The following is a 114,304-nucleotide window of genomic DNA, read 5'->3' on the forward strand; positions in this document are numbered from 1 at the left end:
GTAACGACTTCCCCGCTGTCTCCAACATAGACTCAGTGAAATTGAATTCCCCGTGAAGATGCGGGGTTCCTGCGGTCAGACGGAAAGACCCCGTGCACCTTTACTATAGCTTTACACTGGCATTCGTGTCGGCATGTGTAGGATAGGTGGTAGGCTTTGAAGCGGGGACGCCAGTTTCCGTGGAGCCATCCTTGAAATACCACCCTTATCGTCATGGATGTCTAACCGCGGCCCGTCATCCGGGTCCGGGACAGTGTATGGTGGGTAGTTTGACTGGGGCGGTCGCCTCCGAAAGAGTAACGGAGGCGCGCGATGGTGGGCTCAGACCGGTCGGAAATCGGTCGTCGAGTGCAATGGCATAAGCCCGCCTGACTGCGAGACTGACAAGTCGAGCAGAGACGAAAGTCGGTCATAGTGATCCGGTGGTCCCGCGTGGAAGGGCCATCGCTCAACGGATAAAAGGTACGCCGGGGATAACAGGCTGATGACCCCCAAGAGTCCATATCGACGGGGTTGTTTGGCACCTCGATGTCGGCTCATCGCATCCTGGGGCTGGAGCAGGTCCCAAGGGTTTGGCTGTTCGCCAATTAAAGCGGTACGTGAGCTGGGTTCAGAACGTCGTGAGACAGTTCGGTCCCTATCTGCCGTGGGTGTAGGAATATTGACAGGATCTGTCCCTAGTACGAGAGGACCGGGATGGACATATCTCTGGTGGACCTGTTGTCCTGCCAAGGGCATAGCAGGGTAGCTATATATGGACGGGATAACCGCTGAAGGCATCTAAGCGGGAAACCCACCTGAAAACGAGTATTCCCTATCAGAGCCGTGGAAGACGACCACGTTGATAGGCCGGGTGTGGAAGTGCGGCAACGCATGAAGCTTACCGGTACTAATAGCTCGATCGGCTTGATCGTTCTCATTGACTATGCTCATCAGCCAGAGGCTGATGATGCTTGACCTTCTGTCCTCACGCGCTGAAAGCGCTGCGGACGGCGCGCCAAACGATTGGCGACGCGCTTTGCGCTTGCGGCCTCTGGCCGACGGTGCCTTGCGAAAGGTAAGACGTGTTCAAAAAAAACAGGCTAACGCCTGCCAGCTTCTCAAAACAAAAGTTGCGCTTTGCCGACCTGGTGGTTATGGCGGGGTGGCTGCACCCGTTCCCTTTCCGAACACGGCCGTGAAACGCCCCTGCGCCCATGGTACTTCGTCTTAAGACGCGGGAGAGTAGGTCGCTGCCAGGTCTGCAAAACGCAACTTAAATCTTCTCTGATCAAACTAACGGCCCATCGCCGTCACAAAAGGGTCGCTCAAGCGGCCCTTTCTGCTGTAAAATAATACCGCGGGGTGGAGCAGCCCGGTAGCTCGTCAGGCTCATAACCTGAAGGCCGCAGGTTCAAATCCTGCCCCCGCAACCAAACTTCCTCAATATCAAATACACAAAAGCCCGCCTCGTGCGGGCTTTTTGCGTTTCCTGATGGAATTAAGCCAAGGCTTCAGCGCGCAGATCCTTCAGCCCAATCCGTTCCGGGCAAGGAAGTCTGCCGCCTGCATTGTGTCCAAGGCGCCGGCCGTCTCCCTGAAGTAAGGCAGGCCTTCCCAGAGGTTGCGATCGCCGACGATATAGAATCGCCGCTTGGCGCGAGTGAGGGCGACGTTCAGGAGGTTTGGCTTCGAGGCGGCCCAGCTCGCCGCGCCGCGATGGTCGGCATCAGCACCGAGCACCATGAAAACGATGTCTTCCTCCTTGCCCTGGAAGGTATGCACCGTACCGATCCGTTCCTGCAGCCATTTCGACAGTTTCGGCGGAGCCGAGCGCGTATTTCCGTTCCAATCGCCCCACGCTGCATTGGCCAGAGCCTGCTTCAAACTATTCTTGATCTCCTTGAACGGCGAAATGATATAGAGATCCGGCAATCCGCCGTCCCGCCGATAAGTGGCGGTGAGGAGATCGACGATGAAGCCCGTCTGTTCTGGAACGGCCTGTTTGCCTGACACTCTTCCTCCGATGTCGACCCAGGTGCTGTTGCCATAAAACGGCGGAGCGTCACCGGCCGGCCGGCGCTCTTCCAGCCCGAAGACCATTTTGTTCTGATAGGCGATCTGATTGGCGAGGCTGAACATCGGGTCGATGCAGCGACGATGCACCCTGAGAGGGCTGCCGATCCAGAGCCCATCAGCCTCCTCGCCCTGAACGGTTGTTCCATAGCGGTTGGCGGCATCGGCGAGCATCTGCACCGACACTCTGTTCGGGGAATATAGTCCTGCCGCCGTGTGGGGCGAGAGCGCCGAGGTGGCCGCAATCAAGGCGACCGGTTCGATCTGTTGGGGATCGCCGATCACCATGACGCGGCGCGCCCGCAGCAGGGCGCCGACGGCCGCTTGCGGCACCGCCTGACCGGCTTCATCGATGAAGACCCAGCCGATCGAGCCGGCTTCGAGACCACGGAACTGTCGGGCAAAGGAGGCAAACGTCGTCGACACGATCGGAACGATCATGAAAAGGCTCTGCCAGATCAAGGCAATGTGCTGGCCGTCGGCGGGACCGTTGTTGGAAAGCAGTTTGTTGATAGCGACGATGTTTCCGCCAAAACCTCCGCCTTTCTTGCCGACATCCGCCAGCCACGCTTCATGCAGCGTCAACGCCGCTTCCAGCAAAGCCGAACGCAGACCCGCCAGTTCGTCCTGATGCCACAGGCCGTCAATCTGGAACTGATCGGTCTCGAGATCGCCGAGACGCCCGGGCAGGGTGGGATGATCGAGAATCGTCCCAAGACGATCGAATTCTTCTCGCTTGCGGGACCAGATTTCTCGTTGCGATCTGAGCGCCCGTTCGGCCCGCTGATGTCCGCGCAACGCCCGTTTCAGTGCAGGTCCATGAGCCTTTGCAAGATGGCGCTCGCATTCCGCCAGTGCCTTGCGCAGTTCCAACTGCCCGCGTGCATTGGCGCCGACATCTTGCCGATGCTGCCGGACAGGAGTGGTCGGCAACACTCTCTCCCACCACGCAGGAGCGCTGCGGTCGAGCAACTGTTCCTCCTCCTTCAGATGCGACAAACCTTCCCTGATACGAAGTATTTCGGCCTGGACCATGTTGCATCTGTCCTGCGCTTGCCGAAATTCGCTTTCGGCTGCCCTGACCCCTTCAAGGGCCTCGCGGCAGAATGCATCCTGCGACACCAGGGCGATTTCGTCATGGAGATCGGCATAGCGTGCACATTGGCCGATCTTGTCGCGAACCGCGTCGTCGGCGGTATGAAAAGCCGCCGACGCTTCGGCAAAGGTCGGTCCGTCATAGCTTTTCAGCCATTCCCAAATGGTCTGCGGCTTATCGGTGCCGGACCAGCCGGGCTTCGGCCTGTCGGTGATTTCCATGAAGGCGAAACGTTCCTTGAAAGCTCGACGGTTCCGGGAGTTGCCGAGCGCACAGGCGATCAGCCCCCAGGGGCGGTCGCCGTCGGAGAGCTTGATGGTGGCACCATTGTCCTTCTGGCAAGCGATCTTGTGCGCGACCGTTTGCAGATATTGGAATGAAGACGTGTTCGCGATCGCGCTCCGCTTGGGAAGGTCGCGCGAGATATTCTCCACGGCGGCATTGTTGGAGGAGGCCACGACCATTTCGAAACCGGCAAGGGCCGGGATCAGCGCCGATATGGAGCTCGTGCTCCGGTCCCCGAAAGTGACGCGGCACGCCGAACCGCCAAAGGCATCGCGCGCCGTCTTCAAGGAGGAGAGCACCCGGGCGCGCCGAACGATATTATCCGCGAACATGTCGCGAAGCAGGGTCGTCTTTCCCGTCCCCGGCGGGCCGTTGACCGAGGACAATCCTGCTTGCGAAAGGTCGCCAATCGCCGAATTGATCGCAAACTGCTGCATGAGGCTCATCGCGTGGTGACGGTCGCTCAGCCAACGTCCGCGGTTGAGATTGCCTGGATGTAGGGCCCGAACGATCGCCCGGCGTCCATCCTCGGTGTAGAGGTCGATCCGCTTCTCCTGCGCGAGCGGCGTGAGATATTGCCTGAGCGGCTTGGGGATATCGCCGTGTTTGACCCCCATCATCGCCTGCTCGATATCCTCGATGAAGAAGCTGTTCAGGATCCCGATCTCTTCTTCGATGTTTGCACTCTCGTCCTCCGCGTCGTCGGCATCGGGCGCGTTGCTCTCCTGCGGTGGCGGCAGGGAGAGGAGTTCGGGCTTTTCCGCCCTGTCTCGGTAGCGTATTTCGACGGCGGCGATGGGCTTTTCCTGGCGTGAGGCAAAGCCGGCCCAATTGCAGAGCAATTCATGCAGCGTCAGGATTTCGCCGGCGTCGATCGGCTGATCGTCCGTGTCCTCGGAGGATGGCGATCTCAGCTGTCGCTGTGCCCGAAAGTTTTGGAGCAGTTCCGAGAGCTGCCGTTTGCTGTCGGCAAATGCCTCGTGGCTGAGCGAGGAGAGGCCGGATTTTCGCACCCGTCCCAGAGCCCATGGCAGCGTGGAAACCGAAAACGTTTCGAACATCGGCTGTCCCAAGGGGGAGAGCTGCAGGCTGGCAAAGCAGGTGTCGCCGTCGAGGTCGCCGCGTTCGGCATCCTCATATTCTGATAAATCGGCCGCAACGCTGTCGAAATGCCGGCGGACGTCGGCAATTTCCGATTTGCTGAAAACGCCGAGGAACAGGGTAAAGCCAGTGATCTGCTTCTCCTCGGGGATCGCTGGGCGGCTGAACGCGGCGCCGTCATCCTCGAGTGTCTCCGCATGCAGCCAGAAAACAGTTCGGCCTGCAGCTGCGACAACACGGCTGGAGAGATCGTAAGGAATGAAGAACTCGATTTTGTGCCAGAAATCGAGAATGGCGAGAAGCCGTTCCCTTTCGGCGCCATCTGCATTGGTCTGCATGAGTTCTCACTGAGGAGTTGCAAAAATAGGCTCGCGCTTGTTTTAACAACGATCTCAGCTCAAAATCAAAGACCATGGCGACTGCGCGTCCTGGAACCGCCGCACCGCATTTCCGCACCAGGGCAAAACCGCGTCAATGCAGACGCGGCCGGCGTCGTTCGCTGCGGCTCCAGCGGGCGATACTCTCCGCCACGACGTCCACCTTATGAGGAGCAGGCGCCGCACGCATGCGGATTCGTTCGAGCGCTGCACTCGCCTTGGCGGCATAGTCGAGTGCGGCCGGATCGTCCGAATGCACTCCCTGGATCGCAGCAAAGACCGTCTCTGCTTCGGCCAGCCGTTTGCCCGCCGCAAGGGCGATGCCACGCTTGTAATGCGCCTGGATGAGATGCGGCCCGATCTCGCCGACCCGGCGGAAAGTCTCGGCGGCCTGGTCGTATTGATGCAGGGCAAGCTGCGTGTCGCCAAGCCGCATCTCTATCGGCGTCGGATCGGGCGCTCGTTCGGTGAGAGCCTTGTAGGCAGTCAGTGCCTCCGTCAGCTTGCCTCGGTCGAACAGCAGATTGGCGAGCCCGAATTCCGCGCCGGTATGGCCGGGAGCAGATTGCAGCACCTGGTTGAAGGCAATCTCCGCTCTACCACGGGCGCCGTTGCGGTACATGTCGAGCGCCTGTTCGTAGACGAAACGAATGCTGCGCGGATTGAGCACGCCGTGCAGGTTCTGGCCGCTGCGGGTACGGAACAGGGTACAGCTGATCCGCCTTTCCTCCGCCCCGAACATATATTTATAGGGTTCGTTCCCCCGCAGGAAGTCATAGGTCTTGAAGCCGTCCTCGATCGCCCGCCGGATGCAGTAACCATGCAGGATGAGGCCGGGAGACGGCGTCTTCCAGGTCTCGTCGCGGCCAGTGATGTAAAAGAGAATCGCCTTCTTCTGCCGATCGACGATATTGGCCAGCGCGCCGAGCGGCTGGTCGCCATGCCACAAGACCGGGACGTCGAGATTGCCGCTGTTGAAGCAGTCCATCAGCATTTCGCGCGTGGTGATGATCAGCCGCGCGGTCCGCTCCGCGCCCTTGCGGGCACTCCATTTGGTTCGCCAGAGATTGAAAAGGATGTCCAGGTCCCGATGGATGGTCTCAGGCGTCGCCATGGTGATCCGGTAAATATCGTCGCCTTCGACCTTGCGCAGGAAGCGGCGGAGCTTCTGACGCGTCTGGCTGCTCATCCGCTGTTCGAGATAGTCGTCGAAGTTTGCCGGTAGGGGGACGATGGGGCAGATCGTATTGTCAATGTTCTCGCTGTTCTGAGGCGAGCTGTCGCGAAACATCACCTCCGGCCCCCGCAGCGCCTCGATCATCTTCTCGCGCCGCCCGGCAGGGCCGCTGAAATATTCGAGCTTCAGGTCGGTCCAGTTCTGATGTTTGATAAACGAAGCAAAACCGGCGATGGCATGATGTTCGTAATCCGGCCTGACGATGAAGCCGGTATAATCGGCCGCAAAATTCCCGGCCATCATGATCTCGTCGTAGAAGAGCCCGGTCTTCTCGTTCAGATGCGTGATGAGGCGCAAGGGGAAAAAAGCGACATAGGGTGCGTCGGGATCGCGTTCGCGAAGGGCGAGGATGAACCAGCGGCGCCGGCGGGAGAGATAGTTCTTCAGCCAGATCCAGGAGAGGAAATGCTGCGCATCGGGATCGTCCATGAAGACCTGATCCCAGTTGTCGCGTACCGTCTCGAACCCGGCAATGGTATCGATGATATCTATGCGCATGGCCGCCCCCAATACCCCATACGTCACTTGGGAGCTTTCATTCTAATGGGAAACGCCGATCTTCAAATAAACCGTCCGGATGATTTGCAGGGCTTAAATATGATTAGTCTTGAGCCGGCACATAATCCAAAATCGGAATCGGTTTTTAGTTAAGATCAAGCATCTTTTCAAAGACATAGCGTTCAAGGCGTCGCATCGTCGCCGCGCTTCCATTCACATCGCCCGGAAGTATGCGGCGGGTTTGGCAGCGCCACCTCCATACGGATTAGGTCAAAGCCCACCGGAGATCTGCGGGCTCGCATGGATGAAGGCCCAGAGCGTCCGGCTGATGGCGACGATTTCGGCGATCGACTTCTCCAGAAGATCGATCTCACGTGCATCCATCTGCTCGATCTTGCCGTAGCGGATCTCCTTGTCGTCCTCGACCAACCGCATCAGCTGCGTGCTCGAGATATCTCCCTTCTCGTCGAAGGAATAGATGCAGTGATTGTATTTGTTGCGTGTCTTGGATTCTTTCTTCAGCCGCGACATGGCCGAAAGGATCGCCTTCCGGTCGGAAGGCGAGGTCGAAGCGAGCTTGGCAAGCCGTTCGATGAGATCGATGCGGGCGCGCGTCGTGTTGAGCGTCAGGAAGACGACGATCGCCGCCTCTTTTTCGACCCGGAGAAGATGGGCGATGATGTAGATCAGCAGGCTTTCGGTGTTCGTCCAGACATAATTCAAGCGGCCGACCCGCAGCAGGACATCGGACATCGCCGCCATGCCAGCCCCTTTCTTCCCCCGAGGGGACGATCCATCCCGAAGGGATGATACATGCCGATGTCACATCAGAACAACGGGCAAATCCTTGATATTGAGCGGACCGCCGTCGTTTGCCGAACCGCCTCGCCCGCGGTCAGCGTTCCTTGAAAGCCCGGGACATGCTGTCGGTGATTGGTTTGCTTATATATTCGAAGAAGGTGCGTTCCGACGTCTGGATCAGCACTTCGGCCGGCATGCCGGGAACGGGATGGAAATTGTGTACCCGCGCAATCTCGGAATCGGGTATTTCGACGCGCACGATATAGACATCCTTGACCGAGAGCCCCGCATTCTCCTCGATCGAATCGGCCGAGACGTAGAAGACCCTGCCCTGCAGAACCGGCGTCGTGCGCCGGTTGAGCGCCGTCAGGCGGATCGATGCCGTTTCCCCCTCATGCAGCTGGTCGATCGAGGTGCGCAGCACCTGCGCTTCCAGGATCAGCGGCACATGCGCCGGCAGGATTTCCATGATCGGCTTGCCTGTGGTGATCACGCCGCCGGCGGTATGAAAATAGGAGCGTACGACCGTTCCCGACACCGGCGAACGGATAGTGGTGCGTTCAAGCACGCCTGCGGCCTCGCGCATCTGCTCGCGCACGCTGTCCAGATCGGATTCGGCGGTCTCAAGCGCATCGAGTGCCGCCTGCTTGTTGGAGTTGACGGCGATGACGGCTTCCTGGCGGAATTTGGCGATTTCTGCCTCGCTCTCGTTGATCTCACCGTTCAGTCGCGCAATGTCGCCCATTGCATCGGCGATCGCCCGTTCGATCGCCAGGAGATCCGTCTTGCGCATATAGCCGACCTTGACCAGCCGGGCCTTGGAATCGCGTTCCTCGGTCAGCAGCGACAGCTGCCTTTCGAAGGATTCCTTTTGGCCGGTATAACCGGCGAAGCGGAATTCCAGCGATTGGATGTTCTTCTCGATCAGATTGAGCTGCTCTTCGAGCTTGATCTGCTTGCTGTGGAAGACGACGTTCTGGCTCTGGATGATCGCGCCGATGTCCGGGTCGCTTGCCTCTTTCATCACGATGGCGGGAAGCTGGAACTCCCGCAGACCCTGCGCTTCGGCGCGGAGCCTTGCGACAACGGCCTCCAGGCGCAGGCGCCGAAGCTGCAGCATCCGCTCATTCGAGCGGGAGGCGGTGGGATCGAGGGTGAGCAGGATATCGCCTTCCCTCACGGTATCGCCCTCGCTGACGCGCATCTCCTTGATGATGCCGCCCTCCAGATGCTGGACGATCTTGTTGTTGCCGGTCGCAACGAAACTTCCCTGCGCGATGACGGCCGAGGCAAGCGGCGCCGTTGCGGCCCAGAAGCCGAACCCTCCGAACGAGGTGAAGAGAACCGTCAGGCCGACGATGCTGTGCATGCGGATCGAGCGCGGCACGTCGCTATACCATTCGAGCTGCGCCGGACCGGATGTCTCCTGCTTTTTCCGTCCCATCTCGTTCACCCCTGAATACGCGGTGCTTGTTGACCACTATTGCCGTTCTTGGAAAGCGCCTGCAGCACCTCGATCCGCTCGCCGAACATGGCGACAGTGCCTTCCTTGAGGACGAGGATCTTGTCGACGCATTGGAGAAGGGCCGGGCGCTGGGTGATGGTGACGGTGGTGATGCCTTGTTTCTTGGCGTGGATCAGCGCCCTGGCAAGTGCTGCCTCGCCCTGTGTGTCGAGGTTCGAATTCGGCTCGTCGAGGACGACGAATTTGGGATTGCCGAAGAAGGCGCGGGCAAGCGCGATGCGCTGCTTCTGGCCGCCCGAAAGCGGAGCGCCGTCGGCCGCCACGACCGTTTCGTAACCCTGCGGGAAGCTGGCGATGAGCTCATGCACGTCGGCCAGCACCGCGGCCTCGTAGATCTGGTGATCTTCGATGTCGTCGCGCATGCGGCAGATATTCGCCTTGATCGTACCGGGGAAGAGCTGCACGTCCTGCGGCAGATAGCCGATGCTTTCGCCGAACTGGCGCTGGTCCCAGTTGCGCAGATCCATCAGGTCGAGGCGCACATTTCCCGATGTCGGGACGATCGAGCCGACGAGCATCTTGCCGAGCGTCGTCTTGCCGGAGCCGGAATTGCCGATGACCGCCAGCGATTCCCCCTTCTTGAGCGAGAAGGAGATGCCGTTGAGGATGACCTTCTTCTGCGGCGGCGGTACGAACAGGATGCGTTCGACATCCAGCCGGCCTTCGGGATTGGGAAGGCGCAGGCGCGGGAAGTTCAACGGTGAGTTCAAGAGCAGGCTCTTGATCCTGCCATAGGCGGCTGCCGACCGGTTGAACTGGTGCCAGCCTTCGATGGCGCCTTCGATCGGCGCCAGCGCGCGTCCCGAGATGATCGAGGACGCAATCACCATACCGCCGGTCAGCTCACCGGAGAGCGACAGATGCGCGCCCCAGCCGAGCAGGGTGATCTGGGTAATCATCCGGCAGGCCTTCGATATGCCGGAGAAAATGATGTTGCGGTCCTGTGCTTCGACTTGCGATTTCAGCGAGCCCGCCGTTTCCCGGCCCCACATCTTTACGGCCTCGGGGATCATCGCCATCGCATTGATGATCTGCGAATTGCGCGACATGGAATCGAGGTGGAAATTCGCCCGGCTGAGATAGCCGTTGGATTCGGCAAATTGCCGGGCGGTGAATTTCTGGTTCAGATAAGCGATGACGAACAGCACCGCGCAGCAGGTCATGATGATGATGCCGAGATGCGGATGCACAAAATAGACGACGACCACAAAGAATGGCATCAGCGGCGCGTCGAGAAACGCAATCAGCGTGCCCGAGGTCAGGAAGCCGCGCAGCAGCTGCAGATCCTGCAGCGTTTGATAATCTTTGCCGCTGCCATGCAGCGACGCCCGCGCCGCAGCGCTGAGGATCGGCGCGCCGAGCTGCACTTCGAGCTCCACCGCGGTACGCATCAGGATGAAGCGCCTGATGGTGTCCATGAAGGCCTGCAGCAGCACGGCGCCGAGCACGGCGATCGAGAGCATGACGAGCGTGTCGATGGAGCGGCTGGTCAGCACGCGGTCGGATATCTGGAAGAGATAGAGCGGGATTGCCAGCAGCAGCACGTTGATGGCGATCGTGAACATCATGACCACCACCATGTTGCGGCGGACTGCCGCCATGCCGCGCGCGAGGCTGGCGGCGAAATTCACAGGCTCGCTGCGCTTGTGAAATCCGCCGCCGCTTCCCCCGCCCCCGCCCCCGCCGCCCCCGGGATCGGAATCTTTGCCGTTTCCGCCGCCGCCGGTACGCAGCCGACGGTCGGTTTCGCTGATCGGGCCACGCTCGCCTTCGATGGTCTTGCCGAAGGGCATCGTCGGGTTCGATTTGAGCTCGGTCTTCTCCTTCGGCAGTTCAGGCGGCAATTCGGGCACCGCCCGCGCTTCGATCGGCGGCTGCACGGGTGCTTCCGCCGCTCTTGCTGCAGCCGGGCTCTGCGCCATCGCGGCGGGAGGCGCCGCTTCTGTATTCGAGGCTTCCGGCGAGGCTTCCGGCGAGGCTGCCGGCACGACCGTCATTTGCGGAAAGGGCGCCTGCACAACAGCTGCCCGCGCCGTATCGGCAGCGGCGCTTGCTGCGACTTGGGCCGTCTGCTTGCGATCGGGAGATGGAGCTGAAGGGGAGACGCCGCTGAGCCGGCGAAGGTTCTCGACCGCTTCGTCGATTGTCGAGATGCACAGCGCGGCTGTCGCCGCTTCCGAGGGAGCAGTGGAAGGTATACTGCCCGACCTCAAATCGAGGGCGCTGCCGGCGGCAAAGACTTGTTTCGACATCTGGTTCATCGTGATTCCCTTGGAATATCTAGGGTCAAGCGGTCATGGCTTGCATGACGTCGACGGGATGCGACGACCATGAAAGGTCATGTCCTGCATTGATCAAACCATCGGCGGAATCGCCGCCCGAGGGATCGTCGTCATCGAGAAAGGCGATGACTTCGTTGGCGAGCCTGTCGTCGGCCGGTTGCGGCTGTGTCGTATCGTGCTCCACCAGGCCGCCCTGAATGAGGATGGCGTCCGAATAGAGCTGGCCTGCCAGATAGATGGTCTGGCCAAAACTGTCATAGTCGATGATCTCGGCGATGTTGACGACCGCATTGCTGCCGGTGTCGATCGTCACCATTGCGTCGGGATTGTTCTTGAGGAGCGTCGATGCAGCCTGGGTCACATCGTCGGAATCGCCGAGGATGCTGACCTGTTTTATGATCGTCATGTCGTAGAGATTGCCGGTGATGTAGAGCACGTTGAGACCGGCATATCCTTGGAAGTTCACATCGAACGACAGCCCTTCCGGCATATTGGGATCGCGATCCTCGATCGCCTTCTGCGTTTCGACCATATAGTCCGGCATCGCCTCGAACGGGCTGCCTGTCCCGACATTGTGGATCGAGGCGAAATTCCAGATCAGGTTGTTGCCGGTCTGTATGTCGGCACTGTCTTCCGCCCGCACCCAGTCATTGTCGTAGAGCAGCGAGATCTGTGTGATGCTGTTGATGTCGAGCACATTGCCGCCGATGATCACCAGATCATACTGCATGCCCATCCCGAAAAAGGAGGAGAAGTTGATGGAGGTATTGCCGCCCGTCAGAACCGTGGTTTCGGATCCCGAGGTGGTGACCGTCATCGTGTCGTTGTCGCTGACGAAATGATACTGCTCGACCCACTGTACGAAGGAGACATCGCCATCGATGACACTGACGCGCCAGCTGGTCGGGAAGGTCGGATCGGCAGCATCGATTTCGGCATGGCTCGACGTATCGAAGGTGCTTTGTTGGAAGACGGCGATATTCTTGGCGATCGTGCCCGCCTCCTCGGCCGAATGGCCCGATGAGCGCAGCGCCGCGTCGATCTCGTCGTTATCGCTGTAGACAAAGGATTGGGAAGCCGCGTCGATCTGGTGGTAGTCGCCCATGACGGCGGTGACCGAGGTGATGACGCCGGTGTTGATCACCGCGGCGACGTTGACGACGACGTTCGCGCCGGCCGTTACATCGAGGCTGTTGCCGCTCGGCTCGGTCTGCCCGACGGATGAATTGCTGTCGTCGGGTTCCTCGGGGATCTTGGCGAGACCGCGGTCGGGCAGGAAGTCATCGAGGACGGGTATCTCGGCCTCGACCTTGCCGTTGACGTAGACGCTGTTGATCTCGGGATCGACGCGGATGAAACTATGCGTGGCGTCGGCGCTGGGCGAGGTTGCTACACTGTCCTCGGTATCCTCGGTATCCTCGGTGTCCTCGGTGTCCTCGGTGTCCCCGCTGTTCTCGGTATTCTGGGCATTCTGGATATAGTTTTCGAGATCCTGGGCGATCTTCAGCGCGCCATCATAGGTATCGGTTCGCTGGAGGTCCGAAAACGGCGTGAAGACTTCGGCCTTGGTACTGAACTCCGCCAGCCGCTCGATGACGAAAGCCGTGTCCCGGGGAGCGTGGATGCCGTCTGTCATATCGAGATAGTCGTCGTCGTAAAGGACGTTGACCTGGAGGACATGGCTGATCCCCGAACCCGGCCCGGCAAAGACGTTCAGCTCCGGCTCATCCGACAGCACGATATCAGTCGCCTCACCGAAATGCGGTAACCGTATGTCCCTTGCCGCAATCGCCGCAAGCTTCTCGAGACTCTCTTCGAAGACGCGGCCCAAATGGTGCGCCGGACCATATTCGATATCGTAACTGCCGCTTTTGTAGATGATGCCGGGATCGTAGTCCTTGAGCAGGAGATGGGACGAGAAGCCCGCGGTAAAAGCGTCCTGATCCGGCAGAGCCGGCCCGTCTTCGCCCGGTCCTGCGCCTTCGGCATATTTGGTGCGCGCCCTCATCTCTTCCGTGGTCATCTCGAAGAGACCGATGAAGTGGGCAATGATTTCCGAAATCTTCTCGATATGCATGGTTCGGCCCTCCCATTCGAAATGACGATCGGCCTTGGAGGGGCTCCCGCCGGGAGCCGTGGTGTGGTCGTCAAACCGTTTTCAAGCAGTCAAACTGCACCGACTGGAGCCGGTGCAGTTCCTCTTGGTCGTTTGGAGGTCAGTGTCAGGTGCTGGTATCCTCGCCGACGTCGGAGACATGAGAATTGCCGCCGATGACGCTGGAGTCGACCGTGTTGCTGAGCAGGTTCGCGCCCTGAACGAGTTCGAGGTGGAAGCCGGAATTGGCAAGGATTGCCGAAGCATCGGCCGCGCTCGATCCTGTGGCGTCGCCGCCGGCCTTGAGATCCCAGCCCCTGCCGTCCATCTCCATGCCTTCTGCGCTGTCGGCGGTGCCGGCATTGGCATTCAGGTGGTTCTGGGCGCCTTCGTTCTCCATCTTGATGTTCCAGGCACTATCCTGGTCAGCCAGATGGTTCGCCTGGACGGCGCTGAAACCGCTGTCGTTGCCTGCGCCGCTCAGCGAATTGTTGAGGATGTTGTCGACGTCGAGTGTGAAGGAGAAGTCGTCGCCGAGGTTGAAGGTAAGGTCATGGCCGGCAACGCCGAGGTTGTCGAAGTCCTTAACGTCCTCGATGACGGCGAAATCGGTGTCCGTCTTGTTGAAGCTCTCTGACGTATTATTGCTGTCGGAAATTGTCTTAGTATCGGTATCCGTGATGGTCTTGGTATCGGTGTCGGTGATCGTCTTGATGTCGATGTCGTTGTCGCTGTACGACTTGCTGTCATAGCTCCAGTCGTAATCGTTTTTGGTATCGGTGATCGTCGTGGTCTTGGTGCTCGTATCGTCGTCGGACTTGTAGCTCCAGTCGTAGTCGTTGTCGCGGTTGTCGCCGTTATTGGCAGACACATCGATGTCGGCCTTGACGTCCACATCGACGCTGTTGTCGGTATTGTCGCGATTATCGCCGTTGGCGACGCCGACATAACCGGTCGAGCCGTCGTCGACTTCAGTGGAATTGACAGCGCTGTTGGCAAAACCGTCGGCCAGCGCCCCGACCTTCGTGATTTCGATTTCGTCGCCCGGGGATTTCGGGTCGGGCTTATGGTCGTCGGACATGCAGTCTCTCCAGAAAAAAACCGGAGCAGCTTTTCGAAATCCCTCTCATCTCAAATGGGATTTTGCTCGCGCTCGCTCCGATGCGGTTAACATCGGCAGATGTATTCGATACCAGTCATCTGCAGCTTGATCGCGATTTGTTGGATCAAATCGATGGTATTGGGAACGTACGTACTCAGTACAAGGCCGCACAAATCCAACTCCTCATCCTGGAGCGGATAAGGAGTATTCAGGCGTTCTTTTCGTTGAGTTGCCCTAATTGGAGGTCATGTATCAAAAACGCACACAGATACATGGCTTTTCCACGTCGCCACTTGGGAGACGATCACAGATTGCTGGAAAAATTGCGGATGCGATAGATATCAATTCGGGCTAAGGCATATCGGCCGCATCCGGCTAGCCCCCTGTCGGTGCTAGGTCGAGACCTCTTCGGTGGGGCGTGGCCGAGCCACGAGAACCCAGAGCCTCCTGCATTCGCCGCTGGGTTGAGCGGTGCCTTTCGACGATCGCCTGTCTCATATCCGACACTTGACGCATGCCGAAAATATAACAATCTGTACTGAAATATTACATCAAGCGCTCATCTATAGTGAGAGCAAATATAACCTTGAAGTATCAATCACAGTAAAAATGCAACCAACGCTTTGTATATTATCGTTTTTTGCCCGCTAAAACTAATCACTTTGGGCCATTTCCTTCCTTCTCAATCCGTATTAACATAATTAAGAAATGTCTAAAAAATAAAGCGGTGACATCAGGGGCCGGCATTTCATACTATTTAATACCCGCCATCGCTCCACGTTTGAGTAAAGTGTAACGCTAGGGGAGGCGAATATGTTCATGACAGGCTCAGGAATGGAGAATGCAGACCAGGGAGGGAAGTTGGGTTCGTCAGGAAATACTATACTGGTGGTCGCCAAGGCGGATCTGTTTTCAGAATGCATGGTAGAAGCGCTGGCGAAGAAATTTCCGAACTGTGAAGTGTCAAGCATAACGAGCACAAAGCCGATGTTGGAAAAGGACAGCGGCGATATGAAGCTCGTCTTATTCTATCATATACCTGCGCCGGAGCTTCATGAGGCGCTGCAGGCTGCCCGAGAAAACCACCCGGAAACCTCTGTCGGACTGGTCGTCGAAGCGATCGACATGCTCGAGCCCTATGTCAGCCGGCTGGTCGAGGCAAGGATCATCGACGGCGTCCTGCCGCTCAACCTGCGGCTCGATGTCTTCATGGCCGCGGTGGATCTGCTGATGAAGGGCGGCGAACATTTTCCGTCAGCGCTGCTCAATCGCCTGACCAACAAGAACGCCCAGCTGGAGCCCTCGCTCTATCAGACGAAGTCGGTCGATGCGGCGCGCACCAATGCGCTGAAGTTGAGACGCGACAGCATCTCCGCTTTGACCACCCGGGAGGTCCAGATCCTGGACCTCATCTGCAAGGGCACGCAAAACAAGATCATCGCCGACAAGCTGCATCTTTCCGAAAACACGGTGAAGGTTCATGTCCGCAACATCTACAAGAAGATGAACGTACGAAACCGCACGGAGGCGGCATCCCGTTTCTTCAACGAGCATCCGGCCGGCGATGACGACATGTCCGGCCGGTGGCGCAATTGATCTGCAGCGCCGCGCCTCTTTTCAGGCGCGCGAAGCACGTTGTAGCCCTTTGAATTGCTGCATGATTTGCGGACAGATTCCGATTGAAGGAATTATGCAGTGGTCCTGTTGCTTCAGATTGAGGGGCGTGCAAAGCAGCGCGACTTCTGTCCGAAGCCGCTTGGAGAACAGATGTAGGGCGCTGAACCGTGATAGGCGACGCGAACCGTTGCCGCAGCCGGGCGTTCGGGCCGATTTGCCGGATAGGCATAGGCTTTCGAAACACGCGGCGCCTCGACCACGACGACGTTCTTTTTGGTGACGGCGGCTATGTCGTCGTTAGCGACCGCGCATGCCGTCGGTCCGATCGCAAGAAGCGTCGTTCCCCCGGCGAAGATCGCAATATGAAATAGACGCCAGCCTTTCGGCTGTGTCGCATCTTGTTTTTTCAACATGGCCAAACCCCCTCGCATATGGCGTTTCCGGATGCAAGCCCGGTCGCGCAATTCAGCGCGGCCAACCTTCCCCATGACTTCTACACCAGCTTCATTGAGTGAAGCTTGAGTTCTGTCGGGATACAAGTTGCAAGTGCAAAATCGATGGAAAATGATTAATCATCTGTTATTTTGAAGAATAGTTGCGTAGTTATTTCGGATAATTGGAGTTTTTGAAGTTGACCACGGCTGTTATCGTCTTATCATTTAAATAGTAATTCTATTAACAGAAGAATAACTCAAAAGTTATTCATGTCGTAGTGGCCATGCAGCGGATATCGGCAATATAAAGTAGACATGCAGTGCATAAACAAATCAAAAGACTAAAAATATGGGAAGGGGTTTGTAATGCGTAGTTTCGTTCCCAGCGAAGGCTATTCTCAAATATCAGGCATGCCGGTGCCCCAGGAGCCGCGCACCGTCCTGGTAAACGGCGGGGCCGGCTTCCTCGGCTCGCATCTCTGCGAAAGACTCCTGCAGCGCGGCCATAAAGTCATATGTCTCGATAATTTTTCGACCGGCCGCCGCGTGAATGTCGATCACCTCGCCTCGAACACCCGCTTCCACATCGTCGAGCACGATGTCCGCCGGCCTTTCGATATCGAGGCGTCACTCATCTTCAACTTCGCCTCGCCCGCCTCTCCGCCCGATTATCAGCGGGACCCGGTCGGCACGCTGCTGACCAACGTGCTCGGCGCCGTCAATACCCTGGATTGCGCGCGAAAGACCGGTGCAGTCGTCGTCCAGTCGTCGACATCGGAGGTCTATGGCGACCCGAACCAGAGCCCGCAACACGAATCCTATTGCGGCAATGTCAACCCGATCGGCCCGCGCGGCTGTTACGATGAAGGCAAGCGCGGCGCCGAAACCCTGTTTTTCGACTATCACAGAACTTACGGCATCGACATCAAGGTCGGCCGCATCTTCAACACCTACGGTCCGCGCATGCGCCCGGACGATGGGCGGGTGGTCTCCAATTTCATCGTGCAGGCCCTGCGCAATGCCGATCTGACGATCTATGGCGATGGCGAGCAGACCCGCTCCTTCTGCTATGTCGACGATCTCGTTGAAGGTTTCCTGCGGTTCTCGGCCGCCGGCAGCGCCTGCAACGGCCCGATCAACCTCGGCAACCCGGCCGAGTTCACCGTTCGCCGCCTGGCGGAAATCGTCCGGGACCTGACGAATTCGCGTTCCCGGATCGTCCACCTGCCGCGGGTCGTCGACGACCCCCGCCAGCGGCGGCCGGATATTTCCCGGGCCGCGGCCGAGCTCGGCTGGCAGCCCCGCATCGGGCTCGAAACCGGCCTGGCCCGCACCGTCGACTATTTCGACGGCGTGCTTGCCGGCACAGAGAAGGCGGAGGTCGTATGAGATGCCCCGCTACATTCTGGTCACCGGCGGCGCCGGTTTCATCGGCAGTCATATCTGCAAAGCGCTGGCGCGCGCCGGCATGGTCCCGGTTGCCTACGACAATCTCTCGACGGGACATGCCGACAGTGTCCGCTGGGGACCGCTGATCCGGGCGGAGCTTGCCGACGCGGCCACGCTGCGCCGGACGCTCGCAGAGTTTTCGCCCGAGTGTGTCATCCATTGTGGGGCCAACGCCTATGTCGGCGAATCCGTCGAGATGCCGAGGAAATACTACCGGAACAACGTCGTCGGCAGCCTCACGCTGCTCGAGGCCTGCCTCGACCAGGATATCGAGCGGATCGTCTTTTCGAGCAGCTGCGCCACCTATGGCGTTCCCGCCTCCCTGCCGATACGCGAGGAAAGCCCGCAGCTGCCGGTCAACCCCTATGGGCGCACCAAGTTGATATTCGAGATGGCGCTCGAGGATTTTGCCGCCGCCTATGGCATCCGCTTCGCCGCGCTGCGTTATTTCAACGCGGCCGGCGCCGATCCGGAGGGTGAGCTTGCCGAGCGCCACCAACCCGAGACCCATCTCATCCCTCGCGCCCTTCTCGCTGCCGCCGGCAGGCTGGAATGGCTCGATGTCTTCGGCACGGACTATGCGACCGAGGACGGAACCTGTGTGCGCGACTATATTCATGTCAGCGATCTCGCACAGGCGCATCTTGCCGCCGTCAAACATCTGATGGCGGACGGCGGCTCGCTAAACGTCAATCTCGGCTCCGGCCGGGGCACCTCGGTGCGTGAGATTCTCGACGCCATCCATCGCGCGACCGGCCGTGAAGTCCCCGTGCGCTATCGCGCCCGCCGCGCCGGTGATCCGCCGATCCTCTTTGCCAACACGGCAAGAGCAAGAGCCGAACTCGGCTTTTCGCCCTCTCTCTCGGATATCGATACGATCATCCGCACCGCCGGCCCCACCTTCGGACTGGAGGTGAGGGCGTGAGCAACGTTTCGCAAGCCGGGTACGGCCTAAGGGCGGCGAAAGCCGCCGGCGCGGACGCATTCGATCCTGTCTTCGCTGGCCGGAACCGTGCCGTCTACGGCTTCGGCATCTTCTGCTGGCTGGCCGCACTCGGCTATTTCTGGATCTGGTGGTGCCAGTCCGCCCATATTATTTCCTGGGCCGCCTTCGTGCTCATCAGCCTCGTGCTTGGCTGGATCACGCTCGTTCCGGCCTATTTCATCCTGATCTTCCTGGATGCGAAGACGGTCAGCCCTGGCGCACGCTTGCCGGAGGGGCGGGTGGCGATGGTGGTCACCAAGGCGCCGTCCGAACCCTTCGCCGTCGTCCGCGCCACGCTTCAGGCGATGCTCGACCAGATCGCCGTCGATTTCGATGTCTGGCTCGCCGACGAGGATCCTTCGGAGGAAACCAGACGTTGGTGCGCAGAGCGCGGCGTGCTGATCTCCACCCGAAAAGGCGTGGCGGAATATCATCGCACCACCTGGCCGCGCCGGACGCGGTGCAAAGAGGGTAATCTCGCCTATTTCTACGATCATTTCGGCTATGCGCGGTACGATTTCGTCGCCCAGTTCGATGCCGATCATGTCCCGACGCCCACCTATCTCCGCGAGGTCCTGCGTCCCTTTGCCGATCCCGGGATCGGCTATGTCTCAGCGCCCAGCATCTGCGATGCGAATGCAGCGGCAAGCTGGGCGGCACGCGGCAGGCTCTATGCCGAGGCGAGCCTGCACGGTTCGCTGCAGACCGGATACAACAATGGCTGGGCGCCGCTTTGCATCGGCTCGCATTATGCGGTTCGCACATCAGCGCTGCGTGAGATCGGCGGCCTCGGCCCCGAACTTGCCGAAGACCATTCGACGACGCTGATGATGAATGCCGGCGGCTGGCGTGGCGTGCACGCCGTCGATGCCATCGCCCATGGCGACGGCCCGGCGAATTTCGCCGATCTCGTCGTCCAGGAATTCCAGTGGTCGCGCAGCCTCGTCACCATTCTGCTGCAACATTCCCGCCGCTATGTCATGCGTCTGCCGTTGCGGCTGAGATTGCAATTCGTGTTTTCGCAGCTGTGGTATCCGCTGTTTTCCGCCTTCATGGCCGTGATGTTCCTGCTGCCGGTTGCCGCCTTGCTGACGGGCCATGTCTTCGTCGCCGTCACCTATCCGGATTTCCTGCTGCATTTCGCGCCGATATCGATCGTGCTGACGCTGTTTGCCTTCTTCTGGCGGGCGACGAGAACATTCAGGCCGCATAATGCGAAACTGTTCGGTTGGGAGGGGCTTGCCTTCATCTTCCTGCGCTGGCCCTGGTCGCTCGCCGGCAGCCTGGCGGCCGTTCGCGATCACATCTGCGGTTCCTTCGTCGACTTTCGCATCACCCCGAAGGGAAGGCAGCAGCAGCAGTCTTTGCCGCTGCGCGTCGTCGCGCCCTATATCGGGCTCGCCGGGCTTTGCGCTGCCGCCATGGCGATTCCCAACGAGGCCGCATCGGCCCAGGGCTTTTATATTTTCGCCGCGATGAACCTCGCGATCTATCTGTCGCTGACGGTGTTGATCGTCATGCGCCATGCGATCGAAAACGATCTGCCGCTGCTGCCGCAATCACGCGGGCTCTGGTTTGCGACGGCCACGGGATTGGCGATCTGCGTCACCGGCGGCATGCAGGCCGGCAGCCACGGTCTGCGCAGCCTCGAAGCCCTTTCTCACGGCCAGACCATCATCAGTTTCAGCCAATCGCAGTTTGCCGTCGCCGGTGCCGGCCTCGGCGGCAAGACCAGGACGGTGAAGTTCCGCATCAGATGGAATGGGTTCGGAAACACGGCACAGGATCAACAAGGTGTCTGAGCCGGCGGAACCGGCAAAGCGTTGAGTAGGAGGATGTAATGAGTATCGGATCGAGATTATATGGGGCAGCCCTTGCTCTCAGCCTGTGTCTGCCGGTGGCAGCGCAGGGTGCCGAGGTGGTGGGGGAGAAGGCGCCAACGCCGCTCAGCGCCTATGAGCTCTATCGGATCTACGGTGACAAGACCTGGACATGGGACACCGGCGGCGGCCGCTTCTTCGATGAGGGCCGGCGCTTCGTCGCCTGGACCGACAACAAGGGCAAGCAGTCCTTCGCCGAAGGCCGATGGGTGGTCGACGATCTCGGCCAGCTCTGCATGCGCGCCACCTGGACCAATGCCGAGGGTGCTGCCCGCGCCAGCACCTGTTTCGGCCATCGCAAGATCGGCAATACGATCTATCAGCGGCGCCAGCCGGACGGCAACTGGTACGTATTCCGTCATGCATCGGTACGAGGGGATGACGAGTTTCGCAAGCTTGTTCCCATGGATACGGTCAGCGCCAAGGCGCATGACCTGAAGCAGATCCTGCTCAGTCAGGAAGTAGCCCGAAAAGGAGGTTGAGCCATGAAGAAGCTGATGAAAAACAAACTCTCGACCGCCGCGATCGCGCTGCTGCTGTTGTGTGCCGCGGATCTGCCGGGCCGAAGCGAGGCGCAATATGCCGGCATTGCCCCGAACCCGGCGGCAAGCGTGCGGGCGATCATCGACAAGCGCCCCGTCCTTCATGCCGACGGCATCAAGTTCGGAGCCTACGATCCGCACGGGGATTTCGGCGCGCAGGCGAATGTCGCGACCGAAGCCCTGTTCCTGCCGTGGGAGGACGTCGACCTCGAGACGCTGCGCGTGGCCGATGCCTACGCGCTGGCAAGGGGTCGCAACCTGCTGATAACGGTGGAGCCCTGGTCTTGGGACGTCGATTGGCGGCTGACCTCGGCCGCGCTTCGCGCAAAGGTCCTGCGCGGCGATTACGATGTCAACATGCGTGCGATCGCGCAGATGATATCCCAGCTGAAAAGCCCGGTGATCGTCCGCTGGGGGCAGGAGATGGAGGACAAGTCGGGGCGGTTTTCCTGGTCCGGCTGGAATCCGCAGGACTATATCGCCGCCTATAAGCGGATGATGGATATCGTCCGCCAGGAGGCGCCCGGCACCGAACTCATGTGGTCGCCGAAGGGCGAGCCGGGCTTGCAGGATTATTATCCCGGTGACGATTATGTCGATCTCGTCGGGCTCTCGGTCTTCGGCCTGCAGCGCTACGACGAGCTTGCCCGCAATGAGCACCGGACGTTCTCGGAAGCGTTGAAGCAGGGCTATGATCTCGTCGCCGGCTACGGAAAGCCCATCTGGGTGGCGGAGCTCGGTTATGAAGGCGGCGACGCCTATATCAGGCCGTGGATCGAAACTGCCACCTTGAAGCAGAGCGCTTTTCCGAACCTTCAGGAGGTGGCCTATTTCAACGACCGGGACGTGCACGCCTGGCCCTTCGATCTCGGCCGGCCGGACTGGCGCGTGGTCAAGAGCGTGGGCAATTGATCGCCTGAAAACGAGAGAGGCCCGCCGGGGTTTTGCGGGCCTCTCCTCTCATGTCAGGCGATCGATCATCCCTTGATCGTCGCCTTACCCTCTTCGATGAGCCGGGTCGCCGCATCGGCCGGCGAAACCCGTTCGAAGGCGAGTTCGTCGCAGATCGGCCGCAGCACACGCTGGTCGAATTGGGTTGCGCCCATCGGCACCGGCGGCGGATATTCGCCGACCTGATCCTTGAGAAGATTGACGTATTTGACCGTTTCCTGCTCCGTCGGGTTGAGCTGCGGCAGGATGGCTTCACGCACGGTCGGCGACATCGGCACGCCGCGCTCGACGCCGAGAATCTTGCCGGCCTCGACATCGTTGACGAAGAAGTCGATGAATTTCGCGGCCGCTTCGCCGTTCTTCGTCGTGGCGCCGACGCTCCAGATCAGCGCCGGACGATAATAGTGACCGGAGGGGCCGCCCTTCTTTTCGCGCGGCAGCATGGTGATGCCGAGTTTGTTCTTGATGATCAGCTGATAGCCGATCATTTGGTTGGAATAGGCCATGCCGATCACCGATTTGCCGAGACCGAGGCAATTGGTGTCGATCGTGTTCTGATCGAGCGTCTGCACGTCGGCAGCAACGGTGCCGCCCGCCTTGCGCAGCTTCTCCCAGTAGTCGAACCATTCCCTGGCATCGTCCGCGGCGAAGCCGAACCCGACGCTTTCCTTGGAAAAGAGGCTTTTGCCGCGTTGGCGCAGCCAGGCATCGAACACATAGGCGTACCGCGCCGCATAGGGGCCGCCGCCCTTGCCCGAGGACTTGGCGAGTTCGACGGCGAGCTTGGCATACTCATCCCAGGTGAGGTCGGCCGTCGGCAGCGGGATGCCTGCCTTTTCGAATTCGACCGTGTCGAAGAACATCGAGAATGAGTTGAGGCCGAGGCCGACACCATAGAGCTTGCCGTCGACGGTGGTCAGCTTCAGCATATCGGCGCCGAAGCTGCTGACCTTCAGCGTCGAAGGGACGAATTCATCGAGCGGCAGGCAGGCGCCGCGCTTGGAATAGTCGGAGATCGTTCCCGGCTCGAGCTGGAAGACGTCGGCGACCGAGCGGCCGGCCATCTGCGTCGCGAGTTTCGTCCAGTAGCCGTCGCCCGAAAGCGATTCACCGACGATCGTGACGCCAGGCGTTTTCGATTGATAGAGCTTGGCGACGTCAAGCGTGCGCTTGGCGCGGTCGTTGGACCCCCACCACATGGCGCGCAACGAAGCGTCCTCGGCAAAGGCCGGAAAGGCGCTTCCCGCACCGAAGGCGAGACCGGCGGCGGCACCCGCTGAGCCCATCAGGAATGAACGGCGATTGACCTGCATGATATCCTCCTTGTCCCAATATGCCTGCTGCCATCCTCCAATGGCTTCGGCGGGCATTTCGATGAGAAGGGTACGCAAAAAAATAATTATTGCAACAAATAACGTTCATGTTGCAAATTTGCATAATTTGCATAAGATTTGCCCATGAACGATCAGAAAATCAGGCGGCCACGTCAGGCCGATATCGCCACATTGGCTGGCGTCTCCGTCTCCACGGTGTCGCGCGTGCTCGCCAACGAACCTGGTATCAGCGAAACCGTGCGCCGTCAGATCTTGAAGGTGGCCGCCGAGCACGGCTATCCGGTCAAACCGGCTTCGGAGACCGTTGCCGGAGCACTGGCGCTGATTGCCAGCGACGGTGTCACCGGCGGTCTCAGCGTCTTCTATGAGGCGATCGTCGACGGCCTGCGTGCCGGGGCCGCCGAAGCAGGCATGCCCTTCGAAATCCGGATGGTCCGCGAGGATCGCACCACCCCGGACGCCATTCGCGACTATATGCAGGCCGCAGCGGCTGACGGTCTCTTTCTCGTCGGCATCGATCCGAACGAGATGCTGCGCAACTGGCTGCAGGGCAGTGTGACGCCGACCGTTCTCGTCAACGGCACCGATCCGAGGATGCAATTCGACGGCGTTTCGCCGGCTAATTTCTTCGGCGCCTATGAGGCGACCACGCGATTGACGCAGGCAGGTCATCGCCGAATTTTGCATTTGAGCGGCTCCCACCGCCATACGATCCGGGAGCGCATCCGCGGTTTCGAGGCGGCAATCGCCGCCGTCCCCGGCGCCGAGGGTCGTTTCGTGCCCCTGGCGCTGCAGGGCGGCGCCAGTCACGAGGCCCATGAACGCACGGCCGCGATCCTTGCCGAGAATGCCGGCTTTTCCGCCGCCTTCTGCATGAATGATTTCATCGCCGTCGGCGTGCTCGAGGCCGTCACCGAAGCCGGTCTGCGTGTGCCGGAGGACTTTGCGATCGTCGGCTTCGATGATCTGCCCTGTGCGCTGATGACCAATCCGCAGCTTTCCACCATGCGCGTCGACCGCGCCGCCATCGGGCGCGAGGCCGTTTCGCTGATGCTGTCCCGTTTCCGCAACAGGGCGGTGCCGGCGCGCCACATCTGCCAGGCCGTCATTCCCGTTCCGGGAGGGACCGTTCCGAATGCTGAAACCCGTGAGTGATGCCGATGACCTATGATCCCGCCAGCGCCAATCCGCTTGCAGGCAATCCGCTTAAAACCCGCACCGATATGAGCCGCGCTCTTCTGGCGCTCTTCGATCCGCTGCTTGCCTGTTTCTCGAAAGGCAATGCCCGCGTCAGGCTGAGCGGCGCCGCCGCCCATTTCGACCGGGCGGCGGCCGATCTCGAAGGCTTCGCCCGCCCGCTCTGGGGATTGGCGCCGCTTGGCGCCGGGGGCGGCGACTTCGCTCACTGGCATCGTTTTGCCGAAGGTCTCGCAAACGGCACCGATCCCGCCCATCCTGAATATTGGGGAACGGTCAATGGCCGCGATCAGCGGATGGTCGAGCTTGCCGCTCTCGGTTTTGCTTTGGCGCTGGTGCCGGAAAAGATCTGGGAGCCGCTCGACGCGGGCGCCCGCGGCAACGTCGTCGCCTACCTCAAACATGTCAGGCAGTTCGACTATGCCGACAACAATTGGAAATTCTTTAGGATTTTCGTCGACATCGCGCTTGATCGCCTCGGCGTCGATTTCGACCGCAGCCTGACACGGCAATATCTGCAGGAGCTCGAAGGCTTCTATATCGGCGACGGCTGGTATCGCGACGGCAACGTGCGCCGCATCGACCACTACATTCCCTTCGCCATGCATTTTTATGGCCTGATTTATTCGAAGCTCGTCGACGACGACTACGCGAAACGCTACCGCGAACGCGCGGTCCTCTTCGCCCGGGATTTCCGCCACTGGTTTGCCGCTGACGGTGCCACCATCCCCTTCGGCCGCAGTCTGACCTATCGCTTTGCCTGCGCCGGCTTCTGGTCGGCACTCGCCTTTGCCGATCTTGAGGCTCTGCCCTGGGGCGAGATCAAGCATCTCTGCCTGCAGCATCTGCGCTGGTGGAAGGACAAGCCGATTGCCGATCGCGACGGCGTGCTGTCGATCGGTTTCGGCTATCCGAACCTGCTGATGTCGGAAAGCTACAATTCCGCCGGCTCGCCCTACTGGGCGCTCAAGGCTTTCCTGCCGCTCGCGATCGCCGCGGATCATCCGTTCTGGATGGCGAGCGAAAAGGCGCCGGAGCAAAGCCCCGATGTCGTTCCCCAGCGTCATCCGGGCATGGTGATCATGCCGGCGGGCGGCGATGTCGTGGCGCTGTCATCAGGCCAGGAAAACCTGCAGATGCGTTTCGGCACCGAAAAATATGCGAAGTTCGCTTATTCCACCCGCTACGGCTTCAGCGTCGAATCCGACGAACGCGCCTTTGGCCTCGCCGCCTTCGATTCGATGCTGGCCTTCAGCGATGACGGCCTGCACTACCGCGTGCGCGAAACCAATGAGCAGGCCAGGCTCGCAGGCGACGTGCTTTATGCGAAATGGTCGCCTTTCCCCGATGTCGGTGTCGAAACCTGGCTGGTGCCCGCAGCTCCCTGGCATATCCGCATCCATCGGATCAGGGCAGGCCGGCCGCTTCGGATCGCCGAAGGGGGCTTTGCCATCGGCCGCCGGGATTTTGAGCAGGACACGCTGTCGGCTTCGGAGGGCGTCGCCTATGCGATCGGCGAAGCCGATTTTACCGGTATTCTCGACCTCGGCTCCTCGGTCAAACGCGCCGGGCTGGCGCAGCAGGCGCAGCCCAATACCAATGTGATCGTCGCCAAGACCATCGTGCCGCAACTGCGCGGCCAGATTCCGGCTGGTGAAACCATCTTGGTGACGGCGGTGCTGGCGCTGGGCGATCCCGCTGCCGTCTCGTCTGTGTGGACGCGGCCGCCGAAAGCGCCTGATATTGCGGCGCTGGAGGCCCTGGTGCGGGAAAAGGGCGTCGCCGTCAGCGCCATCGAAGCGCCCGGACAGATGCCATGAGTCGTCCGGCAATCGTCCTTGCCATGGAGCCATCGCGCACAGAGCATGTCCTGCCCGATGCGGTCCTGCGCCGGCTCGATACCATCGGTCGCCTGCTGGACCCCGAGCCGTTGCAGCGCTTGGACGACGCGCGGGCAAGACGCCTGCTCTCCGAAGCCGAAATTCTGATCACCGGCTGGGGCGCGCCCTATGTCGGGCCTGAGATTCCCGCGGCCGCACCGCAGCTTCGCCTCATCGTCCATGCGGCGGGCACGGTGAAGGGCATCATCGACGAAGCCATCTTCGAAACCGGCATCATAGCGGTCAGCCATTCGGCCGAGGCCAATGCCGTGCCGGTTGCCGAATTCACGCTCGCCGCGATCCTCTTCGCCGGCAAACGCGCCTTCCGTTTCCGCAATCTCTACGTCGCCGACCGCAACCGCGATCGGACCTATCCGATGCAGCGCCAGGCGATCGGGAATTATGGCCGCACTCTCGGCATCGTCGGCGCCTCGCGCATCGGCAGGCGCGTCATCGAGCTCTTGAAACCCTTCGACTACAGGCTGCTGCTGTTCGATCCCATGCTCGATGCCGTCGAGGCAGCCGGATTGGGAGCGGAAAAGGTCGATCTCGACGCATTGATGCGGCGAGCCGATATCATCTCCCTGCACGCGCCGTCGCTGCCGTCGACGCAGCATATGATCGATGCGCGGAGACTGTCGCTGATGAAGGACGGGGCAACGCTCATCAACACCGCGCGCGGCATCCTCATTGATGAGGCCGCCCTGCTTTCGGAGCTGAAGACCGGCCGCATCGACGCGGTCATCGACGTGACCGATCCCGAGATTCCGGACGCGGGTTCCGCATTCTACGATCTGCCCAACGTCTTCCTGACGCCGCATATCGCCGGCGCCATCGGCCTGGAACGGGGGCGCCTCGGCGAGATGGCGGTGGACGAGGTCGAGCGTTTTATGACCGGCCGGCCGCTGCTCTACCAGATCCGCCGAGAGAATCTGGAAAACATCGCCTGACGCTTATTCCCCGTCCAGCGGGGTTCTGCGTCAGCGTGGTGTCCTCAGCGAATTGGGCGAACCGTCATTGGCAAGCTCGGGCATCAGCTCGGCGATATCGACGACTTTACCGGTGCGCGAGCTCGTCAGCGCGGCAATGCCGCAGAGCACGGACATGGCGCCCGCCCGCGTGCCGGCGCGCTGAGCGAGCCTGTCTTCCATGTCGGGTTTGAAGATCATGTTGCGCATCCGGTCGTCGCCGCCGTAATGGCCGCCGGTGAAATGCGGAACGACGATGCGCTCTACCGCCTCTCTGCCGTTCGGGAAATTGCGGATCAGCTGGATCGTGTCCTGCTTCGGCTCTTCCCAGGGCTGAGCCTCATACTGGCGAAGCTCGATGCGCCCCTTGGTGCCGTTGAAGGCCAGGTGATGGCCTTCGATCGGCTGGAAGGTGTTCAGCGAATAGGAGACGTGGACATTGTTGCGGTAGCGGAGGCTGACCACCATCGTATCGGGAATGTCGATATCCTCGCGGAAGACGCAGCCGTCGCGGAAGTAGCCGTCGATCTCAGAGGGATCCTCGTAAAGCTGATCGAGGAAGGGATCGGCTTCGAGATCGAGATAGTAGTCGCATTCCTGTGTGTGCGGACAGAGCTTGCAGCGGGGGCCGCGGAACGGGCCCTTGCGGCCGTAATTCTGCAGGTCGGCAAAGGAGGTGACGGACTCGGGATCGCTGTCGAGATACCAGTTCAGCAGGTCGAAATGGTGGGTGGCCTTGTGGACGAACAGGCTGCCGGAATTTTCCGTATAGGCATGCCAGCGGCGGAAGTAATCGGCGCCGTGCTTGGTGTTGAGATACCAGTGAAAATCGACCGAGGTCACCCGGCCGATCTCGCCGGCATTCAGCAATTCCTTGATCTTGGCCGCCGTCGGCGCATAGCGGTAGTTGAAGGAGACGTCGACCCGGCGGCCGGTGCGCCTTTCGGCATCGAGAATCCGGCGAATTTTCTCGATCGAGGTGGTCATCGGCTTTTCGGTGATGACGTCGATGCCGGACTCCAGCGCCCGCACGATGATATCGTCATGCGTATGGTCTGGCGTGCAGACGATGGCCAGATCCGGCTTCTGCTCGGCCAGCATGGAATCGATATTGTCATAGAGCGGCGCGTTGCTGCCGATCATGTTGCGGGCGCGCTCACCGCGAAGCGAATTCTTCTCGACGATGGCTGTGAGGTCGACATGTTCGCGCCAGCCGGCAAGCAGATCCTTGCCCCACATGGTGGTGCCGCGGTTTCCGGTGCCGATCAGGGCAAAACGGCGTTTCTCCATCGAATGATCCTCCTGCATGCGTGATGAAACAAATATTGAAAATCAGATCTGGCAGCAGCTCCGGAAGCGCTCGACGCAAGTGGCGATCACCTCGTCGGCCGGGCGTTTCCACCAGGTCTCGGCCGAAAAGATCTCCACCTCCTGTGCGCCGAAGAAGCCGGCAGCTTCGATCATCCGTCTTATGCCTTTGAGGTCGATGACGCCATCGCCCATCATGCCGCGGTCGAGCAGCATGTCCTTGGTCGGCACCAGCCAGTCGCAGATGTGATGGGCAAAGATGCGTTTCATCCGTCCAGCGCGGGCGATCTGGTTGGCAAGATCGGGATCCCACCAGACATGATAGACGTCGATCGCCACGCCGACATCCTCACCGAGCGGCTCGCACATATCGAGTGCCTGGCCGAGTTTGTTCACGCAGGCCCGGTCGGCGGCATACATCGGATGCAGCGGCTCGATGGCGAGCTTCACGCCGGCTGCCTGCGCATGCGGCAGCACGGCGGCAATGCCGTCGAACACCATCTGCCGTGCCGCGACAATATCCTTCGAGCTGCCCGGCAGGCCGCCGACGACGAGCACCAGGCAATCGGCTGCGAAGGCTGCCGCCTCGTCGATCGCACGTTTGTTGTCGTCGAGGTTTTTCTGCCAGTCGGCATCGTTTGCCGCCGGAAAGAAGCCGCCGCGGCAAAGCCCGGTCAGCTTGATGCCGTTCGATTTGACGATCCGCACCGCCTCGTCGAGCCCGGCTTTGGCGACCTGGTCGCGCCAGGGCGCGATCGAGGTGATGCCGTGCTTCAGGCAGATATCGACGGCCTCGGCAAAGCCGCATTGCTCGCGGATCGTCGCCAGATTGATCGAAAGCCCTTCGACCTGCATGTCATTCTCCTCCCGCGCCGTCTCGCGCTTAGTTGATGCCGTGGACGGCGAGCACCTGTTTCATCCGCCTTGTCGCGAGGTCCGGATCGGCCAGCACCCGCGCCTTGTCGGCCAGGCGGAAGAGTTCGGCCAGATGCGTCAGCGAGCGGGTGCTCTGCTGGCCGCCCACCATGGTGAAATGATCCTGCAGGCCGTTAAGATAGGCGAGGAAGACGACACCGGTCTTGTAGAAGCGGGTCGGCGCCTTGAAGATGTGGCGCGACAGCGGCACGGTCGGCTCAAGCAGATCGAAGAACTCGTGATTGCTCTTGCGGCCGAGCGCGTCGAGTGCTGCGGACGCTGCCGGGGCGATCGCATCGAAAATGCCGAGCAGCGCGTCCGAATGACCCTGTTCGTCGCCGGCGATCAGTTCGGCATAATTGAAGTCGTCGCCGGTATACATGCGCACGGCTCTGGGCAGTTGCCGGCGCATGGTCACTTCCTTCTCCTTGGAAAGCAGCGAGACCTTGATGCCGTCGACCTTGGAGGCATTGGCTTCGATCACCTCAAGGCAGGTTTCCATGGCTTTCAGGTGATCGCCATTGCCCCAGTATCCCTCAAGCGCCGGATCGAACATTTCGCCCAGCCAGTGGATGATGACAGGTTCCCTGACCTGGCGAAGGATGCGGTCATAGACCCTCACATAATCGTCCGGTCCCTTGGCGGCGACAGCCAGCGCCCGGCTCGCCATCAGGATGATGCGACCGCCGGCCGCCTCCACCGTTTCGATCTGCTCCTCATAGGCCCTGAGGATCGTATCGATCGTGACGTCCGGTCCGGGCGTCAGATGGTCGGTGCCGGCGCCGCAGGCGATCAGCGCATCCTTGCGGCCGGCCGCCTCGCCAAGCGCCCGGCGGATAAGGTCGCGCGCCTCCGGCCAGCCGAGGCCCATGCCGCGCTGGGCCGTATCCATCGCCTCGGCGACGCCGAGGCCGAGATCCCAGAGCCGGTGGCGGAAGGCAAGTGTACGCTCCCAGTCGATCGCCGGCGTCAGCCAGGGATCGTTGTCGGCGAGCGGATCGGCGACCACATGGGCGGCGGCAAAGGCGATGCGCGGGAAGCTGTTGGCGTCGCGCTTCTTCAGCTCGATCGGCGTGCCGGTCAGCGTATAGGGGACGACCTTGCCGTCGAGGGGGAGATTGATCGTCGTCACGGCTCAGAACTCCAGTGCCGGAACATCGAGCCAGCGGCGTTCGGCCCAGGATTTCAGCCCGAGTTCGGCCAGCTGTACGCCCTTGGCGCCGGCCTCCAGGCCATAGGGCCAGGGCGCATCTTCGACGACATGGCGGATGAACATTTCCCACTGCGCCTTGAAGCCGTTGTCGAAGGCCTGGGTGTCCGGGACTTCGTCCCAGGTCTTGTAGAAGTCGATCGTCTGCGGCTGGTCTGGGTTCCAGACCGGCTTCGGCGTGTTGACGCGGTGCTGGCTCCAGCATTTCGTCAGGCCGGCGACGGCCGAACCATGCGTGCCGTCGACCTGGAAGGTGACGAGGTCGTCGCGGCGCACGCGCACAGCCCAGGAGGAGTTGATCTGCGCGATCGCGCCGCCGTCGAGCTCGAAGGTCGCATAGGCCGCGTCATCTGTGTCGCAATCATAAGGCTTGCCCTGCTCGTCGATGCGGCGCGGAATATGCGTGGCGCCGAGGCAGGAGACGGCTTTGACTTCACCGAACAGCTTGTCGAGCACGTAGCGCCAGTGGCAGAGCATGTCGAGAATGATGCCGCCGCCGTCGCCCTTGCGGTAATTCCAGGAGGGACGCTGGGCCGGCACGCCCCAATCGCCTTCGAAAACCCAGTAGCCGAATTCGCCGCGCACCGAGAGGATCTTGCCGAAGAAGCCGGAATCTTTCAGCAGCGCCAGCTTGCGCAGGCCGGGCAGGAAGAGCTTGTCCTGCACGACGCCGTGCTTGAGCCCGGAGCGCCGCGCCTTGCGGGCGAGATCGATCGCCACCTGCAGGTCGTCGGAGATCGGCTTTTCGCAATAGACATGTTTGCCGGCATCGAGCGCCTTGGACAGCAGCTCGGCGCGCATCAGCGTCGTGCCAGCGTCGAAGAAGATCGTGTCGTCGGGATTGGCGAGCGCGGCATTCAGATCGGTCGACCAGCGCTGGATGCCGTGCTTCTTCGCCAGCTCTTCCATCTTGGCGCCGTTGCGGCCGACGATGATCGGGTCGATCTCGAGTTTTTCGCCCGATTGCAGCGTGATGCCGCCCTGGTCGCGGAAGGCGAGGATCGAACGCACCAGGTGCTGATTGTAGCCCATGCGGCCGGTAACGCCGTGCAAGATGATCCCCAAGCGTGCCATTTTTTCCTCCCTGGAATCTTTTGCGGCGGGAGCGGGCATCCGGCCCGGCCCTCCCAAGCCGGTAACTAAACAGTTACTTGATGGCAGAAGAGCGGCGCCGCTGTCAAGAGTCGAATCCGACTTTCGAGACCAGCGCCTTTCCGGGTCAGGTTGCAGAAGGCTCACATCTAGCGCTTGATCGAGGTCAGCGTGACGTGGACGATATGTTTTTCCCAGGCATTGAGATGGGTCGGCTCGATCAGGTCGCGGCCGAAGATCGTCGAAAGCGTATACTGGTTGGAAAGGTAGAAATAACCGAGCGAGGCGATCGTCAGGTAGACATGCAGGGGGTCGGCAGTCTCGATGAAGACGCCCTGCTTCTTTCCCTGCTCGAGCACATCGGTCAGCTCGCCGATCAGATGCGAATGCAGCTCCTTGAGCCGCACGGATTGGCGCAGCCACCGGGCCCGATGCAGGTTTTCCGTGCCGAGCAGGCTGAGGAATTCCGGGTGCTGGAGAAAATAGCGCCAGGTGAAGAGCGCCAGTTCCCCGATGCCCTCCTCCGGGCTGCGGTCGCCGATATGGAGCGCGCGCTCGGCGGTGCGGATGCCGACATAGGCTTCTTCGAGCACGCGGAGATAGAGCTGCTCCTTGTCGCCGAAATAATGGTAGAGCATGCGCTTGTTGGTGCCGGCGCGCTCGGCGATGGCGTCGACGCGGGCCCCGCCCATGCCGTTTTCGGCGAATTCCCGGGTGGCTGCTTCAAGGATTGCGGCGCGTGTCCGCTCCGGATCGCGCTGGGCCGTCCGTTCCTGAGATGGGCGCCGAGATTTTTTTTTCTCCCCATGCTCGCCGCTGTCGTTCATCTCTCCACCTCCGTCTCGCTTGTTGCGCTCATAAGCCTTCAGTGCGAAATTGTAAAAACCGAATTCAGAAGCGCGGCCCTCTTCCAGTGTGAATAGTGAGAGCATGATGCCGTTCGAAAGCCGCTCACACCTTTTCGGCATCATGCTCTGGCCGACACCGCTTGACACGCTTGCCGCTTTGCTCGTAGCTTGTAACCAATTAGTTATTTATGCAAGGGTAACTGGTCGGAAGCGTGTGGAGGCGCTTCCCTTTGGAGGAGGAAAAAATGAGCCTACGTGTAAGCAGACGTAATTTCGTTGCGGGAGGAGCCACGCTTCTGTCGCTCGCGGCACTCGGAACCAGCGCCATGGCACAGGAAACGCGCCTGCGTCTGCTGTGGTGGGGTTCGCAGCCGCGCGCCGACCGCACCAACAAGGTGTCGGAACTCTACAAGTCGAAGAATGCTGGCACCGCCATCAACGGCGAGTTTCTCGGATGGGCCGATTACTGGCCACGCCTTGCGACCCAGGTCGCCGGCCGCAACGCCCCTGACATCATCCAGATGGACTACCGTTATATCGTCGAATATGCCCGGCGCGGCGCCCTCGCTCCGCTGGAATCCTACATGCCGTCGAAGCTGCAGCTCGAGGATTTCGATCCTGCGCAGATCGAAGGCGGCAAGGTCGATGGCCATCTCTATGGTGTCAGTCTCGGCGCCAACTCGGCCGCAACCGTGTTGAACGCCGCGGCCTTCAAAGAGGCCGGCATCGATATGCCGACGCAGAAGACGACCTGGGAAGAATTCGGCAAGATCGGCGCCGAGATGACCAAGGCCGGTAAGCGCAAGGGTTATTTCGGTTTTGCCGACGGCAGCGGTGTCGAACCGGCCCTTGAAAACTACCTCCGCCAACGCGGCAAGGCGCTCTATACGGCGGACTCGAAGATCGCTTTCGGTCCTGAAGAAGCGTCTGAATGGTTCGATATGTGGGCCAAGTTCCGCGAAGCCGGAGCTTGCGTCACCCCTGATATCCAGGCTCTCTATAAGGATACGATCGACACCAGCCCGCTCACCGTCGGCAAGGCTGCTTGCGACTACGCACATAGCAACCAGTTCGTCGGCTACCAGGCCATGGTCAAGGACAAGCTAGCCCTGACCAACTACATGCGCATCACGCCGGACTCGAAGGGCGGCCATTACCGCAAGCCATCGATGTTCTTCTCCGTCTCGGCGCAGTCGAAGGTGATGGATCAGGCGGTCGACTACGTCAACTTCTTCGTCAAGAATCCGGATGCCGCGGTGATCCTCGACGTCGAGCGCGGCATTCCGGAATCGAAGGCAATGCGCGATGTCGTCGCCACCAAACTCGACGAAATCGGCAAGGTTCCGCTCGATTATGTTGCCGGCCTCGGTGATCTTGCCGGCCCGCTGCCGCCTCCGCCGCCGACCGGCGCAGGCGAAGGCACCCTTATTCTGCGCAACATCGCCGAACAGGTGGCCTTCGGACAGCTATCTCCTTCGGATGGCGGCAAGCAGCTTGTCACCGAAATTACGCAGATTCTCGCACGAGGCTGATCCCGTATGAGCAATGCGATGCGCACGCCCGCAGGGGCCATATCCGTGGAAAGATATCAGGGGGCCGTGGCCGAAGGGCGCTTCCGGCGTCTCTGGAATGCCAATGCTCCCGGCTATCTCTTCCTTCTGCCATGGCTCGTCGGCTTTTTCGGGCTGACGCTCGGGCCGGCCCTGATTTCGCTCTATCTCTCCTTCACCGACTTCGACATGCTGCAGTCGCCGAGGTGGGTGGGGACCGCGAATTACGTGCGCATCGCCACGGCGGATCCGAAATTCTCGGCCGCCATGCACGTCACCCTGACCTACGTGGTCTTCTCGGTGCCGTTCAAACTGACCTTCGCCTTGCTGGTCGCCATGGCGCTGAACCGCGGCCTGCGCGGGCTGCCGATCTACCGCGCCATCTTTTATCTGCCGTCGCTGCTCGGCGGCAGCGTGGCGATCGCCGTGCTCTGGCGGCAGCTTTTCGCCAGTGATGGCCTCGTCAATGCCGCGCTCTCGCATTTCGGCATCGAAGGTCCGAGCTGGATCTCGCATCCGAGCTATTCGATTTACACGCTGGTGGCGCTGTCGGTTTGGCAGTTCGGCTCGCCGATGATTATTTTCCTGGCCGGCCTGCGCCAGATTCCGCAGGATATGTATGAGGCCGCCAGCCTCGACGGCGCCTCGAAATTCCGGCAATTCTACAAGATCACGCTGCCGCTTCTGACGCCGGTGATCTTCTTCAACGCCGTCGTCCAGACGATCGAAGCCTTCAAGGCCTTCACGCCCGCCTTCATCATATCAGGCGGCACGGGCGGTCCGATCAACTCGACGCTCTTTTACACGCTCTACCTCTATCAGGAAGCCTTCGGCAATTTCCGCATGGGCTATGCTTCGGCGCTCGCCTGGATCCTGGTGGTGATCATCGCGATCTTCACTGCCTTCTCCTTCCTGACCTCGCGTTATTGGGTGCACTACGATGACTGAGATGACCGCTTCCGTCACTGCGGCCAGGCCGCCATCGGATATCACCAAACGCAGCCTGCCGGCGTCGCTCATCATCCACGCCCTGCTGATCGCCGCTTCGCTTCTCATGCTCTATCCGCTGTTGTGGATGGTTTCGGCATCGGTCAGGCCGGAAAACGAGATCTTTTCGTCGACCTCGCTGATCCCGTCGTCGATCGATGTCTCCTCCTATGCGCGCGGTTGGAATGGCCTCGATATCAGCTTCGGCCGGTTCTTCTGGAATTCGCTCGTCATCTCTCTGCTGGTGGTGACCGGCAATGTGATTGCCTGTTCGCTGACGGCCTACGCCTTTGCGCGGCTGCGTTTTGCCGGCCGGAACTTCTGGTTCGCGATCATGCTCGGGACGCTGATGATCCCCTATCACGTGACGCTGATCCCGCAATATGTGCTCTTCCTCGATCTCGGCTGGGTGAACACCATCCTGCCGCTTGTCGTGCCGAAATTCCTGGCGAGCGACGCCTTCTTCATCTTCCTCATGGTGCAATTCTTCCGCGGTATCCCGCGCGAACTCGACGAGGCGGCGATGATGGATGGCTGCAGCGCCTGGCGCATCTACTGGAAGATCATGCTGCCGCTGTCGCTGCCGGTGCTGGCGACGGCCGCGATCTTCTCCTTCATCTGGACCTGGGACGATTTCTTCGGTCCGCTGATCTACCTGAACGACATGAACACCTATACGATCCAGCTTGGCCTGCGCACCTTCGTCGACTCCACCAGCGCATCGGATTGGGGCGGCCTGTTCGCCATGTCGACCCTGACGCTCGTGCCGGTGTTCTTCTTCTTCCTGTTCTTCCAGCGCCTGCTGATCGAGGGCATCGCCACGACGGGCATGAAGCGTTGACGGCGGCAATGGGAAAGAGTGACAGGGGCGTGAAGACGGTCGCCATCGTCGGCTGCGGCATCGGCCGCTCGCATATCGTCGAGGGTTATCTGCCGCATTCCGACAAGTTCAAGGTCGTGGCGATCTGCGACCTGAACGAGCAGCGCCTAGCTTCGGTCGGCGACGAGTTCGGCATCGAACGCCGCACCACCTCCTTTTTGGAGTTGCTGACTGACGAGACGATCGACATCATCGATATCTGCACCCCGCCCGGCATCCATCTGGAACAGGTGGTCGCAGCGCTTGCCGCCGGTAAACATGTGGTTTGCGAAAAGCCGCTGACCGGCTCGCTTGCCGGCGTCGATACGATCATGGAAGCGGAAAAAGCGGCCCCGGGCGTGTTGATGCCGATTTTCCAATATCGCTACGGCGACGGTATCCAGAAGGCCAAACGGATCATCGACGCCGGCATTGCCGGCAAAGCCTATACGGCTTCGGTCGAAACCTTCTGGCTGCGCAAGCCGGAATATTATGCTGTGCCCTGGCGCGGCAAATGGGCGACGGAACTGGGCGGTGTGCTCGTCACCCATGCGCTGCATCTGCATGACATGATGATGCATCTGATGGGCCCGGCGGCAAGGGTCTTCGGCCGTGTCGCCACCCGCGTCAACGATATCGAGGTGGAGGATTGCGCCTCCGCCAGCCTGTTGATGGAAAACGGCGCCTTTGTCTCGCTGTCCTGCACGCTTGGTTCGCAGGAACAATTGAGCCGGCTGAGGCTGCACTTCGAGAATGTCACTTTCGAAAGCAGCCACGAGCCCTACATCCCAGGCAAGGATCCGTGGAAGATCATCGCCGCCAATGATGACGTGCGGCAGAAGATCGACCGGGTGATTGCTGACTGGCAGCCGGTTGCGCCGCGTTTCACCACCCAGATGGGCCAGTTCCACGCCTTCCTCAGCGGCCATGGGCCGCTGCCGGTGACGACGGTGGATGCCCGCCGCGCGCTGGAACTGGTGACCGCGATCTATCAGTCTTCCGACAGCGGCGCCGAAGTGCCACTGCCGGTCGGTCCCGACAGTCCGAAATACGCCGATTGGCGCGCAAGAACGAAGTAACCGATAAATAAAACGAGAGGGTTTTGAGAAGATGGCAACCAGTGTCGTTCTTCAGAAGGTCGAGAAGCGCTACGGCGCGATGGATGTGATCCATGGCATCGACCTGACGATCGATCCCGGCGAATTCGTCGTTTTCGTCGGCCCCTCGGGCTGCGGAAAATCAACCCTTCTGCGCATGATCGCCGGTCTCGAAGAGATCTCGGGTGGCGCACTTTTGCTCGACAGCGAGCGCATGAACGAGGTGGCGCCGGCCAAGCGCGGCATCGCCATGGTGTTCCAGTCCTACGCGCTTTATCCGCATATGTCGGTTTACAAGAACCTCGCCTTCGGCCTGGAGACGGCGGGTTACAAGAAGGCCGAGATCCAGCCCAAGGTAAAACGCGCCGCCGAGATCCTGCAGATCGAGAAGCTGCTGGAGCGCAAGCCGAAGGCGCTCTCCGGCGGCCAGCGCCAGCGTGTCGCCATCGGCCGCGCCATCGTGCGCGAGCCACGCATCTTCCTGTTCGACGAACCGCTGTCGAACCTCGATGCCGAACTGCGGGTGCAGATGCGCGTCGAAATTTCCCGCCTGCATCGCAGCCTCGGCAACACGATGATCTATGTCACCCATGACCAGGTCGAAGCCATGACGATGGCAGACAAGATCGTGGTGCTGAATTCCGGCCGCATCGAGCAGGTCGGCGCGCCTCTCGATCTCTACAACAATCCGGCCAACCGCTTCGTCGCCGGCTTCATCGGCAGCCCGAAGATGAATTTCCTGAGGGCGCGCATCGAGCAGGTCGGCGCGGCCGAAACCAGCATCCATGTCTGCGGCAATTCCGTTCACCTGCCACGCCGGCTGAACGGCGAAGCCGGCCAGGAGGTCACCTTCGGCATCCGCCCCGAGCATCTTTCCCTGACCGGCGGCGCCATCACGCTTTCGACCGTCAATGTCGACCTCGTCGAAAATCTCGGCGGCGCCACTATGCTTTACACCACGACGCCGGATGGCCAGCTCCTGACCATCGCGCTCGACGGCCAGCAGAAGGTCGAGCGCGGCACCAACGTCACGACCTTCTTCGATCCGGTCCGCTGCCACGTCTTCGATGCCTCGGGCAAGACCATCTAAGCGCTGCTTGACATCAGATCCTCCTCTGCCTCATCCTTTCGGAAGGGGCTGAAGGGGAATAAGCATGACGCCTGAAGATAGGATTCATGCACTCGGCATCTGGCAGGGCCCGATCGACATTTCGCCGATAGCAGGCGGCATCACCAATCGGAACTATCTGGTCAGCGATGCCGTCGCGCGCTGCGTGGTGAGACTCGGCACCGATATCCCGATCCATCACATCAACAGGCAGAACGAGCTTGCTGCAAGTTGTGCCGCCCATGCGGCAGGCATATCGCCTGCCGTCATCCACCATTCGCCGGGCGTGCTGGTGCTCGACTATATCGAGGCGAGGGCGCTTTCGCCGGAGGATATCAGGACGCCGGATATGCTGGCCCGGATCGTGCCGCTGGTGCGGGCCTGCCACCGCGACATTGCCCGGCATTTTCGCGGCCAGGCGATGATCTTCTGGGTCTTCCACGTCATCCGCGATTATGCCGCCAGTCTGAAGGCATCCGAGAGCCCCTATCTTGCTTTGCTGCCAGGCCTCATCGGCCGGGCCGAGGCGCTGGAAGACGCGGCAGGGCCTTTCGAGATCGCCTTCGGCCACAATGATCTGCTCGCCGCCAATTTTCTCGATGACGGCAAGCGGCTCTGGCTGATCGACTGGGATTATGCCGGCTTCAACACGCCGCTTTTCGATCTCGGCGGATTGGCCTCCAACAACGAACTCTCGCAAGCGGCCGAGCAAATGATGCTGGAGAGCTATTTCGACCGGCCGCTCACCGATGATCTCCGCCGCCGCTATACCGCGATGAAATGCGCCTCGCTGCTGCGCGAGGCGCTCTGGAGCATGATTTCGGAAATCCATTCCACCATCGATTTCGACTATTCCGCCTATACGGCCGAAAATCTCGGGCGCTTCGAACGCGCCTATCAGGCCTTTGAACAGGATCGATAAATGACGAGAGAATTACCGAAGACGGCGAAAGCCGTGGTCATCGGCGGCGGCATCATCGGCTGCTCGACAGCCTATCATCTCGGCAAGCTCGGCTGGACCGATACCGTCCTGCTGGAGCGCAAGAAGCTGACGTCGGGCACCACCTTCCATGCCGCCGGCCTGGTCGGCCAGCTGCGCACCAGCGCCAACATCACCCAGCTGCTCGGCTATTCCGTCGATCTCTATAAGCGGCTGGAGGATGAAACCGGCCTCGGCACCGGCTGGAAGATGAATGGCGGCCTGCGCCTGGCCTGCAACGAGGAGCGCTGGACAGAAGTCCGCCGCCAGGCGACCACCGCCCAATCCTTTGGCCTCGAAATGCAGTTGCTGACGCCGCAGGAGGCCTTCGATCTCTGGCCGCTGATGACGGTTGACGATCTCGTCGGCGCCGCCTTCCTTCCGACAGACGGCCAGGCCAATCCCTCCGACATCACCCAGGCGCTGGCCAAGGGCGCCCGTATGTCGGGTGTCTCGATCTTCGAGGATACCGAAGTTCTCGACCTTGAAATCGACAAGGGGCGGATCCGCGCCGTCGTCACCGCCGAGGGCCGCATCGAATGTGAGCGCGTCGTCGTGTGCGCCGGCCAATGGACGCGTGCCTTTGCCGCCCGCTTCGGTGTCAACGTGCCGCTGGTCTCGGTCGAACATCAATACATCATCACCGAATCCTTCGGCGTGCCCTCCAACCTGCCGACGCTGCGCGATCCCGATCGCCTGACCTATTACAAGGAGGAGGTCGGCGGCATCGTCATGGGCGGCTATGAGCCGAACCCGATTCCCTGGGCGAAAGACGGCATCCCCGAGGGTTTCCATTACACACTGCTGGACAGCAATTTCGACCATTTCGAGCAGATCATGGAACAGGCGCTCGGCCGCGTCCCGGCGCTGGAAAATGTCGGCGTCAAGCAGTTGCTGAACGGCCCGGAAAGTTTCACGCCCGATGGCAACTTCATTCTCGGCGAGGCGCCGGAGCTGAAGAATTTCTTCGTCGGCGCTGGTTTCAACGCCTTCGGCATCGCCTCTGCCGGCGGCGGCGGCATGGCGCTTGCCGAATGGGTGACGAAGGGCGAACCGCCCTATGATCTCTGGCCGGTGGATATCCGCCGTTTCGGCCGTCCGCATTTCGATACCGACTGGGTGCGCACCCGCACGCTCGAAGCCTATGGCAAACATTACACCATGGCCTGGCCCTTCGAGGAGCATTCGAGCGGCCGCCCCTGCCGCAAGTCGCCGCTCTATGACCGGCTGAAGGCGCAAGGCGCCTGCTTCGGCGAGAAGCTCGGCTGGGAGCGGCCGAACTGGTTTGCCGATCTCTTCGCCAACGAGGAGCCGAAGGATGTCTACAGCTACGCCAGGCAGAACTGGTTCGACGCCGTTGGCCGCGAGCACAAGGCGGTGCGCGAGGCGGCCGTCATCTTCGACCAGACCTCCTTTGCCAAATTTGTGCTGAAGGGCAGGGATGCCGAGGCAGCCCTTTCCTGGATCGCCGCCAACGATGTCGCAAGGCCCGTGGGATCGCTGATCTACACGCAGATGCTGAACGACAAGGGCGGCATCGAATGCGACGTGACGGTCGCCCGGATCGCCGAGAACGAATATTACATCGTCACCGGCACCGGTTTCGCCACCCATGACTTCGACTGGATCGCCCGCAATATACCGGCGGAGACACATGCCGAGCTGGTCGACGTCACCTCAGCCTATTCCGTGCTGTCGCTGATGGGACCGAATGCGCGCGCCGTGCTGGAAAGGGTGACGGGCAGCGACGTCTCGAATGCGGCCTTCCCCTTCGGCCAGGTCAGAACCATCGGCATATCGGGTTGCCCGGTGCGGGCGCTGCGCATCACTTATGTCGGCGAGCTTGGTTACGAGCTGCATATTCCGATCGAATATGCCACCACGGTCTATGACGTGCTGATGGCATCAGGCGGCGAGCTCGGCCTCGTCAATGCCGGCTACCGCGCTATCGAGAGCTGCCGCCTGGAAAAGGGCTATCGCGCCTGGGGATCGGATATCGGTCCCGACCACACGCCCGTCGAAGCCGGCCTCGGCTGGGCGGTGAAGATGCGCAAGAACATTCCGTTCCGCGGCCGCGAGGCGATCGAACGGCAGCTTTCGGGCGGCGTGAAGAAGCGCCTCACCTGCTTCATTCCGGAGGATGCCGATGCGGTGCTGCTCGGCCGCGAAACGATCTATCGCGACGGCAAGCGCGTCGGCTGGCTGTCGAGCGGCGGCTTCGGTTATACGCTGGGCAAGCCGATCGGCTACGGCTATGTCCGCAATCCCGAAGGGGTGACCGAGGATTTCGTCCTCTCCGGCACCTATGAACTCGATGTCGCGCGGGAACGCATCCCCTGCAAAGTGTCGCTGTCGCCGCTCTACGATCCGGATATGGCGCGCATCAAGGCGTAGCCGGATCTAGAAAAGCGGCAGCCGATCGTCCTGAATCAGGATCTCCAGCTTGTCGGAGACGTCCTGCGTCCACGCCCGGTGTCCTGTCAAAGCTGCCGGGAAGAGTCCCGGAAGGGTGAAAAGAGCCGCCGAAATGGCAAGGCCGGTGCGCGGGACATCGGCGATGAGAGTGGCGATTTCGCCAGCACGGGGATCGCGCAGTTCATAGCGTTCGCCGTTGCCGTGCTCGCCGATCGCATAGCGCATCCATGCCGCAACGGCAATCGCATAGGTCTCTGCCCGGTCGCCATGGGCCAGCGCCTCGCATGCCGGCTCCAGCAGCCGCTGCGGCAGTTTCTGCGTGCCGTCCATGGCGATCTGATAGGTGCGATGGGCGATCGCCTTATTTGCAAAGCGTGCTATCAATTCATGGGCGTAGGCATCGAGATCGATGCCGGGCACCGCGTCGAGCGTTCGCGCGGCCGCGTGCATGTGACGGTAGGCGAGTGCTGCCAGGCCCGTATCGTCCATCACGTCGCGGATGAATTCATAGCCGCCGATATAACCGAGATAGGCAAGCAGCGAATGCGCGCCGTTCAGCATCCGCAGCTTCATCTTCTCGTAGGCCGAGACCTCCTCGACCATCAGCGCGCCGCGCACCTTTTCCCAAGCTGGCCGGCCATTGGCGAAATGGTCTTCGATGACCCATTGCGTGAAGGGTTCCGTCTCGATCGCCGCCATATCCGTACGGCCGGTCAGCCGCTCGGCATCGGCATAGGTCGCCTCGGTACTGGCCGGCGTGATGCGGTCGACCATCGTCGACGGGAAGGGCACATTCGCCTCGATCCAGCCATGCAGGTCGGGATCGATGCGGGAGGTGAATTCCAGCACCAGGCGCTTCAGCACCGCGCCGTTGCTCGGCAGGTTGTCGCAGCTGAGCGGCGTAAAGGGCGCGACGCCCTTCTGCCGCCGGCGGGCGAGGCCTTCGACGAGATAACCGATGACGCCGCGCGGCGCATGCCGGTTGGCAAGGTCGGCGACGATATCGGGGTGCTTGAGGTCGAGGCCGCCGGTTGCGGGATCGAAACCATAGGCCTTTTCCGTCACCGTCATGCTGACGATGCGGATATCGGGGTCTTCGAGCCGCGCCAGCAGGCCGGCCGGATCGCGCGGCGCCACATGTGCCTTCAGGATCGAGCCGATGACCTCAGCCGTCGTGCCTGAAGTATCGCGGATCAGCACCGTATAGAGCCCGTTCTGGGCGCTCAGATTGTCGGCGACATCGGGCGTGCGCAGGCTTGCCACCTCGATGCCCCAGTCGCCGCCTGCGGCTGCAAGCGCGCCGTCCGTGAAGGGGGCGAAATGGGCGCGGAAGAAAGCGCCCGGGCCGATATGCAGGATGCCGGCCTTCAGCGCATTCCTGTCATAGGCGGGAAGTTTCGTCGTCGGCGCAAGGCCGGTCAGGTTTTGTAGTCTATCGCTCACAGCTTGTAGGCCTTCTTCGCATTGTCATAGGAGAGTTCGCGCGCGACGATCGCGGCGTCCTTCTTGGAAATCCGGTGCTCGGCGGCGAGCTGGGCGAGGAAGCGGCAGACTTCGCGGCGCCAGACGTCATGCCGCGCCGGGATCGAAAGCAGCGCCCGCGTATCGTCGTTGAAGCCTGCCATATTGGCGAAGCCGGCCGTTTCCACCACCTGGTCGAGATAGCGGCGAATGCCGAGCGGACTGTCGTGGAACCACCAGGGCGGGCCGATCATCAGGCAGGGCCAATGGCCGACCATCGGCGCCATCTCGCGCGCATAGGTCGTCTCGTCGAGCGTGAACAGCAGCACCCTGAGCCCCGGCGCATGGCCGTATCTGGAAAGCAGCGCATTCAGGCCGCCGACCCAGTCCGTACGAGTCGGGATATCGGCGCCCATATTGGGGCCGCGCGTCGCAAACAGCCCGCTGTCGGTATTGCGTCGTGAGCCGGCATGGATCTGCATCACCATGCCGTCTTCGGCCGAAAGCCCCGCCATCTCGGTCATCATCTGGCCGCGGAAAAGCTCCGCGTCGGCAGCCGAAAGCGGACCCTTCAGCGCCTTGTCGAGCAGCGCCTGTTTTTCCGCAAGCGGCAGATCAGCGGTGAAGGCTGTCGGCACGCCGTGGTCGGTCGCGGTGGCGCCGAACTGGCGGAAATAGGCGCGCCGGCGCCGATGCGCCTCGATCAGGCCGTCCCAGCGCGTGACGTCGGCGCCGGTGATCTCCCCGAACTTGACGAGATTGTCGCGGAAGCCGACGGCGTCCGGATCGGTGACGCTATCCGGCCTATAGGTGGTGCGGACCTTGCCGATCCAGCCGTCCGCCGCCATCTTCTGGTGATGCGCCAGCGGATCGAGCGCGCCCTCGGTCGTTGCGATCGTTTCGATGCCGAATCGCTGATGCAGCGCCCGCGGCCGGAATTCGGGACGGGCAAGCTGAGCATTGATATGGTCATAGAGCGCATCGGCATTGTCTGGTGTCAGCGGCTCGGTGCAGCCGAGCACGGCCGACATGGCGTGATCAACCCAGAGGCTCGAAGGCGTTCCGCGGAAGAGGTGATAATGCCTGGCAAAGCTCCGCCAGATCGCCCGCCCCTCAGCCACCGGCTTGCCGTCGAGCCTGGGCACGCCGAGATCGTCCAGGGCGACGCCGACGCTGTGCAACATGCGGAAGAGATAGTGATCGGGAATGACCAGCAGCGAGGCCGCGTCTTCGAAGGGCTTGTCGTCGGCAAACCAGGAGGGTTCGGTGTGCCCGTGCGGGCTGACGATCGGAAGATTGCGCACCGTCTCGTAAAGGTCGCGCGCGATAGTCCGTGTTGCCGGATCGGCCGGAAAGAGCCGGTCCGGATGAAGAAAGCCGTTTCCTGCATCCATCAGTATTCCTCCCTGATGGATAAGGCCCTACCCCACAACATCAGGCGCGGCAAGGTCTTTTAGTAACCAAACGGTTCAGTTTTGCACCCGGCCGTCCCCGCCATCGAAAGCATTGACGAGATGACCTATTTCCGCTTTGGGAGAACCATTCGGCAAAGGAGGATCCATGTCCGACGAGACGAACCGCATCACCCGGCTGGAAGAAATGCTGGCCTACCAGGCAAAGACGATCGAAGAGCTTTCCGATCAGCTCGCCGAGCAATGGAAGACGGTGGAACAGATGCGCACCAAGCTCGAACGGCTGACGGAACGTTTCCTCTCGCTGGAGGAGCAGTCGCTGGACGCGCCTGGTATCACCCGCCCGCCGCATTATTGACGGCACGCGGCTGAAGGCCGCGTGCCCCCGGTGCACCGTGAGTGACGATCAGACGCCGCCGATGCAGAGATATTTCATTTCCAGATAATCGTCGGCGCCGTGGCGCGAGCCTTCGCGGCCGAGGCCGGATTGCTTGATGCCGCCGAAAGGCGCCGTCTCGGACGACATCAGGCCGGTATTGATGCCGATCATGCCATACTCAAGCGCTTCCGCCACCCGCCAGACCTTCTTCAGGTCGCCGGCATAGAAATAGGCAGCGAGACCGAATTCCGTGTCGTTGGCCTGGGCGATGACGTCCTCGACCGTCTCGAAGCGGAAGAGCGGCGCCACCGGCCCGAAGGTTTCCTCGCGCGCCACCTTCATGCCGCGCGCCACGCCGGTCAGCACCGTCGGGGTGAAGAAGGTGCCGGCACCGTCGATGCGCTTGCCGCCGGTCAGCACTTTGGCGCCCTTGGCCAGCGCGTCGCTGACATGGTCTTCCACCTTGGCAAGGCCCTGCTCGTCGATCAGCGGCCCGATCTCGACACCCGCCTTAAAGCCGTCGCCGACCGACATCGCGGCGGCCTTGGCGGCAAGCTTGGCGGCGAAGGCGTCATAGACGCTCGACTGGATGTAGAGGCGGTTGGCGCAGACGCAGGTCTGGCCGGCATTGCGGTATTTGGAGGCGATCGCGCCTTCGACGGCGGCGTCGAGATCGGCATCGTCGAAGACGATGAACGGCGCGTTGCCGCCGAGCTCCAGGCTCACCTTCTTGATCTGGTCGGCGCACTGCCGCATCAGGATGCGGCCGACCTCCGTCGAGCCGGTGAAGCTGATCTTGCGCACCTTTTCATTGCCGCAGAGCTCGCGGCCGATCGCCGGGCCGTCGGTGCCGACGATGACGTTGAAGACGCCCGCGGGAATACCGGCCTGTTCGGCGAGCACGGCAAGGGCGATTGCCGTCAGCGGCGTCTGTTCGGCGGGTTTCGACACGACGGTGCAGCCGACGGCAAGCGCCGGCGCGACCTTGCGGGCAATCATCGCCGCCGGGAAATTCCACGGCGTGATCGTGCCGACGACGCCGACCGGCTGCTTGATGACGATCATGCGCTTGTCCTGGGATGGCGCCGGGATCGTCTCGCCGTAAATGCGCTTGGCCTCTTCCGCATACCATTCGATATAGGCGGCGGCATAAAGGATTTCGCCGCGCGCTTCCGGGAACGGCTTGCCCATTTCGGCGGTCAGGATCGCCGCGAGCTCGTCGGCATTGGCGACCATCAGGTCGAACCATTTGCGTAAGGTGGCGCTGCGCTCCTTGGCCGGGCGGGCAGCCCAGGCCGGCTGAGCGGCATGGGCCGCATCGATCGCCGTCCGCGTCTCGCTCGCACCCATGTCGGGCAGCGAGCCAAGCAACTCGCCGGTTGCCGGATTGAGCACGTCGAAGGTCTTTTCGGCATCGCCTGAGGTCCAGACGCCGTTGATATAGCCGGCATCGCGCAGCAAGGGAGAAGAGAAGGGAACGTGTCTGGTCAGTGCGGTGGTGAAAGTCATGTCATATCCTCATTGGGCATGAGACTGCCGGTTGCCGGCAGCTATTGAATGCGGTTCCGGTGCGGTCACTTGCCGGCGCTCGCCTCCAGCATCGAGGCTTCCAGAATGTCGAGCGCCTCGCCGAGGACCTCGTCCTGGATGGTGATTGGTGCCAGGAATCGGATGACGTTGCCGTGGACGCCGCAGGTGAGCAGGATCAGGCCCTTGTCGAGCGCGATCAGCCGCACCCGGTTGGCGAATTCGGCACTCGGCAATCCGCTCGTCCGGTCGTTGAATTCGACGGCGTTCATAAAGCCCGGCCCGCGGATATCGACGATCTCGGGGACCGTCTCGCGCAGCGATTCCAGCCGCTGCTTCAGCCGCCCGCCGAGCTGGTTGGCGCGGTTGCAGAGATCCTCGTCCGCAATGACGTCGAGCACGGCATGAGCGGCAGCGATCCCGATCGGATTGCCGCCATAGGTGCCGCCGAGCCCGCCCGGCCCCGGCGCATCCATGATTTCGGCGCGGCCGGTGACGGCGGCAAGCGGAAAGCCGCCGGCAAGGCTCTTTGCCATCGTCGTCAGGTCGGCTGCCACCTCGTGGTGATCCATCGCGAACATCTTGCCGGTGCGGGCAAAACCGGTCTGCACCTCGTCGGCGATCAGCAGGATGCCGTGCTGGTCGCAGAGTTCGCGCAGCACTTTCATGAAGGCGGCTGGCGCCGGGTAGAAGCCGCCTTCGCCCTGTACCGGCTCGATGATGATGGCCGCGACGCGCTGCGGATCGACATCGGCGGCGAACAGTTTTCTCAGCGCCTGGAGCGACTGGTCGGCGGTGACGCCGTGCAGCTCGACCGGGAAGGGAATGTGGAAGACGTCGCCCGGCATCGCGCCGAAACCGACCTTGTAGGGCACCACCTTGCCGGTCAGCGCCATGCCCATGAAGGTGCGGCCATGAAAACCGCCGCCGAAGGCGATGACCGCCGAGCGGCCGGTCGCGGCACGCGCGATCTTGACGGCATTCTCGACCGCTTCGGCGCCTGTCGTGACGAAGATCGTCTTCTTCTCGAAGTCGCCGGGGACCAGCGCATTCAGCCGTTCGGCGAGATGCACGTAGCTCTCATAGGGCACCACCTGATGGCAGGTATGGGTGAAGTGATCGAGCTGCTCCTTGACGGCCGCGATCACCCGGGGATGGCGGTGGCCGGTGTTGAGAACGGCGATGCCGGCGGCGAAATCGATGTAGCGGCGACCTTCTTTGTCCCAGATCTCGGCATTTTCTGCGCGATCCGCATAGATTTGGGTCGTCATGCCGACGCCGCGGGAAATAGCGGCGTTCTTTCGGTCCGTAAGGCTGGTCGCGTTCATCGATGCGCTCCTGTTTTGAAAGGCTTGAGAACTACCTTGCATAAGTTCTGCAAGATATTTATAAAACTCCTACATTTTTTCTGCAAGAAAACAAGCGGGATTTTTTGCTTCAAACATCACGCGTTTTGATGAATGCTCGCGGGCGATTGGAATCGGGGATATGGGATGAACGAGAACGGGCCGGTACGCTACAAGGTGGCGGAGGCTGCTCGGCTGGCGGGCGTTTCGGCCTCGACGCTGCGGCTCTGGGAAAGCCAGGGTCTGTTGGTTCCCGGCCGTTCGCAAACCGGTCATCGGCAATACAGCGCCGATGATGTGGCGCGGTTGAAGCGCATCTCCTGGTATCGCGTCGAGCGTGGTCTCAATCCCGCAGCCATCCGCGAGGCGCTGGAGAGCGAGGAGCCTTCGGCCGATGGCGCCGAGGCAGGCCAGGGCACCGGCCTCGGCCGCAAGCTGCGCAGCCTGCGTCATGCGAGCGGCAAGACGCTTGATCAGGTGGCCGGCGATATCGGCGTCACCGCTTCGACGCTCTCGACGCTGGAGCGCACCTCGCAGGGCGTCAGCTTCAAGACGCTGCACGACCTTGCCGAATATTACGGCACCACCGTCTCCCGCCTCTCCGGCGAGGAAAGCGGCGAGGTGCCGGCAATGATCCGCACCGGGGAATGGCGCACCTGGCCGGAAACGACGCCGGGTGTCACGGTGCAGCTTCTCGCCGAAGGCCGCAGGATGATGGATTGTCATCGTTTCGTGCTGGCGCCGGGTGCTGCCAGCGAGGGCGCCTATCGCCACGAGGGCGAGGAATTCATGCATGTTCTCTCCGGCCGGCTCGAACTGGTGCTCGACAGCGATCAGTTCTTCGATCTCGGCCCGGGCGATTCACTGTATTTCGAAAGCCGCCGCTACCATTCCTGGCGCAACCGCCACGACGGCGAAACCGTGCTTCTCTGGATCAACACGCCGCCGACCTTCTGAGCCACCGCATCGGCCCAAAAATCGGAATCGATTTTCGGAAAACACGATGCGGAGATTAAAAGAGGTAGTGCGTCCGAGAGGACGCACGGCGCTCTAGCAAGAGGAAAGCGGTTTCGCACTCTGCGCCTTTGCGCTATAGCGCCAGGGGGAGTTTCGAACGAAAGATTGTCTCATGGCCGCCACCATACGTTATCACGAAGGCGATATTTCCGTAGCTGATGCCGCCCGCTACACCGGCGCGATTGCCATCGATACCGAAACGCTCGGGCTGGTGCCGCGGCGGGACCGTCTCTGCGTCGTCCAGCTCTCACCGGGTGACGGCACCGCCGATGTCGTCCGCATCGCTGCCGGCCAGAAAGAGGCCCCCAATCTGGTCGCCCTGCTCGAAGATCCGACCCATCAGAAGATCTTTCACTACGGCCGCTTCGATATTGCCGTGCTCTTCCATACTTTCGGCGTCACCACGACCCCGGTCTTCTGCACCAAGATCGCCTCGCGCCTCTGTCGGACCTATACCGATCGCCACGGTCTCAAGGACAATCTCAAGGAGATGCTCGACGTCGATATCTCCAAGGCGCAGCAGTCCTCCGACTGGGCCGCCGAGACGCTGTCTCCGGCCCAGCTCGAATATGCCGCCTCCGATGTGCTTTACCTCCATGCCTTGCGCGACAAGCTGACGGCGCGCCTGATCCGCGACGGTCGGTTCGACCATGCGACGGCCTGTTTCGCATTCCTGCCGACCCGCGCCAAGCTCGACCTGCTCGGCTGGGAAGAGGCCGATATTTTCGCCCATAGCTGATTAAATTGCCTACTGAGAACAGCGGGGCAGGGGTTGCCCGTGGGCGTTAGCGATTCATTAACGCATCTTTTCTAAAATTCCCGTTAATTTTTATGCATTCGATGACGCCGGAATTGCGTCATGCGGACAGGAGGATCTGCTGGAATGCAAGGGGCCGGATGAGCACGGTCCTTTTGTGGAGCCTGCTTTCACAGTCTTTTTGCGAAAGGAGCATGCCATGTTGAATCCTGTTCGTGCAGCGTCCAATGCAAGCTTTTCGTCCCAAGGCCAGACCGCGGCGATCGTCGCCGGCGGTCTCGGCCATTCGGTGGTTGCGCCCGCGCCCGTCAACGCCGTCGAAGCCACCGATCTGAATTCCGCCATTGCCGGAAAGCTCAATATTCTGCTCCTGGCTGCACGCGAACGCATGGTCGAGGCCCTTTTCGATGTCATCGACGCGGCAGGCCGCTCGATCTCGCTGGATCGCGGCGAGGACGAGACCAATCTTGCTTTTGCGTCCCGGCTCGCCGACGCCATCCGGGGGCTGCCGGCCGCCAGGATCGATGAGGTCGAGCGCCAGCTCACCGGCGAAGGCCATAGCCTGCCGCTCAGGATGATCGCCGAAGCCCTGAAGAACCCGACAGGCCCGCAAGCAGCCCGGATCGTCGCTTATCTGGAAATCGTCCGCTACAAGGATCGCGATCTCGCCGCCCGCGCCGTCGTGCGTTCCTATGGCCAGAACGACGCTTCGCCGATGCGCGCCGAAGCCCGCCCCGAGATTCAGCTGCATGAGGACAGCCTGCCTGCCGTCATGCGCCAAGCGGCGGAAAAGGCACCGGTGCCGGCCGATCCCCCGGTCGAGGCTGCAGAGCTTGCGACCGCCGAGCAAGCGGTCATCGCCGAAGCCGCGGAAGTTGGTGATCCCACGCCGCAGCTTGAAAATCGGCCTCAGACCGCTTCGGTAACGGCAAGGGAAGTCGTGTCGGAAAAATCCGCGCCGCAGGAGATCGAGGCCAGGCAAGCTCTATCGACGGAGACAGCCGCAACCGACGACGTCGGGCAGACGACCGAGCCGCCTGCCGTCCAGCCCCGCGCGATGTCGGAAAAGGGCGATCCTGTCATTCCGAGGAACTGGACAGGCATTGTCGCCTCGATGACCGAAGAGGCCTCCGAGATGATCGCCACCATCATTCGCGAGCAGGACGTCGAAACCGTGCTGGAGGATGTTGCCGTCGAAGCGGCAGTGGAGATCGATACGATCCTCGATGAAGCCGTCATCAGCGACGCGACCGAAACCTTGATCCGGCAGCCGGCCGAGTTCGCAGTGCCGGATGCTCGCCAGTCGGCAGCACCCCGCCCGTCGCAGATGGATGGCGAGATCGCGGCTCCGGCTGTCCGGCAACCGAAGGACATTGCCGCGCAGCCGCAAACGATGCCGATGCAAGAGACGGTCGAGGCTGCCTATGTGCCGCTCGCGGCACGGATGCCGGACGGCCTTGCCTATACCCAGCTGCCCTATCAGTTCGCCAAGGATACGCCGTCGAACGAGACGGCAGGCGAAACGAGCCACCAGCATCATCATGGCGGCGCGCCCCAGGACCAGCATCAGGAAGATGATCAGCAGGCCCAGTCCGGCAGCGAGGATGCCACGCCCGATGCCGAAGCGGCCAGTGCGGCACCCGAACGCCGGACGCCGAGGATGATCGATGCCGAGCCGACGCCGCATCAGCCGGGAACGGCTGCCGATCCTGTCTATGCGCTGTATCAGCGGATGGTCGGGTGGGAATAGAGCAAGACACGCTTTAAAGCTTTTCACCGCCTGAAAATGAAGAACCCGCCGGATCGCTCCGGCGGGTTCTTCAATTCATAGGCGGATGCGAGGCTTATTCGCCGCCGCGGTTCTTCAGGGCTGCGCCCAGGATGTCGCCGAGCGAAGCACCCGAGTCGGACGAACCGAACTGGGCAACGGCTTCCTTCTCTTCCGCAATCTCCAGAGCCTTGATGGACAGCATGATCTTGCGGTCCTTCTTGGAGAAGTTGGTGACGCGGGCGTCGAACACCTGGCCGACCGAGAAGCGCTCGGGGCGCTGCTCGTCGCGGTCGCGGGCGAGGTCGGCACGGCGGATGAAGGAGGTGATGTCCTCGTGGTTGACGAGCTTCACTTCGACACCGCCGTCGTTGACCGCGATCACTTCGCAGGAAACGACTGCATTCTTGCGCAGATCGCCCGATGCAGCGGCGTCGCCGACTGCATCCTTGCCGAGCTGCTTGATGCCGAGCGAGATGCGTTCCTTCTCGACATCGACGTCGAGAACGACGGCCTTGACGACGTCACCCTTGTTGAACTCCTCGATGACCTGTTCGCCCGGACGGTTCCAGTCGAGGTCGGAGAGGTGCACCATGCCGTCAACATCGCCGTCGAGGCCGATGAACAGGCCGAATTCGGTCTTGTTCTTGACTTCGCCTTCGACTTCAGTGCCGGCCGGATGGCTGCGGGCGAATGCTGCCCACGGATTTTCCAGCGTCTGCTTGAGGCCGAGCGAGATGCGGCGCTTGGACGGATCGACTTCGAGAACGACGACTTCGACTTCCTGGCTCGTGGACAGGATCTTGCCGGGGTGAACGTTCTTCTTGGTCCAGGACATTTCCGAGATGTGGATCAGGCCTTCGATGCCCGGCTCCAGCTCGACGAACGCACCGTAGTCGGTGATGTTGGTGACGGTACCGGAAATCTTCTTGCCTTCCGGATACTTGGCCTGGATGCCATCCCACGGATCGCTCTCGAGCTGCTTCATGCCGAGCGAGATGCGGTGGGTTTCCTGGTTGATGCGGATGATCTGAACCTTGACCTGCTGGCCGATGTTCAGGATTTCCGACGGATGGTTCACACGGCGCCATGCCATGTCGGTGACATGCAGCAGGCCGTCGATGCCGCCGAGGTCAACGAACGCACCGTAATCGGTGATGTTCTTGACGACGCCGTCGACAACCTGGCCTTCTTCGAGGTTCTGAACGATTTCAGAACGCTGCTCGGCACGGGACTCTTCCAGAACCGTACGACGCGAAACCACGATGTTGCCGCGGCGCTTGTCCATCTTGAGGATTTCGAAGGGCTGCGGATTGTGCATCAGCGGGGTGACGTCGCGGATCGGGCGGATATCGACTTGGCTACGCGGCAGGAAGGCGATCGCACCGTCGAGGTCGACCGTGAAGCCGCCCTTGACCTGGTTGAAGATCACGCCTTCGACGCGCTCGCCGGCTTCGAACTTGGCTTCGAGCTTGATCCAGCTTTCTTCGCGGCGAGCCTTTTCGCGCGACAGAACGGCTTCGCCAAGCGCGTTTTCGATGCGCTCGACATAGACTTCGACTTCGTCGCCGACCTTCAGCGAACCGTCCTTGGCGCGTGCGCCGAATTCCTTGAGCGCGATGCGGCCTTCAACCTTGAGGCCGACGTCGACAACGGCGACGTCCTTCTCGATACCCGTGACGATGCCCTTGGTGACATAGCCTTCGGCCAGGTCGTTCTTGGCAAAGGACTCTTCGAGAAGAGCCGCGAAATCCTCGCGGGAGGGGGTAGCTACTGACATAAAATCTCCTGCGTGTCCTGGATACGGAAGCGGACACGTATGCGCCGGTTGGTTTGCGTTGAACGGGCCTGAACCCAGTCCGCCCTCTCTCACGAAGGCAATCCGGCGCTTGGACGGAATTTCAGGCTGCTGTATGAGAAGCGATCCATGCTCAGAGCATGCAAAATCGCTTGAATTTAGGCATTTCGGCTCAAGACCGCATCGATGATCGATTGTGCAGCTTGAAACGCGGCCTCTATACTCATTTCCGACGTATCAAGCAAGTGCGCATCATCAGCTGGTTTCAAAGGGCTGTCGGACCGTCCCATGTCGCGTTCGTCGCGCCGCTTGACGTCCTCGAAAATCGCATCGAAATCGGCCGTCGCCCCCTTGCCGAGGATCTCGTCGAAACGGCGTCTTGCCCGCACTTCCGGCGACGCCGTCACATAGAGTTTGACCGGCGCATGCGGGCAGACGACCGTGCCGATATCGCGCCCGTCGAGCACCGTTCCCGGCGCCTTTTCCGAAAACCGCCGCTGCGCCTCGACCAGCGCCCGGCGCACCGCCGGCATGACTGCAATCTTCGAGGCGGCTTCGCCGATCTCGTGTTGCGAAAGTATATCGCGATCCAGTCCGGCAAGTTCAACCTCCCGCGCGATCTTTTCGGCCACCGCCTCGTCGTCGAGCGGCAGGCCGGCGTCGAGCAGCGCCTTGGCGGTGGCACGATAGGTCAGGCCGGTATCGAGATGATGGAAGCCGTATCGCTCGGCGATCCGGCGCGAAAGCGTGCCCTTGCCGGCCGCCGCCGGGCCATCGATGGCGATGGTGAACGTCTTGGTTGTCATGTGATCCATCCTGCGGCAGGGGACTTACGGACGGCGGCAGGCCTCAGGCGGAGCCGTGCGTAGCGTAATCCTTTGTAAAGGCGTAGCATTTCCTCTGCAATGCCGTCCTTTCCGGCGACAATCTTCGCCCGCTTCTGCGGCCTCTGCGGCTCGTTACCATATCCGCGCCGACCGGTCATCCGCCGCTGCGGGAAAAACCCGGCGCTCTGATGATAAAGTTTGGCTTTGACATGGGAAGCCACAGCGATTAAGGGGACCGGCTTATAAATTCCGATGGAACGCCGGCTTGAACGGCATTTGCCGAATCTCGCATTCGGTCATTCTCACGAGGCTTATAGTGGCGAAAGCGGAACTTGGAACCAAGCGTACCGATCCGGAAACCGGCAAGAAGTTTTATGACCTGAACCGGGATCCGATCGTCTCTCCTTATACCGGCAAGTCCTACCCTCTGTCCTTCTTCGAAGAAACCTCGGCGATCGCCGACGTTGCCGAGGAAGACGAGGTCGCGGAAGTCGATACCGAAAACACCGAAGTCGAACTGGTTTCGCTCGAGGATGCCGATGACGCCGCCGCCGGCGACGACATCCCCGATATCGGCGACGACGATGTCGAAATCGAAGGCGATGACGACGACGATACCTTCCTCACACCCGACGAAGACGATGACGACGACGACATGAGCGACATCATCGGCGTGACCGGCGACGAAGACGAAGTCTGACGACTGCATTTCGGCCCGGTGAGGAAAAAATTCTCCGGGCCGGATTTTTTAGGCTTGCTATCTCCGAAAACCGGAAGTAATAAGCCGCCACTCCGCAGGGCACGCGCCTTGAGGAGCATCCCAGGACCGGCCCTGAGCCGGACCACCTTGATGGGGCTATAGCTCAGCTGGGAGAGCGCTTGCATGGCATGCAAGAGGTCAGCGGTTCGATCCCGCTTAGCTCCACCAGCCTACGCTCTTCGAGCTTCGGCTCGGCAAGCCGGAAGGCTTGACGGGACGAGGGCGAGAAGGAAGCGGAGGCTGCCGCGCCGAAGTTGCGAAGCAACGTAGGCGGGCTATGATCCCTCCATGAAGTATGTCTACATTCTCCATAGTGTCGAATTTCCGGATCGCTATTACGTTGGCGTGACGAGTGACCTGAAGTCGCGCCTGGCAAAACACAACGCCGGAGCGGTCTCTCATACCTCGAAATATGCCCCTTGGTCTCTCAAGACGTATCTCGCTTTCTCCGATGAAACACAGGCCTTTGCTTTTGAGAAATATCTGAAGTCTGCTTCGGGCAGGGCATTTGCAAAGAAACGACTGTAGCCGCCACCTCAACTCCGGCAGGCCGCCCCCACAGCCCGCTTGGCGCCTCGCGCTCCTCACATCTCGACGATAACAGCCGTGACCCGCTTCACCACCGGCAGCACCAACAACAGGACGGGAAAGGCGATCGCCCAGGAGAGCGCCCATGCCGAGGGCCACATCGCAAGGGCAGGCGCGGTCAGGCCTTGTGCTCTTAGGATGCTGATCGCCGAGCTGTCATCAGCGGCGAGAGGATGAGCGGCATGACGATCGTATTGTAGCGTTTGGGGAGTTTGCCTTTGGGCATTTTGATCTCCGTAAGATGCCGATCAGACAATTGCGCAGCGCCGACCGGCGGGTTGCGCGTTGATTGACGTAAACGCTTACGGAGCTTCGATCTGAAGCAACGCCATCTCTATGGCCGAAAATGCCTTGCCGTTCAAGTCCGCCCCATCCCTTCCGATCGTCTTTGCCAATTCCTCAACGAAAGGAATTATCCTTGTTGCCGCAATCTCAGCGATTCGGCTTCAGGACCCTTGAGCAATGACCAGAGCAAGACGCCGCCGTCTCATCCGCACCCGACGAACCTTAACCGGACTCGCCCTCGTCGGCTCGATCTCGTTTCTGGCCGGCATGACCGATGCGACCGGTCTTCTGCTGACCGGCGATTTCGTCTCCTTCATGACGGGGAACACGACGCGGGCCGCGCTGGCCTTGAGCGAGGGCAATCTTTATCACGCGGCGGTGTTGATCTCCGCCATCGTCGTTTTCGTGCTCGGCAATGCGGCTGGCGTCGTCATCGCTCATGTATCAGAGCGCCGAATCTTCGTGGTGCTCGGCTGCGTCGGTCTCGTCCTGGCGCTGGCCTCGATGATGACGGTGCAGAACATGCTGTTCGAGCGGTTCTACATGATCGTTTTTTCCATGGGGATGGTGAACGCGGCAGTCGAGCACATCGAAGGCCTGCCGATCGGGCTGACTTATGTCACAGGTGCCCTGTCGCGCTTCGGCCGCGGCATCGGTCGCTGGATCATCGGCGACCGCCATATCGAATGGACGATCCAGATCGTGCCCTGGGGCGGCATGGTGCTCGGCGCCATTGTCGGCGCCCTGCTGACGCGATTGACCGGAGCATCTGCGCTATGGCTGGTCTCCCTCTTCGCCATGGCGCTGGCGCTTGCCGCCATGTTCATTCCCAGGCCGCTGCAGCGGCGCTTCAACCAGAAGCTCGCGCCGCACCGATCGGCCGCCCAGCGCGTGAGATAGAACCGTCGCATTCCTGTCATCGTCGAATCGGATAGGAAGGATCGCCGCCCATCCTTGAGGAGTACGTCTTGTTCGTCATTTCGAAGCTTGTCTGGATTTTCGCTCAGCCGCTGTCGCTGGCATTCTTCCTCGTCTTCCTTGCCCTGCTTGCCGGCCTTCTGCGCTGGCGGACCTTAAGTATCCTCGGCGCCGCGGGGTCGGCCCTCATCCTCTTCATCACGCTCTACACCACCGCCGGCAACCTGCTGATGCAAGGTCTCGAGCAGCGCTTCGCAAAGCCCGCCGCCGATCCGGAGAACCTGCAATGCATGATCGTGCTCGGCGGCGCCTTCGAAAACGAGGTGAACACGGCGCGTCACGGCATAGAGTTCAACCCCGCGGCCGACCGCTTCGTCGAAGCCCTGCGGCTCGCGCAGAAATTTCCGCAGTCACGCATTCTGGTATCGGGTGGCGACGGTTCCATCTCGGGCATCTATGAAGGCGATGCGGCGGCATCCGCGCGCTTCTTCCCGCTCTTCGGCGTCGGCAAGGATCGCCTGATCGAGGAGAGGCAATCGCGCACCACCTTCGAAAACGCCATCAACACCAAGGAATTCCTGGCAAGCCAGGGGCTTTCCCATTGCCTGCTGATCACCTCGGGTTTTCATATGCCTCGATCCGTCGGCATCTTCCGCAAACTCGGCATCGATATCGTGCCCTGGCCGACCGATTATCGCACCGACGGCGAGGTGAGGCCGGGGTTCGATTTCACTCAGCCGAATCTCAATGCGCAGAACATGGCGACTGCGATCCGCGAATGGTACGGCCTGGTCGGCTATTATCTCGCCGGCCGCACGTCGGAACTCTATCCGAGCTGAGATTTACTTCTTCGAGATGGTGACGAATTTCGTGCCGCGCACGCGGGCAGTGACGATGCAGGGATCACCTTCGGTGCGGTCGCAGAAGCGCGGATGCATCTTCATTGCCAGCACCATATTGCCGAAGCGCTGGACGAAATCGTAGCCATAGATCTGCGCCGTCGCGATCATGAAATAACCGCCTTCAGCAACCTGCAGATAGAAATTATAGGTGCAGCCGTCGTCATTGCATTGCGGCCCCTTCTGCCCGTCGCAGGTCAGCTGGCCCTCGTTGACCACCGCATCGATCAGGCCGTCATTGTTGATGTCCTGGCGGGTGATGAAGCCGTCGGCGAATTCGGCCGTCTTGCACTGCTCCTGGAAATGTTTCTTCTCGTAGATCTCCGGATCGGAAATCAGCGATTGCTGGCCGAAGGCGACAGCCGGCATGACAAGCAGCAGGACGATATTCAGAACGGCGAGCAGCAGCGTTTTCACGGCTTTCCTCTTTGGATAAAGGCGCCCAATGCATGTCGCCCAAAGTGTGCAGCGGTTTTGGGACAACGACATGCATTGAACAAAGACTTCAGCTTTATGGCCGCGCCGCCTTGCGCCGCCCTTGCCGCCGTGTTTCTTGTCCGAAAATTGTTCGCCGGTTCCGGGGGCCGCATGTCCTTGCTCGTCTATCTCGATTATGCCGGCATTGCGCTGTTTGCCGCGACAGGCGCGCTTGCCGCCTCGCGCAAGCAGCTGGATCTGATCGGTTTTCTGTTTTTCGCCATGGTGACGGGAACGGGCGGCGGCACCGTGCGCGATATCGTGCTCGGCCGCGTGCCGGTCTTCTGGGTGTTGAACCCCGCCTATATCCTCGTCTGCTGTATCATGGGCGTCATCGTCTTCTTCACCGCCCACCTGCTGGAATCGCGCTATCGCCTGCTGATCTGGCTGGATGCGATCGGCCTTGCCGCCTATTGCGTGATCGGCGCTGCCAAGGGCCTCGCCGCCACCGGCTCGCCGACGATCGCGATCGTCACCGGCACGCTGACGGCGACCTTCGGCGGCATTCTGCGCGATCTGATGGCAAACGAGCCTTCGGTGTTGTTGCGGCCGGAAATCTACGTGACCGCAGCCCTCATCGGCGCCGGCGTATTCACGCTCGCCAATGCGCTGGGGATGCCGCTCTATCTGGCGTCTGCCTGTGGTGTCGTCGCAGCCTTTGCCGTGCGCGGCGGCGCCCTGTGGTTCGGCTGGACCTTTCCGACTTACATGCACAAGCCCGGCCGGCATCCCGACGATGTCATGTGAAGACTTGGGTGGCCTTGGGTGGCGTCAGCCCTGCTTTGCCCGCAGGCGGATCACGACGTCGACATGGGCGATCTCCATCCCCTCAGGCGGTTCCGGCAGATTGCCGATCGTCAGGTTGCTGACGGGAATGTCGAGCACTTCGTTCTCACCTTCGATGAAGAAATGGTGATGGTCGGAAACATTGGTGTCGAAATAGGTCCTGGCGCTCTCGACGGCGAGAACGCGGATGAGGCCGGCTTCGGTGAACTGGTGCAGCGTGTTGTAGACGGTTGCCAGTGAGACCGGCACGCCGGCGGCAACCGCCTCCTCATGCAGTTCCTCGACAGTCAAATGCCGGTCGCCCTTGGCAAACAGGAGGTCGCCGAGCGCGACACGCTGGCGGGTGGGGCGCAGGCCCGCACCGCGCAGCCTTACCTCTATTGCGATCGGGAGTGCACCCGTCATCAAGACCAACTCCGGTTATTCCTGCATAAAGCAATCATGTTTCTTCAAGCGGTATAACTTTTGCACCGGAGCCTTTCAATAGTTCAATGGGGACAAGAGCCTGATAAACGCGGCAAAAACGGGCTTTTGGTGCAAATAGGTCTGGTCGCGGCCCTGGCCTTCCTGTATTCGACCACCAAATAATGACGTAAGCCTGGTCCGGGGCGATGAATGAAGCTGCCTTGCTGATGCTTCATTTTCTGAAGAACTTGGACTACACGTTCACATCCATCGGCTTCAGGCGGGGGGAAAAAGAAACTTTATGACGACCAGACAGTCCAGCTTCTCGTACGACGAACTCATCGCCTGCGCACATGGCGAGCTGTTCGGGCCCGGCAATGCGCAGCTTCCCCTGCCGCCCATGCTGATGGTTCACCGCATCACCGACATTTCCGAAACCGGCGGGACCTTCGACAAAGGCTATCTCAGGGCCGAATACGACGTGCGTCCCGACGACTGGTATTTCCCCTGCCATTTCGAAGGCAATCCGATCATGCCGGGCTGCCTCGGCCTCGACGGCATGTGGCAACTGACCGGTTTCTTCCTCGGCTGGCTCGGCGAGGAAGGCCGCGGCATGGCGCTTTCAACCGGCGAAGTGAAATTCAAGGGCATGGTCAAGCCTCATACGAAGCTGATCGAATATGGCATCGACTTCAAGCGTGTCATGCGCGGCCGTCTGGTCCTCGGCACGGCCGACGGCTGGCTGAAGGCGGACGGCGAGACCATATATCAGGCGGCCGACCTTCGCGTCGGTCTCTCTAAAGACAAGACGGCCTGAAACCGCATCTCAAGCGGTTCACGAAACAAAAAAGGTTTGATCAGATGAGACGGGTAGTTGTCACGGGTCTGGGTGTCGTGTCCTCGATCGGGAACGACGCCGCCGAAGTCACCGAATCCTTGCGGCAGGCAAAGTCGGGGATTTCCTTCTCGAGCGATTTCGCCGAGCACGGCTTCAAGTGCCAGGTTTGGGGCAGCCCCAAGCTCGGCGCGGCGGAACTGGCCGAACTGGTCGATCGTCGCGCCATGCGCTTCCTGTCGCAGGGCGGCGCCTGGAACCATGTGGCCATGAAGCAGGCACTCGCCGATTCCGGCCTGGAAGAGAAGGACTACGCTCAGAACGAGCGCGCCGGCATCATCATGGGCTCCGGCGGTCCGTCGACCCGCACCCTGATCGAGGCGGCCGAGATCACCGTCAAGAACAACAGCCCGAAGCGCATCGGCCCCTTCGCCGTGCCGAAGGCGATGTCCTCGACCGCATCGGCCACACTCGCCACCTGGTTCAAGATCCACGGCGTCAACTATTCGATCTCGTCGGCCTGCTCGACCTCGGCGCATTGCATCGGCAACGCCGCCGAGATGATCCAGTGGGGCAAGCAGGACGTGATGTTTGCCGGCGGCCACGAGGATCTCGACTGGACGATGTCCAACCTCTTCGACGCCATGGGCGCCATGTCTTCCAAGTACAACGATACGCCCGACACCGCCTCGCGCGCCTATGACGTCAACCGCGACGGTTTCGTCATCGCCGGCGGCGCCGGGGTGCTGGTGCTCGAGGAACTGGAGCACGCCAAGGCGCGCGGCGCCAAGATCTACGCCGAAATCGTCGGCTACGGCGCAACCTCGGATGGTTACGACATGGTCGCCCCCTCCGGCGAGGGCGCCATCCGCTGCATGCGCCAGGCACTTGCGACAGTCAAAGGCGACGTCGATTACGTCAATACCCACGGCACGTCGACGCCGGTCGGCGACAGCAAGGAAATCGGCGCCATCCGCGAGGTATTCGGCTCCAAAATCCCCCATATCCAGTCGACCAAGTCGCTGACCGGTCATTCGCTGGGTGCTGCCGGCGTGCAGGAATCGATCTATTCCCTGCTGATGATGCAGCACGGTTTCATCGGCGAAAGCGCCCATATCACCGAACTCGATCCCGAATTCGAAGGCGTGCCGATCGTGCGCAAGCGGATCGACGATGCGAAGATCGACATTGCCCTCTCCAACTCCTTCGGCTTCGGCGGCACCAACGCCACGCTGGTCTTCCAGCGTTATAACGGATAACAAAATGATGGGAATCATGCAGGGTAAGCGCGGCCTCATCATGGGCGTCGCAAATAACCATTCGATCGCCTGGGGGATTTCAAAAGCGCTCGCCGCGCAGGGTGCGGAACTCGCCTTCACCTATCAGGGCGATGCGCTCGGCAAGCGCGTCAAGCCGCTGGCTGCCGAGGTCAACTCGGATTTCGTGCTGCCCTGCGATGTCGAAGATGTCGCCTCGGTCGATGCCCTGGTCGACGCGCTCAGTGAGCGCTGGGGCAAGCTCGATTTCATCGTCCACGCCATCGGTTTTTCCGACAAGAACGAGCTGAAGGGTCTCTACGCCGATACGACGCGGGAGAATTTCAGCCGCACCATGGTCATTTCCTGTTTCTCCTTCACCGAGATCGCCAAGCGCTGCGCTCCGCTGATGGAAGACGGCGGTGCGATGTTGACCTTGACCTATAACGGCTCGACCCGCGTCATTCCGAATTACAACGTCATGGGCGTCGCCAAGGCAGCACTCGAGGCTTCGGTGCGCTATCTCGCCGCCGACTACGGCCCGCGCGGCATCCGCGTCAATGCGATATCAGCCGGTCCGATCCGCACGCTCGCCGGCGCCGGCATCTCCGATGCGCGCGCGATCCTCTCCTGGAACCAGCGTAATGCGCCGCTGCGCAAGACCGTGACCATCGATCAGGTCGGCAATTCGGCTCTTTACCTGCTCTCCGATCTTTCCGCCGGCGTTACCGGCGAGATCCATTTTGTCGACGCCGGCTTCAACGTCACCTCGATGCCGACACTGGAAACGCTGCGCAGGGCAGACGTCGAGTAAACGCTGCTCCGATTTGAAACTCAAAGGCCGTGCGCGGATGTTGCGCACGGCCTTTTTGTTCTATCGATAGAATGACCGGATCGGTCGAAGCCGCGTAGAGCTTACTTCTTCGCCCAGAGAACCTTGAAACGGGCGTTGCGGCAGGTTTCGCCGCTTTCTCGGAAATTCGCCGCCAGAACCGGCTCGTAGGGCAGGCCGCGATTGGCGACTAGCATCAACCGGCCGCCGCCGCGAAGGGCGGATGCGGCGGTCTTGATCATGGCCTGGCCGAGCGCCGGCTCGGCTGCGTGCCCCTCATGGAAGGGCGGGTTCATGATGACGAGATCGTATTTGTCCTTGACCGGCTCGCCCGCCAGATCGTGCCAGAAGAAGCGCGCAGGCGCGTTCGGGCAATTCTCCGCTAGATTGTCTCTGGCGGCCTCCAGAGCCGCGTGATCGGCCTCGTAGAGGTCGAGGCGGGTCAGTCCACGCGATCTCTGCACCAGTTCGACGGAGAGATAGCCCCATCCGGCGCCAAAATCCGCAACGTCGCCGGTGAAATCCTGCGGCAGGCGCGAGGCGAGCAGTTCCGATCCGGCATCGATCCGGTCATGCGAGAACATGCCGGCGGTGGCATTGAAACGGCCGTCGACGCGCACCGGCGCTTTTGCCAGCTTGGAAATGATCTCGTCGGCATCCGCCGGCCGGCCGAACCAGAAAGCGACGCCGTGATATTTCGGCATGTAGTCGACTGCGAGATTGAAACCTTCCATCCGCTTGCGCAGCGGCTGGATGCCGTCTTCCTTCGCGCCGGCAACGACGATCAGACCGCCGAGCCGCGTGCGGGCGATCGCCGCGGCAAGATTGGCCTCGTTCTCGCCCTTGTGCTTGGTGCAGAGCACCAGGGCGGCATCGTAGTCCTCGCCGTCGATCTCGGGCTTTGCTTCGATCCGCTGCGCCAGCAGCTGCCGGTAGAGCGGCCGGAAGCCCTGGACGGCGCTGAGCGAGGCGGCAAAACCCTCCGGCAGCGCAAAGCCTGCCTCGGCGCCGAGGAAAAGCACGCGCTCGCCCTCGCCGGGCGCCTGGACTGTGCCGCTGGCAAAGGGATGGAACAGGGTCTTCAGCGTTTCGCGGCTCATGGATCTCGTCTCGACTTCGGATACAAAAAGGGCGCGGAAGATTCCCGCGCCCGGAATGAAATTTGGGAGACGCGGCTTATTCGGCCGCTTCTTCCTTCTTCTTCTCGTTCGCAATTTCCTGGCCGGTGGCCTGGTCGACGACCTTCATCGACAGGCGAACCTTGCCGCGTTCGTCGAAGCCGAGCAGCTTGACCCAGACCTTGTCGCCTTCCTTGACGACGTCCTGGGTCTTGGCAACACGCTCGGAAGCAAGCTGCGAGATGTGAACGAGACCGTCGCGGGCGCCGAAGAAGTTGACGAAGGCGCCGAAGTCGGCGGTCTTGACAACCGTGCCTTCGTAGATCTGGCCGATCTCGGGCTCGGCAACGATCGAGTGGATCCACTTGCGGGCCGCTTCGATCTCTTTGCCGGAGGAGGAGGCGATCTTAACGGTGCCGTCGTCCTCGATGTTGATCTTCGCACCGGTCTTTTCGACGATTTCACGAATGACCTTGCCGCCGGAGCCGATGACTTCACGGATCTTGTCGACCGGGATGTTCATGACTTCGATGCGCGGAGCGAATTCGCCGAGCTGGCCGCGGCTTTCGGTGATGGCCTTCGCCATTTCGCCGAGAATGTGGGCGCGACCGCCCTGGGCCTGGCCGAGAGCGACCTTCATGATCTCTTCGGTGATGCCGGCGATCTTGATGTCCATCTGCAGCGAGGTGATGCCGTCGGCGGTACCGGCGACCTTGAAGTCCATGTCGCCGAGGTGGTCCTCGTCGCCGAGAATGTCGGAGAGGACGGCGAAGCGATCGCCTTCCAGGATCAGACCCATGGCGATGCCGGCAACCGGCTTTGCCAGCGGAACGCCGGCGTCCATCAGAGCGAGCGACGTGCCGCAGACGGTGGCCATCGAGGACGAGCCGTTCGACTCGGTGATCTCCGAGACGACGCGCAGCGTGTAGGGGAACTGCTCAGGCGTCGGCAGCATCGGACGGATCGCCCGCCATGCGAGCTTGCCGTGGCCGATTTCGCGGCGGCCCGGGGAGCCCATGCGGCCGGTTTCGCCAACCGAGTAGGGAGGGAAGTTGTAATGGAGCAGGAAGCGCTCCTTGTACATGCCCGTCAGGCTGTCGACATACTGCTCGTCTTCGCCGGTGCCAAGCGTGGCAACCACGATCGCCTGGGTTTCACCGCGGGTAAACAGCGCCGAACCGTGCGTGCGCGGCAGAAGGCCGACTTCCGAAACGATCGGACGAACGGTTTCGAGGTCGCGGCCGTCGATGCGGCTCTTGGTGTCGAGGATGTTCCAGCGGACGATCTTCGCCTGCAGGTGCTTGAAGATCGCGCCGACTTCTTCGGCCGTGTACTTGGCCTCGCCTTCCTCGGGCAGGAAATGCGCCTTCACCTTCGCCTTGACAGCGTCGACGGCGGCGTAGCGGTCGGCCTTCTGGGTGATCTTGTAGGCTTGCCGAAGCTCACCTTCGGCAAGGCCGAGCATCTCGTTTTCGAGAGCCGAGTAGTCTTCCGGCTGGAAGTCGCGCGGCTCCTTGGCTGCCACTTCGGCGAGCTTGATGATCGCGTCGAGAACCGGCTGGAAGCCCTTGTGGCCGAACATGACGGCGCCGAGCATGACCTCTTCGTTGAGTTCCTTGGCTTCGGATTCAACCATCAACACGGCATCGTAGGTGCCGGCGACGACAAGGTCGAGGCTCGATTCGTCCATCTCGTCGAGATGCGGGTTGAGAACGTATTCGCCGTTGATGTAGCCGACGCGCGCACCGCCGACCGGGCCCATGAAGGGAACGCCGGAGAGCGTCAGTGCCGCCGAGGTGGCAACCATCGACAGGATATCCGGGTTGTTTTCAAGGTCGTGCTGGATGACGGTAACGACGACCTGCGTGTCGTTCTTGTAGCCTTCCGGGAAGAGCGGGCGGATCGGGCGGTCGATCAGGCGGGAAACGAGGGTCTCGTTCTCGCTCGGACGTCCCTCGCGCTTGAAATAGCCGCCGGGGATCTTGCCGGCTGCGTAGGTCTTTTCCTGGTAGTTGACGGTGAGCGGGAAGAAATCCTGGCCGGGCTTCGGCGCCTTGGCCGAGACGACGGTGGCGAGAACGACGGTTTCGCCGTAGGTGGCGAGAACGGCGCCGTCGGCCTGACGGGCGATCTTGCCGGTTTCGAGCTTCAGCGGGCGGCCGGCCCACTCGATTTCGACTGTGTGTGTATCAAACATGACTTGTCCTTCAATGCGGGAGCACGCGCCATCGCCGATATCAAGGCGCAGCGCACAGTCGACCGCAATCAATGTGACGTATCACGGGCAAGACAACGGGAGGCTTTTATCGCAGTTTTCCCTGGGGAACCTCGTTCCCGAGAAACTGGGCCAAGCCTTGAGAAGCCTTGGCCGAAAGCATCCGGCAATCCTGCCCCATGACAGGTCAACGGTTGGTTTGGCAGAACCGGCCCATCCGGGTCCGCCGATCTTTCCACCGCTTGGAAAATAGAGCGCGGCTGGAACATTTCATCGGGAACCGTGTCCCGAAACAGGATCCGGCGGGCGCTTGGAAAGCGCCCGCCGGACAATCTTAGCGGCGGATACCCAGGCTGGTGATCAGCTTGGAATAGCGGCCTTCATCCTTCTTCTTGAGATAGTCAAGAAGCGAGCGGCGGCTCGAAACCATCGTCAGCAGGCCACGGCGGGAATGGTTATCCTTCTTGTGGTCCTTGAAGTGTTCGGTCAGGTTGTTGATGCGTTCGGTCAGGATCGCAACCTGGACTTCCGGAGAACCGGTATCGCCTTCAACGGTCGCATATTCCTTGATCAGCGCAGCCTTGCGCTCAGCAGTGATCGACATCGGGTGATCCTTTCTAAGAGAGGAGATAAAGGTCGCCAAAAGCCGGGATGCCGTCCAGCTTTGGCCGTGAATGCAAACGGGCGTACCCGATGCTGGCGCTGCCTATAAACCAAATATGGATCGATGGAAAGAGGGGGTCTTCTCGGCGGCTTCAACGGCCCGCCATGGCGCCCCGGATCATCCCATCATAAGCTGCCGGATCCTGCAGCATGGCGAAATGGCTCACATCCTTCAGGATGACGAGTTTGGCGCCCGGAATCTGCTTTGCCATCATTTCCGTATGGTCGAGCTTTACGGCTTCATCATGATCGCCGATGGCAAGCGTGACCGGCACCGAGATCTTGGCTAGATCGGCGGCCGTCCAGGCCGGCTGGGTCGCCCACATGTCGGAGATCTGCTTGACGAAGGCGTCGTATTCGTTCGGCGTCGGCGAAAGCTTCCGGTATTGCTCGCCGGCGACGTTGATGTAGTCGTTGAAGGTCTTGTTGTCCATGACGTCGGCCTTGACGCCGTCCGTTGTGACATTGGCTGCCTGGGCAATGACGCGGGTCAATTTTTCCGGGTGTTTCATCGCCATGTCGATGCCGATAATGCCGCCGTCCGACCATCCGACAAGCGTCACCTTGCCGATCTTCAGAAAGTCGAGAAGTGCCACATAATCCGATGTCATCAGGTCGTAGCCGAAGGGCTGCTGGCTGCGCGTCGAACGCCCGTGGCCGCGGCTGTCGGCAACGATGACCAGGTGGTCCTTGGCAAAATCGGCGACCTGATGACCCCAGACCTCGGCATTTCCGAGTCCGCCGTGAATGAAGAGGATCGGCTCGCCTTCACCATATTCGGCGTAATACATCTTGATGTCGTTGACATCGGCCATGCCGCTGGTCTTGGCCGCCGGCATCGAAGGAAAGGCCGGAAGCTCGGCCCAGCGCTCGGCGGATTGAGCGCCTGTAAAAGTCAGGAACATCGAAAAGAACGTCAGTGTTGCGATAGCAGTTACGCGCATATTCTTCCCCCTATCGGACCGCTATGGCCCGATAGGGAAGATATCGCATCGCTGCCGGCTGACAATCGCTATCGTTGCGGACTCAGCCGAAAACCCGCTTTGGGCGAAACTCGCCCTGACCGATCTCGCCGATCGCGATCAGCCTGCCGCGGGCGGTCGCATAGGCTTCGCTTTCGGCAACCGGCGCATCGCGGCCACGCACCAGGATTGGGTTGCCCATCTTCAGCCGGTGCGCCTGATCGTCGTTGATGACGAGATGGGGCAGGGCCGACAGCGCCTCGCAAGTGTCGATCAGCAGCGTGTCGAGGACCGCCAGCCGCTCGTCCATATCTTCGATCGCCTCCAGCGCCACGAGGTTTGCGAGCGGCACCATGGCCTCTTCCGAAAAGGGCGCGACGAAGGTGCGCCGCAGCCCGGATACATGGCCGTAGCAGCCGAGCTCTCGGCCGAAATCGCGCGCCAGCGCCCTGACATAGGTGCCCTTGCCGCATTCCACTTCGAAATGCGCGGTATCGGCATCCGGGCAGGCGAGCAATGTCAGCCGGAAGATCTCGACCTCGCGCGAGGGGATTTCGACGACTTCGCCTTCGCGCGCCAGATCATAGGCGCGTTCACCCGATATCTTGATGGCCGAAAACTGCGGCGGCACCTGGCTGATGGTGCCGATATATCCAGGCAGGATATCGCGGATCTGCTGTTCGCTGGGACGCTTGTCCGAGCTCTCGGTCACTTCGCCCTCGAGATCGTCGGTGGCGCGCTCTTCGCCCCAGCTCACCGTAAATTCATAGATCTTGCGGCCGTCCATCACATAGGGAACGGTCTTCGTCGCATCGCCGAGCGCGATCGGCAGCATGCCGGAGGCAAGCGGATCGAGCGTGCCGGCATGACCGGCCTTCTGCGCCTTGTAGAGCCACTTGATCTTGGAAACGGCTTCCGTCGAGCCGAAATCCACCGGCTTGTCGAGGATCAGCCAGCCGGAAATCGGTCGGCCCTTGGGTTTGCGTGGTTTGGACATCAGTCTCTTCTGTTTATTGTTCGTCATTATCGCCGTCGAGGTCGCGGCTTACCTCAGGCGAACGCAGCAGTTCGTCGATCTTCTTGTAGTTGTCGAAGCTGGTATCGTCGCGGAAGCGCACCTCCGGCATGTATTTCATCTGTCGAAGCTGCTGCCCGAGCCGGCCGCGGATAAACCGCGCATGACGGTTCAACGCCTCGATGACCACGCTGTGGTCGGAAACGCCGAGCGGCGTCACATAGGCGGTGGCGATCTTGAGGTCGGGCGACATGCGCACTTCCGAGATCGAGATCACGGTCGCTTCGATGACGTCGTCGCGCACTTCGCCGCGCTGCAGCACCTGGGTGATAGCGGCGCGAACCTGTTCGCCAACGCGCAGCATGCGCTGCGAAGGCGCGGAAGAAGTTGCTCTGGTCATTGTTATCTCTATTTGCCGATGCGGCTGGGAATCGAACCCGTCAAAGGAGAGCGTCCATGACTCTTTTGGTCGAAAAGGTCAAGTCGGCAGGTACCCGAAAGCCATCCGCCGGCTGGCGAATGGCTTTCGCGCTGATGTCGTGCGCAGCGGTTTAGAGCGTGCGCGTGATATGCTCGACGCGGAAGCACTCGATGACGTCGCCGGCGCGCATGTCTTCGTAGTTCTCGAAGGCCATGCCGCATTCCTGGCCCATCGGCACTTCGGACACTTCGTCCTTGAAACGCTTGAGGGTCTTGAGCTTGCCTTCGTGAACGACGACATCGTTGCGGATGAGGCGGACGCCCGCACCGCGTTCGACCTTGCCTTCGACGACACGGCAACCTGCGACCTTGCCGACCTTGGTGATGTTGAACACCTCGAGGATCTCGGCATTGCCGATGAAGGTTTCGCGCCGTTCCGGAGACAGGAGGCCCGACATCGCTGCCTTCACGTCATCCACGAGGTCGTAGATGATGTTGTAGTAGCGGATTTCGAGACCTTCGCGCTCGGCGAACTGGCGTGCCTGCGTATTCGCACGAACGTTGAAGCCGATGATGGCGGCGTTCGAAGCTTCGGCGAGCGAGATATCCGACTCGGTGATGCCGCCGGCGCCCGAATGGACGATGCGGGCGCGGACCTCGTCGGTGCCGAGCTTTTCCAGTGCGCCGGCAATCGCTTCGATCGAGCCCTGCACGTCACCCTTAATGACCAGCGGGAACTCCTTGATGCCGGCGCTCTGGCGCTGCATCATCATCTGTTCCAGCGATCCACGCTGGCCCGACTGGCGGGCAGCCGCCTTGTCGCGGGCAAGACGCTGACGATATTCCGAGATTTCGCGGGCGCGGCTTTCGCTTTCGACGACGGCGAACTTGTCGCCTGCCTGCGGCGTGCCGGACAAACCGAGAACCTCGACCGGGGTTGCCGGACCTGCTTCCTTCACATGGTCGCCCTTGTCGGTGACGAGGGCGCGCACGCGGCCCCAGACGTCGCCGGCAACGATGATCTGGCCCGGACGCAGCGTGCCCTTCTGGACAAGCACGGTCGCGACCGAACCACGGCCACGATCGAGCTGGGCTTCGATGACAGTACCTTCCGCCGTCCGGTTCGGATTGGCCTTGAGATCGAGAATTTCGGCCTGCAGCAGGATCGCCTCGAGCAGCTTGTCGAGGTTCTTGCCTGTTTTGGCCGAAACTTCGACGTCGAGCACTTCACCGCCCATGGATTCCACGAAGACTTCGTGCTGCAGCAGCTGGTTGCGGACCTTCTGCGGATCGGCCTCGTGCTTGTCGACCTTGTTGATCGCAACGATGATCGGAACACCAGCCGCCTTGGCATGGTTGATCGATTCGATCGTCTGCGGCATCACGCTGTCGTCAGCCGCGACGACCAGGATCGCGATGTCGGTCGCCTGCGCACCGCGGGCACGCATTGCCGTGAAGGCGGCGTGGCCGGGTGTATCGATGAAGGTGATCTTCTGACCGTTCTGCTCCACCTGATAGGCGCCGATATGCTGCGTGATACCACCGGCTTCGCCGGAGACCACGTTGGCATGGCGGATGGCGTCGAGCAGCGAGGTCTTGCCGTGGTCGACATGGCCCATGATGGTGACAACCGGCGGGCGCGAAACCAGTTCGCCATCCTCGTCGGACACGTTGAAGATGCCGAGTTCGACGTCGGATTCCGACACGCGCCTGACCGTATGGCCGAATTCGCCGGCGATGAGTTCGGCAAGGTCGGCGTCGATGACGTCGCCCGGCTTCATCATCTGGCCTTCCTTCATCAGGTACTTGATGACGTCGACGGCGCGTTCGGACATGCGCTGCGACAGTTCCTGAATGGTGATGGTCTCAGGCAGAACGACCTCGCGGGAGATCTTCTCGCGGGTTTCCTGCATCTGGCCGCGGCGGAACTTCTCCTGCCGGCGACGCATCGCCGAGAGCGAACGTCCGCGAGCATTGTCCTCGCCGTCTACGTTGGCAGTGGAGATCGTCAGCTTGCCGCGACGGCGTTCTTCATCCGTCTTCGGACGTGTCGTGACCGGCTTTGCCGGTTCCGGGCGAACGACGCGGCCACGGACAGGACCGCCGCGCGCTGCGCCGCCACGATCGTCGTCTTCCTTTTCGTCGCGACGGCCGCGAACGGCGCCGGGCACCGCAGCGCCCGCTGCCGGACGGGCGGCAGCAGGTGCTCCAGCCGCATCGGGCCGGCGTGCAGCAGGTGCCGACGAAGCGGGTTGCTGCGGCCGCGGGGCGTCGGAGCGTGCTTCGGCCGGAGCCGGTGCTTCGGCTGCCGGTTCAGCAACAGCGACGGGTGCCTCAGCCTGCCGGATAGCCTCTTCAGCGGCCCTGCGGGCTGCTTCTTCGGCTTCGGCTGCCTTGCGGACAACCTCTTCGGCGGCGCGGCGCTTTTCTTCCTCGGCGCGGCGGATCGCATCCTGGGCGTCACGCGCCTGGGCGTCGGCAAGCGCGCGGCGGCGGGCGTCCATCTCTTCCGGCGACAGATGGTTCAGCACCACCGGGCGTGGACGATCGTTTTGGCGCGGCGCCTGGTGGGACTGCTGCGGACGCTGGTTGGTCTGGCCGTTGTTGCCCTGTTGAACCCGCGGTGCCGGCGTCGGCTGCGTTGGGCGTGCCTGCACGGGTGCGGGCGTCGGTTCGGCGGCGCGGACGGGGGCCACCGGAGCGGCGGGTGTGATCGGCTTTTCGTCTTCCGGGCGCATCGGGCGCCGCTTGCGGGTCTCGACGACGACCGCCTTGGTGCGACCTCGACCCATATCCTGGCGAACGGTGCCCTGGCTCATCCCCGATGGTTTCAGGGTAAGCGTCTTTTTGCCCGTCACGCTGATTGTCTTGTCGTCGTTACTATCGGTCATTCGTTCCCGTTCCTTCGGACAGGGAGCGATGACTAGATCAGACCCTGTCGTTCAAATACTGTCGATCAATGAGAATAGGACCGGCCGATGCCGGTGACCGCCTCATTGTTTTTGCCGGCCAGCGCCGCCCGCTGCCCGGGACTGACCGCCAATACGGTACTGTTCGAGCATCTTTGCGCGCTTCACTACACCCTCACCCGCCTGCCCTGCAAGCACTGCAGCATGGATAAAAGCATTCTGGCCCATCAGGCCTTCCATTTCGCTCTCCGAGAAGAGACGGAAGGAAGGTATCTCCTCCTCGGTCTCCATTCCGAGGTGCCAGGCCTTGCGGGCCTGGTCGATTTTCCGGACGCCGTCGTCCGCTGCATCGGTCGCGTGGAACACCGCAAGGGCTGCTCCGCTTCTGACCGCGGCATCCACTTTCGCGGACCCGCTGACGAACTGGCCGGCTTTGCGCGCCATGTTCATCATCTGCATCAACTGCGCTGCAAGCAGCCGGTCGACGCTCGCACCGAGATCGTCCGCCGCCTTCACATCCATTTTCAGCGCGCGGGCGAAGAGTTTCCTCGCCACTGCCCTGTCGACCAGCGACCGGTCGATCTTCACCCAGCATCCGCGTCCCGGAAGCTCTCGCTTCAGGTCGGCGACAACCGTTCCATCGGGAGCGGCAACGAAGCGGATCAGCTCTTCCGGCGATCCGCTTTCGCGCGTCACGATGCACATGCGTCCGTTCACGTCATAACCTGCAAGATCGTCGTCCTCATCAGGAAGAGCGTCCGGCTCATGCGCGGTCATCATGCTTCTTGTTCGGCTTCAGCTTCGGTGACCTCTTCCTCGGTCCCCTTCGCCAGGTCCTCTTGCGTGATCCAGCCGGCCGAAAGGCGGGCCTGGACGATCATCTGCTCGGCCTCGACGCGCGAAACGTCGAACTTCGAGAACAGGCCTTCGAACTTCTTCGTTTCGCCGTTCTTGCGTTCCGTCCAGCCGACGAGATCGTCGGCGGCGCAACCGGCAAAATCCTCGATCGTCTTGATGCCGTCTTCGCCGAGCGCCACCATCATCTGGGCGGTGATGCCGTCGATTTCGCGCAGCTCGTCCTGAACGCCGAGCGCCTTGCGCTTTTCGTCCATCTCGGCTTCGAGACGCTCGAGGAATTCGCGGGCACGCTGCTGGATTTCCTGCGCCGTCTCTTCGTCGAAACCGTCGATCGAGGAGATTTCGTCGAGATCAACATAGGCCAGTTCCTCGACCGCGGCGAAACCTTCGGACGCCAGAACCTGGCCGACCATTTCGTCGACGTCGAGCGAATCCATGAACAGATTGGTGCGCTCGTTGAATTCCTTCTGACGGCGCTCCGATTCCTCGGCCTCCGTCATGATGTCGATATCCCAGCCGGTCAGCTGCGATGCCAAGCGGACGTTCTGGCCGCGGCGGCCGATCGCAAGCGACAGCTGCTCGTCGGGAACGACCACTTCGATGCGCTCGGCATCCTCGTCGAGAACAACCTTGGCGACTTCGGCCGGCTGCAGGGCGTTGACGACGAAGGTCGCCGGATCCTGGCTCCACGGAATGATGTCGATCTTCTCGCCCTGGAGTTCGCCGACGACGGCCTGGACGCGCGAGCCGCGCATACCGACGCAGGCGCCGACCGGATCGATCGAACTGTCGTTCGAGATCACCGCGATCTTGGCGCGCGAGCCCGGATCGCGGGCGACCGACTTCACCTGGATGATGCCGTCGTAGATTTCAGGCACTTCCATGGTGAATAGCTTCACCATGAACTGCGGATGCGTGCGCGACAGGAAGATCTGCGGGCCGCGCTGCTCGCGACGGACGTCATAGACATAGGCACGGACACGATCGCCATAGCGGACGTTTTCGCGCGGGATCATTTCGTCGCGGCGGATGATGCCTTCGCCACGGCCGAGATCGACGATGACGTTGCCGTATTCGACACGCTTGACGGTACCGTTGACGATTTCGCCGGTGCGATCCTTGAATTCGTCGAACTGGCGGTCACGCTCGGCTTCACGCACCTTCTGCACGATCACCTGCTTGGCGGACTGTGCGGCGATGCGGCCGAAATCCATCGGCGGCAGCGGATCGGCGATGAAATCGCCGAGTGCGGCATCCGGGTTGCGGTCGCGGGCGAGTTCCAGCGGGATCTGCGTCGAATAATCCTCGGCCTTCTCGACGACTTCGAGCAGGCGCTGCAGACGGATTTCGCCGGTCTTCGGATTGATATCGGCCCGGATATTGGACTCGGTGCCATAACGGGAGCGTGCCGCCTTCTGGATAGCGTCGGCCATTGCGGCCAGCACGATCTCGCGGTCGATGACCTTTTCGCGCGCCACTGCATCTGCGATCTGCAGAAGTTCGAGCCGGTTCGCACTGACTGCCATTGTCTTGTTTCTCCGTCTTTACTTCAGGGTTCCCGTCCCTGGAGCGGTCTGTTGATCGGTTATTCCTGGTCGTCCGCTTCGTTCTGGTTGGCGGCCTGGGCTTTCGCCAGCTTGTCGGCGCGCAACGCGTCGCGGATCAGGTCGTCGGTCAGAATGAGCTTCGCATCGCTAAGCGCCGTGAAGGGAATGGTGACCTTCTGCTCTTCCCCGTAAGCGACCTGGTCACGCTCGAGCGTGAAACCATCTGCGCCTGCTTCGACGATCTTGCCGCGGAAGCGCTTGCGATTGTCGATCAAGATCGACGTCTCGCATTTCACAAGGTGGCCCTGCCAGCGGACGAAATCGGATTTCCGCACCATCGGACGGTCGATGCCGGGCGAAGACACTTCGAGATGATACTCTTTATCGACGGGATCTTCCACATCGAGGACGGGAGAAATCGCCATCGAGACTTCTTCGCAGTCCTGAACCGTCATCGTGCCGTCGTTGCGTTCGGCCATGACCTGCATCGTTGCGCCGTTCTGGTTCAGCATACGGACGCGGATAAGCCGAAAGCCCAGGCCGACGAGGACGGGTTCGATGATATCGGCAAGACGCTGGTCGAGCCCGGTTTCGGTAATCAGCCGCGGCTCAAGTTCGTGGTCTGCGTTTGTCATGTCCGACAAGCGGTGCGCTCCTCGCAATTTCATGCTGTTTAGGGATCGCGCTAATAAAAAAGAGCGGGTCCTTGCGGCCCACTCTTCATCAAGCGATCAAGAATTTGAGAGCCATATAGTCGGGTTTTTCCGAAATTGCAAGGTCCGCGACCGATTCCGCCGATTCGCTTTCGGCGAGGTGAACAGGCCTATGGCCAGCGCCGGTCTTGCGCATATATTGCCGGTGCGGCGCAATAACAAAAGCGGGAGAAATCGTGGCCTACACTTCCTCGACATTAGCGCCGTTGCGGCACGAGACCTACCGCACCATCTGGTTCGCCAGCCTGTCCTCGAATTTCGGCGGTCTGATCCAGGCCGTCGGTGCTGCCTGGATGATGACGACGATCACCGCCTCGGAGGACATGGTGGCGCTGGTGCAGACCTCGACGGCGCTGCCGATCATGCTGTTTTCGCTGATATCGGGCGCCTTGGCCGACAATTACGACCGCCGCCGGGTGATGCTGACGGCGCAGTGCATGATGCTGACGGTCTCAGGCCTGCTGACCGCCACAGCCCTTCTCGGCTGGATTACCCCCTGGCTGCTGCTCTTCTTCACCTTCCTGATCGGCTGCGGCACCGCACTCAACAATCCCTCCTGGCAGGCCTCGGTCGGCGACATGGTGCCGCGCGCCGATCTGCCGGGCGCCGTCACCCTGAACAGCATGGGTTTCAACATCACCCGCAGCGTCGGCCCGGCGATCGGCGGCGTCATCGTCGCGGCAGCAGGTGCCGCTGCGGCCTTCGCGGTCAACACGGTGAGTTACTTCGCCCTGATCTATGCCCTCATGCGCTGGCGCCCGAGCACGCCGGTCTCGACCCTGCCGCGGGAGGCGCTCGGCAGCGCCATCTTCGCCGGCCTGCGTTATGTCTCGATGTCGCCCAATCTCGAAAAGGTCCTCGTCCGGGGACTGCTCTTCGGCATCGGCGCCAGCTCGATCCTGGCGCTGCTGCCGGTCGTCGCCCTCGATCTCGTCGGCGGCGGACCGCTGACCTATGGTTTCATGCTCGGCGCCTTCGGCATCGGCGCGATCGGCGGCGCGGTGCTGAATGCCAGGCTCCGTCAGCTGCTGTCCAGCGAGATGATCATCCGCCTGGCCTTTGCCGGCTTTGCGCTGAGCGCCGTCATCGCCGCCTTCAGCCCAAGCGCCGTCCTCACCTCCGCAGGGCTGCTCGTCTCCGGCGCCTGCTGGGTCTCCGCGCTTTCGCTGTTCAACACCATCGTCCAGCTGTCGACGCCGCGCTGGGTGGTCGGCCGGGCGCTGTCGCTCTACCAGACCGTCACCTTCGGCGGCATCGCCGGCGGCAGCTGGCTCTGGGGCGTTGCCGCCGATCGCTACGGCGTCGCCGACGCGCTCTTGATGTCATCCGTCGTCATGCTGCTCGGCATTGCCATCGGCCTGCGTTTTTCCATGCCGGCCTTCGCCTCGCTCAACCTCGATCCGCTGAACCGCTTCACCGAGCCGGCCTTGAGCCTCGACATCACGCCGCGCAGCGGCCCGATCGTCATTCAAGTCGACTATGAGATCGGAGATGACGACCTTGCCGAGTTCATGGAGCTGATGGGCGAACGCCGCCGCATCCGCATCCGCGACGGCGCCCGCAACTGGGCGCTGATGCGCGATCTCGAAAATCCCGGGCTCTGGACGGAAACCTATCATACGTCGACCTGGGTCGAATATTTAAGACACAACCAGCGGCGCACGCAGGCCGATGCCGAAAACATCGACAGGATTCGCGCACTTCATCGCGGCGAAGGTCTGCCGCATGTCCACCGCATGATCGAGCGGCAGGCGATCCCGCCTGACAACGACGTCTTCCACAAGGCGCCGATCGATCTGCATCATTGAGAATAGCCATGTATAGTTTCAGGCTCGCCCGCCGATCCGATCTTGCCGCCATCGTCCGGCTTCTCGCCGATGACGAGCTCGGCGGCGCCAGGGAGATCGTTTCGGACCCCGTCGATGCGCGGTATCTCTCGGCCTTTGCCGCGATCGAGGCGGACGCCAATCAGCTGCTGGCCGTCGCAACCGACGCTTCCGATCGGGTCGTCGGCTGTCTGCAGCTGAGCTTTCTTCCCGGCCTGTCGCGGACGGGCATGTGGCGTGGCCAGATCGAAAGCGTACGTGTCGCTGGGGATGTTCGCGGCGCCGGCCTCGGCTCCGCGTTCGTCGAATGGGCGATCGCCCGATGCGTCGAACGCGGCTGCGGCCTCGTGCAGCTGACATCGGACAAGACGCGGACGGACTCGATCCGCTTCTACGAGAAGCTCGGTTTTGCGGCCAGCCATGACGGGCTGAAGCGCACGCTCTGAAGCGGCTATTTCAGCTTGCCCTTCATCGTCGCCTCGGGAAAACATGTCGGCTTCATGCCGTTCTTGGCCTGCCACTGGCCGATCGACCGGCGGGTCTTGTAGCCCGGCAGACCGTCGGAACCGCCGACATCGTAACCCTGCCGTTCCAGCGCCTTCTGCATGGCGGCCACATCCGAGCGCAGCATCTTGCCGACATCGCCCCATCGGCCCTTAAAGGCGCCGCCATTATCGGCGATCCGGTCGGCAAGATTGCCGATATAGAGGGCGTAGAGATCGGAATTATTATATTCCTTGATGATGTAGAAATTCGGCGTGACGACGAATTCCGGGCCGTCGCGGCCGGCCGGCACCAGCATCATGCCCTCGGCCTTCATCTCGCCGGAGGGAAAGCCCTTGCCGGAGATGCGGCCGATGCCGAGCGAGGCCCAGTGCGACAACGGTTTTGCCAGATCGGGTCCCTCCTGTGCGCAGGAGACCGCCTCCGGGATCGACACTTCGAAACCCCAGTCGCGGTCGCGCTGCCAGCCTTTCTTGACCAGGAAATTGGCGATCGAGGCGAGCGTGTCGGGCACCGAGGTCCAGATGTTGCGATGGCCGTCGCCGTCGAAATCGACGGCATATTTCAGATAACTGGTCGGCATGAATTGTGGCTGTCCGAGCGCGCCGGCCGACGACCCTTTGAAATCGGCAGGTGTGACGTCGCCGCCATCGAGGATATGCAGTGCAGCCACCAGCTCGGTGCGGAACATCTCCTTGCGCGTCGACATGAAAGCCTTGGTCGCCAGCACTTCGACTGCCGAATTCGGGATCTTCGCCGCGCCGAAGCCCGTTTCCCGGCCCCAGATGGCAAGCACGATCGAGCCCGGCACACCATAGGTCTTTTCGATCCGCTTCAGCGTTGAGCCGTATTGCGCGGCAAAGCCGCGCCCTGTTGCGGCAAGCTTCGTCAGCCGGTCCTCGTTGAAATAGGGACCGGGCGAGGAAAATTCGGCCTGCGTCTGCTTCTGCTCCTTCGGCGGCGGGAAACCGGGCGGGGCAAGATCGGGCAGGTTCCAGTTCAGCGTGATGCCGGAAAAGGCAGCCTGGAAGGTCTTCTCCGAAATCCCGCCCGCCTTCGCTTCCGGCCAGAGGTCGCTCTTCACCCATGTCTCGAACTGTGCTTCGACATCGGCTTTCGAAGGGGCTGCATGTGAGGGGAGGGGGAGGAAAGCGGCCGTTATAGCCAGTGCGAACAGCCGCAGCCGCCGTGGAGCATTTTTCGGCATATGCAAACCCCTCATATCACCGTCCGCGCCCGAAGGGCCGCCGCAAGCGTGCCCTCGTCGAGATAGTCGAGCTCGCCGCCGACAGGTACGCCATGCGCCAGCCGGGTGATCTTCACCTCAAGCCCCTGCAGCTGGTCGGTGATATAATGCGCCGTCGTCTGCCCCTCGACCGTCGCGTTGACCGCGATGATCAATTCCCGGATGCCGCCTTCGCCGATCCGGTCGATCAGTCCGCGGATATTGAGATCGTCGGGCCCGATCCCGTCGAGCGGCGACAGCGTGCCGCCGAGCACGTGATAGGCGGCGTTCATCGCGCCTGCGCGCTCCAGCGCCCAGAGATCCGAGACGTCCTCGACGACGATGATGACGGATTGATCGCGTTGCGTGTCGGTGCAGACAATACAGGGATCGACCGTATCGACATTGCCGCAGCGCGAGCAGATCTTCACCTTGTCATAGGCTTCGCCCATCGCATTCGATAGGGGCCCCAGCAGTTGGTCCTTCTTCTTGATCAGATGCAGCGCCGCCCGGCGCGCCGAGCGCGGCCCGAGGCCCGGCACCTTCGCCAGAAGCTGGATGAGTTTTTCGATTTCGGGGCCGGTGACTCGTTTTGCCATGCGCCGTTCTTAACTGATATGGAACGAAAACGGAATCGCGGAAGGATCGGCCATCCCATGAAAATCCTGGCGCTCTGCACCGGCAATCCGGAAAGGCTACCCGGCAAGAGCTACAAGACCGGCATCTTCAAACATGCGGTCAACGGCGCGGTGATGATCGATGCCGAAGGACTGGTCGGCGATGCGATCTGCAACCGCAAACACCATGGCGGCGTCGATCAGGCGGTCTATATCGAGGGATCGCTGACGCTCGACTGGTGGAGCAAGGAGCTCGGTCAGCCATATGAACCCGGCACTTTCGGCGAGAACATGGTGATATCGGATCTCGACAATCGCGACGTCTCTGTCGGCGACCGCTTCGTCACCGGCGATCTCATCCTCGAAGTCACGTCATCCCGCATGCCCTGCGCCACCTTCGCTGCCAGGATGGCTGATCCGAAATTCGTCAAGCGCTACACCGACGCCGCCCGCCCAGGCCTCTATTGCCGCGTTATCCGGGGCGGCGTCGCCGAGGCCGGAATGCCGGTGGAGCATCAGCCCTTTTCCGGAGAGAAAGTGATGATGCCCGAGCTGATGGAAACCTTCGGCCGGCGGCTTTCCGAGATGGATCGGGCGCGATATCTCGCTGCTCCAATTCACCACAAGCTACGGGCGATTCTGGAAGTCAGCCCCTGACGCCGGGATATGCGCGGCGTATCATCTGGTACGCTGTTTAGCGGGTCGATCAGAACGGCAGCTTGAAGCCGGGCGGGATCGGCAGGCCGGCGGTCAGCGCCTTGGTCTTTTCGGCGGCGAGCGCCTCGGCCTTGTCCTTGGCGTCCTTGTGGGCAGCGACGATCAGGTCCTCGAGGATCTCGACATCGTCTTCCTTGAACAGCGACGGGTCGATCTTCAGGCTTTTCAGCTCGCCCTTGCCCGAGATGACGACGGTGACGAGGCCGCCGCCCGCCTTGCCTTCGGCGGTGAGCTCGGCGATCTCCGCCTGCATCTGCTCCATCTTGGCCTGCATTTCCTTGACTTTGCCCATCATGCCCATGATGTCGCGCATCGTCTCGCTCCTTGTTGAAACTTTTTAAAATTCTATGTCGTCGCCGGGCAGGATGTCACCTTCTTCGGATTCGGCGGCATCAGGTGGTTTGACCTCGCCTTCCTCTTCCGGTTCGGGCGCCCGCACACGCACGTCGATGATTTTCGCGCCGGGAAAAAGCGCCAGGATCGCTGCGACGTCGGGGTCCTGACGCGCGTCGATGACATGCTGTTCCCGGGTCCTGGCTTCCGCTTCGACAAGCGTCGGCTGACCCTCGTCGCGGCTGAGGCTGACGATCCAGTGGATGCCGGTCCATTCCTTCAGCTTGACGGCAAGCTCATTGAGCAGCGTCGTCGGCGCGCCCTCGGTGAGGCTGACGTCAAGCCGGCCGGGCTCGATCCGCACGGGGCGCACGAAATTGCGCACCATCGCCTTCAGCTTCGCATCGCGCTTTTCGGTGGCGAGGTTGACGATATCGCTGACCGAATTGACCCGAACGAGCGGCTTCGGTGCTTCCGCCGGTTTCGCCTCTATCCGCCCGACAGGCATCGTCTCCGGCTGGCTGCTCGGCACGGCGCGCAGCATCGCCACCGGCGCCGAAGGCTGCGGCTTGCTCGGCGCGATCTCGGGTGCCCGTGCCGCGACACTGCTTTGATAGGGGACTCGCGTGCCGCCGCCGCCATTGCCGGAAGGCGGGGAGGGCCGCTGGCTTCCATTGTCGCCGGAAAATTCGGCAAGCCGACGCGCCGCATCCTCGGGCGCCGGCAGATGCGCCGCATGCGCAAGCCGGATCAGCACCATTTCGGCAGCACCCGCTGTGCGCGAGGAGCCCTCCGTTTCCGGAATGCCTTTCAGCAGCATCTGCCAGATGCGCGACAGCGTCGTCACCGCAACGCCCTTGGCGAATTCCGCCGCCTTGGTGCGCTCGACTTCGCTGAGCGAGGGATCGTTTGCCGCATCCGGCACATATTTCAGCCGGGTCACCAGATGGGTGAAATCGGCAAGATCGGTCAGCACCACCACCGGATTGGCGCCGGCCTCGTACTGGTTCTGGAATTCGCCGAGGGCGGCGGCGACATCGCCTTTGACGACATGCTGGAAGAGATCGACGATCCGGGCGCGGTCGGCAAGGCCGAGCATCCCTCGCACGGCTTCGGCCTGCACGGCGCCCGCGCCATGGGCGATTGCCTGGTCGAGCAGCGACAGGCCGTCGCGGGCCGAGCCTTCGGCGGCGCGCGCGATCATCGCCAGTGCGTCCGGCTCCGCCTCGATGCCTTCCTTGGCGGCGATCGTCGAAAACAGCCCGACGAGATCCGACGCGCTGATCCGGCGCAGGTCGAAGCGCTGGCAGCGCGACAGCACGGTGATCGGCACCTTGCGGATCTCGGTGGTGGCGAAGATGAACTTCACATGCTCCGGCGGCTCTTCCAGCGTCTTCAAGAGGCCGTTGAAGGCCTGTGTCGACAGCATGTGCACTTCGTCGATGATATAGACCTTGTAGCGCGCCGAAACCGGCCGGTAGCGCACCTGCTCGATGATCTCTCTTATATCGTCGATGCCGGTATGGGAGGCGGCATCCATCTCGATCACGTCGACATGCCGGCCTTCCATGATCGCCTGGCAGTGCTCGCCGGGTATGCGCAGGTCGATCGTCGGCTTGTCGATGTCAGCCGTCTTGTAGTTCAGCGCCCGCGCCAGGATGCGTGCCGTCGTCGTCTTGCCGACACCGCGCACACCGGTCAGCATATAGGCCTGCGCGATGCGGCCGGTCTCGAAGGCGTTGGTCAGGGTGCGGACCATCGGCTCCTGGCCGACCATCAGGTCCGTGAAATCCTTGGGGCGGTATTTGCGAGCCAGCACTCGGTATCCGGTGCCCGTCGAGGCGGCATCTTTTGATTGTCGCTCGGTGTCGCTCATCGCCCTGCTTGTCGCCCGGGATCGTCGGGCACTTCGTGGAGAGAAGGTGGGAGGCTGGCACGATGACCCGTGCCGGGCTCGTTAGGGCTGCTTCCTTCCGGACCTGACCCGGTTGGCGAGTGGCTCGTCCACCACCAACCTCCCGGATGCACATATCGGCAATATCGTCATCAAAAGCAAGCCAACATGCAAAAAAACTGCTAGTCGTAGGAAAACATGAGGAGAATGCCCTTTGAAAGGTTTCGCGCTCGACCCCCGGCTGGAAAACGACAGCACCAGCATCATGGTCACCGGCCTCTGTGATCTGAGATTGTCGAGGGATGCCCGCTGGCCCTGGCTCATTCTCGTGCCGCGCCGGGCCGATATCACCGAAATCTTCGAGCTGACACCGCTCGACCAGGTGCTGCTCGCCTTCGAGACGGAGCTGGTCTCCAAAGCTCTGAAGGACATCACCGGCGCGACAAAAATCAATGTCGGGGCTCTTGGCAATATCGTCCGTCAGCTTCATGTTCATGTCATTGCCCGCTTCGAAGGCGATGCCAACTGGCCGGGTCCCGTCTGGGGCTTCGGGCGCGCAGAGCCCTACGAAGACGGAAAGAGAGACGAATTCATAGCGAAGCTGCGGGAAGCCCTTTCATCATGAGTCATTCGCTTTTCGATTCGGATGTGCCGCATCCCGAACCCAGCAATCTCACGGCCTTTGCCGCCAATGACCTCAATCGCGATTCCGAGCATCGCGACGAACGCTCCGTCGAAAAGGCGCTGGCCAAGGACGGCACCCATATCTTCGCCTTCGCCGGGGATAAGCTGGTGCTGAAGCATGACGGCCAGGTGCTCGACCCACTTTTCGCCCGTTACGAGCTCAAGGAATTGCAGCCGGATTGGGACGAGACCGTGCTTCTCGGTTACCGCAAATCCGGCGAGCCGCGGCTTGCCGTTCCCGTCGGCATCGGCGTCGATGATCTCACCAGCCAATACAAGCCTTCCGACGGTCGCACCCTGTTTCGCGAAATGCTGATCGACGAGGTGCTGCTCGGCGAATTCGCCCAGGCCGCGAGCCTCATCCGCTGGAATGGCGACAACCGCTTCTGCGGCCGCTGCGGCTCGGCAATGGAGATCCATATCGGCGGCTACAAGCGTGTCTGCGCCGCCTGCGAACACATGATCTTCCCCCGCACCGACCCGGTCGTCATCATGTTGACGATCGATGAGAGCCGCGACCTCTGCCTGCTTGGCCGCAGCCCGCATTTCGCGCCCGGCATGTATTCCTGCCTTGCCGGCTTCGTCGAGCCCGGTGAGACCATCGAGAATGCCGTACGCCGGGAAACGCTGGAGGAATCCGGCATCCGCACCGGCCGCATCCGCTATCACGCCTCGCAGCCCTGGCCGATGCCGCATTCGCTGATGATCGGCTGTTACGCCGAGGCCAAGTCCACCGAAATCAGCCGCGACGAGACGGAACTGGAGGATTGCCGCTGGTTCACCCGCGAGGAAACCATCGAAATGCTGGAACGTCCGAGCGCGACAGGCAAGGCCTCGCCGCCGAAAGGGGCGATCGCCCACCGCCTGATGCGCGACTGGGTGGAGTGGAAGCGGTAGCGCCATGCCGGTCGCGCGCTCGGAACGGCTGCTGACGCTGCTTCAGGCGCTTCGGCGTTATCGGCGGCCGGTGACCGGCAACGTGCTTGCTGAGGAGACCGGCGTCAGCCTGCGCACGCTCTATCGCGATATCGCCAGCTTGCAGGCCCAAGGCGCGATGATCGAAGGCGAAGCCGGCATCGGCTATGTGCTGAAGCCAGGCTTCATGCTGCCGCCGATGATGTTTTCCGAAGAAGAGCTGGAGGCGCTGGTGCTCGGCTCGCGCTGGGTCGCCCGCGCCGCCGAGCCGCGCCTTGCCGGCGCCGGCGCCGATGCGCTGGCCAAGATTGCCGCCGTGCTGCCGGCCGATATGCGCGAGATGATCGATTCGGCAGCCCTTTTCGTCGGCCCCAAACGCCGGGACGAGGACAAGGCTGACGTTTCGGCGATCCGCAAGGCGATCCGCCTCGAACGTATCCTCGAACTGCATTATGGCGACGAGCAGGGCCGCATCTCCCGCCGCCGCGTCTGGCCCTTCGCGCTCGGTTATTTCGAGCATGTGCGCGTCCTCATGGCCTGGTGCGAACTGCGCCAGGATTTTCGCCATTTCCGTACCGACCGGATCATCGACATGGCCCTGCATGAGGTGCGTTATCCCCGCCGCCGCACCGTGCTCCTCAAGGAATGGCGCGAGACGCAGGACGTGCCGGTCGAGAACTAACACTGCTGCCAGAAACTGTCAGCAGTTGGGGTTATTGTCAGTACCAATCCACTACAGCGCCGCGCGTCTTCGGACGCGCAAAGGACGCTGTAGCAGCTAGGTTCCGCGCATCGTGCCGATGCGCTAGGGAAGGAGTACTGATCATGGTAACGCCTCCAACCATTCATCTGACCAACGACCGTTTTACGGCCGAGTCCTTTGCCGATGTCATTTCGGCCGAAACGTTTGCCGATGTCCGCCAGTCGGCGCGCTCCGGCCTGCTGTGTCTGGTCATGAATATTTTCCGGTTTTCCAGTGGAAACCGCACCAGCCTCGACCTTGAGGCGCTGCCGGAGTGCCGCAAGCGCGATCTCGGCTTCATCGATGGACGTAACCCGCGCCACGAGGACCATCCCTCGCTTTAGGTCGCCCATCCCCATCAACATTTACCCGGCGAGAACCGGGCGTTGCGATCGCAACGCCCTTCCGTGCCCTGCTGCCAATAATTGTCAGCAGACGATCTCGCGCCCGTTCCATTTTACAGCAACCGGAGAACCGAAATGACCAGCCCCAATCTCATCATTCTGTACGTCAAGGATCCGGGCGAAAGCGCCAGCTTCTACCGCAACCTCTTGAACCGCGAGCCGGCCGTGGAAGCGCCGAATTTCGTCGCCTTCCCGCTCGATGGCGGCTTCACACTCGGCCTCTGGCGGCGCAGCAAGGTCGAGCCGCAGCCGTCGGCCATCGGCAATCGCGGCGAAGTGGCCTTCATGGTCGCGGGAGAAAATGCTGTTGCCAACCACTATAAGGACTGGCGACAGCGCGGCCTGCCGATCGCCCAGGAACTGACCGAACTGGATTTCGGCCCGACCTTCGTCGTGCTCGATCCCGATGGTCATCGCCTTCGCGTCTGTGAGCCGGATAAATAATGGCTGAATGACAAGGCCTGCTTAAAGCAGGCCTCGCATCGCATGCCCCTTGTAGACACCGAGGATGCGGACTTTCTCGGAGAAGAACCGCAGTTCCTCCAAAGCCCGGCGCACGTTCGGATCGTTCGGATGGCCTTCGATATCGGCGTAGAACTGCGTCGCCACGAATTTTCCGCCGAGCTGATAACTCTCGAGCTTCGTCATGTTGATGTTGTTGGTGGCGAAGCCGCCGAGCGCCTTGTAGAGCGCGGCCGGAATGTTGCGGACGTTGAAGACGAAGGTGGTGACGACCTTTTCTTCCGCCGAATTCCGCTGCGCCCATTCCTCGTCGCGCGAAAGCACGACGAAACGGGTGACGTTGTTTTCGGTATCCTCGACATTTTCCGCGACGATCTCGAGCCCGTAGAGATCGGCGGCAAGACGCGGCGCCAAGGCGGCCATCGAGCGGTCGCCGGTTTCCTTCACCAGCTTTGCCGCGCCTGCCGTATCGCCTGCGATGACAGGCTTCCAGCCATTGGCGCGAACGATCTTGCGGCACTGGCCGAGCGCGTGGATATGGCTGTGAACCGTGCGGATCTCGTCCTTGGTCACCCCCGGCAGCACCATCAGCTGGAAACGGATCGGCATGAAATATTCGCCAATGATGTGCAGCCGCGAGTCCGGCAGCAGATGATGGATGTCGGCGACGCGCCCGGCGATCGTGTTCTCGATCGGGATCATCGCGATATCGGCATCACCGTTGTCGACCGCCGTGAACGCATCCTCGAAGGTCTGGCAGGGCAGCGGCTCCATGGTCGGAAACATGTCGCGGCTGGCCATGTCGGAATTGGCGCCGAATTCGCCCTGGAAGGCGATCCTGTTGGTCTTGATGTTCATGATGGTTCCGTCAGTTCGACTTTGCGGAGAGGATGCGCCGCGCTTTTTCGAGGTCGGCCGGAGTATCGACACCGAGCGGAACCGTGTCAACGATCTCGGCGTCGATGCGCATGCCGGCCTCCAGCGCCCTGAGCTGCTCCAGCGATTCGCGCCGTTCGAGCGTCGAAGGCCCGAGCGAGACGAAGCGTTCCAGTGCTGTGCGGCGATAGGCATAAAGGCCGATATGGTGATAGAGCGGCCCCGCGCCGTAGGGTGCCGTCGCGCGCGTGAAGTAAAGTGCGTGCAGTCGGGTATCGGAGACGGGCGAACCGACAATCTTGACGATGTGCGGCGCGGTTTTATCCGCTTCATTGTCGATGACGGTCGTCAGCGTGCCGATATCGACCGCCTCGTTTTCCAGAGGGCGCAACGCTGCGCGCACGGTTTCCGGTTCGATCGTCGGCAGATCGCCCTGGACGTTGACGATGAATTTCGCTTTCCCGTCCGGATCGACTTTCGTCAGCGCTTCGAAGATCCGATCGGAACCCGACTGATGATCGCAGCTGGTCATGACGACTTCGAAGCCGGCAGCAGAAACGGCATCGAACACTCTGATGTCGTCGACGGCGACGACGACGCGGCCGATGGCTGCTTCCCTGGCGCGCATCGCCACCTGGACGATCATCGGCAGACCGCAAATGTCGGCCAGCGGCTTGCCCGGAAGGCGGGTTGAGGCCATACGCGCCGGGATCAGCACGAGCGCACCGTCTAAATTTGAATCACTCATTGTTCGGGCCTTCTATTCCGGGCTGAAAAGTGTCAAAAAGTCTCACGCACAAGACCATTTAGACAGTTGCAACGATCAACCAAAAGACATAGGTTCCGCGCGATTTCAAGATGGTCCGGTTTATGGTCTGCCGGCTGCAAGGGGAGCATTGCAGATGAATTCATACGTCAATACGGCCGTGGGGGCGCTGCTCGGAACGATTTTCGTTCTGATGTCAGTCTCCATCGCGTCCGAGGGGATCTTCCATTCCGAAGCGCCGGAAAAGGAAGGTTTCGCGATCGTTGCCGAAGAGGCGCCCGCCGCCGGTGGTGAGGCTGCGCCTGCCGCCGCTGCCGTTCCGATCGCGCAATTGCTCGCTTCTGCCGATGCCAAGGCCGGTGAAACGGTCTTCAAGAAGTGTCAGGCCTGTCATGACGGCACCAAAGGGGGACCGAACAAGGTCGGTCCCAACCTCTTTGGTGTCGTAGATCGCCCGATCGCTTCGCATGAGGGCTTCGCCTATTCCGCTGCCATGAAGGATTTCTCCAAGGGCAGCAGCGAGAAGTGGACCTTCGAATTCCTCAACAAGTTCTTGTTGGCGCCGAAGAAGGACGTTCCCGGCACGGCCATGGGCTTCGCTGGTTTGGCGAAGGATCAGGACCGCGCCAACGTCATCCTCTACCTGCACACGCTGGCCGATTCGCCGGTGCCGTTGCCGGACCCGAAAACCGCGACGCAGTGATGCGCCAGCACAAACGCATTACAAAAGCCCGGCCGCAAGCCGGGCTTTTTGTTGTGCGGAGAGGTTTTCAGGCACCGAGGAAATAGGCCCAGAGCGAAACTGTGATGGCGCCGAGCGCTGTCGTCACGGTGATCGTCGAGGCGGCGAGGCTGTGACCGACGCCGAAGCGGTTGGCGATCAGCCAGGCGTTGACGCCCGTCGGTACCGAGGAGGTCAGCACGATCGCCGCCGTCCATTCGGGGCTGAGACCGAGGAGATGGCTCGCCGCCCACACGCAGCCGGGCAGCAGCAGCAGCTTGCATGTCGAGGTGACGCTGGCGATGCCGACATTGCCGGAGACGCCGTATTTCTCCAGCGCCATGCCGAGCGAGATCAGCGCCGCCGGCCCGGCAATGCCGGCAATCTGCCCGACGACCGATGCCACCGCCGTCGGCATGGTAAGACCGGAAAGATGCACGGCCATGCCGGCCGCAAGCCCGATCACCAGCGGATTGCGTACGAGATTGATGGCGATCTGGCGCAGCACGAACACCATGCTGCGGTCGCTTTTGCCGGCGATCTTGCGTTCGGCATGCTCCATCAGAACCGTGCCCGCGACCATCATCACAGGCAGATGCACGGCGAGCAGGATCGACAGCGCCACCAGCCCCTCGTCGCCGATGGTGCGCTCGACCAGCGGCAGTCCGATGAAGACATTGTTGGCGAAGGCCGAGGAAACGCCGGCCAGCACGCCGATCCGTTCGTCGCGGTTAAAGAGGCGGGTGGCGGCGAGATGGCCGGCCGTCCAGGTGATGGCGACGCCTGAGAAATAGACGATCCACAGCCGGAAGGGCGAGGCGCCATGAAAATCCGCCTCGGCGATGGTGCGGAAGAGCAGCAGCGGCACAGCTATCTTGAAGACGAATTCGCCGAGCGCATCGCCGACATTCGATGCCATCAAGCCGCTGCGGACGATCACCCAGCCGATGAGAATCAGGAGGAAGATGGGAAGGACGTCGAGAATGATGGCTGACATGAGGGAGGTTGCTCTGCGCGGGGGAGTATCCAACCTCTACTGCATAATTCTCTAAATCGGAATCGATTTAGAGAGAAAATTACGCAGCACTTCAAAGTGCTGCAGCGCTCCCTGCGCTTCTGAGAAGACGCGCGGCGCTGCGGCAGCAAACCGCTTGGGTAAAGAAGCGGAATTATGTAGCAAATGCCACCAACGACCGCTTTCGACCCATGCGAACATCAGACGTTTGCAAAACTCGGTCGCTTACATAAGGGTTTTGCGAAAGGAATTCCTCTCATTTTTTGATGCTGAGAGGTCGGTCGTTGATCGTAGGATTTCCGCAGCAAAAGAAGGTTGCCCCGAAATAGCTTGCGAATCGCATAAGTACGTGCTTATGTGTTCGTATGATCGAGAATGACTTCTTCCGAGCTTTGGCAGACCCGACCCGCCGTGCGATCTTTGAGAAGCTGGCGGCAGGGAGCATGAATGCTAGTGCCTTGCGCGAGGGCATGGAGATTAGCCAGCCTGCGATGTCGCAACACCTTGCAGTTCTGCGCAGTGCAAAGCTCGTGAGGGAAGAACGACAGGGGCGTTTCGTGAATTACGAAGTCGATCCCGATGGGTTGGCTCTCATCGCCCAGTGGCTCGCAAAATACCGCGCCTATTGGCCGGAGCGTATCGCTGCACTCAAAGTCTTGCTGAAGGACATGGATCAATGAACGAAGGGAAGACCAAGGAGCAGGATAGCGGCGTCGAGTTGGAGTTTGACTTGGGCGATCCGCCGCAAAAGGTCTGGCGTGCTGTTACCATTCCCGAACTTCGGGAAAGGTGGTTGCCGAAGGCAGCATTGGCTGATCCCGATGCGATCACCGTCACCCCCGGCCAGGAAGTTCGCTACAAGCTGCGTGACGATAACCCACCTTTCCTTGAAAGCACCGTGACGTTCACGATCACCCCGAATGCCACTGGCGGCACTTGCCTTCGGATCGTCCACGAACTGACGGACGCAAGATTCGATAGAATGGCAAGAGCGCCGGCAAACAGCAACCGCCCGCTCCTCATGCTCGCCGCCTGACACGGCGAGCCTCCCCTTAAAATTCTGAAAGTCTGGAGGTCGCCGATGCGCGAAGCGATGCAACTCGTCCCTATGGTCATAGAACAGTCCAGCCGGGGGGAGCGATCCTTTGATATTTATTCCCGGCTTCTGCGCGAGCGGATTATCTTCCTCAATGGCGAGGTGAACGATACCGTTTCGGCCCTCGTCTGTGCGCAGCTTTTGTTTTTAGAAGCGGAAAACCCAAAAAAGCCCATCAGCCTCTATATCAATTCGCCGGGCGGCGTCGTGACCAGCGGCCTAGCCATGTACGACACCATGCGCTTCATCCGTGCGCCGGTTCATACACTTTGCATGGGGACGGCCCGTTCAATGGGATCGTTCCTGCTGATGGCAGGCGAACCCGGCGGAAGAGCCGCATTGCCCAATGTCAGTATCCTCATTCACCAGCCCTCCGGCGGCTTTCAAGGGCAGGCTTCCGACATGCTGATTCATGCCGAGGAAATTTTAAAGACCAAGCAACGCATGACGCGGCTCTACGCAGAGCATTGCGGACGTTCCTACGAAGACTTTGAGCGCGGGATGGATCGCGACCGCTTCATGACGGCGGAGGAGGCGCTTGAATGGGGTCTTATCGACCGTATTCTGAAGGTTCGGGAAGACACGAGCAGCCTATAAGCCTTGCCGCAAAAATCCCCATTAAGGCTACAGTTGTTTTTCCAACTTCTGCGATGTCGCAGAATAAGGAGTTTTGCAGCAGCCACAATGACCGCTCCTGGCGCAAAGTGCCAACGCCGCATCGTTATCGGTTGGTGGCATTTGCTCCATAATTCCGCAGAAAGGCAATCGCCGGCCGCGCCATCCGAAAACAAAAAAAGCGGGCACAGCCCGCTTTTCCGCTCCGGCCGTGCCGGATATCCGGATCGCGAAGCTGCCAGTTCATCCGTGGTCAGCATCACGCCAGTAAGATCGAAGGAATCATCCTTCATGCGCCCGGCTGCAACTGAAAGCTGCTCATGCCGGTCTTCTTGCGAGTATTTCTAGATTTTGAAAATGACAGGGACATGACGAATAGGCGGCACTTTTGCGAAGAAATAGAAGCGACGTCCCATTTATCCTTCCAAACCGCGGAAATTTCGCTAAGACCGAACCCCGGCTATCACAAATCCGGGACCACCCATTTCATGACAAGATTCGATGTTCTGACAGTCGGCAACGCAATCGTGGATATCATTGCCCGTTGCGACGACCAGTTCCTCATTGACAACCAGATCACCAAGGCGGCGATGAACCTCATCGATGCCGAGCGCGCCGAACTCTTGTATTCGCGCATGGGGCCGGCTCTCGAAGCCTCCGGCGGCAGCGCCGGCAACACGGCGGCGGGCGTGGCCAACCTCGGCGGCAAAGCTGCCTATTTCGGCAATGTCGCTGCAGATCAGCTCGGCGACATCTTCACGCACGACATCCGTGCCCAGGGCGTTCACTACCAGACCCGGCCCAAGGGCACCTTCCCGCCGACGGCGCGCTCGATGATCTTCGTCACCGAGGACGGCGAGCGTTCGATGAATACCTATCTCGGCGCTTGCGTCGAGCTCGGTCCCGAGGACGTCGAGATCGACGTCGTGGCCGACGCCAAGGTCACCTATTTCGAAGGTTATCTCTGGGATCCGCCGCGCGCCAAGGAAGCGATCCTCGATTGTGCCCGCATCGCCCATGAAAACGGCCGCGAAATGTCGATGACGCTGTCCGACAGCTTCTGTGTCGGCCGTTATCGCGGCGAATTCCTCGATCTGATGCGCTCTGGCAAGGTCGATATCGTCTTCGCCAATCGCCAGGAAGCACTGTCGCTCTATGAAACCGATGATTTCGAGGAGGCGCTGAACAGGATCGCCGCCGATTGCAAGATCGCCGCCGTGACGATGAGCGAGAACGGCGCCGTCATTCTGAAGGGCCGCGAGCGTTATTACGTCGATGCGATCAAGATCAGGGAAGTCGTGGATACGACGGGCGCCGGCGATCTCTTCGCCTCCGGCTTCCTCTATGGCTACACGCAGGGACGGTCTCTGGAGGATTGCGGCAAGCTCGGCTGCCTCGCCGCCGGCATCGTCATCCAGCAGATCGGCCCGCGCCCGATGACCTCGCTCTCCGAGGCCGCCAAACAGGCCGGGCTTATTTGAAGGCTTCGCCGGGATAGGCGCCCCAGATTTCCGACTGCGCCACCCAGCCCGAGGCGCCGTCGGTTTCAGCGCGGCACCAGTCGCCGTTGCATTCGCCGATCGTCACCATCACGCCGGGTTCCAGCTTGGCGACGATCGAGGCGGACGGCTGCGCCTCGCGGCGCAGATTGACGAAGACGCCCTTGCCCTTGGTCTTCATCCACGGCGCGGCGATCGCCGCGCGCTGGCCTGACAGCAGCGACTGGTTGACCCAGCCTTCGGTGCCGTCGGCATCGCGGATGCGGCGCCAATTGTCGTATTCCTGGATGATCTCCACCGGCAGGCCGGATTTCAGGTACATCCATGAAACCGCGTAATCCGTTCCCGGGCCGATGCGCAGGTTGACGCGTTTGGATTTCAGCGTGACGAAACGCGGCAAAGGCAGCCCACTCGGTCCCTTGGCCGCCTGCGCATGGGCAAGTTCCAGGGTGGCGAGGGATGTAGTCAGAGCGATCGCGACGGCGAGGCAGGACTTCAGGACTTTGCTGCGCATGGAAAGCTTCCGTTTGCTCGAATTCGCGGGCCAGGCCCAGCCTGCTCGCTGTCCGGGCACTGACATTCCCCGGCTGCACCACGAGTTTTGTTTGTCTTCGCGTGCGGGTCTGGTAGAAAATGCCCTGAATGGAAAAGTTATCCCCTTTCTTGGTTAAAGACCTCTGAACAAGGCACCACAGCCAGCCATGACAGCGAAGAAAAAACCCAAGGTCTACATCACCCGCAAATTGCCCGATGCCGTCGAAACCCGCATGCGGGAGCTCTTCGACGCCGAGCTGAACATCGACGACGCGCCGCGTTCCGTTTCCGAGCTTGTCGCCGCCGTCAGGACCGCCGAGGTGCTGGTGCCGACCGTCACCGATCGTATCGACGCGGCGCTGATCGACCAGGCGGGGCCGCAGATGAAGCTGATTGCGAGCTTCTCCAACGGCACGGATCATATCGACGTCGAGGCGGCGGCGCGCAAGGGTATCACCGTCACCAACACGCCGAACGTGCTGACCGAGGACACCGCCGACATGACGATGGCCCTCATTCTCGCGGTTCCGAGAAGGCTTGGCGAAGGTGCGCGAGTGCTGACCGAAAAGCCGGGCGAATGGGCCGGCTGGTCTCCCACCTGGATGCTAGGCCGGCGCATTCACGGCAAGCGCATCGGCATCGTCGGCATGGGCCGCATCGGTACGGCGGTTGCCCGTCGCGCCAAGGCTTTCGGCCTGTCGATCCACTACCACAACCGCAAGCGCGTCAATCCGGCCATCGAGGACGAGCTGGAGGCGACCTATTGGGAAAGCCTCGACCAGATGCTTGCCCGCGTCGACATCGTTTCGGTCAATTGCCCGTCGACACCGGCGACCTTCCACCTGATCTCGGCGCGCCGTCTGGCGCTGCTGCAGCCGACGGCCTATCTCGTCAACACCGCGCGCGGCGATGTGGTCGATGAAGCCGCGCTGATCAAGTCGCTGCGGGAGGGCCGGATCGCCGGTGCCGGCCTCGACGTTTTCGAAAACGAGCCCGCCGTCAACCCGAAGCTCGTCAAGCTCGCCAACGAGGGCAAGGTCGTGCTGCTGCCACATATGAGTTCGGCGACGATCGAAGGCCGCATCGACATGGGCGACAAGGTGATCATCAATATCCGCACCTTCATCGACGGCCACAGGCCGCCGAATCGGGTCCTGCCGGGCCGTTGAAGGCGGCGAGCTGAATTCAGGCGGTGCGGACCGGCGGTCCAAGGACCTTGCGCATCTCGACAAATGTCGTCCTGGCAAAACCGGGGTGCGCCTTTTCGGCGGTTCTGGAAAATCCCCAGGCGGCGAAGACGGCGTGATTGTCGGTGAGTTCAATCCGCGTTTCCAGCCGCAACGCGGGAAGACCGAGCGCCGCAGCCGTCTCCTCGGCAATCGCCAGCAGCCGCTTGCCGAGGCCCTTGCCTTGTACCTCAGGCAGAACGGCGAGCTTGCCGACATAGAGGCAATCGGCCTCCGGCCGCAGGAATAGGCAGCCGATCAACTTTTCGCCGTCGATGGCGACATGGCAGATCTCGGCCCTGGCCTTTTCGGCGAGCGATACCGCCGTCAGCTTGAGCGCCGAGGATGGCGGGTCAATCCTGCCGTTCATCGAGGCGAAGGCGGCGAGGATCAGTGCGAGCAGTTCGTCCCAGCGCGTGAAGTTCTGGTCGAGGCGGACGATCGTCATCCGGTTTGTCTCTCCCGCGTGCGGCGTCTTCTGTAGCGGACCGTGTCGAAGCGGGCCGCAAGCGCGTCGTAGAGCAGCAGCCGTCCAACCAGCGGCTCGCCGGTGCCGGTGACGAGCTTGATCGCCTCCATCGCCATCATCGTGCCGATGACGCCAGTGAGCGCGCCGATGATGCCGGCCTCGGCGCAGGCGGGGATGAGCCCCGCCGGCGGCGCTTCCGGAAACAAGTCGCGATATCTGGGGTTGGGTGTTCCGTCCGCGGCAGTTTCATAGGGTTTGAGAACCGTCAGCGAGCCATCGAAACGCCCGACAGCGCCGCTGACGAGCGGAATGCGTGCTTCCTCCGCCGCATCGGCGGCGGCGTAACGCGTGTCGAAATTGTCGGAGCCGTCGATCAGGAGATCGAAGCCGGATAATTGCCGGCGGGCGGTCTCCGGGGAAAAGCGTTCCTCGAAGCGCATCAGCCGGACATGCGGATTGAGCCTGGCGATGGCGAAGGCGGCACTTTCCGTCTTCAATTCGCCGATCGTACCGGAATCATGGATCACCTGGCGCTGCAGGTTCGACAGCGACACTCGGTCGTCATCGACGATACCGAGCGTGCCGATCCCGGCTGCGGCGAGATATTGCAGAACCGGCGCACCGAGGCCGCCGGCGCCGATCACCAGCACCCGGGCGGCTTTCAGCCTCTGCTGGCCGGCGCCGCCGATCTCGGGAAGCAGGATATGGCGGTGATAACGGGCGATTTCGTCGGGGCTGAGCGGTTCCATGACGCCGACATTATCATGGCGCCCGAGGCCGGGAAAAGCCGCTTCCGTCATTCGAACACTCTTCCGTCGGCAACCGTAAAAAACTGTGCCCTGTCGCCGAGCGCCGAAAACATGACGCGATCCGTTCCGGTCATGAAGGCTTGGCCGCCGAGCCCATCGATGAGGTCGAACAGCGCGGCCCGGCGGCCCTCGTCGAGGTGCGCCGCGATCTCGTCGAGGAGGAGGATCGGTGCGTGGCCGGTGAGGTTGCCGACGAGGCGCGCATGCGCAAGCACCAGCCCGACAAGCAATGCTTTCTGCTCGCCGGTCGAGCAGCGCTCCGCCTCCATCGCCTTCTCGCGGTGGTGCACGATGAGATCGGCCCGGTGCGGCCCCTCGAGTGTACGCCCTGCGCCGGCGTCGCGGTAGCGGCTCTCTGCCAGCATTGCCGCGTAATCGTCCTCGAGGTCGACCGAGGCGCGCGAAAACTGCCCGTCCATGAAGCCGGAAAGCTGTAGCGATGCGGAAGGGAAGGGCGAGTTCTCGCGGCTCTCCTTGATCAGCCGGGTCAGCAGGCCGAGCATTTCCTGCCGGGCGAGCGCCATGGCAATGCCGAGGCTTGCCATCTGTTCCTCGATGCCGGCAAGCCAGGAGGGGTCGAAGCGGCCTTCATCCAGCAATTTGTTGCGGCTGCGCATGGCGCGCTCGAAATCGCTGGCGCGACGGCCATGGGCGGGATCGAGCGACAGCACCAGCCGGTCGAGAAAGCGGCGCCGGTCGGAGGAGGCGCCGGTAAAGAGGCCGTCCATCGCCGGTGTCAGCCAGAGAAGACGCAGATGGTCGGTCAGTTCCTCTGCGGTTTTGGCGGGGGTACCGTTGATCCGCAGCCTGCGGGCGGTGGTTTCCTCGCCCCTTTCGATCCCGGTGCCGATCTCGACGTCGCCTTCCATGCCGTCGAGGGCGGCGAAGATCGAAAAACCGCCGGATGCGCCGACCCGGGTGATGTCGCCATAGGCGGCGCGGCGCAGGCCGCGGCCGGGCGAAAGCAGCGAGACGGCCTCCATGAGATTGGTCTTGCCGGCACCGTTGTCTCCCGTCAGCACGGCGTGCCGGCCATCAAGGGCTAGGGCCGCCGACGCATAGTTACGGAAGTCTGTCAGTTTCAGACGGGAAAGAGAAACCTTGTGCGGCATCGAATGTCCGGAATCGTGAAACGTGACAGTTAGAGCCTTTCCTGGCCAGATTGAAGCATTCTGTTGGCTCAAACGGAGTCGGATGGTCGACCGGCCGGCGCGCGTCGTAGCCCAGTTCTACGGCCAAGCCGGCCGGTCGATCAGCCGGCCCGTTTCGGCCAACCCGAAGGGCCGGGCATCTTTCCGCCAGGGCAAAGGCGATCGGCTCGGACGTACCAAGGGGTATGCCCGTCGCCAATCGCCTTTGCCCTGAAGAAAACCTGCTCCGGCAGAATGCTTCAATCTGGCCAGGAAAGGCTCTAAGCCTAAGCGGCGTTGATAGCAAGGCTGACAGCTTGACTGCCGGGGATCGTGTCCCTCTGGTGGTGTCGGACCGCGGCGGTATTTTTGGCGGATCCTGTGACCGAGGTCCTGGCGTCCGACACCCACTCGATGTAACGGGCACCTAGCCACTCTCCAATCGGCTAAAAATACAACCTGAGAGCGGATGATCCGGCACCGCTGGGCCGAGATCGTCGACGGTCACGATTAACGTCGGCAAACGCCGGATATTAGGGCTTTTGCTGCATTCCCTGGAGGTCGCTGACGTAACGTAAAGCCCAAAAAAAGTCGGTTGAATTTTGCAACTGCAGGGTTGAGTTATCCCGTGAAACCGATATGGTAAACGAACTGTTTAGGTATGAGAGAGCGATGAAGTGCCAGATCCGGTTGATATTATCGTCGGTCGCAACGTAAGACAGTTTCGCGCCCTTCGCCGTGTTTCGCAGCTCGAGCTTGGCGAAGCACTCGGACTGACTTTCCAGCAGATCCAGAAATACGAAAAAGGCGCGAACCGCGTTTCCGCCAGCAAGCTGCATCAGATCGCGGTTTTTCTCGATGTCGAGATCTCTGCTCTTTTCGAGGGGGTATCGCAATTCGGCAGCCGGGTCGAACTCAGCCCTGATGCCTATGCGCTTGCCCTGAGCTACGACAAACTGAGCTCATCGGCGGGCAAGGAAGCAGTCAAGACCATCCTCACCCTCATGGTTGGCGAAACGGCCGAAACCGCCGCCTGATCCCACCGAGCCTCACACAGAGCATGACCTGGGTCCGGGTGATATCCGGACACATGCAGCCGTGCGGCAATTTGGAGACATCAAGACAAGACCGGACGCATGTCCGTTGATGCGATTCTATGCCGTGCGTTTTAGTGAATCTCGCATTCGTGCAGCGCCATCAGCAGATCGTCCTGCGTCTGGTGGCCGGCATGATAGAGGTCGATGGCGATGCTGGCGATGGAAAGGCCCTGCTGGCTGCGAAGCTTGATGTTGCGCTCGGCGCACCATGTGTAGAGGGCGCCGGCGAGAACGTCGACATCTTCGGACTGAGAGGAAAAGGCTGGCGCCATGGCAGATACCCTTGGTTTTGTTGTTCCCGACTGACGGCAGAGACTGAATTCATTTGGAAAACTTGCAAGCGGCATCATATGGCTGCGTTAACGCAAGACATGTTCCGCCCCGTCGCCGTGCCGATCCGGGACAATTTGCCCGGCGCGAACGGCGAATGTCGCAAATTGGGGCAATTGCAAAAGCGCCAGGAGAACACGGCAAAGCAAAAAAGCCGGAGACGTTTCCGTCCCCGGCTTTCGAGATGGATCGATCGATCGCACTCAGCCTTCGAAGAATTCCTTCATGCGGGCAAAGAAGCCCGTCGATTCGGGATTGTTCTCCTTGGAGGAAAGCTGCTCGAATTCCTGCAACAGCTCGCGCTGGCGCTTGGTGAGCTTTTGCGGTGTCTCGATCTGGATCTGGATGTAGAGGTCGCCCGTCTGCGCCGAACGCAGCACCGGCATGCCCTTGCTCTTCAGGCGAAACTGTTTGCCGGCCTGCGTGCCCTCGGGCACGCTGACGCGCGACTTGGTGCCGTCGAGCGTCGCCACGTCGAAGGTTCCGCCGAGAGCGGCCGTCGTCATCGAGATCGGCACGGCGCAATAGAGATCGGCTCCGTCGCGCTGGTAGAATTCATGCGGTTTGACCGACAGGAAGATATAGAGATCGCCCGCCGGTCCGCCACGGGCACCGGCTTCGCCCTCGCCCTGCAGGCGGATGCGCGTACCATCCTCGATGCCGGCGGGAATATTGACCGAGAGCGAACGCTCCTCCGTCACCCGGCCCTGGCCGTGGCACTTCGGGCAGGGATCGGGAATGATCTGGCCGCGGCCATGGCAGGTCGGGCAGGTCCGCTCGATCGAGAAGAAGCCCTGTGCCGCGCGCACGCGCCCCGTTCCCTGGCAGGTGCCGCAGTTCTTCGGCTGCGTGCCGGGCTTGGCGCCCGAACCCGAACAGACGTCGCAGGTGATCGATGTGGGAACGCGGATCTGCGCCGTCTTGCCGGAGAAAGATTCTTCCAGCGTAATTTCCATATTGTAGCGAAGATCGGCGCCGCGCTCCCGGCCGCCCGACGAGCGCTGGCGCGCGCGCCCTCCACCCATCATCTCGCCGAAAATATCCTCGAAGATGTCGGAGAAACCGCCGCCGGCAAATCCGCCGCCACCGCCGCCGCCCATGCCGCCATGCTCGAAGGCCGCATGGCCGTAGCGATCATAGGCCGCCCGCTTCTGCGGGTCCTTGAGCATCTCGTAGGCTTCGTTGATTTCTTTGAACTTGCGTTCGGCGTCCTTGTCATCCGGGTTCTTGTCCGGATGGTATTTCATTGCCAGTTTGCGGAAGGCGCTTTTCAGCTCTTTCTCGTCCGCCGACTTGGCTACACCCAGAGTTTCGTAAAAGTCCGCTTTTGCCATTAAGGATTAAACCCCGGAAATGGATTTCCGGCTGCCATGGTGAGCAGCCGGATCAGGTGTTGAAGCATAACCACGCCGTCGCGGATTACGCGGACTTCTTGCGGTCGTCGTCCTTGATTTCCTCGTAGTCGGCATCGACGACATTGTCGCCGCCTTCCGCGGAGGCATCGCCGGCAGCGCCGCCTTCGGCCTGCTGCGCTTCATAGATCGCCTGGCCGAGCTTCATCGACACTTCCATCAGCGTCTGGGTCTTCGCCTTGATGTCGTCGGCATCCGGCTCGGTCGCTTCCGAAGCGGTCTTCAGCGCGGCGATCGCATCCGAGATCGCGGTGCGGTCGGCCTCGGAAACCTTGTCGCCGTAATCCTTCAGCGACTTTTCCGTCGAATGGATCAGGCTCTCGGCCTGGTTCCGGGCTTCAACGGCTTCGCGGCGCTTCTTGTCCTCGGTGGCATGGGCTTCGGCATCCTTGACCATCTTTTCGATGTCGGCGTCGGAAAGACCGCCGGAAGCCTGGATGCGGATCTGCTGTTCCTTGCCGGTGCCCTTGTCCTTGGCCGAAACCTGCACGATGCCGTTGGCGTCGATGTCGAAGGTGACTTCGATCTGCGGCATGCCGCGCGGCGACGGCGGCAGGCCGACGAGGTCGAACTGGCCGAGCAGCTTGTTGTCGGCAGCCATTTCACGCTCGCCCTGCGAAACGCGGATGGTGACGGCCTGCTGGTTGTCTTCGGCCGTCGAGAAGGTCTGGCTCTTCTTCGTCGGGATCGTCGTGTTGCGTTCGATCAGGCGGGTGAAGACACCACCGAGCGTCTCGATGCCGAGCGATAGCGGCGTCACGTCGAGCAGCAGCACGTCCTTGACGTCGCCCTGCAGAACGCCGGCCTGGATGGCGGCGCCGAGCGCGACGACTTCATCCGGGTTGACGCCCTTGTGCGGCTCCTTGCCGAACAGCTGTTTGACGACTTCCTGTACCTTCGGCATGCGGCTCATGCCGCCGACGAGAACCACTTCGTCGATTTCGGCCGCGGTGACGCCGGCATCCTTGAGCGCTGCCTTGCACGGTGCGATCGTGCGCTGGACGAGATCGTCGACCAGGCTCTCGAGCTTGGCGCGGGTCAGCTTCAGCGTCAGGTGCTTCGGACCGGAGGCATCGGCGGTGATGAACGGCAGGTTGATTTCGGTCTGCTGCGAGGAGGAAAGTTCGATCTTTGCCTTCTCCGCAGCTTCCTTGAGGCGCTGCAGGGCAAGCTTGTCGTTCTTCAGGTCGATGCCGTTGTCTCGCTTGAACTCGCCGACGAGATATTCGACGAGACGCATGTCGAAGTCTTCACCGCCGAGGAAAGTATCGCCATTGGTGGACTTCACTTCGAAAACACCGTCGCCGATCTCGAGGATCGAGATATCGAAGGTACCGCCGCCAAGGTCGTAGACGGCAATCGTCTTGCCTTCTTTCTTGTCGAGGCCGTAGGCGAGTGCGGCAGCGGTCGGCTCGTTGATGATGCGCAGAACTTCAAGGCCGGCAATGCGGCCGGCATCCTTGGTTGCCTGGCGCTGCGCGTCGTTGAAGTAGGCGGGAACGGTGATGACGGCCTTCTCGACCTTTTCGCCGAGATAGGATTCGGCAGTTTCCTTCATCTTCTGAAGGATCATCGCGGAAATCTGCGCAGGCGAGTAGCCCTTGCCATTGGCTTCGACCCAGGCGTCGCCATTGTCGCCTTTGACGATGGTGAAGGGAACGAGGTGCTTGTCCTTCTCGACGGTCGGGTCTTCGTAGCGGCGTCCGATCAGGCGCTTGACCGCAAACAGCGTGTTCGTCGGGTTGGTGACTGCCTGGCGCTTGGCCGGCTGGCCGACGAGGCGTTCGCCATCATCGGAAAAGGCCACCATGGAAGGGGTCGTGCGTGCACCTTCCGCATTCTCGATAACCTTCGCGTCCTTGCCGTCCATGACTGCGACGCAGGAATTCGTCGTTCCAAGGTCGATACCAATTACTTTTGCCATGTCATTCTCTCCTTGAAGCAAGCTGTCGGAACCCCGAGAAGGCATTTCCCTGACAGCCCCTTACGGGATGGGTCTACTTAAGATTACGCAATCGTGATTGCGGTGATGCGGCGTATATAAGGAGCGGTTTTCTGGACTGCAAGGCGAGAAATGGCCCGGAATCCAGCAAAACGAATGTGTTGCATTCAATTTTGACAGTCACCGGGAAAGAGGTCGCCTCATCACCGGAAAGCAGCCGATTTCTCATGCATGCCGCCCGGAAACGTGCAGCGGTGCCAGGATAACGACATCCATCAAAACCCAGGGCGAAAGGACGTCGCTCAATCAAATCCGGACGACCGCGTTTCGCGGCATCGAACTGGCGCCGGCCGTGCAGCACAGATCTCATTGGCCCATGATCAGATCGAGCAGCGTCGTGCGCCGCGGCTGGACGGACGAGGTCGTCTGCGGCGACCCGACATCGCCTGGTGGAACCATGCTCTCGTCGCCCGAACCGCCGCCTTCGGCAATGTCTGCAGGCGGAACCGGACCGTTGCCGGAGCTTGCCGGCTGCTGCCGGGCAGGCGCTTGCGGATAGCGGTTTGCATTGTCGTTGCCGCCGAAGACGCCGGAAATGATACCGCCGATCGTCGACGGCGGCGCTTCGGCCGTCATCGGTTGCCCGCTGCCCGCCTGTCCATTACCCGCTTGTCTATCAGCAGGGGCCGCCTGCGCCATCGGCTGGCCATTGTTCGGGTCGCCGATCAGCTGGCCGTTGCCGAAGAGCGGCGCCGGTGAAAGACCCTTATGGGCGGCGATCATGAATTCCTTCCAGGCCTTGGCCGGCAGGCCGCCGCCGGTCACCTTCTTCATCGGCTTGCCGTCGTCATTGCCGAACCAGACCCCGGTGGTGAGGTTGCTGGTGAAGCCGACGAACAGTGCGTCGCGGGAGTTCTGCGTGGTGCCTGTCTTTCCGGCCGCCTGCCAGCCGGGGATCTTGGCGCTCTTGCCGGTGCCGTTGTCGATGACGCCCATCATCATCGTATCCATCTGGGCGGCGATTTGCTCGGAGAGCACACGCGGCGGGCTGTCATAGGTATTTTCGTAAAGAACCTTGCCCTCGGCGGTCGTCACCCGGCGGATGACGTGCGGCGTCGCCTTGTAGCCGCCGTTCATGAAGGCGGCATAGGAGGCCGTAAGTTCCATCAGCGACACTTCCGAGGTGCCGAGCGCGATCGAGGCATTCGGCTGCAGCTCGCTTTCGATGCCGAGCCGGTGGGCAAGCTTGATCACCTGATCCGGCCCGTCATACATCACCAGCTGGGCGGCCACCGTGTTCAGCGATTTGGCGAGCGCCGTCGCCAGCGTCACTTCGCCATTGTATTTCTTCTCGTAATTCTCGGGCGTCCAGTCGCCGATGCGGATCGGCGCATCGTTGAACACCGAAAAGGGCGTCAGCCCCTTTTCGAGGGCGGCGGCATAGACGAAGGGCTTGAAGGAGGAACCCGGCTGGCGTTTGGCTTTGACGGCGCGGTTGAACTGGCTCGTCGCATAGTCCCTGCCGCCGACCAGCGCCCGGATCGCACCGGTGCCGTCGATCGAGACGAGGGCCGCCTGCGAGGCGTCGAGCTTGCCGCCCTCCTTGTCGAGCACGTCGACCAGCGATTGCTCGGCCTTCTTTTCCAGCGATTTGTCTATTGTGGTATCGACGATGACGTCTTCCTTGACCTCGCCGATCAGCCCCGGCAGCTCGTCCATCACCATGTCGGCGACATAGTGCCCAGCCCCCGACCAGTAGCTCTTGGCCGAGGCCGGGGTCTGCGACATCGCCGTCTTCACCTCGGAATCGGTGATGAAGCCCTGTTCACGCATGGCCGCAAGCACGAGCTGGGCGCGCGCATTGGCCGCTTCCGGGTCGCGCGCCGGTGAAAGCCGCGACGGCGCCTTGAGCAGGCCGGCCAGCACCGCGGCTTCGCCGAGGTTCACGTCTCGCGCCGATTTGTTGAAGTAGCGGCGTGAGGCCGCCTCGACGCCATAGGCGTTCGATCCGAAGAACACCCGGTTGAGATACATGGCAAGGATCTGGTCCTTGGTGTATTTTTGCTCCAGCCAGAGCGACAGCAGCACCTCCTGCACCTTGCGTTCCAGCGTCCTCTCAGGGGAGAGGAAGAGGTTCTTGGCAAGCTGCTGCGTCAGCGTCGAGCCGCCCTGCACCATGTGGCCAGCCGTGAAGTTGGTCACTATAGCCCGGCCGAGACCGAGCGGATCGACACCGAAATGCGAATAGAAACGCCGATCCTCGATGGCGATGACGGCTTCGGGAATATAGGGCGACATGTTTTCGAGCGACAGCGCCTCGCCGCCGGTGGCGCCGCGATTGGCGATGACGCTGCCGTCGACGGCGGTGATCTTGACGTTCGGCGGCCGTTCCGGGATCGCCCATGTGCTGGCGCTCGGCATGCGCGAGCCATAATAGACCACCAGCCCGGCAAGGCCGATGCCGGCCCAGATGAACAGCACGACGCACCAGTAGATCACGCGGCGCAGGAAGCCGAAAAGGCCACCGCCTTCGCGCTCTCGCGGCTCGCGCCGCTTCTGCGGGGCGGCACGCTGCGGCGGCGGTTTTGAACTGCCGCGGCGCTGGGATCGGCTTCCGGCGATGCGGTCATCGGCATCGAGCGAAAATTCGTCATCGTCGCGTGCCGGGCGGCCGCTGAAGGACGGTTCGATTCTGTCGCCTGATCTGCCTCTGCCTGCCATCGCCGACCGGTCGCACCCCATGTTCGATCGCGAAGCCCGGCTTCGCACAACTGCGCGCTTCTACAGCGCCGCGTCTTTTTAGACGCGCAAAGGACGCTGTAGCACTTTGAAGTGCTGCATAATTTTGTCCTGAAATCGATTCCGATTTCAGGAATTATGCAGTGGCGACGTGATCATCCGACTGAACTGTAATTGCGGCGATTTAACGGGGTATTAATAATGGAAAGCAAAGCAGATCGCGCCGCCAAAGCGGCCACATCATTGACCTTCAGAACTGGCGGGCCTCGTAATCGTCGAGCGTTTCCGGGTCCTGCTTATATTCCCACTCGCCCATATGAAAGCGACGCCAGATCTGGCCGGAAGGGTTGAGGCTCGCCCCATCGGTAAGGCGGACAGGCAGGATGGGGTTGTATTTGTGCCAAACGGTCACATCTATGGCGGCTGCCCGAGCGCCGAAAAGCCTTGGGAAAGCCAGGTAGTCTTGTGTCATCAGGATCCAGCCCCGAGCGGATCGAGATCAATCCGCAACGCCACAAAACTGCAACAAAGAATCCCGCAAGACAAGAGCATCACGACGCCCTCACATCAAATTGTCTCACATCAAATTGTCTGGGACCTCCTGCCGGCATCAATGCCATTCCTTGCGGCTGTCACAAATGCATGCATCGCGTCGGCTTGCGCTCGCCGGTGCCGTGACAGGCCAGGCATCCGGGCAGGTAATCAATGGTCGATTCGACAAAATTGGACGAAGCAGCTGCCGGCCCGACCGGACGGAGGAAAGCCGACGGGGGATGCTTTACGGTTACTCCGCAGACATGCGCGCGCTGCTTTCGGTACTCCGCCGAAGATCTTCTGTGAGATCGACGGAACCAATAGGCTCCGCGATTGTTTAAGAACAAGCGGGACAACCCTCACGTCCCGCGCATGATCGGCCGTCTCCCCTCAACACGCGCCGATCGACATCAGGCCCGGTGCATCCCTCATGGGAGCGCCGGGCTTTTTCTTGCAGCCGGCCTTGAGAAGAGAGGCGGCATTGCTGCCGCCTCCGATATCTCAGTCGCAGGAGGGATCGCCTGGGCGGCAGACGAAGGGCGAAGCCCGGGGGTCTGGGCGGTTGTAGGTGTCGGCTTTCCCGCCCCTGAACTGCGGCAGATCACGGAAATCCGAGCTCCTGGTGTTGCCTCTGTTGTCATTATCCCGACGACGGTCCGACCTGCGATTATCGTCTCTGCGGTCGTCTCTTCGATTGTCGTCGCGCCAGTCCCGGTCGCGATCCCGGCTGCGATCCCCATAGTCCCGATCCCGATCCCGGTTGCGGTAGTAATAGTCGGGCCCGCGGCTCCAGCGGTCGCGGTCGCGATAGAAATCGCGGTCGCGGTAGTTGCGGTCCCAATAGTTGCCGACACTGAAGCCGATCATCGGAATGCCGAGCGGGCGGTAATATTGCGGACCGACATAGACACGCCGTTGCTGGTAGACGGCCTGCACATATTGGCCGGAAACCCAGCCGCGGCCGCCATAGAATTCGACATCGCACCAGTTGACGTTGGAAAGGCATCCACGGATTTCGACGGGGGAGCCGGCAGGCACGACTGCGACAGCGGGGTATCGTGTACTTGGACCTGCACGCATGTTGACGTTCGCTGTCGAGTAGCCTTCGGCAGCTTGCGCCATGGCCGGAGCCAGTGCAAACAGGCCAGCGGCGGCGATTTTAACAATGAGATTTTTCACGCTTCTCACTCCTCGTTGGCGTGTTTTCAGGCAGCGCTCGGCTGCCTTTCTTGGCATATGCCATCTGGAAGAAAAGATAGAGCGATCGCCCACATTTGTTAGGGCGTCACCATTTTCCTTGTCTTTCAAGGACTTATACTTCTGTCGCGATGAACGCAGCTTGAACGAGGGGAATTTTGTGATGTGATGTGGCGTTTTCGATATGCCGCATGAAATCGCAAATGTGGGACCTGAACGCTGCGGCGTTAACGGCCGGTTAACCTTTCACGGCCAGTCTTATTGCAATACCGCTTTCTCCTTGACCACGGATGAACTGGCACTGAGGCGAGCGGACGACGAAAGGCCGGTTTGAACCGGCCTTTTTGTTGTCGCGCTGCGCGTATTGACTGAAGACGCGGCCGTTTCCCTCAGGCGGCGAGCGCCTGAAGAATCCGCACCCAGGAACGAATGCCCTTGTGGTAGGAGACGAGCTCGTATTTCTCGTTCGGCGAATGGATGCGGTCGTCGCTGAGGCCGAAGCCGACGAGCAGAGATTCCATGCCGAGCATCTTCTGGAAATCGCCGACGATCGGGATTGATCCGCCCATGCCGATGACGATGGCGGGTTTCGGCCATTCATCGGAAAGCGCGGTCTTTGCCTTGGTCAGAACGGGTGAATCATAGGAGAGATGGATCGCCGGCGAGCCGCCATGCGGATGGAACTCGACCGAGCAATCGGCGGGAATCTTCGAACTGACATAGGCGCGGAAAGCCTGGCGGATGGCGGCCGGATCCTGCGTGCCGACAAGCCGGAACGAAACCTTGGCAGAAGCCTTGGCGGCGATGACAGTCTTGAAGCCTTCGCCGGTATATCCCCCCCAGATGCCGTTGATTTCTGCAGTCGGCCGCGCCCAGGTCAGCTCCAGCACCGAACGGCCCTTTTCGCCGGACGGAATGGAAAGGCCGACCTCGCCGAGGAATCTTTCCGCGGTCTTCCCCAGCGTTTCCCAGGACGTCTTGATGTTGTCGGGCGTTTCCTCGACGCCGTCGTAGAATCCGTCGAGCGTAATGCGGCCCGTCTCGTCATGCAGGCCGGCAAGAGCCTCGACGAGAATATGAATCGGATTTGCTGCCGCACCCCCGAAAAGACCGGAATGCAGGTCGCGGTCGGCGGCGGTAACGACCACCTCCTCGCCGACAAGGCCGCGCAGCGCTGCGGCGATCGCCGGCGTGTCGCGGTCCCACATGCCGGTATCGCAGACCAGCGCATAATCGGCCTTGAGTTCGGCGGCATTGGCTTCGAGGAAGGGCTTCAGGGATGGCGAGCCGGATTCCTCCTCGCCCTCGAAGAGAATGGTGATGCGGCAGGGAAGCGCGCCGTTGATCTCCTTATAGGCGCGGCAAGCCTCGACGAAGGTCATCAACTGGCCCTTGTCGTCGGAGGTGCCGCGACCGGTCAGGATCTTGCGGCCCTCGCCGACATCCTTGATCGATGGTTCGAACGGGTCGTTTTCCCAGAGCTCGATCGGATCGACCGGCTGAACGTCGTAATGGCCGTAGAAGAGAACATGCGGCGCATCGGCGGAAGCGCCGGCATGGTGGGCGACCACCATCGGATGGCCGGGCGTGTCTCGGACCGAGGCTGTAAAGCCGAGCCCTTCAAGATAGGCGACGAGCCATTCTGCGGCCTTTCGGCATTCGGCTTTAAAGGCGGGATCGGTGGAAATCGACTGGATGCGCAGAAGTTCGAACAGCTTGTCGAGGCTCGAGGGAAGATTTTGGTCCGCGCGCGCAAGCACCTGATTGATATCGGTCATTTTCGACTCCTTTTGAAATTCGGCCGGACGATAGACCAAACCAGAAAGGCAGGCGAGGCGGAAAAACAAAAAATCGGCGGCGCCAGAGGCCGGCGAGGCAAAGATCAATATCGGGAAGATTTGCTGCATAATATAGAAGAGAATTCTAATTCAATTTACAGTTATTTAGCATAACCTAAATAGCTTGATCGAATTCAGCTGTGGGAGGGGCAGATGTTTTCGGTCATTGCATGTATTAGGGACGATCACGACTGGCGATTGGTGCTTGTGGCGGCCGCGGTCTGCCTGGTCGGCGCGATGGCGGCGATGCTGCCGCTGTCCCGCGCTCAGGAATGCGATGCCGGGCGGCGCAAGCTCTGGATCGGCGCCTCGGCTTTCGCTTTCGGCACCGGCGTATGGGCAACGCACTTCATCGCGATGCTGGCCTATGACGGCGGCATGCCGATCGGCTACCAGCTGGGCCTGACGGCGCTCTCCTTCCTCCTGTCGGTTGTCGTTTCGTGGGCAGCGATTGTCGTCGCTTCGCAAAACCGCGGCAGGTTTTCACACCTCCGCGGCGGCGTGCTGATGGCGCTCGGCATCGCCTCCATGCACCTGACCGGGATGCAGGCGATCGAAACCCAGGCGGCAATCCTTTATGATCCCGTCATGACGCTGAGCGCGGTTCTTGCGGGAGCGCTGTTGTCGAGCGCCGCCTTTCACGCCTTTTTCCAATTGAAGGGACTGCGGCGGCTCCTCGCCTCGTCAATCACCTTCGTTCTCGCGATCTGCGCTCTCCATTTCATCTCGATGGCCAGCATCACGCTCGTGCCGGATCCCGGCAAGCAAGTTCCGGCAACGGTGCTCGACGCCAGCCTGCTTGCTGCGATCGTCGTGGTGGCGGCGACGGCGCTCATTCTGATTGCGCTCGCGGTGGTCTTTATCGAAAGCCACCTGACGGATCTGAGAGGGCTCGCGAATGCCTCGCAGGAAGGGCTGCTGATTCTGCGCGAAGGCCGGATTATCGATGCCAACGAACGCTTCCAAGGGCTTTCCGGCTGGAAGCTTGCCGATCTTGCCGGCAAGGCGCCATCGGCTGTTTTGACCGCTGTTCAGGGCACAGGGCAGGGCAAGCCTGGTGAGACGCTGCTCAATACCAGAAACGGCAGGGAGATCGCCGTCGAAGTGACGGCGAGCAGGATCGTTTATCGCGGGCACAATTGCGAGGTGCTGGCGGTGCGTGATCTCACCGAGCGCAGGCAGGCCGAGGAGATGATCGAACATCTCGCCCACCATGACGTGCTCACCGATCTGCCGAACAGGTCGCTGTTCGATACCCGCATCCGGCAGGCACTGCAGATGGCCGAACGAAAGAACAGCGAGGTTGCCCTCTTTTATCTCGACCTCGATCGCTTCAAGGCCGTCAACGATATTTTTGGTCATGCCGAAGGCGACCGCATTCTCGGCAAGGTCGCCTCGATCCTGCGCCGCGTGGCCGATGAAAGCGATACGATCGCCCGCCTCGGCGGCGATGAATTCGCCATCATCCAGCCCGCCGGGCAACAGCCGGCGGCGGCGCAAAAACTTGCGGCTGATATCCTCGACGAGTTCGCCGCCGAGATGGACACCGCGCGCGATCCGACTGCCGTCGGGGTGAGCGTCGGCATTGCACTCTATCCCGCCGATGGGGCTACGGCCGAAGAACTCTGCAACAATGCCGATACCGCGCTCTACCGGGTCAAGCATGACGGGCGCGGCAAGGTCTGTTTCTTCGATGCGGAAATGGACAAGGCGGCACGCAACCGCCGCCAGATCGAAAGCGAACTGCGCCATGCGATCACCCGCAACCAGATCCATGTCGACTATCAGCCAATCCTCGATGCGCTGAGCGGCGAGATCGGCGGTTACGAGGCCTTGATGCGCTGGAACCGGCCAGGTCACGGCTTGACCGAGCCCGATATCTTCATCCCGATCGCCGAGGAAAGCGGTTCGATTGTCCAGCTCGGCGAATGGGTGTTGCAGCAGGCCTGCAGGGAGGCCGTGCGCTGGCCGCTGCCGTTGAGGATCGCCGTCAATCTTTCGCCGGTGCAATTCATGCTGCCGAACCTCTGTGAGCGGATCGAGGCGACCCTCACTGAGACCGGGCTTGCGCCCGGCCGGCTGGAGCTTGAGATCACCGAGACGGCCCTCATTCGCGATCGCGACCGGGTGATGATGACGCTGCTGCGGCTGCACAAGCTCGGCGTGCACATCGTCATGGATGATTTCGGCACCGGTTTCTCCTCGCTTTCCAACCTACGGTCATTCCCTTTCGACAAGATCAAGGTCGATCGCAGTTTCACCGGCGTGCTGGAACACGATGCGGCGGCGCGCTCGATCGTGCGCGCCATCATCGGCCTTGGTCACAGCCTCGGCATGCCTGTCGTGACGGAAGGCGTGGAAACCGAGATGCAGCGCCGGATCGTCGTCGAGGAAGGCTGCGCGCAAGTGCAGGGCCTTTTGCTCGGCAAGCCGGATGTCGAGCCGAGCGTCAAGCTTGCCGCCCACAAAAACGTCCTGACCGCGCAGATCGAAACCGGGATGTCCTCACTACGACACGCACTCCGTGCCGGCGAGTGATCTTACAGCGCCGCGCGTCTTTTCAGACGTCGATTCCGATTTAAGGAATATGCAGTAGTCAGAGCGCCTTAGCGTTTTCCAGAAGCCGGCGGATATATTCGAGCGTCAACTCGCGCTCGAAGACCCTGAAGCCTTTGAACAGCGCAAGGTCGGCCTCGCGCGCCGTCTCGATCGCCTCGGCCTCCATGGCGCGGGCCTTCGGCGTCAGGAAGAGCAGTTGCGCTCGTTTGTCGGAGGGATGCGGCCGGCGTTCGATCAGCCCGTCGCGGACCATGCGCGAAAGCGTATTGGCCATGGTCGCCTGTTCGATATCGACCCGCTCGAGAAGCTGTTTCTGGGTCAGTCCGTCCTCGGCCCAGAGTTCCAGCAGAATGGGGAACTGGCCCGGAGAAAAACCGAGACCGGCCGCGCGCTGGTGCAGCGAGCGGGCAAAGCCCTTCGCCAGTTGGCTGGCAAGGTAGGCTCCCGAATCCATGCGGTTAAATCCCATGATTGTAAGTTAGGCTCAAAACCATGCCGGAGACAATGCAACAAATCGCATGCGATGCTCCAAAATATGTAAGCCGCGACGATAAATTCGAGTGGCTGGAAAAAACAAAAATCGCCATGGCCTGGAGGTTGGCCATGGCGACTTTAAAGTGGGGACAAAGGCCCGGAGAGGGGGATAAGGCCTTTGTCCAAGCCTGACGCGGCGGGGGACAAGCCGGTAGTCAGACCCGCGGCGCGATCAAGCGCCGGTGACATCGATTTGGGTCCGCAAATGTGGTTTTTCAAGGGTCACGCCACGTTACAAATCGGTAACAGTTTGGTGAGCAGCGATCCCGAACGGTCGATTGCCATAATCTCTGGGCGCGAGAACTTTATATGGACCTCGTCCCATGCCCGCGCTATCCATGCACGCATGAAAAAAGGCGATCACCTCTTCCTAGTCGATGGTTCCGGATTCATCTTCCGGGCGTTTCATGCACTGCCACCGCTGACCCGCAAGACGGACGGCCTGCCGATCGGCGCCGTGTCAGGTTTCTGCAACATGCTGTGGAAGTTGTTGAGAGATGCGCGCAATACCGATGTCGGTGTCACGCCGACACATCTCGCCGTCATCTTCGATTATTCCGCCAAGACGTTTCGCAAGGATCTCTACGACGCTTATAAGGCGAACCGCTCCGCCCCGCCGGAAGAACTCATCCCGCAATTCGGCCTTATAAGAGAGGCCACCCGCGCCTTCAATCTGCCCTGCATCGAGACCGAAGGCTTCGAGGCCGATGACATCATCGCCACCTATGCCCGCCAGGCCGAGGCAGCAGGCGCCGATGTCACCATCGTCTCCTCCGACAAGGATCTGATGCAGCTCGTCAGCCCCAATGTCCATATGTATGACAGCATGAAGGACAAGCAGATCGGCATCCCCGATGTCGTCGAGAAATGGGGTGTGCCGCCGGAAAAGATGATCGACCTGCAGGCGATGACCGGCGATTCCGTCGACAATGTTCCCGGCATTCCCGGCATCGGTCCGAAAACCGCCGCCCAGCTGCTTGAGGAATATGGCGATCTCGACACGCTGCTCGAACGTGCCACCGAGATCAAGCAGGTCAAGCGCCGCGAGACGATTCTCGCCAATATCGATATGGCCAGGCTCTCGCGCGACCTAGTGCGGCTGCGCACCGATGTGCCGCTCGATCTCGACCTCGACGCGCTGGTGCTGGAGCCGCAGAACGGCCCGAAGCTGATCGGCTTCCTCAAGACGATGGAATTCACCACGCTGACGCGTCGCGTCGCCGAGGTCTGCGATTGCGATGCCAATGCCATCGAACCGGCGATCGTCCGCATCGAATGGGGTAAGGCGGCCCATGGCCCCGATCTCAATGCGGCGGAGCCTGCGCCCGTTGCCGGCGGCATCCCCGACGTCTCGGGCGAATCGGTGCCGGTACCGCCGCGTGCGAAGGCGAAAGCCGCCGTCGAAGGCGCCTTTTCGCCCGCCGATCTTGCCAAGGCGCGTGCCGAAGCCTTTGCGGCGCTGCCTTTCGATCATTCGGCCTATGTCACGATCCGCGATCTGGCCACACTCGACCGCTGGATCGCCGATGCGCGCGATACCGGCCTCGTCGCTTTCGATACCGAGACCACGTCGCTGGATGCGATGCAGGCCGAGCTTGTCGGCTTCTCGATGGCGATCGCCGACAATGTGGCCGATCCCACAGGCACAAGGATCCGCGCCGCCTATATTCCGCTTACCCATAAGAACGGCGTCGGCGATCTGCTCGGCGGCGGCCTTGTCGAAAACCAGATCCCGATGCGCGATGCTCTGCCGCGGCTGAAGGCATTGCTGGAGGACGAATCGGTTCTGAAGGTCGCCCAGAACCTGAAATACGACTACCTGCTGATGAAGCGCTACGGCATCGAAACGAAGAGTTTCGACGACACGATGCTGATTTCCTACGTGCTTGACGCCGGTACCGGCGCGCATGGCATGGACCCGCTCTCGGAAAAATTCCTCGGCCATACCCCGATCCCCTACAAGGACGTGGCGGGCAGCGGCAAGGCGAACGTCACCTTCGATCTCGTCGATCTCGACCGCGCCACCCATTATGCCGCCGAAGACGCCGACGTGACGCTGCGACTTTGGCTGGTGCTGAAGCCTCGGCTGGCGGCGGCAGGATTGACCAGCGTCTATGAGCGGCTGGAGCGGCCGCTGTTGCCGGTGCTGGCGCGTATGGAAGCGCGCGGGATCACCGTCGACCGGCAGATCCTGTCGCGCCTGTCCGGCGAATTGGCCCAGGGTGCCGCGAGGCTGGAAGACGAGATCTACCAGCTCGCCGGCGAGCGGTTCAACATCGGCTCGCCGAAGCAGTTGGGCGATATCCTGTTCGGCAAGATGGGCCTTGCCGGCGGCAGCAAGACGAAGACAGGCCAATGGTCCACCTCGGCGCAGGTGCTCGAGGATCTGGCCGCCGCCGGTTTCGAACTGCCGCGCAAGATCGTCGACTGGCGCCAGGTCACCAAGCTGAAATCCACCTATACCGACGCGCTTCCGGGTTACGTTCACCCCGAGACGAAGCGGGTCCATACGTCCTACTCGCTGGCATCGACGACGACGGGGCGCCTGTCCTCCTCCGAGCCGAATCTGCAGAACATTCCGGTGCGCACCGCAGAAGGCCGCAAGATCCGCACCGCCTTCATCTCGACGCCTGGCCACAAGCTGATCTCTGCCGACTACAGCCAGATCGAACTGCGCGTGCTTGCCCATGTGGCGGAGATCCCGCAACTGACCAAGGCTTTCGAAGATGGCGTAGACATCCACGCCATGACGGCGTCGGAAATGTTCGGCGTGCCGGTCGAAGGCATGCCGGGCGAAGTGCGCCGCCGCGCCAAGGCGATCAATTTCGGCATCATCTACGGCATCTCGGCCTTCGGCCTCGCCAATCAGCTGTCGATCGAGCGTTCGGAAGCCGGCGATTATATCAAGAAATATTTCGAGCGCTTCCCCGGGATCCGCGACTATATGGAAAGCCGCAAGGCCATGGCGCGCGACAAGGGCTATGTCGAGACGATCTTCGGCCGGCGAATCAACTATCCCGAAATCCGCTCGTCCAATCCGTCCGTGCGCGCCTTCAACGAGCGTGCGGCGATCAACGCGCCGATCCAGGGCTCGGCTGCCGACGTCATTCGCCGGGCGATGATCAAGATGGAGCCGGCCCTTGTTGAAGCCGGCCTTGCAGAGCGTGTCCGCATGCTGCTGCAGGTGCATGACGAGCTCATCTTCGAAGTCGAGGACGAGGATGTCGAAAAGGCGATGCCGATCATCGTCTCGGTCATGGAAAATGCCACCATGCCGGCGCTCGAAATGCGCGTGCCGCTCAGGGTCGATGCGCGCGCCGCCAGCAATTGGGACGAGGCACACTAACGGCGTTCCTTAAAAGGGCAAAGATTTTTCTACCTCACGCAAATCGTTGAAATCGCAGCAAATTACCTCCGAGACCCGTATCGGAACGATACGGCGGGAAGGAACTTATTAACCTTCCTTTTCTATCCCGGTAGGGTCGTAATTTGTTAGGCATGAGTGAGTAGCGGACGCATGCGTTTTCCCAGAACCAATTTGACGGACGCCGGTGACTTTTCCAGCGGGATTGAAGCGGAGCTTCCGGAGGTAAATCCAGGAGAAAAGCCGGCGGCGCCGATCTGGCAGAGCAATTTTTCTCTCGCGCCGAATGTCCGTTTCACTCGCACGCCGGAAACGCTGATCAGCAAGCGCCGCGGGCCGAATGAGCCGGTTCGCGATGATTCGCAGATTGGACAGCAGGCGATACGGATAGAGCCGGTCGCCGTCGACGTGCCGTTCGATATCTATCTGCCGGAGCCGGATGAAATTTCCCCAGCACCCGTGGTCGAACTGCAGCCGCCGCCCTTGGCTGACGAGGCGGTCGCGCCGGCCTTCCGTGCCACCGCCGAGCTTTCCTCCATTTCGGATTTCGCCTTCTGGGAAGTCATGGCCTTCGAAGAGGCCGAGCCGGTTCGAGCGCCGCCCCTGATCTCGTTCCCGAAGGCTGAGACATCACCCGAATCGATCACGTCGCTGTTCCGCATCATGGAATGGCGCCCCGGCCGGCCGGCTCCCGCTCCCGTCGTCTCCCGCCCGGCTCCGCCGCCGGCGGTCTCCGCCAAGGTCGCCATACGTCCTCCGGTCGCCCCTTCCCTGGAAAAACCGAGGCGCATTGCTGTCGAGGCACCGGTCGTGCCGGCATCTCAGGCGATACAGGCGCCTCCGATCGCGCCAGCCCCCCAGATTGCG

Annotated in this window: 98 protein-coding genes, 2 tRNA genes, 2 rRNA genes, 1 other RNA gene and 1 pseudogene (2 of these 104 running past the window's edge); 51 read left to right on the forward strand and 53 right to left on the reverse strand. The window is 61.4% G+C overall.

Translation table 11 applies throughout. The features are described 5' to 3' along the window. The 3 genes from PO860_RS20585 to PO860_RS20595 form a co-directional block, all read left to right on the forward strand. Positions 1-914, forward strand: a 23S ribosomal RNA gene (locus tag PO860_RS20585) (it extends 1,973 nt beyond the left edge of the window). Between the two features lie 212 nt (positions 915-1,126). Continuing rightward, positions 1,127-1,241 (forward strand): 5S ribosomal RNA (gene rrf / locus PO860_RS20590). Positions 1,242-1,338: 97 nt separating this feature from the next. Then, a tRNA-Met gene (locus PO860_RS20595) sits at positions 1,339-1,415 on the forward strand. Between the two features lie 94 nt (positions 1,416-1,509). On the opposite strand, the gene PO860_RS20600 is transcribed toward PO860_RS20595, so the two are convergent. The 7 genes from PO860_RS20600 to PO860_RS20630 all read right to left on the reverse strand — a co-directional run bounded on the left by PO860_RS20600 (position 1,510) and on the right by PO860_RS20630 (position 14,433). Beyond that, positions 1,510-4,875, reverse strand: a complete 3,366-nt coding sequence (locus tag PO860_RS20600; protein ID WP_275037955.1) for a DEAD/DEAH box helicase — start codon at positions 4,873-4,875, stop codon at positions 1,510-1,512. A 133-nt stretch (positions 4,876-5,008) separates the two neighbouring features. After that, positions 5,009-6,649: a GNAT family N-acetyltransferase gene (locus PO860_RS20605; RefSeq protein WP_275037956.1), complete on the reverse strand. Its 1,641-nt coding sequence runs from the start codon at positions 6,647-6,649 to the stop codon at positions 5,009-5,011. Positions 6,650-6,919: 270 nt separating this feature from the next. Then, positions 6,920-7,411: a hypothetical protein gene (locus PO860_RS20610; protein WP_183609915.1), complete on the reverse strand. Its 492-nt coding sequence runs from the start codon at positions 7,409-7,411 to the stop codon at positions 6,920-6,922. Between the two features lie 133 nt (positions 7,412-7,544). Next, complete coding sequence (locus PO860_RS20615; protein ID WP_183609916.1) at positions 7,545-8,894, reverse strand: HlyD family type I secretion periplasmic adaptor subunit; 1,350 nt, start codon at positions 8,892-8,894, stop codon at positions 7,545-7,547. 5 nt (positions 8,895-8,899) lie between these two features. After that, entirely contained in the window at positions 8,900-11,236 is a 2,337-nt protein-coding gene (locus PO860_RS20620) for a type I secretion system permease/ATPase (protein ID WP_275037957.1), read from the reverse strand. Between the two features lie 25 nt (positions 11,237-11,261). Then, on the reverse strand, positions 11,262-13,334 hold the full coding sequence (locus PO860_RS20625; protein WP_275037958.1) for a hypothetical protein: 2,073 nt from the start codon (positions 13,332-13,334) through the stop codon (positions 11,262-11,264). Between the two features lie 145 nt (positions 13,335-13,479). Further along, on the reverse strand, positions 13,480-14,433 hold the full coding sequence (locus PO860_RS20630) for a fibrinogen-binding protein (RefSeq protein WP_272784620.1): 954 nt from the start codon (positions 14,431-14,433) through the stop codon (positions 13,480-13,482). Positions 14,434-15,267: 834 nt separating this feature from the next. Here PO860_RS20630 and PO860_RS20635 point away from each other — a divergent pair. After that, positions 15,268-16,050: a helix-turn-helix transcriptional regulator gene (locus PO860_RS20635; protein ID WP_183724967.1), complete on the forward strand. Its 783-nt coding sequence runs from the start codon at positions 15,268-15,270 to the stop codon at positions 16,048-16,050. A gap of 113 nt (positions 16,051-16,163) precedes the next feature. Here PO860_RS20635 and PO860_RS20640 read toward each other — a convergent pair whose 3' ends face one another. Beyond that, positions 16,164-16,484, reverse strand: coding sequence for a hypothetical protein (locus PO860_RS20640; protein ID WP_272784691.1), 321 nt, complete (start codon positions 16,482-16,484; stop codon positions 16,164-16,166). A 387-nt stretch (positions 16,485-16,871) separates the two neighbouring features. Here PO860_RS20640 and PO860_RS20645 point away from each other — a divergent pair, with 387 nt between their 5' ends. The 5 genes from PO860_RS20645 to PO860_RS20665 are packed head-to-tail and all read left to right on the forward strand — an operon-like array spanning position 16,872 to position 22,273. Further along, the gene (locus tag PO860_RS20645) at positions 16,872-17,894 is read left to right on the forward strand and encodes a UDP-glucuronic acid decarboxylase family protein (RefSeq protein WP_183631851.1); all 1,023 of its coding nucleotides are present in this window, start codon (positions 16,872-16,874) and stop codon (positions 17,892-17,894) included. 1 nt (position 17,895) lies between these two features. Continuing rightward, a complete protein-coding gene (gene galE / locus PO860_RS20650; protein ID WP_273882426.1) occupies positions 17,896-18,879 on the forward strand; it encodes a UDP-glucose 4-epimerase GalE in 984 nt (327 codons plus the stop codon). Then, a complete protein-coding gene (locus tag PO860_RS20655; RefSeq protein WP_273885367.1) occupies positions 18,876-20,741 on the forward strand; it encodes a glycosyltransferase family 2 protein in 1,866 nt (621 codons plus the stop codon). The genes galE and PO860_RS20655 overlap by 4 nt, the downstream gene beginning before the upstream one ends. A 38-nt stretch (positions 20,742-20,779) precedes the next feature. Next, positions 20,780-21,301 carry a DUF995 domain-containing protein gene (locus PO860_RS20660; RefSeq protein ID WP_272784623.1) on the forward strand — a complete coding sequence of 174 codons (522 nt, stop codon included), beginning with the start codon at positions 20,780-20,782 and terminating at the stop codon, positions 21,299-21,301. Between the two features lie 3 nt (positions 21,302-21,304). After that, entirely contained in the window at positions 21,305-22,273 is a 969-nt protein-coding gene (locus PO860_RS20665) for a glycoside hydrolase family 26 protein (protein WP_275037959.1), read from the forward strand. A gap of 65 nt (positions 22,274-22,338) precedes the next feature. Here PO860_RS20665 and PO860_RS20670 read toward each other — a convergent pair whose 3' ends face one another. Then, positions 22,339-23,625: an ABC transporter substrate-binding protein gene (locus PO860_RS20670; RefSeq protein WP_183609921.1), complete on the reverse strand. Its 1,287-nt coding sequence runs from the start codon at positions 23,623-23,625 to the stop codon at positions 22,339-22,341. Between the two features lie 144 nt (positions 23,626-23,769). On the opposite strand from PO860_RS20670, the gene PO860_RS20675 reads away from it, so the two are divergent. The 3 genes from PO860_RS20675 to PO860_RS20685 are packed head-to-tail and all read left to right on the forward strand — an operon-like array spanning position 23,770 to position 27,673. Next, entirely contained in the window at positions 23,770-24,801 is a 1,032-nt protein-coding gene (locus PO860_RS20675) for a LacI family DNA-binding transcriptional regulator (protein WP_273885369.1), read from the forward strand. A gap of 5 nt (positions 24,802-24,806) precedes the next feature. After that, positions 24,807-26,663 carry a DUF2264 domain-containing protein gene (locus tag PO860_RS20680; protein WP_273885370.1) on the forward strand — a complete coding sequence of 619 codons (1,857 nt, stop codon included), beginning with the start codon at positions 24,807-24,809 and terminating at the stop codon, positions 26,661-26,663. After that, positions 26,660-27,673: a hydroxyacid dehydrogenase gene (locus PO860_RS20685; RefSeq protein WP_272784627.1), complete on the forward strand. Its 1,014-nt coding sequence runs from the start codon at positions 26,660-26,662 to the stop codon at positions 27,671-27,673. Before PO860_RS20680 ends, PO860_RS20685 begins: the two co-directional genes overlap by 4 nt. 30 nt (positions 27,674-27,703) lie before the next feature. Here PO860_RS20685 and PO860_RS20690 read toward each other — a convergent pair whose 3' ends face one another. The 5 genes from PO860_RS20690 to PO860_RS20710 all read right to left on the reverse strand — a co-directional run bounded on the left by PO860_RS20690 (position 27,704) and on the right by PO860_RS20710 (position 33,043). Next, positions 27,704-28,981 (reverse strand): Gfo/Idh/MocA family protein, encoded by a 1,278-nt coding sequence (locus tag PO860_RS20690; RefSeq protein WP_272784628.1) that lies wholly within the window; start codon positions 28,979-28,981, stop codon positions 27,704-27,706. 42 nt (positions 28,982-29,023) lie between these two features. Then, positions 29,024-29,854: a sugar phosphate isomerase/epimerase family protein gene (locus PO860_RS20695; protein WP_272784629.1), complete on the reverse strand. Its 831-nt coding sequence runs from the start codon at positions 29,852-29,854 to the stop codon at positions 29,024-29,026. Positions 29,855-29,882: 28 nt separating this feature from the next. Further along, positions 29,883-31,046 carry a dihydrodipicolinate synthase family protein gene (locus PO860_RS20700; protein ID WP_272784630.1) on the reverse strand — a complete coding sequence of 388 codons (1,164 nt, stop codon included), beginning with the start codon at positions 31,044-31,046 and terminating at the stop codon, positions 29,883-29,885. Positions 31,047-31,049: 3 nt separating this feature from the next. Continuing rightward, on the reverse strand, positions 31,050-32,198 hold the full coding sequence (locus PO860_RS20705) for a Gfo/Idh/MocA family protein (RefSeq protein WP_272784631.1): 1,149 nt from the start codon (positions 32,196-32,198) through the stop codon (positions 31,050-31,052). A 167-nt stretch (positions 32,199-32,365) separates the two neighbouring features. Next, positions 32,366-33,043, reverse strand: a complete 678-nt coding sequence (locus tag PO860_RS20710; protein WP_183609929.1) for a TetR/AcrR family transcriptional regulator — start codon at positions 33,041-33,043, stop codon at positions 32,366-32,368. Positions 33,044-33,309: 266 nt separating this feature from the next. Here PO860_RS20710 and PO860_RS20715 point away from each other — a divergent pair, with 266 nt between their 5' ends. From PO860_RS20715 to PO860_RS20745, 7 genes are all read left to right on the forward strand, one after another. After that, positions 33,310-34,596 (forward strand): ABC transporter substrate-binding protein, encoded by a 1,287-nt coding sequence (locus PO860_RS20715; protein WP_183609930.1) that lies wholly within the window; start codon positions 33,310-33,312, stop codon positions 34,594-34,596. A gap of 6 nt (positions 34,597-34,602) precedes the next feature. Continuing rightward, a complete protein-coding gene (locus PO860_RS20720) occupies positions 34,603-35,562 on the forward strand; it encodes a carbohydrate ABC transporter permease (RefSeq protein ID WP_179874056.1) in 960 nt (319 codons plus the stop codon). Beyond that, positions 35,555-36,442 carry a carbohydrate ABC transporter permease gene (locus PO860_RS20725; RefSeq protein ID WP_409518685.1) on the forward strand — a complete coding sequence of 296 codons (888 nt, stop codon included), beginning with the start codon at positions 35,555-35,557 and terminating at the stop codon, positions 36,440-36,442. The genes PO860_RS20720 and PO860_RS20725 overlap by 8 nt, the downstream gene beginning before the upstream one ends. 8 nt (positions 36,443-36,450) lie before the next feature. Then, positions 36,451-37,539, forward strand: a complete 1,089-nt coding sequence (locus PO860_RS20730; protein WP_275037960.1) for a Gfo/Idh/MocA family protein — start codon at positions 36,451-36,453, stop codon at positions 37,537-37,539. Between the two features lie 31 nt (positions 37,540-37,570). After that, positions 37,571-38,647 carry an ABC transporter ATP-binding protein gene (locus tag PO860_RS20735; RefSeq protein ID WP_273882436.1) on the forward strand — a complete coding sequence of 359 codons (1,077 nt, stop codon included), beginning with the start codon at positions 37,571-37,573 and terminating at the stop codon, positions 38,645-38,647. A 64-nt stretch (positions 38,648-38,711) separates the two neighbouring features. Continuing rightward, positions 38,712-39,587 (forward strand): choline kinase family protein, encoded by an 876-nt coding sequence (locus PO860_RS20740; protein WP_273885372.1) that lies wholly within the window; start codon positions 38,712-38,714, stop codon positions 39,585-39,587. Beyond that, positions 39,588-42,038: a GcvT family protein gene (locus PO860_RS20745; protein ID WP_273885373.1), complete on the forward strand. Its 2,451-nt coding sequence runs from the start codon at positions 39,588-39,590 to the stop codon at positions 42,036-42,038. 6 nt (positions 42,039-42,044) lie between these two features. Here PO860_RS20745 and PO860_RS20750 read toward each other — a convergent pair whose 3' ends face one another. After that, positions 42,045-43,502 carry a mannitol dehydrogenase family protein gene (locus tag PO860_RS20750; protein WP_273885374.1) on the reverse strand — a complete coding sequence of 486 codons (1,458 nt, stop codon included), beginning with the start codon at positions 43,500-43,502 and terminating at the stop codon, positions 42,045-42,047. Then, on the reverse strand, positions 43,499-44,914 hold the full coding sequence (uxaC, locus tag PO860_RS20755) for a glucuronate isomerase (RefSeq protein WP_273885376.1): 1,416 nt from the start codon (positions 44,912-44,914) through the stop codon (positions 43,499-43,501). The genes PO860_RS20750 and uxaC overlap by 4 nt, the downstream gene beginning before the upstream one ends. Before the next feature lie 166 nt (positions 44,915-45,080). On the opposite strand from uxaC, the gene PO860_RS20760 reads away from it, so the two are divergent. Then, positions 45,081-45,290, forward strand: coding sequence for a SlyX family protein (locus tag PO860_RS20760; RefSeq protein ID WP_273885377.1), 210 nt, complete (start codon positions 45,081-45,083; stop codon positions 45,288-45,290). Positions 45,291-45,338: 48 nt separating this feature from the next. Here the strand turns inward: PO860_RS20760 and PO860_RS20765 are convergent, their stop codons facing one another. Continuing rightward, positions 45,339-46,820, reverse strand: a complete 1,482-nt coding sequence (locus PO860_RS20765; protein ID WP_272784634.1) for an NAD-dependent succinate-semialdehyde dehydrogenase — start codon at positions 46,818-46,820, stop codon at positions 45,339-45,341. Positions 46,821-46,885: 65 nt separating this feature from the next. Then, positions 46,886-48,166, reverse strand: a complete 1,281-nt coding sequence (locus PO860_RS20770) for a 4-aminobutyrate--2-oxoglutarate transaminase (protein WP_273885378.1) — start codon at positions 48,164-48,166, stop codon at positions 46,886-46,888. A 165-nt stretch (positions 48,167-48,331) separates the two neighbouring features. Here PO860_RS20770 and PO860_RS20775 point away from each other — a divergent pair, with 165 nt between their 5' ends. The 3 genes from PO860_RS20775 (at position 48,332) to PO860_RS20785 (ending at position 51,708) form a co-directional block, all read left to right on the forward strand. Further along, the gene (locus tag PO860_RS20775) at positions 48,332-49,141 is read left to right on the forward strand and encodes a MerR family transcriptional regulator (RefSeq protein ID WP_273885379.1); all 810 of its coding nucleotides are present in this window, start codon (positions 48,332-48,334) and stop codon (positions 49,139-49,141) included. Positions 49,142-49,313: 172 nt separating this feature from the next. Beyond that, complete coding sequence (locus PO860_RS20780; protein WP_183609941.1) at positions 49,314-49,940, forward strand: ribonuclease D; 627 nt, start codon at positions 49,314-49,316, stop codon at positions 49,938-49,940. A 217-nt stretch (positions 49,941-50,157) separates the two neighbouring features. Continuing rightward, a complete protein-coding gene (locus tag PO860_RS20785; RefSeq protein ID WP_183609942.1) occupies positions 50,158-51,708 on the forward strand; it encodes a hypothetical protein in 1,551 nt (516 codons plus the stop codon). A gap of 94 nt (positions 51,709-51,802) precedes the next feature. On the opposite strand, the gene rpsA is transcribed toward PO860_RS20785, so the two are convergent. Beyond that, complete coding sequence (gene rpsA, locus PO860_RS20790) at positions 51,803-53,506, reverse strand: 30S ribosomal protein S1 (protein ID WP_064681614.1); 1,704 nt, start codon at positions 53,504-53,506, stop codon at positions 51,803-51,805. A gap of 176 nt (positions 53,507-53,682) precedes the next feature. Then, entirely contained in the window at positions 53,683-54,330 is a 648-nt protein-coding gene (gene cmk, locus PO860_RS20795) for a (d)CMP kinase (RefSeq protein WP_273882444.1), read from the reverse strand. 337 nt (positions 54,331-54,667) lie between these two features. Here cmk and PO860_RS20800 point away from each other — a divergent pair, with 337 nt between their 5' ends. The 3 genes from PO860_RS20800 to PO860_RS20810 all read left to right on the forward strand — a co-directional run bounded on the left by PO860_RS20800 (position 54,668) and on the right by PO860_RS20810 (position 55,639). Further along, complete coding sequence (locus PO860_RS20800) at positions 54,668-55,051, forward strand: TIGR02300 family protein (protein WP_125846734.1); 384 nt, start codon at positions 54,668-54,670, stop codon at positions 55,049-55,051. Positions 55,052-55,203: 152 nt separating this feature from the next. Next, positions 55,204-55,279, forward strand: a tRNA-Ala gene (locus PO860_RS20805). 120 nt (positions 55,280-55,399) lie between these two features. Then, entirely contained in the window at positions 55,400-55,639 is a 240-nt protein-coding gene (locus tag PO860_RS20810; protein ID WP_183609944.1) for a GIY-YIG nuclease family protein, read from the forward strand. A gap of 56 nt (positions 55,640-55,695) precedes the next feature. Here PO860_RS20810 and PO860_RS20815 read toward each other — a convergent pair. Continuing rightward, positions 55,696-55,925: pseudogene (locus PO860_RS20815) on the reverse strand (DUF2798 domain-containing protein). Between the two features lie 236 nt (positions 55,926-56,161). On the opposite strand from PO860_RS20815, the gene PO860_RS20820 reads away from it, so the two are divergent. Next, positions 56,162-56,884 carry a YoaK family protein gene (locus PO860_RS20820; protein ID WP_183609945.1) on the forward strand — a complete coding sequence of 241 codons (723 nt, stop codon included), beginning with the start codon at positions 56,162-56,164 and terminating at the stop codon, positions 56,882-56,884. 68 nt (positions 56,885-56,952) lie between these two features. Further along, positions 56,953-57,741, forward strand: coding sequence for a YdcF family protein (locus PO860_RS20825; protein WP_183609946.1), 789 nt, complete (start codon positions 56,953-56,955; stop codon positions 57,739-57,741). A gap of 3 nt (positions 57,742-57,744) precedes the next feature. On the opposite strand, the gene PO860_RS20830 is transcribed toward PO860_RS20825, so the two are convergent. Then, positions 57,745-58,218, reverse strand: a complete 474-nt coding sequence (locus PO860_RS20830; protein ID WP_183609947.1) for a hypothetical protein — start codon at positions 58,216-58,218, stop codon at positions 57,745-57,747. Between the two features lie 171 nt (positions 58,219-58,389). On the opposite strand from PO860_RS20830, the gene PO860_RS20835 reads away from it, so the two are divergent. Beyond that, positions 58,390-59,025 carry a trimeric intracellular cation channel family protein gene (locus PO860_RS20835; protein ID WP_273885380.1) on the forward strand — a complete coding sequence of 212 codons (636 nt, stop codon included), beginning with the start codon at positions 58,390-58,392 and terminating at the stop codon, positions 59,023-59,025. A 24-nt stretch (positions 59,026-59,049) separates the two neighbouring features. On the opposite strand, the gene irrA is transcribed toward PO860_RS20835, so the two are convergent. After that, positions 59,050-59,469: an iron response transcriptional regulator IrrA gene (gene irrA / locus PO860_RS20840; protein WP_183609949.1), complete on the reverse strand. Its 420-nt coding sequence runs from the start codon at positions 59,467-59,469 to the stop codon at positions 59,050-59,052. A gap of 301 nt (positions 59,470-59,770) precedes the next feature. Between irrA and fabA the strand changes: the two genes are divergently transcribed. From fabA to fabI, 3 genes are read left to right on the forward strand one after another with little or no spacing between them, the layout of a single operon-like run. Next, a complete protein-coding gene (gene fabA, locus PO860_RS20845) occupies positions 59,771-60,286 on the forward strand; it encodes a 3-hydroxyacyl-[acyl-carrier-protein] dehydratase FabA (protein ID WP_025417454.1) in 516 nt (171 codons plus the stop codon). 44 nt (positions 60,287-60,330) lie between these two features. Next, positions 60,331-61,563, forward strand: coding sequence for a beta-ketoacyl-ACP synthase I (gene fabB, locus PO860_RS20850; RefSeq protein WP_272784645.1), 1,233 nt, complete (start codon positions 60,331-60,333; stop codon positions 61,561-61,563). Positions 61,564-61,567: 4 nt separating this feature from the next. Then, positions 61,568-62,374 carry an enoyl-ACP reductase FabI gene (fabI, locus tag PO860_RS20855; protein ID WP_272784646.1) on the forward strand — a complete coding sequence of 269 codons (807 nt, stop codon included), beginning with the start codon at positions 61,568-61,570 and terminating at the stop codon, positions 62,372-62,374. Positions 62,375-62,475: 101 nt separating this feature from the next. On the opposite strand, the gene PO860_RS20860 is transcribed toward fabI, so the two are convergent. From PO860_RS20860 to rimP, 10 genes are all read right to left on the reverse strand, one after another. Continuing rightward, positions 62,476-63,492 (reverse strand): class I SAM-dependent methyltransferase, encoded by a 1,017-nt coding sequence (locus tag PO860_RS20860; RefSeq protein WP_273885381.1) that lies wholly within the window; start codon positions 63,490-63,492, stop codon positions 62,476-62,478. A gap of 76 nt (positions 63,493-63,568) precedes the next feature. Further along, the gene (gene pnp / locus PO860_RS20865) at positions 63,569-65,707 is read right to left on the reverse strand and encodes a polyribonucleotide nucleotidyltransferase (protein ID WP_183609953.1); all 2,139 of its coding nucleotides are present in this window, start codon (positions 65,705-65,707) and stop codon (positions 63,569-63,571) included. Between the two features lie 352 nt (positions 65,708-66,059). Then, positions 66,060-66,329, reverse strand: coding sequence for a 30S ribosomal protein S15 (rpsO, locus tag PO860_RS20870; RefSeq protein WP_183609954.1), 270 nt, complete (start codon positions 66,327-66,329; stop codon positions 66,060-66,062). Positions 66,330-66,480: 151 nt separating this feature from the next. Next, complete coding sequence (locus PO860_RS20875) at positions 66,481-67,332, reverse strand: alpha/beta fold hydrolase (RefSeq protein WP_273882450.1); 852 nt, start codon at positions 67,330-67,332, stop codon at positions 66,481-66,483. Between the two features lie 82 nt (positions 67,333-67,414). Then, positions 67,415-68,347, reverse strand: coding sequence for a tRNA pseudouridine(55) synthase TruB (gene truB / locus PO860_RS20880; protein WP_273882451.1), 933 nt, complete (start codon positions 68,345-68,347; stop codon positions 67,415-67,417). A gap of 13 nt (positions 68,348-68,360) precedes the next feature. After that, complete coding sequence (gene rbfA / locus PO860_RS20885; RefSeq protein WP_183609957.1) at positions 68,361-68,765, reverse strand: 30S ribosome-binding factor RbfA; 405 nt, start codon at positions 68,763-68,765, stop codon at positions 68,361-68,363. Positions 68,766-68,916: 151 nt separating this feature from the next. Continuing rightward, on the reverse strand, positions 68,917-71,676 hold the full coding sequence (gene infB / locus PO860_RS20890; RefSeq protein ID WP_273885382.1) for a translation initiation factor IF-2: 2,760 nt from the start codon (positions 71,674-71,676) through the stop codon (positions 68,917-68,919). Between the two features lie 102 nt (positions 71,677-71,778). Further along, complete coding sequence (locus PO860_RS20895) at positions 71,779-72,474, reverse strand: RNA-binding protein (protein ID WP_272784651.1); 696 nt, start codon at positions 72,472-72,474, stop codon at positions 71,779-71,781. Then, positions 72,471-74,078: a transcription termination factor NusA gene (gene nusA / locus PO860_RS20900; RefSeq protein ID WP_183609960.1), complete on the reverse strand. Its 1,608-nt coding sequence runs from the start codon at positions 74,076-74,078 to the stop codon at positions 72,471-72,473. Before nusA ends, PO860_RS20895 begins: the two co-directional genes overlap by 4 nt. A gap of 59 nt (positions 74,079-74,137) precedes the next feature. Beyond that, a complete protein-coding gene (gene rimP, locus PO860_RS20905) occupies positions 74,138-74,743 on the reverse strand; it encodes a ribosome maturation factor RimP (protein ID WP_097617244.1) in 606 nt (201 codons plus the stop codon). Positions 74,744-74,940: 197 nt separating this feature from the next. Here rimP and PO860_RS20910 point away from each other — a divergent pair, with 197 nt between their 5' ends. Beyond that, entirely contained in the window at positions 74,941-76,620 is a 1,680-nt protein-coding gene (locus PO860_RS20910) for an MFS transporter (protein ID WP_411195757.1), read from the forward strand. A gap of 8 nt (positions 76,621-76,628) precedes the next feature. Then, positions 76,629-77,084, forward strand: a complete 456-nt coding sequence (locus PO860_RS20915; RefSeq protein WP_275037961.1) for a GNAT family N-acetyltransferase — start codon at positions 76,629-76,631, stop codon at positions 77,082-77,084. 5 nt (positions 77,085-77,089) lie between these two features. Here PO860_RS20915 and PO860_RS20920 read toward each other — a convergent pair whose 3' ends face one another. Together PO860_RS20920 and recR are read right to left on the reverse strand one after the other, a co-directional pair. Further along, entirely contained in the window at positions 77,090-78,349 is a 1,260-nt protein-coding gene (locus tag PO860_RS20920; protein WP_275037962.1) for a lytic murein transglycosylase, read from the reverse strand. 11 nt (positions 78,350-78,360) lie between these two features. Next, on the reverse strand, positions 78,361-78,966 hold the full coding sequence (recR, locus tag PO860_RS20925; protein WP_273882455.1) for a recombination mediator RecR: 606 nt from the start codon (positions 78,964-78,966) through the stop codon (positions 78,361-78,363). Positions 78,967-79,023: 57 nt separating this feature from the next. Between recR and PO860_RS20930 the strand changes: the two genes are divergently transcribed. Beyond that, on the forward strand, positions 79,024-79,641 hold the full coding sequence (locus PO860_RS20930) for an MOSC domain-containing protein (protein WP_273882457.1): 618 nt from the start codon (positions 79,024-79,026) through the stop codon (positions 79,639-79,641). Between the two features lie 49 nt (positions 79,642-79,690). Here PO860_RS20930 and PO860_RS20935 read toward each other — a convergent pair whose 3' ends face one another. The 3 genes from PO860_RS20935 to ffs all read right to left on the reverse strand — a co-directional run bounded on the left by PO860_RS20935 (position 79,691) and on the right by ffs (position 82,053). Next, a complete protein-coding gene (locus PO860_RS20935) occupies positions 79,691-80,014 on the reverse strand; it encodes a YbaB/EbfC family nucleoid-associated protein (RefSeq protein ID WP_004676719.1) in 324 nt (107 codons plus the stop codon). A gap of 24 nt (positions 80,015-80,038) precedes the next feature. Beyond that, complete coding sequence (locus tag PO860_RS20940) at positions 80,039-81,910, reverse strand: DNA polymerase III subunit gamma/tau (RefSeq protein WP_275037963.1); 1,872 nt, start codon at positions 81,908-81,910, stop codon at positions 80,039-80,041. A 46-nt stretch (positions 81,911-81,956) separates the two neighbouring features. Next, positions 81,957-82,053: signal recognition particle sRNA small type (ffs, locus tag PO860_RS20945), an RNA gene on the reverse strand. A gap of 89 nt (positions 82,054-82,142) precedes the next feature. Here ffs and PO860_RS20950 point away from each other — a divergent pair. The 5 genes from PO860_RS20950 (at position 82,143) to PO860_RS20970 (ending at position 85,117) form a co-directional block, all read left to right on the forward strand. Continuing rightward, entirely contained in the window at positions 82,143-82,553 is a 411-nt protein-coding gene (locus PO860_RS20950; protein WP_275037964.1) for an HIT domain-containing protein, read from the forward strand. Then, positions 82,550-83,509, forward strand: coding sequence for an NAD(+) diphosphatase (gene nudC, locus PO860_RS20955; protein WP_183609968.1), 960 nt, complete (start codon positions 82,550-82,552; stop codon positions 83,507-83,509). Before PO860_RS20950 ends, nudC begins: the two co-directional genes overlap by 4 nt. A 4-nt stretch (positions 83,510-83,513) precedes the next feature. After that, positions 83,514-84,209: a helix-turn-helix transcriptional regulator gene (locus PO860_RS20960; protein WP_272784657.1), complete on the forward strand. Its 696-nt coding sequence runs from the start codon at positions 83,514-83,516 to the stop codon at positions 84,207-84,209. A gap of 143 nt (positions 84,210-84,352) precedes the next feature. Continuing rightward, entirely contained in the window at positions 84,353-84,613 is a 261-nt protein-coding gene (locus PO860_RS20965; protein WP_275037965.1) for a hypothetical protein, read from the forward strand. Between the two features lie 135 nt (positions 84,614-84,748). Continuing rightward, positions 84,749-85,117: a VOC family protein gene (locus PO860_RS20970; RefSeq protein ID WP_183609970.1), complete on the forward strand. Its 369-nt coding sequence runs from the start codon at positions 84,749-84,751 to the stop codon at positions 85,115-85,117. A gap of 21 nt (positions 85,118-85,138) precedes the next feature. Here PO860_RS20970 and PO860_RS20975 read toward each other — a convergent pair whose 3' ends face one another. Continuing rightward, positions 85,139-85,993, reverse strand: a complete 855-nt coding sequence (locus PO860_RS20975) for a prephenate dehydratase (RefSeq protein WP_183609971.1) — start codon at positions 85,991-85,993, stop codon at positions 85,139-85,141. A 10-nt stretch (positions 85,994-86,003) separates the two neighbouring features. Continuing rightward, positions 86,004-86,759, reverse strand: a complete 756-nt coding sequence (locus PO860_RS20980; protein ID WP_275037966.1) for a 3-deoxy-manno-octulosonate cytidylyltransferase — start codon at positions 86,757-86,759, stop codon at positions 86,004-86,006. A gap of 154 nt (positions 86,760-86,913) precedes the next feature. Between PO860_RS20980 and PO860_RS20985 the strand changes: the two genes are divergently transcribed. Beyond that, positions 86,914-87,480: a c-type cytochrome gene (locus PO860_RS20985; RefSeq protein ID WP_049731254.1), complete on the forward strand. Its 567-nt coding sequence runs from the start codon at positions 86,914-86,916 to the stop codon at positions 87,478-87,480. Positions 87,481-87,547: 67 nt separating this feature from the next. Here the strand turns inward: PO860_RS20985 and PO860_RS20990 are convergent, their stop codons facing one another. Further along, positions 87,548-88,495: an AEC family transporter gene (locus tag PO860_RS20990; RefSeq protein ID WP_183609973.1), complete on the reverse strand. Its 948-nt coding sequence runs from the start codon at positions 88,493-88,495 to the stop codon at positions 87,548-87,550. A gap of 383 nt (positions 88,496-88,878) precedes the next feature. On the opposite strand from PO860_RS20990, the gene PO860_RS20995 reads away from it, so the two are divergent. The 4 genes from PO860_RS20995 to PO860_RS21010 all read left to right on the forward strand — a co-directional run bounded on the left by PO860_RS20995 (position 88,879) and on the right by PO860_RS21010 (position 91,705). Continuing rightward, positions 88,879-89,193 (forward strand): ArsR/SmtB family transcription factor, encoded by a 315-nt coding sequence (locus tag PO860_RS20995; RefSeq protein ID WP_007628095.1) that lies wholly within the window; start codon positions 88,879-88,881, stop codon positions 89,191-89,193. Then, complete coding sequence (locus tag PO860_RS21000; protein WP_275037967.1) at positions 89,190-89,549, forward strand: SRPBCC family protein; 360 nt, start codon at positions 89,190-89,192, stop codon at positions 89,547-89,549. Before PO860_RS20995 ends, PO860_RS21000 begins: the two co-directional genes overlap by 4 nt. Positions 89,550-89,594: 45 nt before the next feature. Then, positions 89,595-90,206 carry an ATP-dependent Clp protease proteolytic subunit gene (locus PO860_RS21005; protein ID WP_183609975.1) on the forward strand — a complete coding sequence of 204 codons (612 nt, stop codon included), beginning with the start codon at positions 89,595-89,597 and terminating at the stop codon, positions 90,204-90,206. Positions 90,207-90,712: 506 nt separating this feature from the next. Further along, positions 90,713-91,705: an adenosine kinase gene (locus PO860_RS21010; protein WP_183609976.1), complete on the forward strand. Its 993-nt coding sequence runs from the start codon at positions 90,713-90,715 to the stop codon at positions 91,703-91,705. Here PO860_RS21010 and PO860_RS21015 read toward each other — a convergent pair. After that, positions 91,698-92,237 (reverse strand): SH3 domain-containing protein, encoded by a 540-nt coding sequence (locus PO860_RS21015; RefSeq protein ID WP_183609977.1) that lies wholly within the window; start codon positions 92,235-92,237, stop codon positions 91,698-91,700. The genes PO860_RS21010 and PO860_RS21015 overlap by 8 nt on opposite strands. A gap of 187 nt (positions 92,238-92,424) precedes the next feature. Here PO860_RS21015 and PO860_RS21020 point away from each other — a divergent pair, with 187 nt between their 5' ends. Next, positions 92,425-93,426, forward strand: coding sequence for a 2-hydroxyacid dehydrogenase (locus PO860_RS21020; protein ID WP_275037968.1), 1,002 nt, complete (start codon positions 92,425-92,427; stop codon positions 93,424-93,426). 16 nt (positions 93,427-93,442) lie between these two features. Here PO860_RS21020 and PO860_RS21025 read toward each other — a convergent pair whose 3' ends face one another. From PO860_RS21025 to recF, 3 genes are read right to left on the reverse strand one after another with little or no spacing between them, the layout of a single operon-like run. Beyond that, complete coding sequence (locus PO860_RS21025; RefSeq protein ID WP_275037969.1) at positions 93,443-93,931, reverse strand: GNAT family N-acetyltransferase; 489 nt, start codon at positions 93,929-93,931, stop codon at positions 93,443-93,445. Beyond that, a complete protein-coding gene (locus PO860_RS21030) occupies positions 93,928-94,752 on the reverse strand; it encodes a molybdopterin-synthase adenylyltransferase MoeB (RefSeq protein ID WP_275037970.1) in 825 nt (274 codons plus the stop codon). Before PO860_RS21030 ends, PO860_RS21025 begins: the two co-directional genes overlap by 4 nt. Further along, entirely contained in the window at positions 94,749-95,873 is a 1,125-nt protein-coding gene (recF, locus tag PO860_RS21035) for a DNA replication/repair protein RecF (RefSeq protein WP_273885391.1), read from the reverse strand. Before recF ends, PO860_RS21030 begins: the two co-directional genes overlap by 4 nt. 695 nt (positions 95,874-96,568) lie before the next feature. Here recF and PO860_RS21040 point away from each other — a divergent pair. After that, positions 96,569-96,928 (forward strand): helix-turn-helix domain-containing protein, encoded by a 360-nt coding sequence (locus PO860_RS21040; RefSeq protein ID WP_183609982.1) that lies wholly within the window; start codon positions 96,569-96,571, stop codon positions 96,926-96,928. Positions 96,929-97,059: 131 nt separating this feature from the next. Here PO860_RS21040 and PO860_RS21045 read toward each other — a convergent pair whose 3' ends face one another. The 7 genes from PO860_RS21045 to PO860_RS21075 all read right to left on the reverse strand — a co-directional run bounded on the left by PO860_RS21045 (position 97,060) and on the right by PO860_RS21075 (position 106,920). Beyond that, entirely contained in the window at positions 97,060-97,260 is a 201-nt protein-coding gene (locus PO860_RS21045) for a hypothetical protein (protein ID WP_097617223.1), read from the reverse strand. A gap of 261 nt (positions 97,261-97,521) precedes the next feature. Next, positions 97,522-98,652 (reverse strand): molecular chaperone DnaJ, encoded by a 1,131-nt coding sequence (dnaJ, locus tag PO860_RS21050; protein ID WP_097617222.1) that lies wholly within the window; start codon positions 98,650-98,652, stop codon positions 97,522-97,524. Positions 98,653-98,737: 85 nt separating this feature from the next. Further along, positions 98,738-100,654 carry a molecular chaperone DnaK gene (gene dnaK, locus PO860_RS21055; RefSeq protein ID WP_097617221.1) on the reverse strand — a complete coding sequence of 639 codons (1,917 nt, stop codon included), beginning with the start codon at positions 100,652-100,654 and terminating at the stop codon, positions 98,738-98,740. A 384-nt stretch (positions 100,655-101,038) separates the two neighbouring features. Then, entirely contained in the window at positions 101,039-103,393 is a 2,355-nt protein-coding gene (locus tag PO860_RS21060) for a transglycosylase domain-containing protein (RefSeq protein WP_275037971.1), read from the reverse strand. Between the two features lie 268 nt (positions 103,394-103,661). Next, entirely contained in the window at positions 103,662-103,883 is a 222-nt protein-coding gene (locus tag PO860_RS21065; RefSeq protein WP_273885392.1) for a hypothetical protein, read from the reverse strand. A 563-nt stretch (positions 103,884-104,446) separates the two neighbouring features. Then, positions 104,447-105,124 (reverse strand): SH3 domain-containing protein, encoded by a 678-nt coding sequence (locus tag PO860_RS21070; RefSeq protein WP_183609985.1) that lies wholly within the window; start codon positions 105,122-105,124, stop codon positions 104,447-104,449. Positions 105,125-105,531: 407 nt separating this feature from the next. Next, positions 105,532-106,920 (reverse strand): dipeptidase, encoded by a 1,389-nt coding sequence (locus tag PO860_RS21075; RefSeq protein ID WP_183609986.1) that lies wholly within the window; start codon positions 106,918-106,920, stop codon positions 105,532-105,534. A gap of 213 nt (positions 106,921-107,133) precedes the next feature. On the opposite strand from PO860_RS21075, the gene PO860_RS21080 reads away from it, so the two are divergent. After that, the gene (locus tag PO860_RS21080; RefSeq protein ID WP_273885393.1) at positions 107,134-109,518 is read left to right on the forward strand and encodes a bifunctional diguanylate cyclase/phosphodiesterase; all 2,385 of its coding nucleotides are present in this window, start codon (positions 107,134-107,136) and stop codon (positions 109,516-109,518) included. Between the two features lie 58 nt (positions 109,519-109,576). Here PO860_RS21080 and PO860_RS21085 read toward each other — a convergent pair whose 3' ends face one another. Continuing rightward, positions 109,577-109,993 carry a MarR family winged helix-turn-helix transcriptional regulator gene (locus tag PO860_RS21085; RefSeq protein ID WP_097617215.1) on the reverse strand — a complete coding sequence of 139 codons (417 nt, stop codon included), beginning with the start codon at positions 109,991-109,993 and terminating at the stop codon, positions 109,577-109,579. Between the two features lie 50 nt (positions 109,994-110,043). On the opposite strand from PO860_RS21085, the gene PO860_RS21090 reads away from it, so the two are divergent. From PO860_RS21090 to PO860_RS21100, 3 genes are all read left to right on the forward strand, one after another. Further along, a complete protein-coding gene (locus PO860_RS21090; protein WP_273882475.1) occupies positions 110,044-110,205 on the forward strand; it encodes a hypothetical protein in 162 nt (53 codons plus the stop codon). Positions 110,206-110,419: 214 nt separating this feature from the next. Next, positions 110,420-113,419, forward strand: coding sequence for a DNA polymerase I (gene polA / locus PO860_RS21095; protein WP_275033310.1), 3,000 nt, complete (start codon positions 110,420-110,422; stop codon positions 113,417-113,419). Positions 113,420-113,590: 171 nt separating this feature from the next. Further along, on the forward strand, positions 113,591-114,304 hold the 5' end (the start) of the coding sequence (locus PO860_RS21100; RefSeq protein ID WP_273885396.1) for a DNA translocase FtsK. The gene runs 1,626 nt beyond the window's last position; 714 of the gene's 2,340 nt are visible here — the first part of the coding sequence; it begins with the start codon at positions 113,591-113,593; its stop codon lies off the right edge, out of view.

This window comes from Rhizobium binxianense (assembly GCF_028994275.1).
GTDB classification, from domain to species: domain Bacteria; phylum Pseudomonadota; class Alphaproteobacteria; order Rhizobiales; family Rhizobiaceae; genus Rhizobium; species Rhizobium binxianense.

What these genes read in the sequence shown, in the direction of transcription:
- PO860_RS20610 (WP_183609915.1), bottom strand. Translation starts at nt 7,411, where the DNA reads ATGGCGGCGATGTCCGATGTCCTGCTGCGGGTCGGCCGCTTGAATTAT.
- PO860_RS21020 (WP_275037968.1), top strand. Translation starts at nt 92,425, where the DNA reads ATGACAGCGAAGAAAAAACCCAAGGTCTACATCACCCGCAAATTGCCC.
- recR (WP_273882455.1), bottom strand. Translation starts at nt 78,966, where the DNA reads ATGGCAAAACGAGTCACCGGCCCCGAAATCGAAAAACTCATCCAGCTT.
- PO860_RS20665 (WP_275037959.1), top strand. Translation starts at nt 21,305, where the DNA reads ATGAAGAAGCTGATGAAAAACAAACTCTCGACCGCCGCGATCGCGCTG.
- PO860_RS20725 (WP_409518685.1), top strand. Translation starts at nt 35,555, where the DNA reads ATGACTGAGATGACCGCTTCCGTCACTGCGGCCAGGCCGCCATCGGAT.
- PO860_RS20895 (WP_272784651.1), bottom strand. Translation starts at nt 72,474, where the DNA reads ATGATGACCGCGCATGAGCCGGACGCTCTTCCTGATGAGGACGACGAT.
- PO860_RS20980 (WP_275037966.1), bottom strand. Translation starts at nt 86,759, where the DNA reads ATGAGTGATTCAAATTTAGACGGTGCGCTCGTGCTGATCCCGGCGCGT.
- PO860_RS20745 (WP_273885373.1), top strand. Translation starts at nt 39,588, where the DNA reads ATGACGAGAGAATTACCGAAGACGGCGAAAGCCGTGGTCATCGGCGGC.
- dnaJ (WP_097617222.1), bottom strand. Translation starts at nt 98,652, where the DNA reads ATGGCAAAAGCGGACTTTTACGAAACTCTGGGTGTAGCCAAGTCGGCG.
- truB (WP_273882451.1), bottom strand. Translation starts at nt 68,347, where the DNA reads ATGTCCAAACCACGCAAACCCAAGGGCCGACCGATTTCCGGCTGGCTG.
- PO860_RS20645 (WP_183631851.1), top strand. Translation starts at nt 16,872, where the DNA reads ATGCGTAGTTTCGTTCCCAGCGAAGGCTATTCTCAAATATCAGGCATG.
- galE (WP_273882426.1), top strand. Translation starts at nt 17,896, where the DNA reads ATGCCCCGCTACATTCTGGTCACCGGCGGCGCCGGTTTCATCGGCAGT.
- PO860_RS21015 (WP_183609977.1), bottom strand. Translation starts at nt 92,237, where the DNA reads ATGCGCAGCAAAGTCCTGAAGTCCTGCCTCGCCGTCGCGATCGCTCTG.
- PO860_RS20740 (WP_273885372.1), top strand. Translation starts at nt 38,712, where the DNA reads ATGACGCCTGAAGATAGGATTCATGCACTCGGCATCTGGCAGGGCCCG.
- PO860_RS21085 (WP_097617215.1), bottom strand. Translation starts at nt 109,993, where the DNA reads ATGGATTCGGGAGCCTACCTTGCCAGCCAACTGGCGAAGGGCTTTGCC.
- PO860_RS20680 (WP_273885370.1), top strand. Translation starts at nt 24,807, where the DNA reads ATGACCTATGATCCCGCCAGCGCCAATCCGCTTGCAGGCAATCCGCTT.
- PO860_RS20990 (WP_183609973.1), bottom strand. Translation starts at nt 88,495, where the DNA reads ATGTCAGCCATCATTCTCGACGTCCTTCCCATCTTCCTCCTGATTCTC.
- PO860_RS20765 (WP_272784634.1), bottom strand. Translation starts at nt 46,820, where the DNA reads ATGACTTTCACCACCGCACTGACCAGACACGTTCCCTTCTCTTCTCCC.
- PO860_RS20915 (WP_275037961.1), top strand. Translation starts at nt 76,629, where the DNA reads ATGTATAGTTTCAGGCTCGCCCGCCGATCCGATCTTGCCGCCATCGTC.
- PO860_RS20735 (WP_273882436.1), top strand. Translation starts at nt 37,571, where the DNA reads ATGGCAACCAGTGTCGTTCTTCAGAAGGTCGAGAAGCGCTACGGCGCG.
- PO860_RS21090 (WP_273882475.1), top strand. Translation starts at nt 110,044, where the DNA reads ATGCAACAAATCGCATGCGATGCTCCAAAATATGTAAGCCGCGACGAT.
- PO860_RS20835 (WP_273885380.1), top strand. Translation starts at nt 58,390, where the DNA reads ATGTCCTTGCTCGTCTATCTCGATTATGCCGGCATTGCGCTGTTTGCC.
- PO860_RS20660 (WP_272784623.1), top strand. Translation starts at nt 20,780, where the DNA reads ATGAGTATCGGATCGAGATTATATGGGGCAGCCCTTGCTCTCAGCCTG.
- PO860_RS20705 (WP_272784631.1), bottom strand. Translation starts at nt 32,198, where the DNA reads ATGGCACGCTTGGGGATCATCTTGCACGGCGTTACCGGCCGCATGGGC.
- PO860_RS20975 (WP_183609971.1), bottom strand. Translation starts at nt 85,993, where the DNA reads ATGAACATCAAGACCAACAGGATCGCCTTCCAGGGCGAATTCGGCGCC.
- pnp (WP_183609953.1), bottom strand. Translation starts at nt 65,707, where the DNA reads ATGTTTGATACACACACAGTCGAAATCGAGTGGGCCGGCCGCCCGCTG.
- PO860_RS20690 (WP_272784628.1), bottom strand. Translation starts at nt 28,981, where the DNA reads ATGGAGAAACGCCGTTTTGCCCTGATCGGCACCGGAAACCGCGGCACC.
- PO860_RS20605 (WP_275037956.1), bottom strand. Translation starts at nt 6,649, where the DNA reads ATGCGCATAGATATCATCGATACCATTGCCGGGTTCGAGACGGTACGC.
- PO860_RS20770 (WP_273885378.1), bottom strand. Translation starts at nt 48,166, where the DNA reads ATGAACGCGACCAGCCTTACGGACCGAAAGAACGCCGCTATTTCCCGC.
- rbfA (WP_183609957.1), bottom strand. Translation starts at nt 68,765, where the DNA reads ATGACCAGAGCAACTTCTTCCGCGCCTTCGCAGCGCATGCTGCGCGTT.
- PO860_RS20810 (WP_183609944.1), top strand. Translation starts at nt 55,400, where the DNA reads ATGAAGTATGTCTACATTCTCCATAGTGTCGAATTTCCGGATCGCTAT.
- irrA (WP_183609949.1), bottom strand. Translation starts at nt 59,469, where the DNA reads ATGACGGGTGCACTCCCGATCGCAATAGAGGTAAGGCTGCGCGGTGCG.
- PO860_RS21025 (WP_275037969.1), bottom strand. Translation starts at nt 93,931, where the DNA reads ATGACGATCGTCCGCCTCGACCAGAACTTCACGCGCTGGGACGAACTG.
- PO860_RS20780 (WP_183609941.1), top strand. Translation starts at nt 49,314, where the DNA reads ATGGCCGCCACCATACGTTATCACGAAGGCGATATTTCCGTAGCTGAT.
- PO860_RS20760 (WP_273885377.1), top strand. Translation starts at nt 45,081, where the DNA reads ATGTCCGACGAGACGAACCGCATCACCCGGCTGGAAGAAATGCTGGCC.
- nusA (WP_183609960.1), bottom strand. Translation starts at nt 74,078, where the DNA reads ATGGCAGTCAGTGCGAACCGGCTCGAACTTCTGCAGATCGCAGATGCA.
- cmk (WP_273882444.1), bottom strand. Translation starts at nt 54,330, where the DNA reads ATGACAACCAAGACGTTCACCATCGCCATCGATGGCCCGGCGGCGGCC.
- PO860_RS20860 (WP_273885381.1), bottom strand. Translation starts at nt 63,492, where the DNA reads ATGAGCCGCGAAACGCTGAAGACCCTGTTCCATCCCTTTGCCAGCGGC.
- PO860_RS20715 (WP_183609930.1), top strand. Translation starts at nt 33,310, where the DNA reads ATGAGCCTACGTGTAAGCAGACGTAATTTCGTTGCGGGAGGAGCCACG.
- PO860_RS20785 (WP_183609942.1), top strand. Translation starts at nt 50,158, where the DNA reads ATGTTGAATCCTGTTCGTGCAGCGTCCAATGCAAGCTTTTCGTCCCAA.
- PO860_RS20970 (WP_183609970.1), top strand. Translation starts at nt 84,749, where the DNA reads ATGACCAGCCCCAATCTCATCATTCTGTACGTCAAGGATCCGGGCGAA.
- PO860_RS20710 (WP_183609929.1), bottom strand. Translation starts at nt 33,043, where the DNA reads ATGAACGACAGCGGCGAGCATGGGGAGAAAAAAAAATCTCGGCGCCCA.
- PO860_RS20695 (WP_272784629.1), bottom strand. Translation starts at nt 29,854, where the DNA reads ATGCAGGTCGAAGGGCTTTCGATCAATCTGGCGACGATCCGCGAGCAA.
- PO860_RS20630 (WP_272784620.1), bottom strand. Translation starts at nt 14,433, where the DNA reads ATGTCCGACGACCATAAGCCCGACCCGAAATCCCCGGGCGACGAAATC.
- PO860_RS20640 (WP_272784691.1), bottom strand. Translation starts at nt 16,484, where the DNA reads ATGTTGAAAAAACAAGATGCGACACAGCCGAAAGGCTGGCGTCTATTT.
- PO860_RS20920 (WP_275037962.1), bottom strand. Translation starts at nt 78,349, where the DNA reads ATGCCGAAAAATGCTCCACGGCGGCTGCGGCTGTTCGCACTGGCTATA.
- PO860_RS21045 (WP_097617223.1), bottom strand. Translation starts at nt 97,260, where the DNA reads ATGGCGCCAGCCTTTTCCTCTCAGTCCGAAGATGTCGACGTTCTCGCC.
- recF (WP_273885391.1), bottom strand. Translation starts at nt 95,873, where the DNA reads ATGCCGCACAAGGTTTCTCTTTCCCGTCTGAAACTGACAGACTTCCGT.
- PO860_RS20600 (WP_275037955.1), bottom strand. Translation starts at nt 4,875, where the DNA reads ATGCAGACCAATGCAGATGGCGCCGAAAGGGAACGGCTTCTCGCCATT.
- PO860_RS20775 (WP_273885379.1), top strand. Translation starts at nt 48,332, where the DNA reads ATGAACGAGAACGGGCCGGTACGCTACAAGGTGGCGGAGGCTGCTCGG.
- PO860_RS21080 (WP_273885393.1), top strand. Translation starts at nt 107,134, where the DNA reads ATGTTTTCGGTCATTGCATGTATTAGGGACGATCACGACTGGCGATTG.
- PO860_RS20625 (WP_275037958.1), bottom strand. Translation starts at nt 13,334, where the DNA reads ATGCATATCGAGAAGATTTCGGAAATCATTGCCCACTTCATCGGTCTC.
- PO860_RS20930 (WP_273882457.1), top strand. Translation starts at nt 79,024, where the DNA reads ATGAAAATCCTGGCGCTCTGCACCGGCAATCCGGAAAGGCTACCCGGC.
- PO860_RS20635 (WP_183724967.1), top strand. Translation starts at nt 15,268, where the DNA reads ATGTTCATGACAGGCTCAGGAATGGAGAATGCAGACCAGGGAGGGAAG.
- infB (WP_273885382.1), bottom strand. Translation starts at nt 71,676, where the DNA reads ATGACCGATAGTAACGACGACAAGACAATCAGCGTGACGGGCAAAAAG.
- fabA (WP_025417454.1), top strand. Translation starts at nt 59,771, where the DNA reads ATGACGACCAGACAGTCCAGCTTCTCGTACGACGAACTCATCGCCTGC.
- PO860_RS20670 (WP_183609921.1), bottom strand. Translation starts at nt 23,625, where the DNA reads ATGCAGGTCAATCGCCGTTCATTCCTGATGGGCTCAGCGGGTGCCGCC.
- PO860_RS21060 (WP_275037971.1), bottom strand. Translation starts at nt 103,393, where the DNA reads ATGGCAGGCAGAGGCAGATCAGGCGACAGAATCGAACCGTCCTTCAGC.
- nudC (WP_183609968.1), top strand. Translation starts at nt 82,550, where the DNA reads ATGAGTCATTCGCTTTTCGATTCGGATGTGCCGCATCCCGAACCCAGC.
- PO860_RS20875 (WP_273882450.1), bottom strand. Translation starts at nt 67,332, where the DNA reads ATGCGCGTAACTGCTATCGCAACACTGACGTTCTTTTCGATGTTCCTG.
- PO860_RS20935 (WP_004676719.1), bottom strand. Translation starts at nt 80,014, where the DNA reads ATGCGCGACATCATGGGCATGATGGGCAAAGTCAAGGAAATGCAGGCC.
- PO860_RS20620 (WP_275037957.1), bottom strand. Translation starts at nt 11,236, where the DNA reads ATGAACCAGATGTCGAAACAAGTCTTTGCCGCCGGCAGCGCCCTCGAT.
- PO860_RS20730 (WP_275037960.1), top strand. Translation starts at nt 36,451, where the DNA reads ATGGGAAAGAGTGACAGGGGCGTGAAGACGGTCGCCATCGTCGGCTGC.
- PO860_RS20960 (WP_272784657.1), top strand. Translation starts at nt 83,514, where the DNA reads ATGCCGGTCGCGCGCTCGGAACGGCTGCTGACGCTGCTTCAGGCGCTT.
- PO860_RS20820 (WP_183609945.1), top strand. Translation starts at nt 56,162, where the DNA reads ATGACCAGAGCAAGACGCCGCCGTCTCATCCGCACCCGACGAACCTTA.
- PO860_RS20940 (WP_275037963.1), bottom strand. Translation starts at nt 81,910, where the DNA reads ATGAGCGACACCGAGCGACAATCAAAAGATGCCGCCTCGACGGGCACC.
- fabI (WP_272784646.1), top strand. Translation starts at nt 61,568, where the DNA reads ATGATGGGAATCATGCAGGGTAAGCGCGGCCTCATCATGGGCGTCGCA.
- PO860_RS20685 (WP_272784627.1), top strand. Translation starts at nt 26,660, where the DNA reads ATGAGTCGTCCGGCAATCGTCCTTGCCATGGAGCCATCGCGCACAGAG.
- dnaK (WP_097617221.1), bottom strand. Translation starts at nt 100,654, where the DNA reads ATGGCAAAAGTAATTGGTATCGACCTTGGAACGACGAATTCCTGCGTC.
- PO860_RS21000 (WP_275037967.1), top strand. Translation starts at nt 89,190, where the DNA reads ATGAACGAAGGGAAGACCAAGGAGCAGGATAGCGGCGTCGAGTTGGAG.
- polA (WP_275033310.1), top strand. Translation starts at nt 110,420, where the DNA reads ATGAAAAAAGGCGATCACCTCTTCCTAGTCGATGGTTCCGGATTCATC.
- rpsA (WP_064681614.1), bottom strand. Translation starts at nt 53,506, where the DNA reads ATGTCAGTAGCTACCCCCTCCCGCGAGGATTTCGCGGCTCTTCTCGAA.
- PO860_RS20985 (WP_049731254.1), top strand. Translation starts at nt 86,914, where the DNA reads ATGAATTCATACGTCAATACGGCCGTGGGGGCGCTGCTCGGAACGATT.
- PO860_RS20720 (WP_179874056.1), top strand. Translation starts at nt 34,603, where the DNA reads ATGAGCAATGCGATGCGCACGCCCGCAGGGGCCATATCCGTGGAAAGA.
- uxaC (WP_273885376.1), bottom strand. Translation starts at nt 44,914, where the DNA reads ATGGATGCAGGAAACGGCTTTCTTCATCCGGACCGGCTCTTTCCGGCC.
- PO860_RS20965 (WP_275037965.1), top strand. Translation starts at nt 84,353, where the DNA reads ATGGTAACGCCTCCAACCATTCATCTGACCAACGACCGTTTTACGGCC.
- PO860_RS20995 (WP_007628095.1), top strand. Translation starts at nt 88,879, where the DNA reads ATGATCGAGAATGACTTCTTCCGAGCTTTGGCAGACCCGACCCGCCGT.
- PO860_RS20675 (WP_273885369.1), top strand. Translation starts at nt 23,770, where the DNA reads ATGAACGATCAGAAAATCAGGCGGCCACGTCAGGCCGATATCGCCACA.
- PO860_RS21030 (WP_275037970.1), bottom strand. Translation starts at nt 94,752, where the DNA reads ATGACGGAAGCGGCTTTTCCCGGCCTCGGGCGCCATGATAATGTCGGC.
- fabB (WP_272784645.1), top strand. Translation starts at nt 60,331, where the DNA reads ATGAGACGGGTAGTTGTCACGGGTCTGGGTGTCGTGTCCTCGATCGGG.
- rpsO (WP_183609954.1), bottom strand. Translation starts at nt 66,329, where the DNA reads ATGTCGATCACTGCTGAGCGCAAGGCTGCGCTGATCAAGGAATATGCG.
- PO860_RS21010 (WP_183609976.1), top strand. Translation starts at nt 90,713, where the DNA reads ATGACAAGATTCGATGTTCTGACAGTCGGCAACGCAATCGTGGATATC.
- PO860_RS21075 (WP_183609986.1), bottom strand. Translation starts at nt 106,920, where the DNA reads ATGACCGATATCAATCAGGTGCTTGCGCGCGCGGACCAAAATCTTCCC.
- PO860_RS21065 (WP_273885392.1), bottom strand. Translation starts at nt 103,883, where the DNA reads ATGACACAAGACTACCTGGCTTTCCCAAGGCTTTTCGGCGCTCGGGCA.
- PO860_RS21005 (WP_183609975.1), top strand. Translation starts at nt 89,595, where the DNA reads ATGCGCGAAGCGATGCAACTCGTCCCTATGGTCATAGAACAGTCCAGC.
- PO860_RS20615 (WP_183609916.1), bottom strand. Translation starts at nt 8,894, where the DNA reads ATGGGACGGAAAAAGCAGGAGACATCCGGTCCGGCGCAGCTCGAATGG.